Raw genomic sequence first — 112,855 nt, 5'->3', positions numbered from 1 at the left:
TGACCAGCTTCGAGCAGAAGGCGCACGACGCGGGACGGATGATCTTCGACCTGGCCTACCGCAGGAACTGAGTCCGTTCCGGCAAAGAACGGACTCAGTTGGTGGTCACTGCCGCCAGCGTGGCATCCGCGTCGTTGCGCAGTTCCACCATGGCGATCTCTTCGGTGTCCATGGCGCAGGATGCGGTGAGGGTGGCCCGGCCGGCCGGTGTGGCCTGCCAGGAAGCCACTTGGTAGGTGTACCCGGATTTGCCGGTTACCCACAGGGTCAGGATGCCGTCCTGGGGCAGCTTCTCCCCGGCCACGTCCATCTCCGTTCCCCAGGTCTTGGGCACCAGGGCCAGCTCAACCTGCAGGCCGCCGTCGGCAGTCATGGTGTAAGTATCCGACGGCGCCTGCTGCTGCTGGGCCAGCAGCGGCCCGACCGATGCCCCGGCCACCAGGCACACCCCCGCCACTGCAGCCACCAGCCCGGTCCACCGGCGTCGTTCCTTCCGGCGCCGCAGGGCCAGTTCATCGACGAGTTCGCGGGTGCGTTCCTCGAGTTCGTGCGGCGGCGGGGACTCCAGTTCCAGCGCCGCGTCGCGCGGCAGCGCATCCAGCAGATCCGGCAGCGAGTCCAGTTCGGCGGCGTCACGCCGGCACTCCAGGCAGTCCGCCAGATGCTCTTCGAACGCCGCCCGCTCATGACGGTCCAGCCCGCCCAGGATATAGAGACCGAGCAGTTGGTGCTGTTCCTCGCTGGTGTTCACGGCTGACCCACCCCCATCTCATCCAGTACCGACCGCAGGGCCTTCGCCGCGTAAAACGCCCGCGACTTCACGGTGCCCAGCGGAATGCCCAGCGACTGAGCGGCCTCGGCAGCGGTGAGCCGCTGGTAGTGCAGGGCCAAAATGATGTTGCGGTGGTCCGTACTTATTCGTGCCAGGGCTTCCTCCATGACTACGCGCAGCAAGAGCCGATCAAACTGGTCTTCTTCAACGGCGGGCTCGTCCTCGCCCCAACCGGTCTCCTCCGGCCGCCGGCTGCGGCGCCGGTATCCGTCGATGATGACGCGCCGGGCAGTCTGGTAGAGGTAGCCGCGCATGTTCTCCGTTTCCGGGCCGCGCTTCCACACCCGCAGGATCGTTTCCTGGACAACGTCCTCCACTTGGTCCGCGTTGGAGGTGGCGGCGCGCACGAACCGCCGCAGTGCCGGAGCATGCTCGCGGTAGAGGCGGGCCACAGCCTCGTCATCGAGTGACACGGCCGCCTCCTCCCCTGCCGGGAACCCGCCCTGTCGGTCACCGGCGTCGCCGGTGCCGTCCGGGCCCTTCTACCCAGTACGACGACGGCGGCGGCCTTCCGGTTCAGCCGCGCCCACAATCTCCCGCGCCAAAAATCTCATTTGCGCGGCGTTGAACCATTGTGGGCGCCTGCGCCGTCTTTTCCAATAGCGGGTCGCGCCCCGCGGCACCGCACCCCGGGCAGCACCCGGGAGACGGCAAAGGAACCCACATGAAAATCACACAGACAGCCCGGGCCGCCCTGCTGGTCGCTGGCATGCTGGTCCTGGCCGGTTGCGGCGGCGGCTCCGGCACGCAGGCGCCCGCCACGACACAAGCGCCGCCGGCGAGCGAATCCGGAATGGCCACAGAATCGTCGGCACCCCAGATGTCGGAGGGCGGGCAGTCCGGCGGCGAAATGGCCGGCACTACCGACACGCTGGCCACCTCGGACACCAACCTCGGCAAAATCGTCGTGGACGGGGCCGGCATGACCGTCTACTACTTCACCAAAGACGTTCCCGACTCGGGCAAGAGCGCTTGCACTGGCGATTGCTTGGCAGCGTGGCCGCCGGTGCTGGCCGAGACAGCGCCGAAACTCGACGGGGTTACCGCCAAAGTGGGGCTTATCGACACTCCCGACGGGAAGCACCAAGTCACCCTCAACGGCATGCCCATCTACTACTGGGCCCAGGACAACGCCCCCGGCGACACCACCGGACAGGACGTCAACGAGGTCTGGTACGTGGTTGCCCCCAACGGAGACATGATCAAGTAATCCGCGCCACCATCCGCCCGCAGCTGCCCGGTTTGGGGCAGGGTAGCTGTGGGTTCCCTTCCCTCGGCCCGTCCGCCTGCGCTCCCCGCTCCGTGCCGGGGCAGGCCCAGCCGGGGCAGTCTGCCTCCACAGGCGCGGATCGGGAAACGGATGTGCACATTCACCAGGCGCGGGCCGGTTGGCAGGGCGGCCGCGGTCTTACCGTGAAGCCATGAACAGCCATACCAGCATTGCCGAGATGCCCGAAGAAGACCGGCCGCGCGAGCGCCTTGCCCGATTCGGAATGCGCCGACTGCGCGACGCCGAAGTCATGGCGCTGGTGGTCGGCTCCGGATCGCGGACGGCCAGCAGCATCGAACTGGCGCACGTGGTCCTGAAGAAACTGGGAGGTCCAGCCGGGCTGCGGCAGGCCTCGGTCGAGGATCTGCTGGCCGTCCCGGGGGTGGGCGGGGCGCTGGCCGCCCGGATTGCCGGAGCCATGGAACTGGCGCGACGGGCGGCCGCCCGCGAGCGGATCAGCGCTGCGGGCGCCAAACCACCATCGCCTGGCTGCGCGGACGAGGCCGCTGGCCGCGGACCAGACTGACCACGTCGCCGGCCAGCCCCGCGGCGAACACGCGGCTGGAGTCGGTGCGGCGCTGCCTGGCCATCAGCTCCTCGGACAGGTCCTGGACCTGGGCCCGCAGGGCTGCGACCTCGTTCTGAAGCTGGAGGATCCGCTTGATCCCTTCCAGCGAGACGCCTTCCTGGGACAGCCGCTGAACTTCGCGCAGCGTGTTCACATCCTGCTGTGAGTAGCGGCGCTGCCTGCCCCGCTGGCGCGATGGGGAGACAAGGCCGAGGCGGTCGTACTGGCGCAGGGTCTGCGGGTGCATGTCGGCCAGTTCGGCGGCCACCGAAATCACGAAAATCGGCGCATTCATATCTATACCCACGGTGCTCTCCCTCCTGCGCTCTGCGCGTTAGCCGCCCGGCCCTTCCGGTCTGCTAGAACTCCGACCCGCTACAACCGTGCCTTCGCGGCAAGGTTGCCGCGCGGATCGGAACCGGCGGTCGCCGCCGCGAAGGCGTTGACCGCGTCTTCGGCCTCCTTGCCAAGATTCTGCGGAACCACCACGTCGATGGTGACCAGCAAGTCGCCGGTGTTCTTTGCGGTCTTCACTCCGCGCCCCTTCACGCGCAGCGTCCGACCGGACGGCGTTCCGGCCGGGACCTTGACCTTGACGAATTCACCGGCCAGCGTGGGCACTTCGATCTGAGCCCCCAGCGCGGCCTCCGGGAAGGTCACCGGGACGTGGATCCGGATGTTGTCGCCGTCGCGCTGGAAAAAGGCGTGTGGCTTGACGTTGACGGTCACCATCAGGTCGCCTGCACCGGCCGGACCCGGCTGGCCCTTGCCGCGGACGCGGACCTTCTGCCCATCCTTAATGCCGGCGGGGATCCGCACGTCGATGGCTTCGCCGCTGGGCTCGCGCAATCCGATGGTGGTGCCGTTGATGGAACCGGCAAAGGAAATGCTGGTGCTCGCGGTGCGGTCCGCACCCTTGCGCGGCGCCTGCTGCTGGTAGCCGCCGAAACCGCCGAACAGGTCTGCGAACTCCGGCGGAACGTTGCCCGGGGAGCTGGTGCGGGTGCGGGCGCCTTGGCCGAACAGGTTGCCGAAAATGTCCTCGAAGCCGCCGGCGCCCGGCCCGCCGGCTCCGCCCGGGCCTCCGGCGCTGAAGCGGGCGCCGCTGCCCATCGCCCGGATCGCGTCGTATTGTTCGCGTTCCTCCGGGTCGGACAGCACGGAGTATGCCTCGGAGACGTCCTTGAACTTCTTCTCCGACGCGGCGTCGCCCGAGTTGGTGTCCGGATGGTGCGTCCGGGCGAGTTTGCGGTACGCCTTCTTGATGTCGGCGTCGGACGCATCTTTGGAGACACCGAGGATCTTGTAGAAGTCTTTCTCGACCCAGTCCTGGCTAGCCATGCAGGCGCCTCCTTTCAGTTTCACAAAAGTCTATGGGCCTTCCGGCCCGGACGATGACGGGTTGGCCTCCGGCGGACCGGAAACCAACCCGTCATCTGTTCTGTAGCGTCATGGCACCCTGGCGGGCGTCATTCAGCCGGTACAGCCACTACTACCTGGGCGGCGCGCAGCACGCGGTCGCCCGACTTGTAGCCCAGGCGCAGGATCTGGCTGACCGAGTCCACTTCCACCTCTGCGTCGGGCTGCTGCATCAAGGCCTCGTGGATGTTCGGGTCGAACTCCACACCGGTCTCCTCGATACGGGTCAGGCCGTAGGTCTTGAGCACGCCGTCCAGCTTGGTGGCAATGGCCGCGAACGGGCCGTCGGCGAGGTCGCCGTGCTGGCGTGCCGCATCGATGTCATCCAGGACCGGAAGCAGCGAGTTCAGCACCCCGATGACAGCCATTTCGCCGGCCACCGCACGGTCGCGTTCCACCCGCTTGCGGTAGTTCACGTACTCGGCTTGCAGCCGGAGCAGGTCGTTCTTGAGCTCCTCGGCTTCCTGCGACGTGGTGCCCTGGGCGACGGATTCCCCCGCCGGGACCTCGGCCCCGTTGAGGATCTCCTCCGCCTGGGCCAGCGCATCCGCGTCCGCACCCTGACCGGCTGCGGGAGTCTCTCCGGCAGCCGGGTCCGGATTGCCGTTGCCGGCATCGGCAGCCGGTCCGCGGACCTTTCCGGTCTCCGGATCGACCTTGCGGTTGTCCCGGAAGTTCACCGGCTCAGACTGGCGTTCTTCTTCGTTACCGTTTTCCGCCATGGTTACTTCTTCTCGTCTTCTTCGTCGACCACTTCGGCGTCCACGATGTCCTCGTCGGCGCCGGCCTCGGAGGCACCCTCACCGGCGGGAGCCCCGTCGGCACCGGCTGCGCCCGACTGGGCCTGCGAGTAGATGGCCTCGCCCAGCTTGGTCTGGGATGTCTGCAGCTTCTCGAACGCGGCCTTGACCTCGTCGTCGTTGTCCTGCTTTTCCAGGGCGGACTTCAGGGCGTCGACGTCGGCCTTGACCTCGGTCTTGACCTCTTCCGGCAGCTTGTCGTCGTTGTCGGCGAGCAGCTTGTCAACGGAGTAGGCCAACTGCTCGGCCGAGTTGCGGACGTCGGCGGCCTCGCGGCGCTTCTTGTCTTCGGCGGCGTGCTCTTCAGCTTCGCGGACCATGCGGTCGATGTCGTCCTTGGACAGCGCGGTGCCGCCGGTGATGGTCATCGACTGCTCGGCCCCGGTGCCCTTGTCCTTGGCGGAGACGTGCACAATGCCGTTGGCGTCGATGTCGAAGGTGACCTCGACCTGAGGCACTCCGCGCGGAGCCGGGGCGATGCCGGTCAGCTCGAAGGTGCCCAGCGGCTTGTTGTCGCGGGTGAACTCGCGCTCGCCCTGGAAGACCTGGATGGCCACGGACGGCTGGTTGTCGTCCGCCGTCGTGAAGGTCTCGGACCGCTTGGTCGGGATCGCCGTGTTGCGCTCGATCAGGTGCGTCATGATGCCGCCCTTGGTCTCGATGCCCAGCGACAGCGGGGTGACGTCGATCAGCAGCACGTCCTTGCGCTCGCCCTTCAGGACGCCGGCCTGGAGGGCTGCACCCACGGCCACGACCTCGTCCGGGTTCACGCCCTTGTTCGGCTCCTTGCCGCCGGCCATTTCCTTGACCAGGTCAACCACGGCCGGCATGCGGGTGGAGCCGCCCACCAGGACGATGTGGTCGATGTCGGAAACCTTGATGCCGGCTTCCTTGATCACGTCGTGGAAAGGCTTCTTGGTCCGGTCCAGCAGGTCCTTGGTCAGGTCCTGGAACTTCGCACGGCTGAGGTGCTCGTCCAGGTGCACCGGGCCCTCCGGGGTGACCGAGAGGTACTGCAGCGAGATGTTGGTGGAGGAGGCCGAGGAGAGTTCCTTCTTGGCCTGCTCGGCTGCCTCCTTCAGGCGCTGCAAGGCGATCTTGTCCTTGGACAGGTCTGCACCCTTGGCCTTGGCCTGCTGCAGCAGGAAGTCCACTACGCGCTGGTCCCAGTCGTCGCCGCCGAGGCGGTTGTCGCCCGAGGTGGCGCGGACCTGGATGGTGGAGAAGTCGTCCTCGTCCTTGCCGACTTCCAGCAGGGACACATCGAAGGTGCCGCCGCCGAGGTCGAAGACCAGGATGAGTTCGTCTTCCTTGCCCTTGTCCAGACCGTAGGCCAGCGCGGCGGCGGTCGGCTCGTTGACAATGCGCAGGACGTTCAGGCCGGCAATTTCGCCGGCTTCCTTGGTGGACTGGCGCTCGGCGTCGTTGAAGTACGCCGGCACGGTGATCACCGCGTCGGTGACCTTCTCACCCAGGTAGGACTCGGCGTCGTGCTTGAGCTTCTGCAGCACACGGGCGGAGATTTCCTGAGCGGTGTAGTTCTTGCCGTCGATCTCCACCTTCCAGTCGGTGCCCATGTGGCGCTTGACCGAGGAGATGGTGCGCTCAATGTTGTTCACGGCCTGGCGCTTGGCGATCTCGCCAACCAGCACCTCGCCGGACTTGGAAAAAGCGACAACGGACGGAGTGGTGCGGCCACCCTCGGCGTTGGCAATGACGGTGGGTTCGCCACCTTCCAGAACAGAAACAACGGAGTTGGTGGTTCCGAGGTCGATACCTACTGCACGAGACATACGCGTGTCCTTCCTTTGCGGCCGCTGCGGCGGCCTTGTTCACTGTGGCGGCCCGGCCGTCGGGGCTGAACCGACGGCTGCCGCCGGGGAACGGCGGCTGTTGAGCCTTCTGCACTCAAGTTTACTCGCACCCATGGCTTTGTCAACCAAGTTGAGCGCATCTCGCTCAACTTTGCGGATTCGACGTGGGACGACGACGGCGGGGGCGCTGGTGGTTCCCCTCGCCCCCGCCGTGGATCAGCGGCCCGCCGCCGCGCCGGTCTCAGTCCGCGGTGTGTCCGCTGCCCGCTCCCACCAGTTCGCGCTCCCGCGACTCTTTCCGGGCGAGCTTGGACGGCCACCAAATGTTCGGCCCAATGTCGTACGACAGCGCCGGGATCAGCAGCGAGCGAACCAGCACCGTGTCCAGCAGGACGCCGAAGGCCACGATGAACGCGAGCTGGCCCAGGAACAGAATCGGGATGACGCCGAGGGCGGCAAAGGTAGCAGCCAGCACCACGCCGGCCGAGGTAATCACGCCACCCGTGGAGCCGAGGCCGCGCAGGATGCCTGGCCGGGTGCCCAGCCGGAGCGATTCTTCCCGCACGCGGGTCATCAGGAAGATGTTGTAGTCGATCCCCAGCGCCACCAGGAAGACGAAGCCGTACAGCGGCACCGTGGCATCCGCGCCTGGGAACCCGAAGACATGGTTGAAGACCAGCGCGGAGACGCCCAGCGCAGTCAGGTAGGACAGCGCCACGGACAGGATCAGCAGCACCGGCGCCAAGATGGAGCGCAGCAGCAAGATCAGGATGAGCAGGATGACGCCGAGCACCATCGGGGTGATCTTCAGCAGGTCGGCCTGAGCCGTGACGTTCGTGTCCAGCGCGACCGCCGTGACGCCGCCGACCAAGGCCTGCGGATCGGCCACGTCCAGCGCGGTGCGCAGGTCGGCAACAGTGGCCTCGGCCGCGTCGGAGTCCGGCACATCCTCCAGCGTCGCATTGATCATCACCCGGCCGTCAAGCTCCACCACCTGGTCGTCACGGGTGAAGAACTCGGCGGAGGCGACCCCGTCCTCGCCGCGGACCACCTCCAGCACCTGGTCCCGCTTGCCGCTGTCGGCGACGACGACTGCCGGGCTGCCGGCGCCGGCGTCGAAATGCCGGACCAGGGCGTCCTGCCCGTCCGCTGAATCCGTCTTCACCAGGACCAGCTCCGACTGCGGGACACCGTGGGCCTGCAGTTGCAGCACACCCATCGCCCCGGCGACCAACAGCAGCACCGAAACCATCCAGGTGGCCCGGGGCCTGCGGGCCACCAGGTTGGCCACCCGGAGCCACAACCCGCGCATGCCCTCGGTGCCGGCCACCACGTTTTCGGACCGGGCCACGTGGGCGTGGTGCCCCGGGCGGGGCACGATGGGCCAAAAGGCGCTGCGGCCGGTCAACAGCAGGACCGCAGGGAGGAACGTCAGCGCCGCCAGCACCGCGAACACAATGCCGATGGCGGCGATCGGCCCCAGGCTTCGGTTGGAGTTCAGGTCGGAGAACAGCAGGCACAGCAGCGCCAGGATCACGGTGGCTCCGGAAGCGGCAATCGGTTCGACCGCGCCCCGGTAGGCGGTCTTCATCGCTGCCCACTTCGACTCCTGTTCCCCCAGCGCTTCGCGGTATCGGGCCGTCAGCAGCAACGCGTAGTCGGTGGCGGCGCCGATCACCAGGATGGACAGGATGCCTTGGCTCTGGCCGCTGAGCTGGATCCAACCCTGCAGGGCAAACCAGTACACCACCAGGATGGCCGCACAGAGCGCGAACACGGAGGTCAGCAGCACCAGGAACGGCAGCAGGAGGGCACGGTAGACCAGCAACAGGATCACGAACACGGCACCCAGCGCCACGCCCAGCAGCAATCCGTCGATGCCGCCGAAGGCCTCCACCAGATCGGCGATAAATCCGGCCGGGCCGGTCACATAGCCGGTGGCGGATTCCGGAAGCTCGGCCGCCAGCACCGCGCGCAGGTCGGTGACCACTTCGCCGGCATCCAGGTCCTCCTGCACCGGGACAATGAACTGCACCGCCTGGAAGTCCTCGGACGGGATCGGCCCCACCACCTGATTCGCACCGCCGCGCTCCAGCCCGGCCGCCTCCGCCAACTGCCCGGCCAGCGGGGCATAGTCCGCCAGCTGCTGCGGCTGGATCGGCTCGTCGAATTCGACGACGGCGATGGCCGGCACCGCATCAGAGTCGCGGAAGCGCTCCTGCCATTCGCCTGCGCTGGTGGACTCGGCGCTGGCCGGCAGGAACCCGGCCTGGTCGTTGGTGGAGACGTCGGAGAGCTTGCCGAAGGTCGGCCCACCGAGGCCGGCGGCAGCCAACCAGGCGACCACCACCAAGGCGGGGAGGAGCATTCTGAGCCAGCGGGCCATGGCGATCGATCCTTCGGAATCTAGGCGGCGGAAAACAAACTCCACTATAGAGTAGTTCCACCTTAGAGATAAACCCTGAGTGAACTATCCTGTTGATGGAATTGATCGAAGGGAGGGTGCCCGTGGAACAACGCGCGGACCGGCTGATGCTGCTGTTGCAGCAGTTCGTCGTTGAAAGCGAGCGCTACGTTGAGGCGGTCAGCGAACGGGATGCCCTGCACCGCACCGACCTCAACGCCCTCGCGGCCATGGTCCGGGCCGCCGCGGCCGGCCGGACCGTTACTCCCGGCCTGCTGCGGACCGAACTCCACCTCAGTTCTCCCGCTACCACCGCCTTGGTCGACCGGCTGGACCGCTCCGGGCACGTCAATCGGACGCGCAGCGATACTGACCGCCGCAAGGTGCATCTGGAGCTGACGGACAAGGCCCGCGCCACCGGCGGCGCGATGTTTGCCCCGCTGGCCCGAAACATCGGCCAGGTGCTGGAAGGCTACCCGGCGGAGGACCGCCAGCGGCTTGCGGGCTTCCTGGCCGACATCATCACTGCAACATCGGCCGCCTGCGTGGAGGTCGCCGGCCGCGACGGGACCGCGGACGGCGACGGTCCCCCAGCCGCCGACAACACGGGCCCAGCCGGCGGCCGGGAGCCGACCGGGCCCCCCGGCGTCGACCAATAGCGCAACATTCCGGCACGGCGGCTACGTGCCCGCAGGGGCGCAGAGTAGTCTCCCACTATGAAGGACGAGGTCTACTCCCACGGCCACCACAAGAGCGTGGTCAACGCCCATGCGATCCGCACCGCAGAGGACTGCGCAGCCTATCTTCTGCCCGAACTCAAGCCCGGCATGATGTTGCTGGACGTGGGCTGCGGCCCCGGCAGCATTACCGTTGATTTGGCAGAACGGGTGGCGCCCGGGCAGGTTATCGGCCTGGACCGGTCCGACGATGTACTGACCCAGGCGGCCGAACTCGCGGCGCTGCGCGGCATCGAGAACGCCACGTTCGTCAGCGGCAACATCTACGACCTTGAGTTCGACGACGACACGTTCGACGTAGTGCACGCCCACCAGGTCCTGCAGCACCTGACGGATCCCGTGGCCGCACTGTATGAGATGCGGCGGGTGGTCAAGCCCGGCGGCATCGTGGCGGTTCGGGACGCCGATTTCCACGGCATGAGCTGGTACCCCGAACTGCCGGAGCTCACCGACTGGATGGACACCTACCAGCAGATTGCCCGGGGCAACCGCGCAGAGCCGGACGCCGGCCGGCACCTGATTTCCTGGGCGCAGGCCGCGGGCTTCCGCGAGATCACGCCGTCGTCGTCCAATTGGCTGTACGCCACCGAAGAGCAGCGCCGCTGGCAGGGCGATGTATGGTCCGAGCGCGTCCTGCACTCGGCCTACGCGGAACAGTCCCTGGCACGCGGGCTGCTGGACCAGGCCGGGCTGGAGCGGATCGCGCAGGGCTGGCGGGCCTGGGCGGACGCCCCGGACGCCTGGTTCCTGATTCCCAACGGCGAGATCCTGGCCCGCAAGCCCTGACCCGGAAGAGGGAACCGGCAGACATGCGCGGACAGTATGACGTAGTGGTCATCGGCGGCGGCCACAACGGCTTGGTCGCCGCCGCCTATCTGGCCCGCGCCGGGCAGAGCGTGCTGGTGCTTGAGCGTGAAGACCGGCTCGGCGGGGCCGCCGTCTCGGCGGAAGTCTTTCCCGGCACCGGGGCCCGCATCTCGCGCTACTCCTATCTCGTCAGCCTGCTGCCGCGGCGCATCATCGAGGACCTGGAACTGGACCTGCGGCTGCTGCGCCGCCGCTACTCGTCCTACACCCCGCTGCCGGGCACGTCCACCGGGCTGCTGGTGGACAACCACGACCCGGAGGCGACCCGCTCGTCCTTCGGCGCCGTGGGCGCCGCGGCAGACTTCGGCCCGTTCACCGAGTTCTACCGGCGCACCGGCAGGCTGGCCCAGGCAGTGTGGCCAACGGTCACCGACCCGCTGCCCCGCCGCTCCGACCTGCGCCGCCGGCTGGGCGATGACGAGTCCTGGAACGACTTCATCGAAACGCCGATCGGCGACGTCCTGGAACGCAGTTTTTCCTCGGACCTGGTCCGCGGCGTGGTCCTCACCGACGCGCTGATCAGCACGTTTGCCAGCGCCAACGACAGCGACCTGCAGCAGAACAAATGCTTCCTCTACCACGTGATCGGCGGCGGCACCGGCGACTGGGACGTACCCGAAGGCGGCATGGGCGCCGTCACCGACGCACTGGAAACGGCCGCCCGCAGGGCCGGTGCCGAACTGCGCACCTCGGCGGAGGCCAGCTCCGTAACGCCGGGAGGAGAGGTGCGGTACGACGCCGGCGGGACCGACGTCGTCGTCTCCGCGAAGCGGGTCCTCGCCAATGTCTCGCCCGCGGTCCTCAACGGACTGCTGGCCGCCGCCGGCGCGGAACCGGCCACGCGGCCCGGTCCCCCGCCGGAGGGAGCGCAGGCCAAAGTGAACCTGTTGTTGTCCCGGTTGCCGAAGCTGCGGGAGGGCGCAGTGGCGCCGAACGCGGCCTTCGGCGGAACCTTCCATATCAACGAGTTGTACTCACAGCTGGAGCGGGCCTTTGCGGAAGGCGCCGCCGGACGGATCCCGGATCCGCTGCCCGCCGAAATCTACTGCCATTCCCTCACCGACCCGTCCATCCTGTCGCCTGGGCTGCAGGCGTCCGGCGCCCAGACTCTCACCGTGTTCACGCTGCAGACCCCGCACCGGCTGCTCACCGAGGAGAACAACGACGCGACCCGTGCCCGGCTGCAGCAGGCCGTGTTGGACTCGCTCAACTCGGTGCTCGCCGAGCCGATCGAAGACTGCATCCTGCGCGATGGCCGCGGAGAGCCGTGCATCGAAACCAAGACCACGCTCGATCTTGAGCATGCGCTGAACCTGACCGGCGGGAGCATTTTCCACGGCCCGCTCGACTGGCCGTTCGCCGAAGACGACGAGCCGCTGGACACCCCGGCGCGGCGCTGGGGCGTGGCCACGGCCCATGAACGGATCCTGCTATGTGGAGCCGGCGCCCGCCGCGGCGGCGGCGTCAGCGGCCTCGGCGGCCACAACGCGGCGATGGCCGTGCTGGAGACGGGCAGGCCGGAAACGGGTGGGCCGGAAGCTGGCGCGTAACCTCGTCGAGCCCCTGAGCGGGTTGTGCCGGCCTGCCCCGTAGGATCATCTGGTGCAATTCTCGTTATGGCTGGCGCTGCTCGGCGCCACGGTAGTGATTAGTTTCACCCCTGGCGCCGGTGCCATCAACACCATGAGCAACTCGCTCAATGCCGGCTTCCGCCGGTCCATCTGGGGCATCCTGGGCCAGCAGGCCGCCCTAGTGATCCACGTGGCGATTGTGGCGCTGGGCCTGGGCCTGCTGGTCTCCAACTCCCCCGTCCTGTTCGCCGCGATTAAATACGCCGGCGCCGCCTACTTGATCTATCTGGGTCTGCGCCAGTTCCTTGCCAAGCCGACGGGCGACGCGGAGATCGAAGCCGCGCGACGCGACGAGCCGGCCTTCTCCATGTTCCGGCGCGGCATGTGGGTCAACCTGCTCAACCCGAAGGCCATCGTCTTCTTCCTGGCCTTCATGCCGGGCTTCATCCGGCTGGACCAGCCACAGCTGACGCAGTATCTGGTCCTGATCGCCACGGTACTGGCCGTGGACATCCTGGTCATGTGGTTTTTCTTCGCCGCGGCGGCCAGGTCCTTCCAGCGGTTCACCCGGACGGTGCGCGGGCTGACCATGATGAACCGGTCCTTCGGTGTACTTTTCATTGCGGTCGGCCTGATGCTGGCTTTCCTCTAGCCGCCGTCTCATAGACTCGAGTCATGTACCGCATCATCGCTGTCTGCACCGGAAACATCTGCCGCTCGCCCATGGCCGAGCGGATGCTGGCCCGCGCGCTCCAGGAAGCAGGACTGGGCGGCCAGGCCAGCGTGGACTCCGCCGGCACCACCGGCTGGGAGCTGGGACGGCCGATCGACCAGCGGGCCGGCCAGCGCCTGCAGCAGTCCGGCCTCAGCGCGCTGGACCACCGGGCCCGCAAGTTCGAGGCAGCCTGGTACGACGAGCGGGACCTGATCTTGGCCCTGGACGTGGACCACTACGACCAGCTGCGCAACGGTGCGCCGAACGAGGCCGCCCGCGGCAAGGTCCGGCTGTGGCGCTCTTTCGACCCTGCCGTCAACCATCTGGCTCCGGCGGATCAGGGGATCTACGATCCGTGGTTCGGCGAGGCCTCCGATTTCGACGCCAGCTGGCAGATGATCGACGCCGCACTGAAGGGGATCATCGAGTTCGTGCGCCAGGAACTCGATGCCCGCTAAGCCCGTCCTGATCGCCGTCGACGGTCGCTCCGGCTCCGGCAAGACCACCTTGGCGGTGGAGCTGGCAGCGCTGCTGCGGGTCCACCGCACGGTCGTGCTGTTCCATCTGGAGGACATTTATCCGGGCTGGCACGGCCTGGCCGGCGGACAGCGGCGCTACTTGGAGACCGTGCTGCGTCCCTTGGCGGCCGGCCAGGCCGCGCGTTGGACCGCCTGGGATTGGACCAAGGACGACGACGGCGCCGCCCGCACCACGGAATCCGCGGACGTGGTCATCCTCGAGGGCGTCGGGGCGGCGCACGCCGCCGCCCGCGGCCTGCTCAATGCCGTGGTGTGGCTGCAGGCACCGTCCGCTGACCGGCGGAGCCGGGCACTGTCCCGGGACGGTTCCACGTATGAGCCGTTCTGGGACATGTGGGCGGCGCAGGAGGAGGCCTGGCTGGCTGAGGACGACGTGGCTGCCGCCGCGGACATCGTTGTCGAATCCGGCCCCGCCGGATCCGCCGCCCCCGAACAGGTCCTGCTGGCACTGGCGTCGCTGCCGGCGCTCGAACATGCGCTGGCCCCGGAGCGTGCGGCCCGCGAGGGCATCCGGCTGGTGGCCGAACGCGTGGACGCCTACCCGGATGCCGAGGCGGCCTACCGCCGCCTGTACGCCGGCGCGGTCCGCAGCGTCTGGCTGGACAGTTCCAATGTCCACGAAGCCGCCGACCGGAACCGGATCAGCATCATGGCCGACGACGGCGGCAGTTTCGGCCAGTGGGCCGAGCACCACAACGGCATCACGCTGGTGAACCGGCACAACACCACCGCACGGATCGGCGGCGGGTTCTTCCGCTGGCTGGACAGCGCCTGGGCACACCGCCCGATCACCGCCGCCGGGGACGTGCCCGGCGGCTTCGCCTTGGGTTGGCTGGGTTATCTGGGCTACGAGCTCAAGCGTGAGACCGGCGGCAAGGGCACCGGGGCCCTGGTGCCGGACAGCCTGCCGCGCGGCGCCCACGGAAACGCACCGGATGCAGCGCTGCTGTTCGCCGGCCGCGCCGTCCTGCTGGATCATGTCCGGCGGTGCACGTGGCTGCTGGCCCTGGCCGGACCGTCCCACCCGGAGGAGGCCGCCGAGTGGATCGCCAGCACCGCAGCAGCCCTCAGCACCCTGCCGTCTGTCTCCGGCCCGCCGCCGGAACCGGCACGGCGGCCCGCCGCCCTGGTCTTCCAGTCGCGTGACTCGCGCGAGGCCTATCTGGCCAAGATCCGCGAAGCGCAGGCGGAAATCAGCGAGGGCAACACCTACGAGGCCTGCCTGACCACCCAGCTACACGCCACCGCGGCGGAGCCGCTGGATCCGCTCGAGACCTACTTGGCCCTCCGCCGCCGCAATCCCGCACCGTTTGCCAGCCTCTTGCGGTTCGGCACGCTCACCGTGGCGAGCACGTCGCCCGAGCGGTTCCTCAGCATGGCGGCCGACGGCGCCCTGCGGGCCGAACCGATCAAGGGCACCCGGCGGCGCCTGGCGGATCCGGACGCCGATGCGGCAGTCGTCCGGGAACTGGCCGGCAGCGCCAAAGACCGGGCCGAGAACATCATGATCGTGGATCTGCTGCGCAACGACCTGAGCCACTTCGCCGTGCCGGGTTCGCTGCAGGTCAGCCGGCTGTGTGCCATCGAGTCCTACGCCACCGTGCACCAGATGGTTTCCACCATCGACGCCCAGCTGCTGCCCGGGGCGGTCCGGGCCGAAGCCGTGGCGGCGGCTTTTCCCGCCGGCTCGATGACCGGGGCACCGAAGATCAGCACCATGGACATCCTGGACCGGCTGGAGACCGGACCGCGCGGCGTCTACTCCGGCGCAGTGGGTTACTTTTCGCTGGACGGGGCCGCGGACCTGTCCGTGGTGATTCGGACGCTGGTGATGGACGGCAACCGGCTCAGCCTGGGCGTCGGCGGGGCGATCACAGCTGACTCCGTGCCGGACGACGAGTGGGACGAAGTGCGGGCCAAAGCCTACGGAGTGCTCTCGGCACTGGGAGCTGTGTTCCCGGACTAATACTCCCGGCTACTGCAAGGTGGCGGTCAGCCGGGCCACGTTATCCACGTAGCGCTGCCAGCGCGGCCGCTGCCGCCATTCCTCAAGGGTGAGCTCCTTGGAGATCGCCCGATAGCTGTCCTGGATGTCGGACAGCTCCTCCACGATGTTGTCGCCGAGCATCATCACGGAGACCTCCAGGTTCAGCGAGAAGGACCGCATGTCCATGTTGCTGGAGCCGATGACGGCAACTTCGTTGTCCACCGTGAAGTGCTTGGCATGCAGCACCAGCGGCCTCGGGTAGCGGTAGATCCGCACGCCGGCCTCCAGCAGCGCCTGGTAGTAGGACTGTTGGGCGTGGTGGACCAGCGCCTGGTCGCCGACCTCGGACACGAAGAGCTCCACCTTCACCCCGCGCTGCGCCGCCGTCGTAATGGCATAGAGCAGCGAGTCATCGGGCACGAAGTACGGGCTGCAGATGGACAGCCGCTCGACCGCCGCATAGATCAGCGTGTTGAACAGGCGCAGGTTGTTTTCGGTGACGAAGCCGGGGCCGCTCGGCAAGGCCTGGCAGGTCATTGGCCCGGGCTCACGGAACGGCACCGGAGTGAACAGCTGGGTTTCGAGGATGTCGTCGGTTTCACTCAACCAGTCGGTGGCGAAGACAACGTTCAGCGCGGTGACGATGGGGCCTTCATAGCGGGCCATCAGTTCCACCCACTTGCGGCCGATCTTTTCGCTGGAGGTGCGCCGGTAGCCGGGTTCGATCAGGTTCTGCGATCCGGTGAAGGCCACGCGCCCGTCCACCACCAGGATCTTGCGGTGGTTGCGCAGATCGATCCTGCGCCATTGGCCGCGGACCGGCAGCACCGGCAGCGAACGGCGCCAGTCGATCTGGGTGGTGTCCAGCCAGCGGCGGAACTTGCGGTAGCCGGTCACGCGGAGGGCTCCGATGTGATCGAACAACAAGCGCACGCGGACGCCCCGCGCGGCGGCTTCTTCCAGCGCGGCGAAGAGTTCGCCCGTGGTGTCGTCCCTGCTCATGATGTAGAACTCGATGTTCACGTACTCGCGGGCCTCGCGCACGGCCTCGGTCATGGCGGCAATCGAGGCGTCGTAGTCCGGGTACAGCTCCACGTGGTTGCTGTCCACCATGGGGAAGGCTCCGAGCCGGCGGTTCAGTTCTGCCGCCGAATGCACCCAAGCCGGTGCCTCCCGTTCGCTGCGGGGCTCCTCCAGATCATGGGTGGCGGCCCAGACACGGCGGTTGATCTCCGCCTGCTTGGCGATCCGCCGCTCCGAGAGCCGGAAGCTGCCGAACATGAAGAACAGCGCCAGGCCGATCAGCGGGATAAAGAAGATGGCGAGCAGCCAGGCCATGGCGGTGTTGGGCCGGCGGTTGCCGGGAATCACGCCCAAGGCGATGATGCGGATCGCCATGTCTATCACGCCGAGAATGGCGACGACCCAGTCGGGGAATGTGCCCAGCCCCGCAAACGACCACAGCACGCGGCTGCTCCTCCCCTCCCGCCGTGTGCCGGCGCAATCCTCCCCAGCCTACCCGGCGGCCAGCGACAAACTAAGCTAGGCGTATGACAGTTCTGGTGTTCCTCGACCCTGCCTACGAGGCGGGGCGCATCGCCGATGCATCACAGCCTCAGCTCATGGCCACCGATCAAGGGGCCACCCGCGGGGACGGCATTTTCGAGTCCCTGCTGGCCGTGAACGGAATACCGCGCAAGGTGCAGGCGCATCTGGACCGGCTGGCGACGTCCGCCCAAACCATGGATTTGCAGCTGCCACCGGCCGACGCGTGGGAGCGTGCGATCAAGACGGCGATCGCGGAGCACCCGCCCGTCGAGGAGCTGGTGATCAAGCTGTTGGTGACCCGTGGCGTGGAAGGCGCCACCGCTCCCACCGCCTGGGTCCAGGCCTCGCTGCCGCCGTCGGCCGGACAGCGCCAGCGCACCGACGGAATCTCGGTGCTGCTGCTGGACCGCGGCTATGACAGCTCGCTGGCCGAACGCGCCCCATGGTTGCTGATGGGCGCCAAAACGCTCTCCTACGCGGTGAACATGGCGGCCCTGCGCTACGCCCGCAAGAACGACGCCGACGACGTCATCTTCACGTCCAGCGACGGCCGCGTCCTCGAAGGACCGACCTCCACCGTGCTGATGGCCCGGGTGCGCGATGGCGTGCGCACTCTGGTCACGCCGCTGCTGGAGAGCGGCATCCTGCCGGGCACGTCCCAGGCAGTGCTGTTCAAGGCGGCCGCCGCGGCCGGATGGCAGCTGGGCTACGGTCCGCTGGAACCGGACGACCTCTATGAGGCCGATGCCGTCTGGCTGGTTTCCAGTATCCGGCTGCTGGCGCCGGTGAAGAGCATCGACGGCAAGGAAATCCCGGTGTCGTCTGAGCTCACCGAGGAACTGACCGCGCTGCTGGCCGAAGGCAGCCGGGAGTAGCTTTCCTGCAGCCGCCTACTGTTGCGGCTCTGCCTGTTCCTGCTCTGCGCGATAGACGTGGACAAGCGCGTTGGCGTGGCCGTGGCCGAAACCGTGCTCGGTCTTCAGCCAGTTGACCTGCTCGGAATGCTTCCGGCCCCGGACTGCCTGCAAGGCGGTCATCCAGTGCTCAATCGGGTGCCCGTACTTTTCCTCGATGGAGGGAAAGTACGACTTGGGTCCCTTGACTGATTCGCTCATGGAGTCATTCCAACAGCGCCCGGCCCCCCGCCGCAAGAGCCAGGGCGGCACTCTTCAAGGACCGCCGGCAGGTCACACGAAGATGAAGTTCCAGGTTTCGGCGGCTACGGCGGCCGCGGCCGCCGCAGCGGCGATCAGCACGCCCCCCAGCAGCACCCAGACATCCACCGTGCTGTAGGTGGACTCACGCGCCCAAGTCCGCCGGCCCGCTCCAAAACCGCGCGCCTCCATGGCAACCGCCAGACGGGTGGCCCGCCGGATGGCCTGCACGATCAGCCCGAACGCCTGGCCCACGAACGCGCCGGCCTTGGCGATGGGCCGGTTCTCGGCACCGACGCCGCGGGCGCGGCGGGCCAGGCCCAGCGTGCGCCACTCCTCCACCAGCAGCCCGACCAACCGCATGGCGGCCAGCGCCCCCAGGACAAAGCGGTGCGGAAGCTTCAGTTTCTGCGCCAGCGCGTCGGCCAGGTCGGTGGGGTCGGTGGTCAGCAGCAGGAAAATGCCCGGCAGCGCGACGGCGAGCGACCGCAGGCCGATGGCGATGCCGCCGGCCACCGAATCCTCGGTAAACGCCACCGGACCGAGCTGGAACAGCACGGCCCCGGTCTTCTCCGCCAACAGCGCCGTGGCCCAGGCGCCGGTGGCCGCCGCCGCCAGCAACGGCCAGCCGCGCTTGAAGAGCAGCCACGGGTTCACCCCCAGCACGGGCATCAGCAGCAGCTCGGCCGCGAGCACCACCGAGGCGCTGACCCAGTCCACGCTGAGCATGACCACCACGGTGATCACGGCGGCGGCCACCAGCTTGGACACCGGGTTGGCGCGGCTGAATGGCGAAGCGGCCAGCCGCGGAGTCATCAGATCCACGCTCATGCTGCCCTCCTCAGCGTCCGCACCGGCTGGACTCCGCCGCCGGCCACGCGCACGGCACCACCGCCGAGCGCTGCGGTGAAATCGGCATCGTGCGTGACCGACACCACGCTCTTGCCGTCGGCCACCAGCTCGGCCAGCAGGGTGACCAGTTCCGCCCAGGTGTTGGCGTCCTGCCCGAAAGTCGGCTCGTCCAGCATCAGGATGTCCGGGCCGGTGGCCAGCATGGTGGCCACCGAGAGCCGGCGCTTCTCGCCGCCGGACAGGGTAAAGGGGTTGGCCTGCAGCAACCGGGTCAGCCGGAGCCGTTCGGCGATGGTGTCCACCCGCTGCCGGACCTGCGCCTCGGGCAGCTTCGCCACCCGCCGCGGACCGAACTCCAGCTCATCGAGCACCGTGCTGGTCAGGAACTGATGTTCCGGTTCCTGGAACACGCTGCCGATCCGGGCCACCAGTTGGGCGGACTTCCATTTCACCGGGGACTGCGCCGCGCCACGCTGCAGCGCCGGGGTGGCGGTCAGCTCCCCCCGGGCAGGTGCCAGCAGGCCGCCCAGCGTGAGTGCCAGCGTGGACTTGCCGGCGCCGTTCGGGCCGGTGATGCTCAGGGCCTGCCCGCTGAGCAGGTCCAAATCCACGCTGCGCAGCACCGGTCCGGCCTTCCGGCTCCGGGCCACGTCCAACCCCACCGCCTGCAGCAACGGTCCGCCGGGGGCCGGAGCGGCGGGCAGCTTGAGCCCAGGAGTGTGTCCGGGGACCCAGACGCCGGCCTCCACCAGCCGGGCACGGGTGGCGCGTTCGGCCAGCACCTTGTCCGGCGGTCCGTCTGCCAGCACGCCGCCGCCGGCCGCCAGCACGATCACCCGGTCCACCACGTCCGCCCAGACGGCCACCCGGTGCTCGACCACCACCAACGTGGCTCCGGTGCGGTCCAGCACCCGGGCCACGGCGTCGCGCACTTCCTGCACGCCCTCCGGGTCCAGGTTCGCGGTCGGCTCGTCCAGCAGCAGCAGTCCCGGCCGCATGGCCAGCACCGATGCCAGCGCCAGCCGCTGTTTCTGGCCACCTGACAAGGCCGCGGTGGGATGGTCCAGCGGCACGTCCAGGCCAACATCGGCCAGGGATTCGCGGACCCGGTCCCAGATCTCTGTGCGCGGCACGGACAGGTTCTCCGCCCCGAAGGCCACCTCGTCGCCCACGCGGGCCAGCACCAGCTGGCTTTCCGGATCCTGCAGCACCAGCCCGGCCCGGCCGCGGGCATCCGAGGGACGCTGCCCGGCCACGGTAAGCAGCCCGGCTTCCTCGCCTTCCCCGTCGTCGCCCAGCACGCCGGCCATGGCATGCAGCAGCGTGGACTTCCCGGCGCCGGAAGCCCCCAGCAACAAGACCCGTTCGCCGGGTGCGATGCTGAAGCTGGCCCCGCTCACCGCCGGATCCTTACGGCCGGCATGGCGCCAGCCCCAGTCCTCGGCGAGGACCGGCACCGGGCCGGCCACCGGCGTCGTACTCTGCAGTCCCATGGAACGGCTCAGACGTCTGCCGTGCGGCCCGCCGCGAAGGAGGACAAGACGCCCGTCCTCGCCAGGCCCTTGACCGCCAGCCAAGGCAGCAGCCCGGCAATCACCACGCCGGAGACGGAGGCGAAGACCACGTAGGCCAGCTGCCATTCGGGGGCCCAGAGCATGTTGTACAGGATGTTCTCGCTGATCGAGAGCGCCAGGCCGGCGCCGAGCCCGGCCAGCATCGCCACGACCACGTTGAACTTCCGGTACAGGAAGAGCAGGAAGATGACTTCGGCGCCCAGGCCCTGGATCAGGCCGGACACCAGCACGCTCATGCCGAAGCTGGTGCCCAGCAGGCCGGAGACAATCGCCGCCAGCATCTCGCAGTAGATCGCGGCGCCGGGCTTGCGGATGATCAGCCCGCCCAGCACACCGGCCATCAGCCAGCCGCCGGTGTAAAGGCCGGCCGAGGGCGGGAAGGCAACGGTGAGGCCCTCGACCAGCGGCCAAGCCGCCGACCAGGCCCAAAAGATGACACCGACGGCCACTGCCACCACCGAGGCGACGACGATGTCCACCACCCGCCAGCCGTAGCGCTGCTTGCGTGCGGGCGTGGGGGTGGTCGGTGCATTCGAAACGGTACTCACGAGAATCCTCCTGGATGCAGGAGGGGAGGGCGGCCGTGTGGCACGCCCCGAGAACTCGACTCCCTTCGCCGGTACTAACCGGAGCAGGTTCGAGGGTCTGCGGTCTTTCCGCACTCTCAGCGTCCCTCCCGGTGCCCGGCGTGTGCCGGTCGGTCGGACGCTCCCCTGTCGTTATTGGTGCTGTCTAGCAGCACGCACCAGTCTACACTCGCCCGGCTTGGCGGCCCATTCGGCCGGCATCCGTTGGAAAATGCACGACGGCGGCGGGACGGACGGGTGCCGGGCAGTAGGCTGGGAGCGGAAAGAGCTGATGGCACGGGGACGCGGCGCCCCGGGAAGGAGCAGACATGACGGTTGTATTGAGGCTCTTGGGCACCTTGGTGAGTATTGGCGCGGGCCTGGCAGCCACCCGTGTGCTGGGCTTCGTGTGGAAGAAGGTCACCGGCCGCGACGCACCGCAGTCCGACGATGACCTGGAGAACAGCCTGCAGGCTGCCGTGGTTTTCGCGGTGGTCTCCGGCACGGTGGGCCGGGTGATCCAGGTACTGCTCAAGCGGGCCACCGCCAAAGCGGTCCTGCACTACGAAAAGACCCCGGAAATCGTCTAAGCCGGCACGGGTGGCGGGCACGCCGGCGGGGGCGGGGCTGCGGCCCCGCCCCCGCTGTCGCGTCTAGTCCTTGCGCGTCCCGGTAGCGTCCTGGTCGTTCCGGGCCGGACCGGCCGCGGTTGCAGCGGCGTCGGCCGCGGTGGGGCCGGCCGTTATGGGGTCTATCTCCGGGTCGTCGCTCTCTGCGGCGCTGGCGTCACCGGCGAGGACGTCACCGGCGTCGATCTCCGCTTCGGGCTCTTCTTCCGCTGCCGCTTCCACCACCGCGTCGAGGTCGTCCACGCTGAGGATTTCCCGGCGCAGGTGCTTGGTGCGGTATCCGGCACGGCCCACCATGTGCGCCGAGACCGGAACGGTGAGCAGTTGGAACAGCCATGCGATGAGCAGCAACGGCACCGCCGCCCAGCTGCCCAACTGCAGCCCCAGCCCGGTCAACAGCAGCAGCAGGCCGAACACCTGCGGCTTCGTGGCGGCGTGCATGCGGGAGAGCAGGTCCGGGAACCGCAGCAGGCCGATGCCCGCCGCCAGGGACATCAGCGCGCCGGTGATCAGGCAAACGGCGGTGACGACGTCGAGGATCAGGTCAGTGTTCACGTGCCCGCCCGTCTGTGACGAACCGGGCCACCGCAACCGAGCCGATGAACCCGACCAGGCAGATCACCACCACCAGCGTCAGATTGTTCATGTGGCCGCTGGCGGCCATGTCCACGATCAGGCCGGCACAGACAACCGCCAGCAGCACGTCGATGGCCAGCAACCGGTCCAACAAGGACGGCCCGCGGGCCAGGCGGACCAGCGCCAACACCGCGGCCAGAGCCAGTATTGCGCTGACGATGATTTGGGCAACAGACATGACTTCCACGTTTACGCTGCTCCTCCTCTGCCGGCACCTTCAGCTTTGACCAGTTCGAGTTCTTCCTTGGTCCCCATCATCCTGATCAAGCCCGCCTCGATATTCCGCACCTCGGCCTGGAAATCCTCGGCGGCTTCCTTGGTGGCGACGTTGATTACGTGCAGGTAGAGCGTGGACGTGGACCGGTCCACGTCCACCACGAAGCTGCCCGGGATCAGCGAGATGGCATGCCCGGTGGCCGTTACCAGCAGATCCGAGTGGCTTCGCAGGTGCACCGCCACCACCGCGTTGCGCAGCTTCGGGCCGGCGGTCAGGGCCAGCCAGAGTACCTGGAAGCTCGCTACCGCCACTTTCCAGACGAAGGTCGCGGCGAAGACCACCGCCGCCATCGGGTTGAAGCGCCCGCTGAGTTCGACCGGGGGCAGATAGAACAGGTTCACGATGGCCAGCGCGATCAGCAAACCGAAGATCAGGTTGCCGGGGCTGAAATCCTGCCACAGGGCTCCCCAGAGGAAGACCAGCCACGCCAGCAGGGGCAGCTCGACCCAGATGGAGATGCGCGGTTTCCTCACGGGGCGACCCCCTGCATCGCGCCTTCGCCCAGGACCGCCTCGATGTACGGTGTGCGCTGCAGCATCTCCCGCGCCGCCTGGTCGCTCAGTTCGAAGAGCGGCCCGGCGAAGACCGTGAGGGCAACGCCCATCACCACCAGCCCGATCGTCGGCCAAACCATTGGCATGGGCAGCAGTTGAACGATGCCCCGCCCGGTGAACCGCCCGTGCGGACGCTCCTCCACGTGGCGTGTGGTCCGCACCGCCGACCCGTCGGGCTTGGTCGCCACCAGCACCGGATCCGGGTGCTCGGCGTCTTCCGGGCGCCGCCAGAACACGCGGTTCCAGACCCGGGCCAGGGCAAGCAGCGTCAGCAGCGACGTGATCATGCTGCCCGCCACCAGCACCCAGGCCACCGGGGTGCCCAGGTCCACGCCTCCCTGCACCAGGCCGATCTTGCCCAGGAAGCCGGAGAACGGCGGGATGCCGGCCAGGTTCATGGCCGGTACAAAGAACAGGATGGCCAGCATCGGCGACAGCTTGGCCAGGCCGCCCAACCGGTCCATGTTGGTAGTGCCGCCGCGGCGCTCAATCAGGCCCGCCACCAGGAACAGGCTGGTCTGCACCGTGATGTGGTGCGCCACGTAGTAGACCGCTGCGCCCAGCCCCACCACCGAGGACATCGCCAGGCCGAACACCATGTAGCCGATGTGGCTGACCAGCGTAAACGAGAGCATACGCTTGATGTCGATCTGGGCCACCGCGCCCAGGATGCCCACCAGCATGGTCAGCACGGCCACCACCATCAGGAACGTGTTCAGGCGGTCGCCCGGGAACAGCAGCGTCTCGGTGCGGATCAGGGCGTAGACTCCGACCTTGGTCAGCAGGCCGGCGAACACCGCGGTGACCGGCGCCGGCGCCGTCGGGTAGGAGTCGGGCAGCCAGAAGGACAGCGGGAAGACCGCCGCCTTGATGCCGAAGGCCACCAGCAGCATCAGGTGCAGCGTCATCTGCGTTGACGGTTCCAACTCGCCGAGCTTGATCGCCAGGTCGGCCATGTTGATGGTTCCGGTCGCCGCGTAGATCATCGCGATGGAGACAAGGAACAGCATCGAGGAGATGACGCTGACGACGACGTAGGTCACCCCCGCGCGGATGCGCGGGCTGGTGCCACCCAGCGTCATCAGCACGTAGCTGGCAGTGAGCAGCATTTCGAAGCCCACATAGAGGTTGAACAGATCACCGGTCAGAAAGGCATTGGAAACGCCGGCCACCAGGATCAGGTAGGTCGGGTGGAAGATCGAAACCGGGCCCTCTTCGTCGCTGTCCGCCATGCCCTGGCCGGAGGCATAGAGCAGCACCGCCAGGCTGACGGCCGAGGAGACCACCAGCATCAGCGCGGACAGCTCGTCGACCACCATGGTGATTCCAAAGGGCGGAATCCAGCCGCCGATATTCACCGCCTGGGCACCGTTCGCCCAGGCCGAGGCCAGCATGACAACCTCCAGCGCCAGCGTCACGGTCAGCGTGATGGCACCGGTCCGGCGTTGGGCATTTGGATGGCGGATCAACACGAACGCCAAGGCAGCGCCCAGCAGCGGCAGGACTACTGCCAGCGGGGCTATCTGTGCGGCGTTCACTTCTCCCCCTCCGTCCGGGCCCTGTTGGTTGCGGGTGTTTCCTCCGCCTCGTCCGGCGGAACGAACTCGGTGGTTTCCGCAGGGATCTCGGCGTCGTCTTCCGCATCGAAGGTTGGCTGATTGGCCACGCGGCGGTCTTCGATATCGTCCTGGACCTCGTCCTGCCGTCCCAGCACCCAGGAACGGTAAATGATGGCCAGCATGAACGCCGTGACCGCAAAGGAAATCACGATGGACGTGAGGATCAGGGCCTGCGGCAGCGGATCGTTGTAGGTCTCGGCGGGGACGTCAACGCCGAAGATCGGCGCCAGGCCAGCGGGTCCGCCGGTGCTCAGCAGCAGCAGGTTGGCGCCGTTGGTGATCAGCATCAGGCCGAGCATCACGCGGGTCAGGCTGCGTTCCAGGATCAGGTAGACGCCCACGGCGAACAGCACCCCCATCACCAGCAGCAATGTCAGGTTGACCGTCATTTGGACACCTCCTCCTCGATCGTTGCCGGCGCATGGAGCTCCGGGCCTTTTCGGCCGCGGGAGGTACGTTCTTCGGTTCGTTCGTCGATTTCCGAGCCGAAGCTGCGCAGCACGTCCAGCACCAGGCCGACCACGACCAGGTAGACGCCGATGTCGAAGATGGTCGAGGTGACGAACTTGTGGTCGCCGAAGACCGGCAGGCTGAACTCGATGATCGCGCTTTGGAAGACCTGGCCGCCCAGGAAGAGCGGGACGACGGCCGTCAGGGCCGCGGCAGCAAGCCCCACGCCCAGCAGCAGACCGGCGCTGACGGGAGTGGCTTCAGCCAGCTCGACCCGCCCGCCGGCCAGATAGCGGATGGTCAGCGCGATGCCGGCCAGCAGCCCGCCGGCGAACCCGCCGCCGGGCAGGTTATGGCCCGCCAGCAGCAGGTAGACGGAGAAGATCATCACGGAGTGGAAGAGCAGCCGGGTGATCACCTCGAAGATAATGGACCGGCGTTCCGGCGCCAACGTCCGGCCGGCCACGAGCCAGGCGTCACGCGGCACAACGGCGAACTTGCGGGCGGTGGCCAGGGCCGCTGCCTCGCGGTCCGAGTGCGCCACCATTTCGTAGCCCCGGCCCACCGAACCGCTGGCGACGGCGTCGACGGACGGCGGGCGCTGGTCTCCGCGGCCGCGGATGAAGATCAGGCTGGCCACACCGGTAGCCGCCAGCGCCAGCACGGAGATTTCCCCGAAGGTGTCCCACGCACGGATGTCCACCAGGACAACGTTGACGATGTTCCGGCCGCCGCCGCCCTCGTAGGCCAGCTTCGGCAGGGCCAGTGATACCGGATCTGCCGTGCGGGCCGCCATCGCCGTCATCGCGATCACGATCATGGTCAGGCCAAAGGCGGCCCCAATGACGGCGCGCAGCAGTTTGAACCGGCCGGGGGTGCGCAGCCACAGCCGCGCCGGCAGCGAACGCAGCGCCAGCACGATCGCCACCAGCGAGATCGTTTCCACCAGCATCTGGGTCAGGGCCAGATCCGGGGCGCCCTGGATGGCGAAGATAAAAGCCAGCCCATAGCCGGTGACCGAGACCATCAGCACCGCCATGAATCGCTTGTTGGCGCGGATGGCGCCGAGCGCTCCCGCCGCCACGATCAGCCCCGCGATGGCCTGCGCCGGGGTATCGAACCAGACCAGGCTGTCCGGCAGCGGGGCATCCATCAGCACGACGGCGGTCAGCGGCGTCACGATGGCCACGATCAGGATCACGCACAGGTAGAAGACCAACGAACCGCGCTGGGTGCGCCCGGTGACCCAGATGGCCACCTCGTCCAGCACGCCGATGATGCCGCGGTAGATCCGGTCGGCCTCCGGAATGAAGTGGATCTTCGCTTGGAAGGCCGCAACCGGGGTGCGCAGCAGGAACAAGGCGACGCCGGCGGCCAGCGTGATCGCCGTGAGGCCGAGAGCCGGTGTCAGACCGTGCCAGAGCGCCAGATGCGTGGCGACCGTATCCAGCGGGAAAAGCCCGGCATACGGCTCCACGGCGTTTTCCACCGGCACCGGCCACAGCCCGAACAAGAGGGTGGCCACGGCCAGGATGGCCGGCGCCGCCAGGAAGGTCCACGGAACCGGCTTGAACTCGATGGCCGCCAGGCCCGGTTTGGCGGCGAACCCGCCCCAGATAAAGCGGGCGCTGTAGGCGAACGTCAGGATGGATCCCACCACAATGCCGGCCAGCAGCAGGCCGCCCACCCAGCCGGAGGCCTCCTCGCGGTGGATGAAGGCTTCGTAGACCGATTCCTTGGCGACAAAGCCCAGCAACGGGGGAAGGCCGGCCATGGAGGCGGCACCGATGAGGGCCACCACAAAGAGCTTCGGGGCCTTGCGGTACAAGTGGGACAGCTCGCGGATGTCACGCGTTCCGGACTGGTGGTCAATGATGCCCACCACCAGGAACAACGTGGCCTTGAAGAAGCCGTGGGCCAACAGCAAGCCCAAGCCGGCCAGTGCGGCCTCCTGGGACCCCAGTCCGACCACGAGGGTCAGGAAACCCAGCTGGCTGACCGTGCCGTAGGCCAGGATCAGCTTCAGGTCGTGCTGTCGAAGGGCCTGCCAGCCGCCCACCAGCATGGTCAGCAGTCCCAGTCCCAGCACCACGGCGTGCCAGTACTCGGTGCTGGAGAATCCGGGAGACAGCCTGGCCACCAGGTAGATGCCGGCCTTCACCATGGCCGCTGCGTGCAGGTAGGCGCTGACCGGTGTGGGCGCGGCCATGGCGGCCGGGAGCCAGAAGTGGAACGGCACCAACGCCGACTTGCTGATCGCCCCAACCAGCATCAGCAGGATGGCTATATCGATGATCTGTCCGTAGGCCATGAGCGAGCTGGCCTCTGCGAGGATCTCCGAGATCCGGTAGGTGCCGGCGGTCTGGCCGATCATCAGGATGCCGACCAACATCGCCAGGCCACCCAGCGTGGTGACCATCAGGGCCTGCAGCGCCGACCTACGCGCCGACAACCGGTGCCTGGCATACCCGATCAGCAGGTAGGAGAGAACACTGGTCAGTTCCCAGAAGATGTACATCAGGATCAGGTCATCGGCGGTGACCAAACCGAACATCGCGCCGCTGAAGGCCAGCAACTGTGCGCCGAACGGACCGATGTCGGGATCGTCGGCCTTGAAATAGCGGGCGCAATAGAACAGCACAAGGGCGCCGACGCCGAGGATGAGGATGCAGAGCACCGCGGCCAGCGTGTCCATCCGGAAGGCCAGTTCCAGCCGCAGGCCCGGCACCCAGGCGTAGACTTCCGACGGCGGCGCGTTGGGGGCGCCGTCCAGGGCTTTCTGGTTTGCGCCGGTGTAGTTGCCGAACGTGGCGATCAGCCAGATGAATCCGGCGGCGGGTACCGCAGCCAGGATGTAGAAGGTTGACCGACCGAGCTTCCGGAAAATCAAAGGCGCTACAAAGGCCACCGCAAAAAGCATGGTGAGCACAATCAGCACGTGGATACTCCGGAACTTCCTTCAGAATTGCCAAGGATTAGGCGGACAAGGGCATGCTTCATTCTACCCATGGCATAAATGCTCCTGCGCCCGCGGGGCACTGCATCCGGGCGCCGGACTTGCCCGGCCGGGCCTTCGGATCCACGTTTTGGCAAAGATTCACGGGGCATGCGGCGCTGCTCAAAGTTCGCACCGGGCGAAACGGATAGCATCGCGGTATGACTGACTCGGCCGGCATGCCGGTAACCCAAGACGCGGGCGGTGCGGCAGCGGAACGGCTGAACAAGAAGCATGTCCTGGCCTGGGCGTCCTGGGACTGGGGGTCGGCGGCCTTCAATGCCGTGATGACAACGTTTGTCTTCACTGTCTACCTGACCAGTGACGCCTTCGGCGGCGAGGCGTTCGCTTCGGAAATCCTCGGCTACGGATTGGCCATCGCCGGCCTGGCCATCGCGCTGCTGGCACCGGTGACCGGCCAGCGTTCGGATACCGGCGGCCGCCGCAGACTCTGGCTTGGCGTCAACAGTGTGGCGGTGGCTGTACTCACCGGCCTCTGCTTCTTCGTCTTTCCGTCGCCGGGGTTCCTCTTCCTGGGCGTGGCGCTGATCGCGCTGGCGAACATCTTTTTCGAGTTCGCGAATGTGAACTACTACGCCATGCTGACGCAAATTTCCACCCCGTCGACCATCGGCAAAGTGAGCGGATTCGGCTGGGCCATGGGTTATGTTGGCGGCGTCGTGGCGCTGGCCCTGGTGCTCGTCGGGTTTGTCCTGCCGGAAACCGGATGGTTCGGAGCCACGGCGGACAACGGGCTGAACATTCGGCTGGTGGCGGTGTTCTGCGCCGTCTGGTTCATGGCCTTCGCGCTGCCGGTGCTGTTTGCCGTTCCGGAGATCCCCCGGCAGCCGGCGGCCGCGTCGCTGGGTTTTTTCGCTTCCTACGGGCTGCTCTTCCGCCGCATCAAGGCGATCTCCCGCTCCAGCCCGCACACGATTTTCTTCCTGATCGCCAGCGCCATTTTCCGTGATGGGCTCGCCGCGGTGTTCACCTTCGGCGGGGTGATTGCCGCCGGAACCTTCGGCTTCTCGCTCAGCCAGGTGATCGTCTTCGCCATCGCCGGCAACGTGGTCGCTGCGCTGGGTGCGGTGTTCGGCGGGGTGCTGGACGACCGGGTGGGCCCGAAGAATGTCATCGTCTGGGCCCTGTCCGGACTGATCGTCGCCGCTGCCGCCATCTTCATCCTGGGCGCCGGCGACCATGTCTTCTTCGGCAACGTCTGGACCGGCGATACCACCTTCTGGGTGTTCGGCCTGCTGCTGTGCCTGTTCGTCGGACCGGCCCAGTCGTCCTCCCGCGCCTATCTGGCCCGGCTCGCGCCGCGCGGCGAGGAAGGCGAATTTTTCGGCCTCTACGCCACCACCGGCCGGGCCGTCAGCTTCCTGGCACCATCGCTGTTCGCACTGTTTATCACCGTGTTCGGCGAACAGCGCTACGGCATCCTGGGCATCTTGGTGGTACTGCTGGCCGGCCTGTTGCTGCTGCTTCCGGTCAAACCACCGGCGAAAATCCAGCGGGCCACCACTCCCGCGGCCTGAGTCCGGGCAGCGGACGGATCAGCGTTCGATGACCGTGCGGTGGAAATTCTGGTAGCTGCGCGATGCTGTGGGGCCTCGCTGGCCCTGGTAGCGGTTGCCGTACTCGCCGGAGCCGTACGGGTGCTCGGCCGGCGAGGACAGCCGGAAGAAGCACAGCTGCCCGATTTTGGAGCCCGGCCAGAGTTTGATCGGCAGTGTTGCCATGTTGGAGAGCTCAAGCGTCACGTGTCCGGAGAAGCCGGGATCGATGAACCCTGCCGTGGAGTGGGTCAGCAGGCCCAGCCGGCCCAGCGAGGACTTGCCCTCCAGCCGGGCGGCGATGTCGTCGGGCAGCGTCACCGTCTCATAGGTGGAGCCGAGGACAAATTCGCCCGGATGCAGGATCAGCGGCTCCTCCGGGTCCACCTCCACCAGCCGGGTCAGCTCGGGCTGCTCCAATTGCGGGTCGATGTGTGCGTACTTGTGGTTGTCGAACAGCCGGAAGAACCGGTCAAGCCGCACGTCCACGCTCGAGGGTTGGATCATGTCCGGCTGGAACGGATCAAGAATGATGCGTTCGGAGTCCACTTCGGCACGAATATCACGGTCGGAGATCAGCACACTCTAAAAATACACGGGAACGGGCCCCTCCCCTGCCGCATGACGCCGCCCTCGGACGGGAGCATCGGGGCTCAGGCCCTGTCCCGATCCGCGAAGGGGTGCGACCATGGAATCAGTTGGGCCGCGCGGGATCCGAAGGCGGCCGCCCAAGCAATCAGGCCGCTGCCGGCGGGGGAACGAACGGCCTCCGCCGGCAGCCCTCGTCCACGCCCCTATTCGACCGGTCCGGCCTTGCCGATCTCCGTGCGCACCGCATACAGCTCGGGGAAGAACGTGAGTTCCAGCGCCCGGCGGAGGAAGCCGACGCCGGAGGATCCGCCGGTGCCGCGGTTCATGCCGATGGTCCGCTCCACCGTTTTCAGGTGCCGGAAGCGCCAGAGCTGGAAGTTGTCTTCCAGATCCACCAGTTCCTCGCAGGCCTCGTAGACGTCCCAATTCAGCCCGGCATTCTCATAGACCGAGGTGAAGGTCTCCACCAGTTCCGGGTTGAAAACGTGGGCCTCTGTCACGTCCCGGTCCAGCAATTCCGCCGGGATGGGATAGCCGTGCCGGTGCAGATAGGCCAGAAACTCGTCGTACACGCTGCTCTGCTCCAGCAGCTCGGCGAGCAAGGCCTGCGCGGCCGGATCATTCGCAAAGACGTCCAGCATGCCCTTGTTCTTGTTGCCCAGCAGGAACTCCACCGCGCGGTACTGATAGGACTGAAAGCCGGACGACGACCCCAGCGCACCGCGGAATTCGGCGTATTCGGACGGGGTGAGTGTTGCCAGCACCGACCATTGCTCGGTCAGCGAGCGCTGGATGTGTTTGATCCGGGCGATGCCCTTCATCGCAAAGCGCAGGTCGTCGTCGCGCAGTTTTTGCCGTACCGCGCGCAACTCGTGCAGCACCAGTTTCAGCCACAGCTCGGAGGTCTGGTGCTGGATGATGAACAGCAGTTCGTCGTGGTGTTCCGGACGGCTGACCGGGTGCTGAGCGGCGAGCAGCTGGTCCAAGGACAGGTAGGAGCCATAGCTCATCTTGTCCGAAAAGTCGGTCTCGATATTGTCTTCGAGCCGGCGGGTGTTCTTATCTACGGTCATAGCGGCTTCCGTCGGTACCCCTGCCTCTTTGCAGGACTGCTACCAGCCTACGGCCCGGGCCGTGCTCCCGCCCGGTGCACTCCCCCTCAGCCGCGTACCGACGAGTCCCAACGCCACTTCTGGCCGCGGGTTTCCGGGGTCCGGCCGCTGGCCCCCAACAGGTCCTGCCAGGGATCGCCGGTCCGCTCGGCAGCCGGGAAGATCCGGTCCAAGACCCGAGCGATCACCACTTCATCCGGACGGTAGCCGATCCCCTGTGCAGCGAGGATATCGAAGCCGTGCAGGACGGCCTCGGCCACCCCCATCGCGGCGAAACCGGACGCATCCGAGGTTCCTGCCGGATGGTAGCCCCGGTGGCCTGCCGGCGCGGTGGCCGTGACGGCATAGAGCAGCCCGGCCGCGGCGTCGAAGCAGCTGACGATTCCGGCGGTCCCCGTGGCGGGATCGGGCCAGAACAAGATCTCCGGCCCGCCCGCTTGCCACGCGGGCGGATCCACCAACGCCACGTAGTCATCCTGCGGCGGTCGACGGCCGGACAATTGCATCGCATAGAAGGCGAAGTCGTCCATCAGATGTGCGGCTGTCTCGCGGCAGTCCCAAGCCAGCTCAAGCGCAGGCTTGCCCCAGGCATCGTCCGGCAGTTCAGCGAAGCGGCCGGTCAGGTCGTCGGTAATGGTGCGGAAGTCGTCCGCCGTCGGTCCCATCCGACGATCCTCCCGCAGGTTGGCGTACGGCGCCACCATTCGGCCGTCGGCGGTAGAAAGTCAGCGATAGAAGTCAGCACTGGAAAGTCAGCGCGCCCGGCGTTCACCGGCTTCCACCGGGGCCGCGATGACGTTGCCGTCAACCGGCATCGGGCAGGTACCGAAGTCGGTGAAAGCGCTGGGAAAATTCGTGGCGCGATTGAAATCGATCAGCACGGTTCCGTCGGGGCCGGGCCGGCGGGTGGCGACGGAACGCCAGCCCGCGGTGGTTGCCCCGTTGGTGGCGTCATGGAAGTTCAGCGACAACGCACCCAGTCTCTCCGGCTCGGCCACCAGCGTGTGCCGGGTGCCCTCCAGTTCGAAGCTGACCGTGCCCACCGCGGTGATGGCACCGGGAACGTCTGGATTGGACGTGGCGATCGGCAGGGTCCGCGGTTGGTCGTATTCATCGAATCTGCCGGCCACCACCAGATCCGGGTTGTAGTCGAAGACCGGCACGGCCTCGAAGTCAGCATGCACCGGCGAGGCATTGTCCCGCGTCCGGATGGCATAGCGGTCGCCACGGGCGGCGAGTTCGACGGCGATGCTGCCGCGGCGTACCCAGAGCAGCGATTCCTCGTTGCCCAGCGTGGCCGTATACGTTCCGACCGCCGGCTCGCCGGATTCCATGAAGTACAAGCCGTCGTCGGCGCTTGCCGTCAGGGTGGCGTGTCCGCCCGCGGATGCCGGACCGTTGGCGCTCCACAGGCCAGTGATCTGGTCCAGCGGGGCCGGCTCGGCGGGCAGCCACTGCAGCGAGGTCAGCGTGAGCCAGCCATGTTCGACGGCCAACGCCTGGTTCCGGTGGTCCCGGAAGCGCAGCCAGCTTTCCCGCCGCCGGGCGTCGTCAGTTGAATTCGCCATGCTCGCCTTCCCTCACGCTACGCCCGCAGTTGCCGGACGGTATGCGGCACAACGTTCCATCTGGCCCACGGTATTCCTTCGGCCAGCCGGTTCCTCGGCCGCGCGGGCCATGGCGCATTTGCCTGCGGGAGAATACGCTCTATTTCTACGAGGCTGCGTGGCACATATGAGCGACAGAAGCCGGGCAGCCGGAGCGTCTACCAGAACGTGGAGGCCAGTGCCGATGCCCAGAGACGGATACCGGCCGCGCTACCGGCGCGGTACAACTCGAACCGGAGCGGCAGTGGTGCTCGCGCTGGGAGCCACGCTGCTGGCCGGTTGCAGCGCCGAGGAGGGACCGCCCACCCTGACCTGGTACATCAACCCCGACGCGGGCGGCCAGGCGGCGATCGCCGAAAAATGCACCGAAGCTGCCGGCGGCGAGTACCGGATCGAGACCTCGCTGCTGCCCAACGACGCCGCATCGCAGCGGGAGCAGCTGGCCAGGCGGCTGGCAGCAAGCGACTCGTCGCTGGACATTATGAGCCTGGACCCACCCTTCATCCCCGAACTGGCGGAGCCGGGCTTCCTCGCTCCGGTCCCGGACACCGTGGCGCAGCGGACCACGCAGAACGTCGTGGAGGGCGCCCTCACCGGGGCCACGTGGAAAGACAAACTCGTGGCCGTTCCGTTCTGGGCCAACACTCAATTGCTCTGGTACCGGAAGTCGGTGGCCGAGGCAGCCGGCCTGGACATGACGAAGCCGATCACCTGGCAACAACTGATCGACGCTGCCGCCAAGGAAGACAAGTTCCTGGGCGTACAGGGCCAGCGCGGCGAGTCCATGACCGTCTGGCTGAACGCCCTGGTTGAGTCCGCAGGCGGCCACATCCTGGAGAACCCCGAGGCCACGGCCGACCAAATCGAGCTGGGCCTGTCCAGCAAGGCCGGCACGGAAGCCGCCCAAGTCATCTCCACCATCGGCAAGGACGGACTGGGCGGACCGGGGCTGCCCACCCAGGACGAGAACAATTCGATGATCCTGTTCCAGGGCGACAAGGGCTCGTTCATGGTGAATTGGCCGTTCGTCTGGCCGGCCACCAACGCCTCGGTGGAGGACGGCACCCTGGATGCGTCCCTGATCGATGACATCGGCTGGACCCTGTACCCGCGGATGAACGAAGGCGAGCAATCTGCGCCGCCGCTCGGCGGCATCAACCTGGGCGTGGGGGCGGCCAGCAAGCACCCAGATCTGGCCTATGCCGCCATAGAGTGCATCGTCAGCCCGGAGAACCAGGCCGAGTACTTCATCTCCAACGGCAACCCGCCCTCGAACACCGAGGCTTACAACGATCCGCGGATCAAGGATGCCTTCCCGATGGCGGACACCATCCGCGAATCCTTGGAACTGTCGGCGCCGCGTCCGCAGACGGTGTTCTACAACGAAGTTTCCACCAGCCTGCAGCAGAATTTCGCCCCGCCGGATCAGGTTGATCCCGCGATCACGCCGCAGGAGACGTCGGACTTCATCGTTTCCGTCCTACGGGGGGAGAACCTGCTGTGAGCACCACGACCGAAACGCCCACGCTCCCGAGCGGCCAAGCCGGGGGCACCGGCCGGCGCCGAGCCGTCCAACAGTTCAGCGAGCGCGCCAAGGCCGAGCGTCGGCTGGGCTGGTGGCTGGCGGGCCCGGCCTTCGTCGTCATGCTGGCCGTCACGGCCTACCCGATCCTGCAGGCGTTGTATGACTCGCTGTTCAGTTACCGGCTCACCGCCCCCGATGAACGCGCGTTCATCGGGCTGGCCAACTACGGCGTGATCCTCACGGACGTGGTCTGGTGGCGGGACCTCGGGGTGACGCTGCTGATCACGGTGGTGACCGTCGTCGTGGAACTCATCCTGGGCTTCGCTTTGGCGCTGGTGATGCACAAGGCGCTCAAATCGGTCCGCGGCTGGCTGCGCACCGCCATTCTGGTCCCCTACGGCATCATCACCGTGGTCTCCGCGTTTGCCTGGTTCTATATGTTCGATATCAACTCCGGCTTCGTGAACACCTGGTTCAACTGGGTGCCCGGCATCGATCCGGACCTGAACTGGTTCGCCGGAACGTGGACTTCGCTGTTCGTGATCATGGCCAGCGAAATCTGGAAGACCACGCCGTTCATTTCGTTGCTGCTGCTGGCCGGGCTGGCGCAGGTGCCGGACGAGCTGACCGAAGCCGCGGAAGTGGACGGCGCCACATGGTGGCAGCGGATGCGCCGGGTGATCCTGCCGAACATGAAGGCCGCGATCATGGTGGCCGTGCTGTTCCGGGCGCTCGACGCATTCCGAATATTCGACAACGTCTTCATCATGACCAACGGCGCGTTTAACACCGAAGTGCTCTCGCTGCTGGCCTACCGGACATCCATCGGGCGGTTGGAAATCGGCCTCGGATCCGCGGTGTCGGTGCTGCTGTTCGTGTGCGTGCTGCTGATCTGTTTTATCGCCATCAAGCTGTTCAAAGTGGATCTGGCCAGCCAGAGAGGAGGCAAGTGATGAAAGCATCACGAACCAAGGAGCGGGTGACGTGGATCGTCATCTCCGTCCTGGTGCTCATCTACGCACTGTTTCCGGTGGCGTCCATCCTGGCCACCTCGTTCAAGCTGCCCAGCGAGCTGACCTCGGGCAAGTTCCTGCCCGACTCGTGGACGGGGTCCAACTATGAACAGATTCTGGTCGGCTCGGCGCAGGACCTGTTCCTCAGCTCGCTGCGAAACTCCATCGGCATCGCGCTGATCGCCACGTTCATCGCCGTTGTCCTGGCCACGCTCTGCGCCTACGCCATTGCCCGGCTGGATTTCCCGGGCAAGAAGGTCATTCTCACCACCGCCCTGGCGGTATCCATCTTCCCGGTGATCTCGATCGTCACCCCGTTGTTCAACCTGTGGCGGAACATCGGGCTGTACGACACGTGGCCGGGCCTGATCATCCCTTATCTCTCACTGACCCTGCCCATCTCCATCTGGACCCTGGCGGCGTTCTTCCGCCAGATCCCGTGGGAACTGGAGCAGGCAGCGCAGGTGGACGGGGCCACCACCTGGCAAGCGTTCCGCAAGGCGATCGTGCCGCTGGCCGCACCCGGCGTCTTCACCACTGCGATCATCGCCTTCTTCATCGCCTGGAACGACTTCGTCTACGGCATCTCGCTGACCTCGACCGAGGCCGCACGCCCGGTCCCCGCGGCGCTGGCCTTTTTCACCGGCGCTTCCCAGTTCGAGTCCCCGGTCGGCGCGATCTCCGCGGCGGCCATCATCGTCACCATTCCCATTGTGTTGCTGGTCCTGTTGTTCCAGCGCCAAATCGTCTCCGGCCTGACCCAAGGCGCCGTCAAGGGCTAGGCCCGCGGCAGGAAAGGACATCCCATGGCATCGATCACGTTGCAGAACCTCGTCAAGCAGTATGGCGACGGCTTCCCCGCAGTCAACGACGTCAGCATCGACATCGAGGACGGCGAATTCATCATCCTGGTGGGTCCCTCCGGCTGCGGAAAGTCGACGCTGCTGCGCATGATCGTGGGGCTCGAGGACATCACCTCCGGCGACCTGCTGATCGACGGCAAGCGAGTCAATGAGAAGGCGCCCCGGGACCGGAACCTGGCCATGGTGTTCCAGAACTATGCCCTCTACCCGCACCTGACCGTATTCGAGAACATCGCGTTCCCGCTGAGGCTGGCCAAGGGCAAGCACACCGAGGACGACATCCGGAAGCTGGTCACAGACGCCGCCAAGACCCTGGAGCTGACCGATCATCTGGAGCGCAAACCGGGCAACCTCTCCGGCGGCCAGCGGCAGCGCGTGGCTATGGGACGCGCGATCGTCCGGCAGGCCGATGCGTTCTTGTTCGACGAGCCGCTGTCCAACCTGGACGCCAAGCTGCGCGGCCAGATGCGTTCGGAAATCTCGCAGATGCAGCGCCGGCTCGGCGTCACCAGCGTCTACGTCACGCACGACCAGACCGAGGCGATGACGCTGGGCGATCGGGTGGCGGTGCTGAAGAAGGGTGTGCTGCAGCAGATCGCTTCCCCGCGCGAACTCTACGAACAGCCGGTCAACCTGTTCGTGGCGGGCTTCATCGGATCCCCCTCGATGAACTTCCTGCCAGCCACCTTGGAGGGCGACGTCCTGAAGACGCCGATTGGCGACATCCCGGTCACCGAGGACAAGGCACGCGCCGCCGCGGGCAAAAAGGTAGTGCTGGTGGGCCTGCGGCCGGAGTTCTTCGAGGATGCTTCGCTGGTGGAGGAGCATAAAAAGGACCTGGGGTCCTCGTTTATGGCCGAGCTGACCCACACCGAGTGGCTCGGCAACGAACAGTACGGCTACATCAACTTTGACCCGGATCCGGAGGTCCGCGAGCTGCTCAATTCGCTGGCTGCGGAGATGGACGCCGACGAGTTGCGGCCGCAGATCGTGGTCACCCTGGACGCGGCCAGCCGGATCCGTGGCGGGCGCTCGGCTGAATTGTGGCTGGACACCCGCAAGATGCACCTGTTCGACCCCGAGACCGGCGACAACCTGACGCGTGACGCCGAAGCCGGGGCCGCGCTGACCCAAGAGGCCAACACCGCCCGGGCCGAAGAAATCAGCGAAGCCCGCGAGCGTGAGGCCTCCACGGCCGGGCAGCCGGTCTGAATTCCGGCTGGCCGCTGACCTGGGGTAAACTCGGTTTCGTTGTTTGACCGGGTCCGGCTTCATCGCCGGATCCTGTGCGGGCGTAGCTCAATGGTAGAGCGCTAGCTTCCCAAGCTCGATACGCGGGTTCGATTCCCGTCGCCCGCTCCACTCGCACCGCGCACCCCGGCCCATCGGCCGGGGTGCATTTCTTTTCCTCTGCCGGGGCCGCTGGGTGGTGCTACTCGATGTCCTCGTCGGGTACGAAGCCGGATCGGTCCACGGCGCGGTGGTAGCGCATGCCGGTGGCGCCACCCAGCAGTGCCCCGGCCAGGCTGGCCAGCAGCACTATTGCCAGCGCGATCAGGCCCGGGAAAGTTAGCTCTTGGACGGGGCGCTCAACGACCGGCACGGGCGCCGGCCCGGTCAGCACGCCCAAACCGCCGGCGGCCAGACCGATCAGTCCCGCAAGAACAGACATCACGATGCCCCACAGCCATACCGCCAGGCCCTGCCTGACGCCGTCGAACCGTGCCATCCGTCCTGCCACGTAGCCGCCGCCGAAATACGCCAGCAAGACGATGACCGCCAGGGTTATCCCTGCGGTGATGGCTGCCGCACCGCTGCTTTGGGTGATGTTGTCCATCCAGCCGCGCACTTCGGCCGCAGTGGCCATCCCGAAGGCCGCGGCAACGCCCACCACCACCGAGGTGATCAGCACAACCAGTCCCGCTGCCGTCAACCAGCCAAAAAACGCCGACCCCAGTCTCACCCCGCCGTAGGCATTGTGTTCCCGCAGGTACAGCGACTCCGCGTCGAGGGCGGCCTCGGGTCGGTACGCGCTGGTGTCGCTATAGTTCCGTTCGGCTGCTATTGCCCCGTTCGGGCTGCCGGCATCCGGGTCCATGCTGTCTGCGGTGAACCGGCGGTCGAAGACTGCGGTCTGTTGCTGGTCCGGGCTCGCAACAGACGTCGCCTGCGTGGGCGCAGGTGCCGGTGGTGTCGCTGCGGGCATGGCCTGGGTGGGCGGTGCCGACGCCTCCATCGGCGCTGGTCCGGGTTCTTGAGGTTCCCCCGAACCTGCCGGAGCGTCGGCTCCCGGCCGGGGACCACCGTCGTCGTACCGATCTCTGCCGATCTCCGAACTCATGATGCCTCCTGCTTCGACGGATCACATCGCTGCTTTCTGGTGGCTTTACCCTAGTCTCGGGGCCACCGGCAAACCAGAACCAGATGCGTTTCATCGGCGGCCGGAGGGAGACTAAACTTGAACCCGATGATGCGCAAAATGTTCAAGTCCAAGATCCACCGTGCGACGGTGACGCACGCCGATCTGCATTACGTCGGGTCCGTGACCGTGGACCTCGACCTGCTGGACGCCGCCGACATCCTGCCCGGCGAACTGGTGTCCATTGTGGATGTCACCAACGGGTCCCGGCTGGAGACCTACACCATCGCAGGTGAACGCGGTTCGGGCGTCGTCGGCATCAACGGCGCCGCCGCGCACCTGATGCATCAAGGCGATCTGGTCATCCTGATCACCTATGCCGACATGACCGACGAAGAGGCGCGGTCCTTCGTTCCTTCCGTGGTGCATGTGGACGCGGACAACAAGATCGTTGAGCTGGGCTCCGACCCCGCCGAGTCCGTGAACGAAGGGCTGATGCGGCCGCCCTACGCGGTTAAGTAGCTTCCCCGGTCCCAGCCGGCAGGGACCCCAGCCGGCAGTCCGTTCAGCACCGGTGGAACCGCTGGTGCAACCCGCGGACTTCGTCCGCCAACTCGGCGGACGGCCCGCCCACCTCGATCCCCGGCGCCACTGTCTGGATCGGCAACGCGGCCACCGGCGCCGGGCCTATGCCCCATTCCGCCAGCCACCGGCCCAGCTGTTCCGACGACGCAGCGTAGACGATCCGCCCCAGCCCCACCCAAGCATGCGCGGCCGAACACATCGGGCAGTGCTCCCCCGAGGTGTAAACGGTCGCCCTCCGCCGTTCCTCGGGTGGAATGTTGCCCGCCGCCCAGCGGGCGATCTCGAACTCCGGGTGCCGGGTCTGGTCCCCGTCCTTGACCCGGTTGCGGTCCTCGAACACCACGCCGCCGTGCGCATCTACCAGTACCGAGCCGAACGGTTCGTCGCCGTCATCCAGGGCTTCACGAGCCAGTTCCACGCAGCGGCGCAGATGCCTGAGGTCCTCCGGTGCCAGTTCCATGCGCTGATTATGGCAGAGACCGGCGCGGCCGGGTCTATGGCTAACAACCCGCGTGGTCTACGCTGCTGCCATGGTGCGGACTCCGGCAGAACATGTGGAAGCTATCCGGCAGGGTTACAGCTTTGACGGGGCAGCCATCCATCTGGGCGCGGCGCTGGTGGACGGCCAGGTGCATCCGGAGGCGGCCGTACGGCTGCCGCTGTCCATGATGAACCGGCACGGCTTGATCTCCGGTGCCACCGGCACCGGCAAGACGATCACGCTCCAGGTCATTGCCGAGCAGCTCTCCGCGCACGGCGTCCCGGTGTTTCTGGCGGACATCAAGGGCGACCTGACCGGACTCTCCACCCCGTCGGCCGGCAGCACCAAACTCGCCGAGCGGACGGCAAGCGTCGGGCAGGACTGGAAGTCGTCCGCCTACCCGGTGGAGTACTTTTCGCTGGGCGGTGACGGCACCGGTGTCCCGGTCCGCGCGCGGATTTCCGACTTCGGCCCGCTGCTGCTGTCCCGGGTGATGGAACTGAACGAGACGCAGGAATCGAGCCTGCAGCTGGTCTTCTACTACGCGGACAAGAACGACCTGGAGCTTTACAACCTGGCCGACCTGCGTGCCGTGATCCAGTTCCTGGTCTCCGACGACGGCAAAGAGGCCCTGGAGAACCTGGGCGGACTGTCCAAAGCCACCGCCGGAGTCATCCTGCGTGAGCTGGTGTCCCTGGAGGCCCAGGGCATGGACACGTTCTTCGGTGAGACGGAGTTCGACACCGCCGAGCTGCTGCGTACCGCCGGTGACGGCCGCGGCATCATCTCCTGCCTGGAGCTGTCCTCGCTGCAACAGCGCCCGCTGCTGTTCTCCACCTTCATGATGTGGCTGATCGCCGACCTCTTTGCTGAATTGCCGGAGGTCGGGGACGCGGAACAACCCAAGCTGGTGTTCTTCCTGGACGAGGCGCATCTGCTGTTCCGCGACGCCTCCAAAGCGTTCCTGCAGTCGATCGCCACCACGGTGCGGCTCATCCGCTCCAAGGGCGTCGGCATCTTCTTTGTCACCCAAACACCACGCGATGTTCCGGCGGACGTGCTGGGCCAGCTGGCCAACCGCGTGCAGCACGCGCTCCGCGCCTTCACTCCCGAGGACGCCAAGGCGCTTAAGTCCACCGTCTCCACCTTCCCGGTCAGCGACTACGACCTGGAGGAAGTGCTGACCGGCGCGGGGATCGGCGAAGCGGTAGTGACCGTGATGAATGAGAAGGGCGCCCCGACGCCGGTGGCCTGGACCCGGCTCTGCTCCCCCGGCTCCACCATGGGCCCCTCCCCGGCTGCCACCGTGCAAGCCATCGTGGACGGGTCGTCGCTGCTGCCGGTCTACGGGCCGGTGGTGGACAGCCGCTCGGCGTTCGAGAAACTCAGCGGCGCCCCGGTGCCGGCCGGCACGATGGCGGACGGACCGCCGCCGCAGCCAACCACCCCCCAGACCCCGGCAGACATCGACGCCGAGGCCCGCCGGATTGAGGAAACCATCCTCGGCCGGCCGTCTACGCGTCCGGCCGGACCCACCTCGACGTCACCGGACAGCCGGGAACCCACGCCTGCCCCGGTGCCGGACAGCGCACCACCGAGGCAGTCCGGCCCGGCCAGCGTGCCTTCGTCCCGGACTAAATCTTCGCCGCAGGGCAGCGCCAACAACGACGACCTGAAGGATTTCGCGCTGCAAACCGCCTCGGTGCTGGGGCGCGAACTGATGCGCGGCCTGTTCGGGACCAGGCGGCGCCGCCGACGTTGATAGGGGGCGCGCCGCCGTCTTCGGCGCTGAAGGGGGCCAACAGCCGCCGCCGGCGCAGTAACCTGAATCATGCCGATCCCGGCAACCGTCCCGCCAGCGGGTAACGTAGGGTTGGTGGGAAATTCAAAAGTACTGAGGACCGTAGCCACGTGGCTGCTGTGCTTGATGCTTGCCGTGGCCGCTGCCGCGCTGACTATTGTGCTGGTCAATGCGTTCGTGTTCAGTCCGCAGCACCAGGTGAAGGCCTACTTCAACGCTCTGGAAGACGGCAACGGCGGGACCGCGCTTGGTCTGCTCCACGCCACCGTGCCCGACGCCAATGCCGCCATGCTCGACGGCGCCGCGCTCAAGGCCTCGGTGGACACGCTCGAAAACCTGGAAATCCAGGATCCGGTTCCGGCGGGCGACAACAGAGTGGACCAGCCGGTCAGCTACACGGTCGACGGCGTTGCCCACACCACCACCTTCACCCTGGAAAAGACGGGCACCACGTGGCTCTTCTTCAACCAGTGGTCCTTCGTGCCCAGCACACTGCCCACCATCAGCGTGGACGTGGTCAACGGCAACGAGGCCTCGCTGAACGGCACCAGGGTGGCCCTGCCGGAAGGCAAGAGTTCGTTCGCCGTGTTCTACCCCGGCAGCTTCGAAGCCCACTACGCCAGCGACTACTTCGCCGCACCGGTGGTCGAATCCGTGCTGACCGGCCCGCAGAACGCCCAGGATGCCCGGCTCTCGCTGGCAACGGAGGCCACGCCCAAGCTGGTCGACGACCTGAGCGGCCAGGTCAACGCCTTCCTGGACTCCTGTGCGGAGCAGCGCGTGCTGCAGCCCTCCGGTTGCCCGTTCAGCGCATCGATGGACCGGGTCCAGGACGACACCATCGACTGGTCGATCGAGGAGTATCCCGAGGTCAAGGTGGAGCCGTTCAAGGGCAGCTGGGTACTCAGTCCGCTGCGCGGGGTGGCGAAGCTGAACGTGGTGGAAATTGACCTGTTCACCGGCGCCTCCGTGGAACGCGAGCTGAAGCAGGATTTCGACTTCACCGGCCGGTTGTCCGTCAACGACGGACACGTCACCCTGACCCCCGTGGTGGAGTACTAAAACAACCCGCCCCATAAATGCCCACATGCCGGAGGCGGACAGGACTCCCTGTCCGCCTTCGGCATCTTTGTGCTGCGTGCCCGTTTAGTCCAGCCCGCGCAGGTCCAGCGTCAGGTCACCGGTTCCCGAGCCGATGACTACCGGGATGCCCCAGTCCTGCTGGTACAGGTGGCAGGCGGCGTGGTCCGGAATCTCGCCGCCGGGTTCGCCGTCGCACGCCGCCGCGCGGGCGGTGATGTGCAGGACGCCCTCGGTGACCTCGTCGGACAGCACCAGCTCCCGAAGCAGGCCCACCGAAGTACCGCCGCCGGAGACCAGCAAGTTCTCCGGCGAGGAGGAGATCTTCAACTGGGTGGGATCGCCCCAGCGGTCGTCCAGCTTCTGGCCCTTGGGTGCGGCGAAGCGGACGGTCAGCGCCAGCGGGCCGGCCGACACTTCGGTCTTGGGCCGCTGCGTCTGCGAGGCGCCCTCGTCCACGGTCAGCGCTTCCTTGGGGATGGGCAGCCGGATGAGCTGGTGCTTGTTCGCTTCGACCACCAGCAGCAGCGGCTCGCCGCCGTCCGCCACGGCCGTGGTGTCCAGCAGCACGTCGGACGGCTCGGCCAGGCCCCGCGCCAGCGTGGAGACGGTCTCCGTGGCCGGATCGTAGCGGCGCACGGCGCCGTTGTAGGTGTCCGCCACCGCCACCGAACCGTCGGGCAGGACCGCCACGCCCAGAGGATGCTGCAGCCGCGCCTCGGCGGCCGCGCCGTCGCGGAAGCCGAAGTCGAAGAGACCGGCGCCGATGGCGGTGGACACCTGTACCCGGTTTTCGCCGTTGACGTCCACGAAGGAGATCTTGCGCAGCGCCGACGTTTCCGAATCCGCAACCCAGATGTTGCCGGCCGCGTCACCGGCGAGCCCGGAGGACTGGGCGAACCAGGCCACGGTGGCGTCGCCGTCCTGCAGGCCCTCCAGCCCGGTTCCGGCCAGGATGGCCACCTTGCCGGAGACCGGGTCCAGGGTGAAGATCTGGTGCACGCCGGCCATGGCGATCACCACGGCGTCCAGCTGTGTGGACCAGTAGACATCCCACGGCGAGCTGAGCGAGACAGCCAGCGGATCGGCGGCGAACTGTGCCCAGTTGGACGCGATCGCTTCGGCAAGCTCCTCTTCCAGCGCCGCGCCGGAGGGGGCTTCGTCCGCGACAGATCCGGGACCCGCTTGCTCCATTCCCGGAGCAGTGCGCTGGGTGTTGGCATCGAGCAGGCGCTGCACGCCGTTGCCTGCCACGGTGGTGACCTCTCCGGTGGCCAGCGACAGCCCGCGCAGCCGGTGGTTCACCGAGTCTGCAATCACCACGTCGTAGCCGGCCTGGCTGCGGACCTCTTCGGGCAGCAGGGCCAGACCCTGGGGTTCATTGAACTTGGCCTCGCCGGCGGCTCTGTCCTGCCAGCCCTTCTCGCCCGAGCCGTAGGTGGCGAGCACCGTGGACAGGTCGGCAGCCAGCTCCACCAGCCGGTGGTGTCCGGTGTCGGTGACCAGGAAGGAGCCGCCCTCGGACCCGACGCCGTCCGGCAGCGGGATGACCTTGCCCGGGAAGCGCAGGTCCCCGGCGGTGGACTCCGCGGGAACGTAGGGGCCGTCGCCGCGGTGCAGCGTGCCCTTGGCTTCATGCTCGGCTACCAGTTCCTTCACCAATGACTCCAGGCCGCCGGCGTGCCCCTCACCGGAGAGGTGCGCCACAATGTAGCCCTCGGGGTCGACGACCACCAGCGTCGGCCACGCCCGGGCGGCGTAGGCCTGCCACGTATCCAGCTCCGGGTCGTCCAGCACCGGATGCTGGATCTCGTAGCGCTCAACGGCCGCGGCCAACGCCACCGGGTCCGCTTCGTGCTCAAACTTGGGCGAATGCACGCCGACCGTGACGAGCACGTCCTTGTACTTCGCTTCCAGCGGCCGCAGTTCGTCCAGCACGTGCAGGCAGTTGATGCAGCAGAACGTCCAGAAATCGAGCAACACTATCTTGCCGCGCAGGTCTTCCAATCCCAGCTGCTTGCCGCCGGTGTTGAGCCAGTTGCGGCCCACGAGGTCGGAACCACGGACCCGGTAGTTAGTGCGGATGGTCTCGGCTGCCTCAGTCATCTGGATTCTCCTTGGCTCCGGCCGGCGTTATCCGGGTCCGGAGCGGGCTCCTGCCCGTTGGTGGTTTTCGGTGCGTCTTGGTGGTCCCCGGACGCGCGGTGGCCTGCGGCCGGCCTGACGGCCCCGGGCGGGACCATGCGTTCGTCCTGCCGGGCCATCTTGGCAAACATATCGTTATAAGCCGCCAGTTCGGCGTCGTTATTCCTTTCGGCTGAACGATCTTTACGCTTTGTTTCCCGGGCGTCTGAGCGCGACCACATGATCGCCACCCCGACGGCGACGCAGAGTGTGGGTATTTCGCCGACACCCCACATGATGGCTCCGCCGACTTGCTGATCGTCCATGGCCGAGAGCCCCCACTCGCGGCCCATGCTGCCGAACCAGGAGGCCTGGATCAGGGCCGTCGAGCTGGTCAGGGCCACGCCGAAGAAGGCGTGGAACGCCATGGTGGCGAAGAGGATCAACAACCGCATGGGATACGGGGCCCGCCGCGGCAGCGGGTCCTGGCCGATCATCGTCAGGATGAAGATATAGCCGGTCAAGAGGAAGTGCAGGTTCATCAGCTCGTGGCCGGTGTGTTCGTCCAAGGCAAACCGGAACAGCGGCGAGTAGTAGAAGATGATGATCGAGCCGGCAAAGTTCGCCGCGGCAAAGAGCGGGTGCGTGATGACCTGCGAGTATTTCGAATGCACCAGCCAGAGGATCCATTCGCGCAGGCCCTTGCTCCCGTCCCCGCGGGGCGGCAGCGCCTTCAGCGCCAGCGTGATCGGCGAGCCCAGGACCAGGAACAGCGGCACCACCATGGTCAGCGCCATGTGGTCGAGCATGTGCGCGCTGAAGAGCACCATCCCGTACACGGCCGGGGCGCCGGAGGTGACATAGGTGAGCGCCAGCAAGCCCACAATCCAGCTGACGGTCCTCGCCACCGGCCAGCGGTCGCCGCGGCGGTGCAGCCTGACGGCGGCCACCAGGTACGCAATGCCGGCCACCAGGGCGAAGGTGACCCACAACCAGTCCCAGCGCCAGACGGTCAACCAACTGCCGCTGACAAGTTCCGGCGGCAGGTCGTAACCGGTCAGGATGCGTGCCGGGGACGCGTCCACCGGCAACTCTTCCGGCGTGGGCGGCGCCGTGCGCGCCAGCGCCGTGGCGATCCCGAACACGGCCGCCATGACCAGCAGCTCCACCGTGATGAGCTGCCACAGGACCCGCTTGCCGGACTTGGTGCCCAGCTCCGGAATGATCCACTGCCGGTGCATGAAGCCGATCGCACCCAGCAGCAGCGTGGCCAGGGCCTTGATCACCACCAGCACGCCATAGGGGCTGGAGAGCTGGTCCAGCGAGGTGATCCGGATCGACGCGTTGATGATGCCGGAGAAGAAGACCAGGAAGAAGCTGATCAGCGCGAGCGAGGAATAGCGGCGCAGCACCTGGCCGGTGATGTCCTTGGTGCCCAGCGTCCCGGAGATGACCGCGAGCACAATGATGCCGCCCACCCAGAGGCAGGCGCCCAGCAGGTGCAGGCCGATGGAGTTGACGGCTCCGTAGTGGTCGTCGCCGCCGGCGGAGTGCCCGATCAGGGCCATCGGCAGCAGTCCGCCGACAGTGGCCAGCGCCAGCGTCATGCCCAGCCCCGGCAGCGAGCGGATGCCCAAGATGAGCGTGGCGACGATGGCGGCCACGATGGTGATGGTCAGCCACGCCTGGCCGGTGCCGATATCCGTCATAAATCCCACGAATCCGGCGGTGTAGCTGGCATCCCCGCTGACCGGCAGGCCGGCGATGTCGGAGAAGCTGAAGACCAGCACGGCCATCGCGGCCAGCGTCCAGACGACCGCCGCGATGGCGGCCAGCCTCAGCGCCGCCGTGAACGCCGGGTGCTCGGGTCCCTCCTCGCCTTTGCCCGGCCTGCGGTTGGGCCGCAGCTGCTTGGGCAGGATCCCGACGGCGAACAGCAGCGAAGCGATGACCACGGACAGTGCCGTGTTGTTGGCCGCCTTGGCCACTGGCAGTGCCCAGCGGGTCAGGGCGCCGGGATCGGACAGCTGCCGGGCGGCGGCAGCCCCGGAATAGAGCAGGGCGGCAACCAGCGCCAGGACCAGGACAACGGCTCCGGCCAGGACCCATCCCCTGCCGATCCCGTCGGCGGTAATCGCCGCGGGACGTTGCTTAACCGGTGGAGCCAATCGCTCAGCCACGAGCGTCCGTGCCTCCGCCACGCTTGCTGATCACAAACGCAGCCAGCCCCGCGGCGATGGCCAGCGCGCCGGCGCCCAGCGCGACGAAGAGTCCGAGGTTGCTGGGGCCCTCCTCTTGTCCGGCGGCCTCGGAGGTGCTGCCGGCGGCAGAGGACGCTGCGGGGCTCGCTGCCGCTACGGTGAACTTCAGCGTGCCCTCGATCGGGTGGCCGTCGCTGGAAACCACGCGCCAGCCCAGCTGGTAGTCGCCGTCCGGCATGCCGTCCCGCAGCGGAATACTGACCTGGCTGCCGCTCAGCACCGGCGCACCGGCAGCCCAATCGGTCCCCTCGCCGTCCAGCACCTGGGTAGTGGCGCCGATGTCCATCACGTTGGCGCTGAACTTGAGCGAGACCTCCGTCGGCGGGGTGTCCAGGACGGCACCGTTCTCAGGCGTCGAACTGATTAGTTCGTCGTGGGCGGCGGCGGGGCGTGCCAACGCCAGCGCCAGCGCCAACCAGAGCAGCATGGCCATCAGGGCAGCCGCGAGCAGCCGACGGGCCATCGCTTGCCGGGCGGCACGGAGGCCTTCCTCCTGGCGACGCCGGGAGACCGAAGACCCGTCTGTACTGATACGCACAGGGGCAGGAATGTTCAGAGGGTGGTTCATCACGTTCTTTCGTCAAGGGATGCGCAGTGCGCGGGTCAGAAAGCGTGACGCAACGGCGGGCCCCGGTGCCGCATGGACAGAAGCGGGATGCCGAGGGCTGCGAGTGGCTGGATCAGCAGTTCCACCGGGGCGGCCAGCCGTGCCCGAGGCATCGGGCGCCAGCTGCCCAGCCTGCGCGGCTCGGCCAGGGCCACCGTTCCGGCCAGCGCAGCCGCAGCATGCTCGCCTCGGCGCAACAGCAGCACGGTGGCGGCGGCCGCAGCCAGATGGGCCGCCACCATGGCAGGAGTTGCCGCGGTTGCCGCGTGAGGGGACACATCGGGGACCAGCGATCCGGCCGGCAGCAGCGCGAGGTGATGGCCCGCATGGCCGACCGTCCCCGGGGTATCCGCCGGTGCAGCGTGGCCCAACTGGAAGAGCAGGTGGTAGATCGCTTGGCTGATTCCCACCGCGGCCAGCAGGCGTGCCCAGGACAGCGACTTGCCGGCCAAACCGACGCAGACCAGCCCGGCAAGGGCATACGCCAGAAGCCACACGGTCGGCGCGGGGACGTGCCCGCCGCCAACCAAGTGCGAGAGCGAGGCGAGGGAAGTGGCAACGGCAGCGCCCAGCCAACCGCGCAGCAGCCGGCCTTTCCGCTGAACCATGCCCCTCAGTCCTCCGTCCTGATCAGTCATCGGATGCGGCGCAATGCGGCGCACACCCGGCCCCTATTTTACCGCCCGTAGAAGCCAACGGGTTAAACAGCAGGACCGCCACCGGTTGCCGGTGACGGTCCTGCGGAAGTAAGGGTGTGGACTACTTCTTGGAGACAGCAGCCTTCAGCTTGGAACCAGCGGTCAGCTTGACGCTGTGGCCTGCCGGGATCTGGATGGATTCGCCGGTCTGCGGGTTGCGGCCGGTGCGGGCAGCACGGTCGGTGCGCTCGACTGCGAGCCAGCCCGGGATGGTGATCTTCTCGCCCTTGGAGACGGAGGTTGCGAAGATGTCGAAGACAGCGTCCAGGACACCGTTCACTGCGGTCTGGCTGGTGCCAGCCTTCTCTGCAACAGCTGCAACAAGTTCACTGCGGTTGATAGCCAATTTTTGTCCTCCTGGACTGCTTTGGTTTGGTCAGAGCCTCCGCGGCTGCGGAAAGCTACTGTGCGAAAACTTACCAGCTTGGCCACCCAGATCCGGCAAAATCCGCGGATTCTGGCGGAATTTTTAGCGAAATACCCGGAATTTGAGCCGATTTTGCCTCCGGAGACCCGCTTTTTCCGCCCAGAGCATATGATGTGCGTGCTCGGCGCGCCGCTCGCATGGCGCCGTTCCCCCCGCAGCCGCGGGCGTCGCCGTCGTGATGTGAGCTCCTCTGAGGATGTTCCCGGGAGCCGCGAGGGTGCTCCGAAAACGGGCTCAGGGCATGAAAAAGGGCGGCGGCCCCGGACTGGGACCGCCGCCCTTCAAGCAGCTTCATGCTGAAGCCAACAGGTTTTTACCAGCTGGACTTCTTGATGCCCGGCAGTTCGCCGTTGTGCGCCATGGTACGGAAGCGCACGCGGGAGATGCCGAACTTCTGGAGCGTGCCGCGGGGGCGGCCGTCGATCTGGTCGCGGTTGCGGACGCGGACCGGAGAAGCGTTGCGGGGCAGCTTCTGCAGGCCCAGGCGGGCCTCTTCGCGGGCCTCGTCGGTCGCGTTGGCGTCGACCAGGGTCTTCTTCAGCTCGGCACGCTTCGCGGCGTAACGCTCGACAACGACCTTGCGCTGCTCATTGCGAGCAATCTTGGACTTCTTGGCCATGTTTAGCGCTCCTCTCGGAATTCGACGTGCTTGCGGATGACCGGGTCGTACTTCTTCAGGACAATGCGGTCCGGGTCGTTACGACGGTTCTTCCGGGTCACGTAGGTGAAGCCGGTGCCAGCGGTGGACTTCAGCTTGATGATGGGACGTACGTCCTTGTCCTTTGCCACTAGAGCTTCACACCCTTCGCGAGGAGCTCGGTGACGACTGCGTCAATGCCGCGGACGTCAATGGTCTTGATGCCGCGGGCCGAAACCTGCAGCGTGACATTGCGGCGCAGGGACGGAACCCAGTAGCGCTTCTTCTGAATATTCGGGTCGAACCGGCGCTTGTTGCGGCGGTGCGAGTGCGAAATGCTGTGGCCAAAGCCGGGCTCGGCTCCGGTCACCTGGCAGTGTGCTGCCATGATCTCTCCTCCAGTTGTAGTAAATATGACGGACCTGACGCAGAGACGAAGTAAAGCGGCCTGCGAATCTGCGTGTAAGAGCGCCCGCCACCAGTTGTGACACCGTTATTACTGCGACTTTCCGGAGGTGAACCTGGCGGGGTGAGATCCAGCCGAAGTGCCTCGCCGCGGGGAAGACGGTGAAGTCAGGTGCAAACAAACCACTTCTTCCCGGGGGAAGAACGGCCTATCCGCGATCCTTATTTCTAGGTAAACACGGACGCCACGCAATGCCCGCACCGCCCTACCTTGGCAAGGGGGTGCCGATACTGCGTGACTTAACGCCTTCCCATCTTAGGGGCAGCAGCCGTTTGGATCAAACCAACGACGGCGGCGGCCCCCTCGGCGGCGAATGCGCCCCTCAGGCGTTCAGTCGGGGCTCGCGCAGCACCCAACTGCCGGGCTCCAACTGCTGCACAATCTTCTTGCCGATCCGCTCCAGGTCCTGCACGTCCCTGCGGTCCAAGCCATCGAAAACCGCCTGGCGGACGGCTTCGACATGCCCCGGCGCCAGGGACTGGATCGCTTCCATCCCCGCCTCCGTGAGCAACGCCATGGTGACCCGGGCGTCATCCGCGCACTGGGCCCGCTCGACCCAGCCGCGGCCCTGGAGTTTCTTCACCACGTGCGACAGCCTGGAGAGCGAGGAATAGGTCCGAGAGGCCAACTCACTCATCGGCAGCGAGCGGTCCGGCGCCTCGGACAGCATGGCCAGGACATGGTAATCAAACAGCGTCAGCTTGCCTTCGCGGTACAGCGGGGCGTCGAGCGTGCCGGGCAGCAGGGTGGACACCGCCAGCAAAGCCAGCCAGGCCTGGCGTTCTTCGGGATCGAGCCAGCGTGCAGAAGTCATGCCTCCATTCTGCCACAAAACTTGATCCTTCAACTGTTAGGCAGAAGGAGAGCCGGCAGGATGCGCCTGCCGGCTCTCCTCATTACACGAGGGCGTCCGGGTTCCTGGGTCAGACCCGGGCGGGCTCCTTGGCCCCGCGTCCGTCCGGCCCCATGCCCGGTTCCGGAATCCGCTCCAGCGGCATGTGCTCCGGACCGAGCAGCGGGTTTCCGTCCTGCCCCGCGACCAGCTCGCGCGCCTCGGCCTGGCTATCCACCGACGGCATCGAGCCCGGCATCGGACGGCAGGAGCTTTCCGGCATCCGCCAGATGGCCACCAGGCCCAGCAAGGACATGGCCACCAGGTAGTACGCCGGCATCAGCGTGTTCCCGGTGGCGTCGATCAGCGCCTGGGTGATCAGCGGGGTGGTGCCACCGAAGATCGCCACCGCAAAGTTGTAGGCAATGCCCATCGAGCCATAGCGGCTGGCGGTGGGGAACATGGCCGGCAGCGCCGACGCGAGGATGGAAACGTAGAAGGCGGTGGCGCAGCCCAGGATCGCCAGGCCCAGCAGGGTGGCCCAGATTTCCCCAATGCCAATCAACATGAAAGCGGGAACGCCGAGCACCAAGGTAATGGCGGAACCGGTCATCAGCACCGGGCGGCGGCCGACCTTGTCCGAGAGCTTCCCGGCGAACGGAATGGCGGCCGAGAGCAGCACCAGGACAGGGATCGTGAGCAGCGTCCCCTGGAACGCGTCGTAGCCCATGGTGTCCTGCAGGTACGTGGGCATGTAGGAGGTCAAGGTGTAGCCCACCGTGTTGGCGGCGGCCACCACCAGCATGGCCAGCAGGATCGGGCGCCAGGATCCGGTGATGATCTGGCGGTAGCTCTTGGGCCCCTCCGCGACGGCTGCCTTGGTCTTGTCTTCCTGCGCATCCTGGGCAGCCTGGAATGCCGGCGACTCTTCGATCTTCAGCCGGAAGTACAGCCCCACCAGTCCCAGCGGCCCGGCCAGCAGGAACGGCAGCCGCCAACCCCACTCCAGCATGGCGTCGCTTCCCAGCAGGATCTGCAACCCGGACACCACTCCGGCACCGAGGGCGAAGCCCAGATAGCTGCCGGTGTCCAGCAGGCTGGCCAGGAAGCCGCGGCGCTTGTCCGGGGCGTATTCGCTCACGAACGTGGTGGCGCCGGCGTATTCGCCGCCGGTGGAGAAGCCCTGCACCAGGCGGCACAGCACGAGCAGCACGGTGGCCCATCCGCCCACGGCCAGGTACGTCGGCAGCAGGCCGATGGCGAAGGTGGAGGCAGCCATCGCGATCATGGTCAGCGCCAACGTCTTCTGCCGGCCGATGCGGTCGCCCAGGCGGCCGAAATACAACCCGCCGAGCGGCCGGACTACGAAACTGGCCGCAAAGACGGCCAGGCTGCCCAGCAGTCCGTCGCCCTCCTGGCCACCGGCGAAGAACAGCTGGCCCATGGTGACGGCCAAGTAGCCGTAGATGCCGAAGTCGAACCATTCCATGCCGTTGCCGACCACCGTGCCGCCGACGGCTCGGCGCAGCATCGGCCGCTGGACAACGGTGACATCGTCCACGCGCAGTCGCCGGCGGCGTAGTCGGGGCAGTCGTGCGGCGGATTTGGCCGGGTTTTTCCCGGCAGGGAAATCTGGCGCTTTTTCTCGCGCGGCGGGCGGATTGTCCTTCAGCATTTGGGCTTCTCTCATAGAGGTCATTTGCTTGTGACGCGTCTTACGCCCCGCGCATTCCGGCCCGGGGCAGGCCCAAGACGTTACCGGCTGCGACCTCCTAGGTCCCAGCCGGGACCTCGAAAAACGCGCCCCGAAGGCAGCGATTGAGCCCCCTTCGACTCCCATGGGCGGACCTCGAAAAGGTGATCCCGGCAATCGCCGTTTTCCCGCAAGATTCCGCGCGAATCTCGGCAGGCGCCCGGCTCCGTTTCACACTGGCTGCTGAAGACGGCAGCACACGAATTTTGTGAAATGCGCCACCGGGTGCCCGAATCGGGCCTTAAACCACCCCGGTGCCGCCCAGCCAGGTGCCGATCAGCAGCGTGGCCACGAGTGCAAGTGCGCCGCCGATCACCACTCGGCAAGCCGCCCGGAAGACCTTGGCGCCGCCCAGCCAGGCGCCGGTCGCCCCGGTGGCGGCCAAGGCCACCAGAACAGCGGCGAAGGTGATCGGGATCCGCAGCTCGGCCGGCGGCAGCAGCATGGCCAGCATGGGCAAGGCAGCACCGAGGAGGAAGGCTATTGCGGAGGCGAAGGCTGCATGCCACGGGCTGACCAGGTCGTCATCCTGCATGTTCAGCTCCGCGTGCAGATGGGCTGCCAGCGCATCGTGGGCGGTCAGCTCCTTGGCCACCTGCATTGCCGTCCCCGGCGTCAACCCGCGGTCTTGGTAGAGCGCGGCCAGTTCGGCAAGCTCTTCCTCCGGCTGTTCCTGCAGTTCCCGTTTTTCCTTGGCAATCAGCGCTTTCTGGCTGTCACTGGAACTGGAAACGGAGACATACTCGCCCAAGGCCATGGAGATGGCGCCGCCGATCACCGCGGCAAGGCCTGCCGTCAGCAGGGCCCCGAAGTCACTGGTGGCGCCCGCGACGCCCACCATGAGCGCGGCAACGGAAACAATTCCGTCGTTTGCGCCGAGAACACCGGCGCGCAGCCAATTCAGGCGGGCGGCGAGACCGACGACGTCGTGCGGTTCATCGTCGTGGAACTCGGGTTGGTCCGCTGGCTGGATCCGGGCATCTGCGTCCATGGTCCAAGCCAAGCACTCCTGGCGCCAAGCTTCCAGACAGGACAGCCAACCCTCAGCAGCGGGCCGCGCATTTTGCCCTGTCCGCCCTTTGTTCAGGCGGTGGCGTGCAGCCCGGTCAACTGGGCGTACTTTGGCGTGAGCGAATCGCCGGAGGAGGTGCCCCGCAGCCGCCGCCCGATCCACGGGCCCAGGTAATCGCGCGCCCAGCGGACGTTGGCCACCATGGCAGCGCGGCGGGAGAGCACCGCCAGGTCCGGCAGCATCGGCAGATCGATCACGTCCTCCGCCTGCAGCAGTTCCAGCACCTTCTTGGCCATCAAGGTGTGGCCCGCGGTGGACATGTGCAGCCGGTCGGCGTCCCAGTAGCGCCAGTCGCGGAATTCGCGCATCCGCCAGTAGTCAACGATTTTCGCTCCGTGCAGGTCGGCAATCTCCCGCACCCATTCGTTGTAGATCGCCGTGCGCCCCCTGGTCTTGCCGAAGACCGCCGAGGCGACGCTGTCAAAGCCGGTGAACAGCACGACGTCGGCGCCGGTGGCAGCCAACTTGGCCACGCCGGCCTCGTAGCCGGCCATCAGGGCGTCGATGTCCACCCGCGGCCGCAGGATGTCATTGCCTCCGGCGTAGAGGGTGACCATGGTCGGCTTGAGCGCGACGGCGGCGTCGACCTGTTCGTCCAGCACCTGGGCAATCTTCTTGCCCCGGATGGCAAGGTTGGCGTAGCCCCAGCCGGAGTCGGCCAGCATGAGCTGCTCGGCCACCCGGTCCGCCCAGCCGCGCACGCCGTTGGGCAAAGTGGGGTCGTAGTCCCCCACCCCTTCGGTGAACGAATCCCCCAGGGACACAAAACGCTTCGTGAATGTCACCGGAACAGATTAACAAAGAACTGCCCCGGCCGCGGCCCGTCAGCTGCCGCTGCGCGGGGCGTACATGATCACTGCGACGCCGGCGAGCGCGATTCCGGCGCCGATGTAATCCCAGCGGTCCGGCTGGAAGCCGTCCAGCAGCATGGCCCAGGCCAGCGATCCCGCGATGAACACGCCGCCGTACGCGGCCAGCACCCGGCCGAAGTTGGCATCCGGCTGCAGCGCGGCAATGAAACCGTACAGGCCCAGTGCCATCACGCCCAGGCCCGCAAACCACCAGGCACGGTCCTCGCGCACGGCCTGCCACACCAGCCACGCGCCGCCGATCTCGGCAACGGCGGCCAGGATAAACAGGATGGCGGATTTAGCGAACGTCATGCAGCCATTGTCCCAAGCCGCCGGCCGGCCCGGCGCGTCAGTTGCCGGTCAGCTCCCGGATGGCTTCTTCGAAGATCCCGTGGTGCCGTTCAACGTCGGCGCTGGTGGTCTGCGGGCACATCAGGGCCATGTTGTGGAACGGGGTGAGCAGGATGCCGCGGTTGGCCAGATACAGGTGCAGGAAGTCTTCCAGCGCAGCGTCGTGGCTGGCCGCCGAATCGGTGCCGTTCCGCGGTGCCGGGCTGGCAAACCGGTACTCTGCACGCGCGCCCAGTTGAGACACCGACCAGGGCAGCGAATAGGCGTCGATTACTCGCTGCACGCCGGCGGCGAACTCCGTGGCCCGGCCGATCATCGATTCAAAGGCCTGGTCCGTCAAGACGTGTTCCAGCGTGGCCCGCATGGCCGCCACGGACAGCGGGTTTCCGGCCAGCGTGCCGCCGACGCCGCCCATGTCCACCAGGTCCAAGTCGGTCCGGCCCAGGGCCCGCTCGGCCAGTTCGGCACTGAGCCCGTAAGCGCCGCACGGAATGCCGCCGCCAATCGATTTCCCGATCACCACGATGTCCGGTTCAAGTTCCCACGCCGCCGTTGCCCCGCCGGGACCGGCGGAGAAGGTGTGCGTCTCGTCGATGATCAGCAGCGTCCCGTGCCGGCGGGTCAGCTCCCGCACACCCTGCAGGTAGCCCGGTTCGGGCAGCACGATGCCGATGTTGGTCAGTGCCGGCTCCATCAGCACCGCCGCCACGTCGCCGCAGGCCAGCTGCCGTTCCAGCGCGGCGAGATCGTTGAACTCCGCCACCCTGCTGGTCTCCGTGACATCCACGGGCGCCCCGACATTGCCCGGCCGGCTCATCCCCTCGCCGTCGGAACCGGCCACGATCAGCGACTCGTCCACCGACCCGTGGTAGCAGTACGGATTGAACAGGATCTTGTCCCGGCCGGTCAGCGCGCGGACGAGCCGGATGGCCCAGCGGTTGGCATCCGTGGCTGTGAGCGAGAAGCTCCAACGTTCCACGCCGAACCGCCGCGCCAGCTCGGCCCCCACCCATTCTGCATCGGCCGTGGGCAGCATGGTGGCCAGTCCGCCGTCGTCGGCAACTCGCCGGATGATGGCGTCGACGGTGGGCTGCGGGGAATGGCCGGCCATCGCGCCGGTGTCCCCCAGCGCGAAATCGACGTACTCCAGCCCATCCACGTCCCACACCCGGCAGCCGCGGGCGCGCTCCAGGTAGATGGGGAAGCCGCCCGCCTTCTTGTTCATCCACGTCATCGGGACCTTGCCGAAGAGGTGGGCGGCGCCGTCGTACAGCGCCTTGGACTGCGGGTGCTTGGCTTCGAAGTCCTGCAGCTCGCGGTCGAACAGCTCGTCCAGCCGGTTCCGGTCGATCATGAAGTACTCCTAGCTACGGGGCGGCGGGGCGTCAGCGGGCGGCCAGCATCTTGCGGCGGCGGTGTGCCAGGATCTGACCGCCGATGACGATCAGCAGCGCGACGATGAACATCGCCGAGCCGATCACATTGGCTTGAGCCGGAATGCCGCGGGTGGCGGCCACGTAGATGAACTTCGGGAAGGTGTCCACGTTGCCGGAGTTGAAGTTGGTGACGATGAAATCGTCGAAACTGATCGCGAAGCTCAGCAGGCCGGCCGCCACGATTCCTGGCAGCAGCAGCGGGAAGGTCACCCGCCAGAACGCCTGCATCGGCGAGGCGTACAGGTCCGCCGCTGCCTCCTCCAGCTTCGGGTCAAGGCTGGCCACCCGGGCCTTGACCGTGACCACCACAAAGGAGATGCAGAAAACGGTGTGCGCAATGATGATGGTTCCCTTGCCCAGCTCCGCGCCCACATTCAGGAACTGCGCCAGCAGCGAAGCGCCGAGGACAACCTCCGGGGTTGCCAGCGGCAGGAAGATCAGCATGTTGGCGGTGGCATTGAACTTGAACCGGTAGCGGACCAGCCCAACGGCGATGGCCGTTCCAAGGACGACGGCGATCAGCGTCGCGGTGGCGCCGATCTGCAGGCTGTTGGCCAGCGCCGAGCAGACTTCCGGGGCGCCGCACGGGTTGCGCCAGTTGTCCCAGGTAAAGCCGCGCCACGTGAGGTTGGTGCGTCCGGCGTCGTTGAAGGAAAACACGAAGACATAGGCGATCGGGACCAGCAGGAAGACGAACGCGAGTCCGCCGATCACCGGGACCACCCAGCGGCCGAGAGAGTTTTTCACCGTGTCTTCCCCCTACAGCAGTTCTTTGGTGCCGAAGCGGCGGACGTAGATGAAGACCAGGGCGAGGATCGCCAGCATCAGCACGAAGGACAGCGCCGAGGCGCCGGGATAGTCGACCACCCGGAAGAACCTGGAGTCCACGACCTGGCCGATCATGGTGGTGTCCCGGTTGTTGCCCAACAGCGCGGCGTTGATGTAGTCGCCGGTAGCGGGAATGAACGTCAACAGCGTTCCGGCGATCACGCCGGGCATCGACAGCGGCAGCGTCACCGTCCGGAAAGTGGTGAAGCCGCTGGCATACAGATCATTGCCGGCCTCGATCAGGCGGATGTCCAGCCGTTCCAGGTTCGCGTAGATGGGCAGGGCCATGAACGGCAGGAAGTTGTAGGTCAGGCCGCAGACCACGGCAAAGGCGGTGGCGGTGAGCCGTCCGTCGTCGGGCAGCAAGGCGAACGTGCGGAGCACGGAAACCACCGGCCCCTCGTCGGCAAGGATCTGCTTCCAGGCCTGCGTGCGCAAGATGAAGCTGGTGAAGAACGGGGCGATGATCAGCACCAGCAGGATGCCGCGCAGCAACGCATGATTGCGCAGCCTGACAGCAATCAGGTAGGCCATCGGATAACCAATCGCCAGCGCCGCAGCCGTCGCGATCAGGGCGAAGCCGAAGGAACGCAGCAGCTCCGGCCAGTAGCTGCCCAGCATCCGCACGTAGTTGTTGAATTCCAGCGCCGGCACAAACTGGCCGATGTCCGCTCCCGGCGGCTTCGCATAGAGCGACGTGGCGAGCAGCGAAAACACGGGCAGCACAAAGAACAGCAGCAGGAACAAGAACCCCGGCAGGATCAGCCAGTACCCCATCCGCCCCCGGCGGCGCTCCGCCTTGAGCTCACCGCTGCCGCGCTCGCCGCCGCGCCGTTTGTCAGGCGCCGGTGCCGCCTCCTCCGTGGCCTGGACGCTCATCAGTCGTCAACCTCGGGCGCCCCGTACTGCGCGTCATCGGCGCCGTCCAGGCCGAAGGCATGCTCGGTGTCCCAACTGAGCACCACGCCGTCGCCCGGCTGGGCCAACTGCTGGCCGTGGTTCTGGCTGAAGACGCCCACGGTGCCGATTCCCGGCACCTCCACCAGGTAATCGGTACTGACCCCCGTGAACGAGGTGTCCAGCACCGTGCCGTGCAGGACGTTGGCCGCATCGGCAGGTGCGTCCTGCGGCCACATCATCCTCAGCTTTTCCGGCCGGATGCCGATCAGGGCCTTTCCCTGGTGTACGGTGGAGCGCTCCTTGAGCACGGCCAGTTTGTTCCCGTTGGCATTGACGACGACGGCGTCGCCGCGGTCCTCCACAATCTCGCCGGCGACCAGATTGGACTTGCCTAGGAAGTTCGCCACGAAGACGGTGCGCGGCAGTTCGTACAGTTCGCGCGGGGCACCCATCTGCTCCACCTTGCCGGCATTCATGACGGCCACGGTGTCCGCCATGGTCATGGCTTCCTCTTGGTCGTGGGTGACGTGCACAAAGGTCAGGCCGACCTCGGTTTGGATCTTCTTCAGTTCCACCTGCATCTGCCGGCGCAGCTTCATGTCCAGGGCACCCAGCGGCTCATCCAGCAACAGCACAGCGGGGTGGTTGACGATCGCGCGCGCCAAGGCCACCCGCTGCTGCTGTCCGCCGGAGAGCTGGGCCGGCCGGCGTGCGGCCAGGTGCGACAGCTCGACCAACTCCAGCGCCGCCTCCGCTTGTGCCCGGGCATCGCGGACCTTGCGCCGCCGGAGCCCGAAGGACACGTTGTCCAGCACGCTCATGTGCGGGAACAGTGCATAGTTCTGGAAAACCGTGTTGACCGGCCGCTGATGGGCGCCGGACCTGCTGATGTCCTTGCCGCCAATGCTGATGGTCCCGGAGGTGGGCTGTTCCAGACCCGCCACCATCCGAAGCGTGGTGGTCTTCCCGCAACCGGAGGGCCCCAGCAAGGCAAAGAACTTCCCTGCCGGGATGGTCAGGTCAAGATCCTCCACCGCCACGAAATCGCCGAACCGCTTGGTGATGGCTCCCAGTACCAGGTCCGCTCCGCTCTCCTCGCCGACGGCGTTGGCGTTCTCAGTCTGCAGGGGTGCTTGAGTCATCAGTTGCCAATCGTCTGCTGGAACCGGTCGCTGAAGTCGGTTTCCTCATCGGCTTCCAGGCTGCGGAACACGCTGACCCGGGCCAGGTCCTCCTCGGACGGGAAGATCAGCGGATTGTCCACGAGTTCCGGATCGATCTTCTCCATGGCCTCCTTGGCACCCTCCACCGGGCAGATGAAGTTGACATAGGCGGCGACGGTCGCTGCGTTCACCGGATCGTAGTAGTAGTCCATCAAGGCTTCGGCATTCTTCTTATGCGGCGATCCGATTGGCACCATCAGATTGTCCGACCACAGGGTGCCGCCGCCTTCCGGAATGGCGAACTCCCACTTGTCGCCTTCCTCGAAGTTCAACTGGGTGATGTCGCCGGACCAGCAGATCACTGCGAGGGCGTCGCCGGAAATCAGGTCTTCCTTGTAGGAGTTGCCCTTGACCTGCCGGATCTGGCCGCTGGAAATCTGCTTCTGCAGCACCTCCAGCGCGGCGTCGTACTCGTTCGCGCCCCAGGAGCCGGAGATGTCCACGCCGTTCTCCATCATCAGCAGGCCCATCGTGTCCCGCATTTCGTCCAGCACCTCCACGCGGCCCTTGAGCTCCGGTTTCCACAAGTCGGCAACGGTCTTCAGCCCGCCCGGAACGGCTTCCTTGTTCCAGGCGATGCCTGCGTAGCCGGACTGCCAGGTCAGCGAATTTTTCCGGCCTGGATCGAAGTCCACATCCTGGAGGGGCTTCAGCAGATTGGCCATGTTGGGGATGTTTGCGTGGTCCAGTTCCTGCGTATAACCCAGCCGGATCAGGCGCGCGGCCATCCAGTCGGTCAGCGTGACGATGTCCTGTCCGATGTCCTGTCCGGCAGCCAGCTGGCCCTGGACCTTGCCGAAGTAGGTGTCATTGCCGTCGATGTCCTCGGAGTACGAGGCCTTGATGCCGCTCTTCTGACTGAAGGCCTCGAGGGACGGGTACGTCTGGTTGGAATCGTCGTAGTCCAGGTACAGGGTCCAGTTGGCCCAGTTGACTGTCTTTTCCTGGTCCGAGAGGTCTTCCGCCGGCGTCAGTCCACCCGCAGCGCTGGTATTCGACGAGCTGCCGGTGCCGCCGGTGCCGCACGCGGCCAGCAGCCCGGCCAAGGTGAGTCCTCCGGCGCCCATGAGTACGTTGCGGCGGGACATCTGCGCGGCAATGAGGCTGCGCAGGCGTGGGTCTTCAGGTAGTCGTCTCGGCATCTGATGCTCCCCAGTCGTCGGAGTGGACCTCGGTGCGTTGATACTCCCAGACACCGGAGGGCCCGACAATAGTTTCAGTTGTAAATTTTTGGTTACACGACGGAATCCGAAGCGGATCACGCGCCTTGGTTTGCGATTGCTCCGACCCTGCCCGATGCACCCGCGAAGTATGCACCGCTGGACCGGACTGCCTGCAGCAGAAAAGGCCTGTGATCCGCTTCACATCAGATAGTAGCCGCAAGAAGTTCGTATTTCGATAGCTGCAGCTGCATATTTTTTCGAATCCACTACTTGCGCAAGCCGCAGACAACGGATTCAATAGCAAGCAATCCCGCCGATGGCGGAGATCCGTTTCACAGGAGGTGGATACGCTTGACCTTGCTCCCCGGTGCCGGGCACGGCCACAACGGCAACTCCCACAGCGCTGCGGTTGACGAGGTCTCCAAGGCTATCATCGAGCAATTGCAGGAGGACGGCCGCCGCTCTTACGCTGCCATCGGAAAGGCCATTGGCCTCTCCGAAGCGGCGGTGCGGCAGCGCGTGCAGAAGCTGACCGATGCCGGCATCGTGCAGATCGTTGCGGTGACCAACCCGCTGCAGTTGGGCTTCGCCCGGCAGGCCATGCTGGGCATCAAGACCGCCGCCGACCTGCTGGAGGTGTCGGACAAGATCGCCGCACTGGACCAGGTGGACTACTGCCTGGTCACCGCCGGGTCCTTCGACATTCTGGCCGAAGTCATTTGCGAAAACGACCAGGATTTGCTGCGGCTGGTCAACCAGATCCGCGGCATTCCCGGCGTCCTGAGCACTGAAACATTCATGTACCTCTCGCTGCGCAAGCAGGAATACAACTGGGGAACCCGATGACACAAACATCCGCATCGCCAAGCACCAGCATTCCGGGCCAAGGCACACCGGCCGGGACCACCACCGACGCCCCGATGCGCCGGACGTACACCACACCGATGGGAACGGACCGCCAGCAGGCTGCCCGGGACCATTTGTGGATGCACATGGCCCGGCATTCGCCGCTGGCCGCCGGCGGCAACGTCCCGGTGATCACCCGCGGCGAAGGCCACCTCATCTACGATGACCAGGGCCGCGAGTACATTGACGGCCTCGCCGGGCTCTTCGTGGTGCAGGTGGGCCACGGCCGCGAAGAACTGGCCCAGGCCGCCGCCCGCCAGGCCAAGGAACTGGCCTTCATGCCGCTATGGTCCTACGCCCACCCGGCCGCCATCGAACTGGCGGAGCGCCTTGCCCACCATGCCCCGGGCGACCTGAACCGTGTCTTCTTCACCACCGGCGGCGGCGAAGCGGTGGAATCGGCGTGGAAGCTGGCCAAGCAGTACTTCAAGCTGCAGGGCAAACCCAACAAGACCAAGGTGATCTCCCGTGCCGTCGCCTACCACGGCACTCCGCAGGGCGCGCTCTCCATCACCGGTATCCCGGATATGAAGGCGCCGTTCGAACCGCTGGTCCCCGGCGCCTTCCGCGTTCCCAACACCAATCAGTACCGCGCACCGGCCGGATTGGAAGACCCGAAGGCGTTCGGCCGCTGGGCTGCCGACCGGATCGGCGAAGCCATTGAGTTCGAGGGTCCGGACACCGTGGCCGCAGTGTTCCTGGAACCCGTGCAGAACTCGGGCGGCTGCTTCCCGCCGCCGCCCGGCTACTTCGAGCGGGTGCGCGAAATCTGCGATGAGTACGACGTCCTGCTGGTGTCCGACGAGGTCATCTGCGCGTTCGGCCGGATCGGTTCCATGTTCGCCTCCACCGATTTCGACTACGTGCCGGACATGATCACCTGCGCCAAGGGGATGACCAGCGGTTACTCCCCGATCGGCGCGATGATCGCTTCCGATCGGCTGTTCGAACCGTTCAAGCACGGCGACACCACGTTCTACCACGGCTACACTTTCGGCGGGCACCCGGTTTCCGCCGCCGTCGCGATGGCCAACCTGGACATCTTCGAGCGCGAGGGCCTCAACAACCACGTCAAGGAGAACGCCCCGGCCTTCCGCAAGACCTTGGAGAAGCTGCTGGACCTGCCGATCGTCGGCGATGTCCGGGGCGAGGGCTACTTCTACGGCATCGAACTGGTCAAGGACAAGGCCACCAAGGAAACGTTCAACGACGAAGAATCTGAGCACCTGCTGCGCGGCTACCTGTCCAACGCGCTGTTCGACGCCGGCCTGTACTGCCGCGCCGACGACCGCGGCGACCCCGTGGTCCAGCTGGCACCGCCGCTGACCGTGGGCCAGCGCGAGTTCGACCAGATTGAACAGATCCTGCGCTCCGTGCTGGTGGAGGGGATGAACCACCTCTGACCAGCGCCCCTTGGCCCCCAAGGGGCGGGATCTCCAGCGGCCGGATCTCCACGCGGCCGGTTCTCCACGCGGCCGCGAACGGCCTTGGTCGATCACCGGGCCTTGGCCGATCACCGGGACCTTGGAATGAGAAGGCGGCGGGCGGCCGGCTCACAGCCGGCCACCCGCCGTCGTTGTTAAACTTCGCCGCGGACCTGGCGCAGCCATACGCGCCGCGCGTCCAAATACGGTTCGATGTTGTCCACTCTCTGCAGCGCCACCTGGTCCGGGTCGAGCCCGGCCGCCTCGATCATGATGCCGTAGCCGTCACGCTCGGCGCCGGCCCACCATTTGCCGCCTTCCTGCCAGAGCGCAAACTCCACCTCGTCGCCGTCGACGGCGATGCCCACCATCCTCGGTTCCTGGAGCTCCAGCTCGTTGAGTTTCTGCCGGAACGAGTCCTTGTCCGGCACCATCGGTCCCGCCCCCAGCCGCATCGTTCGGATGCTCTGGTTCACGCCGTGCACGGTGGTCAGGACCTGGGCATGGGGCAGGCCCAGTCCCGGATCGCCGTGCAGCAGCCCGTGCGGGCCGTTATCTTCAATCCATTCCCCCACCATGACGGGGCCGTTCCACTGGGCGAGGGCGAAACAGGGCAGCTCGGGGAAGGTCTCCCGGATGCGCTGTTCACCTTCGGCCACCATGGCCCAGAACCCGTCCGGTTCCACCTGTCCGTCAACGTCCATAAACTCAGTATGGCAGCGGCGGGGTCAGCCGCGCCCGGAAACTTTATCCGCCACCCGGGCAATCAGCGAGGTGGATTCCAGCCGGCCGTCCTCGGCGCGGTCGGCCGCGTGGTAGGCGGCATACATGGCCTGGACGGCGATCCAGCGCAGCGGTTCCACCTCCCAGCGGCGCACCTTCCGGTTGACCCACGGCATCCGCGTCAGTTCGCTGTCCGGATCGACGATGAGGTCGCGCAGGGTGCGGGCGGCCAGGTTGGTGGCGGCGACGCCGGTGCCCACGTAGCCGCCGGCCCAGCCCAGCCCGGTCTGCGGGTCCAGGCCGACCGTGGCCTTCCAATCACGCGGGACGCCCAGCACGCCGGACCAGGCATGCTCAAGGCGGGCGGAACGGGTGGCCGGGAACATCGAATGCAGGATAGCGGCCAGCTGCGCGACGGTTTTCGGCTGCGTGGCGCCGTCCGTGTCCAGGGCGGAGCCGTACCGATAGGGCACGCCCCGGCCGCCGAGCGCAATCCGTCCGCCCGCGGTGCGCTGGGCGTACATGTAGGCGTGGGCCATATCGCCCAGGGCTTCTGCCTGGTCCCAGCCGATCTCCGCCCAGACGTCCTCCGGCAGCGGTTCGGTGACAATCAGCGACGAGTTCATCGGCAGCCAGTCCCGGTGCGCCGATTTCAGCCCCGCGGTGAACCCTTCGGTGGCGCGCAGGATGTACCGCGCGTGGACGGTCCCGCGGGCTGTGCGGGCTTGGCCGGGCAGGATCTCGGTGACGGTGGTTCCTTCGTACAGCCGCACCCCCCTCCGCCGGACGGCGTCGGCCAGCCCGCGGACCAGCTTGGCCGGCTGGATCCGCGCGCAGTGCGGCTGGAACAGCGAACCGACTGCCCGCTCGACCCGGATCCGCCGGTTGGTCTCCGTCCCGTCCAGCAGCCGGGCGCCGGCCTCCGGCCAGACCGACTCGGCCGCCGCCCACTCCTGCAGCCGCTGAAGCTGCGCCGCATTCCGGGCCACGATCAGTTCGCCGCCCTTGTAGATGTCCGCGTCGATGCCTTCGGCGGCGGCCACCCGGATGACCTCGTCCACGGTCTGGTTCAGCAGTGTCTGGAACCGGCCGGTCAGCTCGCGGCCATGGCTGGCGGCGTAGCCGTCGCGCCCTCCGGTCATGCTGTTTGTCAGCCAGCCGCCGTTGCGACCCGACGCCCCGAAGCCCGCGAAGCGGCTCTCCAACACCACCACGTCAAGATCCGGCCGCGCCTGCTTCAGGTAGTAGGCCGTCCACAGCCCGGTGTAACCCGCGCCGACCACGGCGACGTCCGCCGTCGTGCTCTCCGTCAGTGCCGGGCCGGGCTCGGGCAGCCCGCCGTTGGCATACCAAAAAGACACTTCGCCGTTGACAATCGCCACACCAACTCCTTGTCCCGGCCGCCGGAGCAGCGGCCCGCTAGGGACAGGCTAATGGCAACCGCTACAGTTCGGCTTTACCGGCCCGCCAGTACCCCATGAAGGCCACCTGCTTGCGGTCCACGCCCACGTCCCGGACCAGGTAGCGCCGGAGCTCACGGATCACCGCCGCCTCACCGGCTATCCAGGCGTAGAACGGCCGGGTGGAACCGGTGGTGGTCTCCCACAGGATCGACTGGTCCACATCCACCTCCTCGGGGTCCTCCCCCGCCACCGGGGCCAGCCCTGCCCCGGGAACAACGACGGCGGTGCGTACCGCCTCGTCCAGCAGCTCGCCGTGCGGGCGGTCGCCTCGCGCCAGCCAGGCAATCTGCACGTCTGCGGCCGAACGGATGTCCTGGAAGTCTGCAGGGTCGGGCACCTCGAGCACGGCGTTGCCGGTCATGTCTTCCGGGAGGCTCTCCAGGATGGCCGCGATGGCCGGCAACGCGGTTTCGTCGCCGGCCAGCAGCACGTGGGAGGCCAGTCCGGGACGCCACTCGATGCCGCCGTAGGCTTTCGCCGTCGCGCACTTGGCGGCCTCGACGTTCGGGCCAATGATGGTGACTTCGTCGCCCGGGACGGCGGCCGCCGCCCAGCACGATGCCGGCCCGCCGTTGCCCTCGGCGTCGAAATGCAGCACAAAGTCAACGTCCAGTTCGGCACCGAGGTTGCCGGCCGCCGGACGGAACTCCCGGACCGTGTAGGTGCGCATTGAACCGCGTTCGGCCGGGTCCATTGCCAGCCATTGCTGGTACCAGCCGCCGCCCAGTTCCACCGCCGTGTCCGTGTTGGTCCCACCGCCCGGCACGCCGTTGGTCGAGCCCACCCCGTTGATCGAGCCCACCCCGTTGATCGAGCCCACCCCGTTGATCGAGCTTGTCGAGACCCCAAACGGAGGCAACGGGAGCCGTCGGCCATCCGCGCCGAGCGACGGGATCATCACCTTGATGCGCAGGTCCAGCGTCGGCCCGTCCACGCCGAAGCGCCGCAGCGATTCGCCGGAGAACGTGATCCGCCGATAGCTCGGCGAGAGCTCCTCCACCCGGCTGACGGCAACGCCGAAGGCCAGCACCGGCACCACCGCGGACGTTTCAGTTGCTACAGCAGTCATCGTGCTCCGTTCTCCGTTTCTATTTCATCGACTATTCAGCAGTCGCCCGTTTCAGCTCTGGGAAGGGCGGCTGCTGAATAGTCATTTGTCCGTGCGGGTGCGGGCGGTTGCGCCCAGGCGTGTCCGTGCGCTCATGCCGCGGACTCCTTGACAGCGGGGGCGGCCGGGACCTCGCAGTGGTGCCGTCCCACTGGGACCACCATCGGCGTGCCGGAGACCGGATCCGGGATCACCCGTGACTCCAGCCCGAACACCGCGTGCACCAACTCCGCGGTGACCACCTGGGCAGGCGCGCCCTCGGCCACCACCTGGCCGGACTTCATCGCCACCAGGTGGTCGGCGTAGCGGGCGGCCAGGTTCAGGTCGTGCAGCACAATGGCCACCGAGGTGCCGCGGCGCCGGTTCAGGTCGGTGATCAGGTCCAGCACTTCCACCTGGTGCGACACGTCCAGGAAGGTGGTCGGCTCGTCCAGCAGCAGCACGTCGGTCTGCTGCGCCAGCGCCATCGCAATCCAGACCCGCTGCCGCTGCCCGCCGGAGAGTTCGTCCACGTTCCGCTCACCCAGTTCCAAGGTGTCGGTCGCCGCCAAAGCCGCGTTCACGGCGTCGTCGTCCTCCCGTGTCCACTGCCGGAACCAGCCCTGGTGCGGATACCGGCCCCGGCCCACCAGTTCCGCCACCGTGATTCCCTCCGGCGCGGCCGGGCTCTGCGGCAGTAGGCCCAGCACCTTGGCCACCTCGCGGGTGGACTGCCGGTGGATGTCCTTGCCGTCCAGCAGCACCGATCCGCCGGCCGGCTTCAGCAGCCGAGCCAGCCCGCGCAGTAGCGTGGACTTGCCGCAGGCGTTGGCCCCGACAATGATCGTCACCTTGCCCTCGGGCAGCCGGATGGTCAGGTCCTGCACCACCGTGCGCTGGTCGTACGCCAGCGTGAGATTCCGGGATTCGAGCGTACGCACTTAGCCTCCTTGGCCTCGGCGGTTGGTGCTGACCAGCAGCCAGAGCAGGAACGGCGCGCCGAGCGCACCGGTCACCACTCCCACCGGCAGCGTCGTGCCGCTGGTCAGATACATCGGAATGAGGTTGGCCGCGGCAAAATCGGCGGCCAGCACGATCACGGCGCCCACCAGCGCCGCCGCCGGCAGCGATGCCGCACCGCCCAGCAACCGGCGGGCGATCGGACCGGACAGGAACGCGATAAATGCCACCGGCCCCGCCGCGGCGGTGGCGACGGCGGCCAGCAGCACCGCCACCACCAGCAGGCCCAGCCGGGCCGGGACCACGCGGACGCCCAGCGCCGCCGCGGTGTCGTCGCCCATTTCCAGGCCGCGCAGGCTGCGCGCCAGCAGCACCACCGCTACCACCAACACAGCCAGTCCGGCCACCAGCACCACGGCGCGGTCCCAGTTGCTGGAGTTCAGCGAGCCGTTCAACCAGACCAGTGCGCCCTGCGCGGTGCGGATATCCGTGCGGGTTAACAGGTAGCTGACCACGGCCTGCAGCACCGCCGCGAAGCCAATGCCCACCAGGATCAGCCGCGAACCGGCAGCGCCGGAGACGGTGGCGGACCGGTAGGAAATCGCGTAGATCCCGACCGCCACCACCAGCGCACCGGCCATCGCGGCGGCCGAGACGGCAAGGCCGGCCGCGCCGAAGACCACAATCGCGGTCACCGCGGAGGCGCTGGCACCGTAGCTGATGCCGATGATGTCCGGGCTGGCCAGCGGATTGCGCAGCATGGTCTGGAAAATGCTGCCGGACAAACCGAACGCCAGCCCCACCAGCAGCCCGATCACGGCCCGCGGCAGCTTGTGCTCCATCACAATGAAGCTGGCGCCGGGAATCTGCTCGCCGGCCAGCAGCCGGAAGAAGTCCGGAACGGTCACGGTGTAGCTGCCCAGCAGCACGTTGACAAAGAACAGTACGACGACGGCGCCCGCCAGGGTGCCGAGGACCGCCCGGCGCCGGCGGGAGCGGCCCGCCCTGTTTGGCACCGTCCGCCGACCGCCGTCCTCGCGAGGGCGGGGTATTTCGTCGAGGGCACCGTCCATGGATGGTGCCCTCGACGATAAACCCTGCCCGGGGTGATCTACGCGCGAAAGCTCCAGTTTGCTCACAGGCCGGCCGCCTTCCGCCGCCGCACCAGCCAGATGAACACGGGTGCGCCGATGACCGCGGTGGTGATGCCGGCCTCGATCTCGCCCGGCGGCGCCACGAACCGGCCCACCACGTCGGCCGCCACCAGCAGCACGGGGGCCAGCAGCATGGAGTAGGGCAGAATCCATCGGTAGTCGGGGCCGGTCAGTGCGCGCACCATGTGCGGGATGACCAGGCCGACAAAGGCGATTGGGCCGGCAATGGCGGTGGCCGCGCCGCAGAGGATCACCACGCCGAGCGCAGTGACTGCGCGTGACAGTGCCACCTTTTGGCCGAGGCCGCGGGCCACGTCGTCGCCCAGCGAGAGATTGTTCAGGATCCGCCCGGTGAACAGCGTCAGCACCAAGCCCAAAGCAATGAACGGGGCAACCTGGCCGATCAGGTCCCAGCCGCGGCCGGAGACGGATCCCACCTGCCAGTACCGAAAACCTTCAAGGGTGTCCTGGTTGGTGACCAGCACGGAAAACATCAGCGAGCTCAGCCCGGCCGACAGCGCCGCACCGGCCAGCGCCAGCTTGACCGGCGTGGCCCCTTCCCTGCCCATGCTGGCGACGCCGTAGACCAGCACGGCGGCGAGCGCGGCGCCGGCGAAGGCGAACCAGATGTAGCCGGACAGTTGGGTGACGCCGAACAGGAAGATGCCGGCGACCACCGCGAGCGCGGCACCGGCATTCACGCCCAGGATGCCCGGATCCGCCAGCGGGTTGCGCGCCACGCCCTGCATGGCGGCACCGGCCACACCCAGGGCAGCGCCCACCAGCAGGCCCGTGACGGTGCGCGGGATGCGTGAATGCACCACGGCGTGGTCGCCATTGGAGGGGTCGAAGCCGGTGAAGGCCTGGACGAAGGTCTCCAGGCTAATCGGACGGGCGCCCAGGGCCAGCGAGGCAAAGCAGACCACGGCCAGCACCACCAAAGCGGCCGGAATGCCGACCAGCATCCTGCGGGTATTCCGCCGTCCGGCACCGGGAGACGAAGCCTGCCGCCCGCTTCCGATCCTGCTGGCGGGGGTGCGGGTGCTGGGTGCACGGGCGCCTGGCGCGAGGCCGGTGGAGCCACCGGGTCGCTGCTGCTGGGAAGCCGCTGCTGCCGCCAGATCAGCTGGCACGCGCACCCCCCTTTGAGCCGAAACAAAGCAACTCAGGTAAGGCTAGCCTATGCTTCCGCAGATTAAGAAACGCTTTGGTGCCCTATTTGCCGGCCCGTAAGCCGTCTCGGCGGCGCCTGCCTGTTCCACCTCGGCCGCGGCTCCGGCCCGTGCATAATCAAGTCATGCCACACCCCATCGTCCTGCTCCACGGCTGGGCCTGCTCCGCCGCGTACTGGAAACCGCTGGCGGACCGGCTCTCCGCCGGCGGCCGCACGGTGGTGGCCGCTGACCTGCCCGGCTACGGCAGCGACCCTCGCGCGGACTTCGACTGGACGGTGGAGAACGCCGCCACCGCCCTGGCCGAACAAATGGCCAGTCAATTCGGCGGTGGGCCCGCACACTGGGTGGGGCATTCGCTGGGCGGCAGCATTGCTGCCACTATCGCGGCACGCTTCCCGCGCACGACGGCGTCGCTCACCTTGGTGGGGATGGTTCCGGTGGCACCGTCGGCAGCAACCGTCGACAAGCTGACCCGGCTGTTCGGCGGATTGTCCGATCCGGCAGCCGGCCTGGCAGCCGGCGAGGAACTGCTGGGCGCGTGGTTTCGGGGCGGCACCGAGCCGCAAGGCGACGACCGCGTAACGTTCCTGGCCGCCTTGAGGCGGGACCCCGCCGTCGTCCGCCGCAGCCTGCAGGCCGGAGTGACCGGCGCGGCACCAGAGGTGGCGCAGCTGGTCTCGGCCCCCACTCTGGTGGTAACCGGCACGCGGGATCCCACCCGGCCGGCCGCCGCCGTCGCGGATTTCCTGGCCATGCACCCGACTTGGCGGCACACCTCAGTGCCGGATGCCGGGCACATGGTGCATTGGGAGCGGCCGGGCACCTGCGCCGAGGCGATCCTGCGGCATGTTGAGGCCGCAGAGAACGGCTAGGGGCGTTTGGCCGGATGGGTTTCGCGCTGGACCACCGGCATGACTTCGGTGGCGAGCAGTTCGATGGAACGGGCGGTGTCCGCGAACGGGAGTCCGCCCAGGCCCACCTGCGCCATGTAGCGGTCGTGGCCGAACAACTGGTACTGCTCCATGATCTTGTCGATCACTTCCTGCGGGCTGCCGGCCAAGAGTCCGCCGCCCGGGCCGGCCCACGCCTCGAAGGTCTCGCGCGGGAAATGCCCGGCGGGCCGCGGCATGTTCTGCTCGAAGTAGGAGCGGTAGTACGGGTAGAACGTGTCGCGCGCCTGTTGGGAGGTGGGTGCCACGAAGAAGTGGCCGCCCGTGCCCACCGGCAGCGTGGCCGGGTCGTGCCCGTGCGCGGCGGCGGATTCGCGGTAGTACTCAATGTGCCGGGTGAAGTGCTGGGGCCCGGAGAGCAGCGCCAAGTACAGCGGCAGGCCCAGCCGGCCGGCGCGTTCGAAGGAGGAGGGCGTGCCGCCCACGCCGACCCAGACCGGCAGTTTCTCCTGCAGCGGCCGCGGCACCACGTCCATGCCGCGGATGCTGTGGTGGTGCGTTCCGTTCCAGCTCAGGTTCTCCTGCTCGCGGGCGGCCAGCAGCAGCTGCAGCTTCTCTTCAAACAGGCCGTCGTAATCGGCAGTGTCGTAGCCGAACAGCGGATACGACTCGGTGAAGGCCCCGCGGCCGGCGATGATTTCCGCCCGGCCACCGGAGAGCAGGTCCAGCGTGGCGAACTGTTCGAACAGCCGCACCGGGTCCTGGGTGGACAGCACCGTGACGGCGGTGGCCAGGCGCAGCGAGGTGGTCTCGCGGGCGATGGCGGCCAGCACCACTTCGGGGGCCGAGATGGCGAAATCCTTGCGGTGGTGCTCACCGAGACCGAGGAAGGAGATGCCCGCCTGATCGGCGATCTTCGCCAGCTGGACCAGCTCCTCCAGCCGCTGCCGGGGCGACAACGCCTCACTGTCCGGGCCGTGTGTCAGTTCGCCGAAGGTGAAGATGCCGAAGTCCATGAGTGCTCCCGGGGTCGCGTGCAGTGTTCCATTAGTTGAAGCTTCAGGTAATCCGGGATATTCCCGCAGGCCGAAAAAGACCCTCGGCAAAAGAGCTACCGGGAAGTAACATGAGGGGACAGCACAGGGCCTGAAGCCCGGCAGGCCCGCGTCGAAGGGGACTGCCATGAGCGCCGAGACCGATCAGAAAAAAGCCAGCGCCGCCCAGGACGCCGCCGCCGGACCGTTGCCGGCAGAGGCAGGCACGGCCGGCCCGGCGGAGACCAGCGAACGGGACGCCCGCGAACTCGCCGAAGCGTCGCGCGAAACGGAATGGACCCGGCCGAGCTTCGCCAAGGGCCTCTACATGGGCCGGTTCGATCTCGACCTGATCCACCCGTATCCGCTGCCGACCCCGTCCGAGCGTGAGGCCGGCGAGTCGTTCCTGGCGACGCTGGAGGAGTACGCCCGCAGCATGGACGGCGGCCGGATAGAACGCGACGCGAAAATCCCGGACGAATACATCGCCGGCTTGGCCAAACTGGGGACCTTCGGCATGAAGATCCCGGTCGAATATGGCGGCCTGGGGCTGTCACTGCTCTATTACGGCCGCGCCCTGATGCTGCTCGGATCCGTCCATCCTTCGCTCGGGGCGCTGCTCTCGGCCCACCAGTCCATCGGCGTTCCCGAGCCGGTCAAGGTGTTCGGCAACGAGGAGCAAAAGCGCGAGTACCTGCCCCGCTGCGCGGCCGGCGCCGTGACCGCCTTCCTGCTGACCGAACCCGACGTCGGCTCCGACCCGGCGCGGCTCGGAACCACCGCCACTCCCACCGAGGACGGCGAGGCTTACCTGCTCAACGGCAGCAAACTCTGGACCACCAACGGCGTGATTGCGGAACTGGTGGTGGTGATGGCCAAGGTCCCGGAGCATGACGGCCAGCACGGCGGCATCTCGGCGTTCGTGGTGGAAGCCGACTCCCCCGGCATCACGGTGGAAAACCGCAACGCTTTCATGGGCCTCAAGGGCATCGAAAACGGCGTGACCCGGTTCGACAACGTCCGTGTCCCCGCGGCCAACCGGCTGGGCCGCGAAGGCCAGGGCCTGAAAATCGCTTTGACCACGCTGAATACCGGCCGCCTCTCCATCCCCGCACTGTGCGCGGCCGGCGGCAAATGGTCGCTGAAGATCGCCCGGGAATGGTCCAACGCCCGCGTGCAATGGGGCAAGCCCGTCGGCAAGCATGAGGCAGTCAGCAAGAAGATCGCCTTCATCGCAGCCGGCTCTTTCGCTCTCAACGCCGTCTTCGAACTGTCTGCCGGACTTGCCGACGCCGGCATGAAGGACGTCCGGATTGAGGCAGCGCTGGCCAAGCTCTGGTCCAGCGAATTCGCTTACAAAATTGCCGACGAATTGGTCCAGATCCGCGGCGGCCGCGGTTTTGAGACCGCCGATTCGCTGGCTGCCCGCGGTGAACGCGCCGTGCCGGCCGAGCAACTGCTGCGCGACCTGCGGATCAACCGGATTTTCGAAGGCTCCACCGAAATCATGCATCTGCTGATTGCCCGCGAGGCAGTGGATGCGCACTTGTCCGCCGCCGGAGACTTGGCCTCGGCCGACGCCGATCTCCAGGCCAAGGCAAAAGCGGCCATGGGCGCCAGCGGTTTCTACGCCAAATGGCTGCCTCAACTGCTCGCCGGCCAAGGCATGAACCCCACGGCTTATAAAGACTTCGGCCTGCTGGCAAAGCACCTGCGCTACATCGAGCGCTCTTCCCGCCGGCTGGCCCGGCAGACCTTCCTCGGCATGGGCCGATGGCAGGCGGGGCTGGAGAAGCGGCAGGCGTTCCTGGGCCGGATCGTGGATATCGGCGCCGAGCTCTTCGCCATGGCCGCCAGCTGCAGCCATGCCGAGATGCTGCGCGGCCAGGACCAGGCACAAGGCAAGGCAGCGTACCAGCTGGCTGATGCCTTTTGCCTCCAGTCCAGGGAGCGGATCCACCAGCTCTTCGGCGAACTGTGGCGCAATTCGGACGCCAGCGACGGCAAACTTGCCTCTCGCGTGCTGGCCGGCGACTACATCTGGTTCGAAGCCGGCGTCCTGGATCCTTCCGAGGGCACCGGACCGTGGATCTCGGAGCGCCCAACCGGGGTCTCCAGCAAGGAGAACCTGCACCGCGCCTACCGCTGATTCGCACCTGCCCTACAGCACCGGCCAGACGCGGCGCTGGGTGTCGAAGACATCCCAGGCCCGCGGCACCAGGCCCAGCGACACGTCGCACATCTGCCGCAGTTGCTCCATGCTCCCCGCGCGGAATGGCGAGGTGCCGGATTCGCTGAACGGATCCGGATAGCGGGCTCCCCCGACCGCCGCCCATTCCAGTCCGTGCGAGTGACCGCTGCAGAACTGCCAGACATACATTAACGACGGGGGCAGGTCCTCGGTCCGCAGGTCCTTCAGGATGGAGGTTTGGGTACGGTTTTTGGTGGCATAGCCCCAGGAATTGTCGGCCTTCCTGGCAAAAATCGGCGGCAACTCCAGCGACTCCGCCACCTCGTTGACCGTGCGGCGCAGCCCGCTGAAGTATTCCATCGCCCGGGCATGCCGTTCCGGCCGGAAGTCCGCCAGATAGGCATCCCAGAACGACGCCGCGTTGAACACATCCCGGGCAATGAGCACCAGACTGCCCCGGGCCCGCTCGGGGCCCTCGGACGGCAGCAGCGCCCACAACACGGTGGAAGTGCATTCGATGACCGTCCGCACCAACGAGTACGGCGCGTGCGTCTGCAACCGGTATTCCGCCGGCCCGTGCCCGCCATGTTCCTCGAACAACAGCCGGCGAAGGGCCAGCACATTGTCGGTGGCGGCTGCCAAGGACTGGCGGAGCAGGCTGCTCACGCTCTGGGCCGCGGTGAATTGTTCGTCCAGCTGTGCCAGCGGGGACCCCGGCTCCACGGCGGCTTCGCCCCGCCCCAGCCACGGTTCCACGTCCTGCAGCATCTGCAGGATGGCCAGCGCCGCCCGGCCTTCCGGATCCGTTCCGTCAACCGGGCGCATCTGGCCGAAGGAGGCACCGCCGTCGTCCATTGGCCCATGGTAGCGCCGCAACCGCGCCGGGTTCCTGCCAGAGGTTATCGTGGGAGCAACCGGCTGCCATCGAGCCGGAAACCTTGTTCCGAGCGAAGGGGCTCTACTTGTCCGCCGAAGCCGATCTGATCAATCTAGACTCGCTGCTGAGTGATGCCGAGCTCACACTGCGCAACGACGTGCGTTCCTTTGTGGACAGCGCGATCAGGCCGAACATCGCCGACTGGTACGAGAACGCCGTATTCCCGCTGGAGATCGTGCCCGAGATGGCCAAACTCGGCCTGCTCGGCATGCACCTGGACGGCTACGGCTGCGCCGGCCGCTCCGCCGTCGACTACGGCCTCGCCGCCGCCGAACTCGAAGCCGGCGACTCCGGCCTGCGGACCTTCGTCTCCGTGCAGGGCTCATTGGCCATGAGTGCCATCCACAAACACGGCTCCGAAACACAAAAACAAGAGTGGTTGCCGCAGATGGCCGCCGGCGAAGCGATCGGCTGCTTCGGCCTGACCGAACCCACCGCCGGTTCCGACCCCGCCACCATGAAAACCTACGCCCGCCGCGACGGCTCCGGACCCGACGCCGACTGGATCCTCAACGGCTCCAAACGCTGGATCGGCCTCGCCTCCATCGCCCAACTCGCGATTATCTGGGCCCAGACCGAAGAGGGTGTGCGCGGCTTCATCGTCCCCACCAACACGCCCGGCTTCACCGCCACCCCGATCGAACCCAAGCTCTCCATGCGCGCCTCCATCCAGTGCGACATCGAACTGACCGACGTCCGACTGCCCGCCGACGCGCTCCTGCCGGAGGCGAAGGGGCTGCGCGGGCCGTTCGAGTGCCTGAACGAAGCCCGCTACGGCATCATCTGGGGCGCGATGGGAGCCGCCCGCGACGCCTGGCAAACCGCCGTCGACTACTCCAAGGAACGCCTGCAGTTCGACAAACCGCTGGCCGGCTACCAGCTCACCCAGGAAAAGCTGGTCAACATGGCACTGGAAATCAACAAGGGCTTCCTGCTGGCCCTGCACCTGGGCCGGCTCAAAGACGCCGGCCAGCTCCAGCCGCACCAGATCTCGGTGGGCAAGCTCAACAACTGCCGCGAAGCCATCGAGATCGCCCGCGAATGCCGCACCATCCTCGGCGGCAACGGCATCACCCTGGACTACTCACCGCTGCGCCACGCCAACAACCTCGAATCCGTCCGCACCTACGAAGGCACCGACGAAGTCCACACCCTCATCCTCGGCCAGAAAATCACCGGCCTCCCCGCCTTCCGCTGAGGAGACGGCGAGGAGGTTCCCCGCTCAGCCGGCCCGGCGCGGCCGGCCGACCCGCCGCGGTTGGCCCGCTCGCGCAGCAATCAGCAGTCCGGCGCCGGTCAGCCCGATGCCCAGCAGTGTTTCCGGGCCAACCTCGCTGCCCGCCGACGGCCAGAAAATATCCACGGCCAGCGCTCCCACCAGCTGTCCGCCAATCACGGTCAGCGTCATCAGCAGCACGCCGGTGCTCGCCACGCAGATGGTGGCCGCTGCCAGGATCATGGTGCCGAGCGGACCGCCCAGATACAGCCACCACTGCCCGGTGAGCAGATCGGCCTGCCCGATGATCGCCGCCTGCACTACCCAGACTGCCAGCAGGGCCACCGTGCCCACTCCGAAGTTCAGCAGCGTGGAGATCACCGGGCTGCCATGCGCCGTACCGATCTGGCCCAGGACGCCCTGCTGCACGCTCTGCAACAGCCCTGACAGCAGCGGGATCAGCATGAACAACACCAGCGGGCCTACCGCCTTCGAGGACCCGAAATGGGCGCTGGCGGCAAGGATCGCTGCCAGGAAGGCAAGCACCGCACCAATGATCCTGGCCCCGCTGACCGCAATCTTTCGACCTGCTCCGATGCCCAGCCGGTCCATCAGCAGGCCGGACGCCATCTGCCCGGTCACGATCGCTATGGTGAACAGGGACAAGCCGATCGGCCCGACCGTTGCCGCCTGTGCGAACACATAGAGGGCTCCGACGACGCCGGCCAGCAGGTACCAGCGCGGGTATACGCGCCGTCGCAGCAGTCCGGGGACGGCACGCAATTTTGCCCGCAGCTTCGGCCGCACGAGCGCAAAAAGAACCACCGCCGCGAGACCCGTGCCGAAGCTGACCAAGGCTGCTCCCACACTGTCCCGCAGCTCGATTCCCAACTGGCTGTTCAGCCGGCTTTGAACGGCCAGCCCCACGCCCGCGACCAGCGCCAACAGCAGTGCCAGCGGAACCGGCAATTGGATGCCCTCGGGTTGGCTGGATTTCCTTCCGCCCGGCACATGTGCTCTCCCGCGGCTGCCGCGGGGAGAATCAGCGGGCCGGTCTGCGTGCACGTGCCGATGCTATCCCGCCCGGCTGATCCTGTCTGCGCCTGCTTCTGCTCACCGCATGGTGTGCCCTTGAATCCTCCACCACGTGCCTTGACCTTGACGTAGCGTCAAGCTGCATAGTGGTTGCCATGGGCATGGAACCGGAGGTCACAACGTACTCGATTCACGAAGTTGCCAAGGCCGCCGGGACTACCAGCAGGACCTTGCGGCACTACCAGGACATCGGACTGCTCGAGCCGAGCCACACCGGTCACAATGGCTACCGCTATTACGACGGCGCGGCCTTGGTTCGGCTACAGCGGATCCTGCTGCTGCGCCAGCTTGGACTGGGGCTGCCTGAGATTAACAAGGTGCTGGAAGGCACACGGGACACCACGGCCGCCCTGCGTGGGCATTTGGAACTTCTCCTGCAGGAGCGCGACCGGCTTGAAAAGCAGATCGCCTCCGTCAAGACCACTATCGACAAGACGGAAAGGGGCGAACGGCTCATGGCCAATGAAATGTTCGACGGATTCGACCACACCCAATTCAAGGAGGAAGTCGAAGAGCGCTGGGGAAAGGACGCTTACGCCAAAGGCGACCAGTGGTGGCGCGGCATGTCCGACGCCGAGCGGACGCCCTGGAAGGAACGTTCAAAGGAGTTGATGGCAGATTGGATCGCCGCCGGCCAGGCCGGATTGGCTGCCGATAGCGATGAAGCTCAGGTCTTGGCACAGCGTCAGTTCGACTGGCTCGCCGGCGCCAACGGCGGCCAGGAAGTGTCCTTCGGCTATTTCACCGGCTTGGGCGAAATGTACGTGGCAGACCAGCGGTTCGGCGCCAACTACGGTGGCGAGCAAGGTGCCGGCTTCGTACGGGACGCCATGAAGGTTTATGCCGACAGACACCTCGCATAGCCCCGCAAGCGATGTGGGAACGGCTCCGCGGAGGCGTGGGAACCATCCGTTCTGGTTCCCACGCCGCGCCTTCCCGTCAGGCTGCAGGCCGAATCAGCTTTTCCCGCGGGATGCGGACAACCGCCCAGCCACTCTCCGTACCGCTGCCAGGACGGCCGCTGTCGGCAGCGCCTGGTTGCCGAAGGGCAGCCTCCACCAAGAACCGCGGCCCTGCAGCAGTTCGCTTTCCACTCGGCACATCCACCGCCGCTGCCGTCGCCCCGATGGCATGGGTTCCGGGCCGGGGTGCAGCCGCCGCCGCTGCAGTGGGCCTGCTTACTGTGGTGCCGGGTAGTGGTGGTGCGGTGGAAGCGTAGGTGTGGCCGGTCGAGGTGGTGGTCTCCACGGCGTGGCGGGGTTCGCCGATGGGTTTGGCTGACCAGCCGTCGGCTTCTTTCGACTGGTTGCAGCGTTCGCACAGGCCCTGGCCGTTGGCCAGGGTTGTGGGACCGCCCTCGGACCAGGCGACGATGTGGTCGATGTGCCGGATCGGCGCGTCGCACCAGGGACCGGCGCAGGACGCGTCCCTGGCCATGACCATCCGCCGGATGCCGTCCGGGAATTTCCGGGCCTTCGAGTCCATGCCCAGCAGCTGCCCGTCTCCCGGCGCGGTGTACAGCCGCCTAATCCAGACGTCCTCCACGCCGCCGACTTTCAGGTTCCGCAGCCGTACCTGCCGGCCCTGTTCGCGGGCGGTCTTCCAGCCCGGCTCGGTCCCGGCCGGCGGAGCCTTCCGCCGGAAACCGCTGCCGGGCGGGCTGTCTCCGGTCCCCGGTTGGGATCCGGGTGGCGGGTCTTGGGGCAGGCGGATCAGGTCGCGGGCGTACTGGGCCGGGACGATGCCGTACCCGGTCAGCCGGGCCGGTTCGTTCTCGCCCTGCAGCATTGCCCGGTCGGTCATCACTAGCTGGACTTCGAGGGTGGCCGGGTCGGCGGTTGTGCGGCCGGTGACGCGTTCAAACACGGTATCGGCCATCACCTGCCCCCGGGTCCGGGGGTCCCCGGCGTTGGCCTGCCGGTCCGCTTCCTGCTTGAGTGCGGCCATCACCGCGACCCCCTGCACCACCGGCAGCAGGGTTCGGACGGAGACCATCACATCGGGTTCGGGCCGAGAGGAGACATACCGGTCCGCTTCGGCCTTCGCGGCCCGCTTCACCACCGCGTGCGGGTCCAGCCGGTAGGCGGCGCGTTTGGCTTCGGCCTCCAGCCGCCGGTTCCCGAGCCCGTGCAGCCGGTCCGGGTTGCCGGCCAGCTCCTTATCCACGGCCGCCCGGTGCTCCGGGCTCACGCAGTCGGTTTCGCTGATCAGGATCGCCGCCCGCCGCTCGTTCAGTTTCCCCGTTTCGAGGGCTTGGAGCGTGTGTGGCATCTGATGGACCAGGACTTTGGCCCGGCCCAGCAGCAACGCGCCCTGGTTCGGGGACTCCCGGCGCGCCAACCCGACCTGCTTGGCAATCCCTTCACCCTGCCGGGCGGCGGGCACGCCTTTGGCGGCCCGCTCGGCCCGGATCCGCTGATCCAGCGCGACCATGAGTCTGGCCTGCTCCGCGGCGATCGCGTCCTTGGCGTTCTCCCTCGCGCTGAGCTGGTCCACCAACTCCGCCGCCGGCGCCTCCAGATCAACCGTAGGCAACGACACCGCGAACCCGGTGACCGACGGCAGCCCGTGCGCGGCAAGACCTGTAGCGGATGCTCCGCCGTCTGCGGCTGTGGCGCCGTCGTACTGCGCGCCGGCAGAGGGCACTCCACCGCCAACAGGCGGGACCGCCGCCGATGGTTCAGGTACTGCCGGATCAACCAAGGTGCGTCTCAATCTTCAGCGCGCCCCAGGAGGCGCGACATCGACTACGAACGGTCGCGGACCAAAGCCCGCAGACGCCACCGGGAAAACCCAACCCGGTGGCCAGCGATTGGTGCTGAACTGCAACTGAAATCAGCCTATTAGCCCGGTCGGACATTTTCGGCTGCCAGGGAAATTGGGCCGCCATGGGGAGGCCACGCACCCGCCAAACGGCTGGTCCTGATCTGGCCTGACTGGCCAAACGTGTGCTGATGCACCAGCAGGTGACAGACCTGCTCGCAAACGGTCAGCAACATGGCACTGATGGGGAACGTGGCACTCGTGAGGAACGGCGGCTGACGGCTACGACTCAAGACCAAACCGCCTGATGTCAGACGCTAAGCGAGGCCCGATTCGCTTGTTTGGATCAGATTCGGTTGCCTGGACTTGATTCGCTGCCCGGACGGATTGCCCCTACCCAGCCCAGCCCACGGGAGTCTGTCTGCAGGCTTCGACGAAGGGTTTGAGCAACGACTGGAGTTGGCCGTCGGGCGAGCCGGGCTCTTCGGGGTGCCATTGCACGGCGAGCAGCCAGCCTTCATCGGGGCGGGCTAGTTCCACAGCCTCGACCACGCCGTCGGCGGCGGTAGCCACCACCCGCAGCCGGTCGCCGAGCCGGCGGACCGCTTGATGGTGTCCGGACCGGACTGTAATGGAGTCGGCGCCGAGTGCTGTGCCCAGCAGGCTATCGGGTGCGATCTGGATCGGGTGGCTGGCCATGGGCGGCTGCGGCTGGTGGATCTTGTGGAGGGAATCCGGGCCTAGGTCTTCGATCAGCGAGCCGGCGAAGGCGACGTTGATGAGCTGGAGCCCGCGGCAAATGCCGAGCACGGGCCGACCGTTCTCGATGGCGCCGTTGACCAGGTCAATTTCGGTCTCATCAACTCCGGTATCCACGCAGTGGACGGTCGGTTCGTCAGTGTCGCCCCCGTAGCGGGCCGGGTCCACGTCGCCGCCCCCGAGGATGACCACGCCGTCGTAATCCAGGGCACTGAAGACGTGGCCGGAGGCCGAATTCAGGACGATGGGTTCCGCTCCGGCGGCGCTCAGGCCGGCGGCGGCCCGTTGGGCCAAATCCGCCAGATCCTTGGAGAACCACGCCGGATGGGTCGGCGCGTCCCGCGCGAAGCTGACGGCAATCCGCGGGCTGGCACCGCCGTCGTCACTCACCGGGCTGGCACCGCCGTCGCCATTCACCGGGCCGGACATGGCGCTCAGGCGGGGTAGAGCGGATTGTGGCCGGGGATGACACGTTCGGACTCCCGCACAGGGCCCGGCGCGGTCCCGTTTCCGAACGGGCTGCCGCCGAGGGCTTCGCGGCCGTGCTCGGTCAGCCAGCCGGAAAGATCCGGGCCTTGCGGGACGATCCGGGTGGGGTTGATGTCCTCGTGCACGATGTAATAGTGCTGCTTAATCTGCACGAAGTCGGTGGTGTCGCCGAAGCCCGGAGTCTGGAACAAGTCGCGCGCGTAGCCCCACAGCGCGGGCATCTCGCTCAGCTTGTTCCGGTTGCACTTGAAGTGGCCGTGGTAAACAGCGTCGAAACGGGCCAGCGTGGTGAAGAGGCGGACGTCGGCTTCGGTGATGGTGTCGCCCATCAGGTAGCGCTGGTTGGCCAGGCGCTCCTCGAGCCAATCCATGGCGGCCCAGAGCCGGTCGTAGGCGGCGTTGTAGGCTTCCTGAGAGCCGGCGAAACCGCAGCGGTAGACGCCGTTGTTGACCTCGGTGTAGATCCGCTTGATCACCGGCTGCATCTCGTCGAGCTTGTCGGCCGGGAGCAGGTCCGGGGCGCCGTCGCGGTGGAAATCCTTCCACTCAGTGGAGAAGTCCAGTGTCATCTGCGGGTAGTCATTGGTGACGACGGCGCCGCTCGCCTCCTCGACCATGGCCGGCACGGTGATGCCGCGGGGGTAGTCCGGGAAGCGTTTGAAGTAGTTCTCCTGCAGGCGCTCGGTGCCCAGCACCGGGTCGCGGCCGTCGGCGTCCAGGTCGAAGGTCCAGGAGCGGGCGTCGTGGGTGGGGCCGGGCAGGCCCAGCGAGATGGCGTCTTCGAGCCCGAGCAGCCGGCGCACGATGATGGCGCGGTTGGCCCAGGGGCAGGCGCGGGCGGCAACCAGACGGTAGCGGCCAGCCTCCACCGGCCAGGCCTTGGCGCCGTCGCCGAGCCCGCCGTGCGGGTTGCCGATGGTGCCGCCGGTCGGTCCGTCCGAGGCACGGACGGCGTCGGGGTCGGCCACAATCCGGTCCTCGATGTAGCTGGTGTCCCGGGCGAAATCCTCGCCGCTGTGGACGTAGGCGCCTTTGGTGCTGAATTGTGCCGTATCGCTGGTGTGGCTCATGCTTCCACCATATCCGCGGGTGGGCTTCGGTGGGATGGGCCGGCGTTCGCTAGCTGCGCAGCTTGTGCAGCAGCAGCGCAACGTGGAGCGAGGTCCGCGACTCGGCGTCGTCGAGCGGGACGCCCAGCTTCTCCTGCAGCCGCGCCAGCTTGGCGTACAGCGTGGGGCGGCTGAGGTAGCCGTTGCGGGCCAGCTGAGCCTTGTTGCCTCCGGATTCCAGGTAGTGCAGGAGCAGGTCGAGGGCTTCGGTGTCCCGGGCAATGGGGGCGAGTTCGGCGTCCGCGAAGGCGGCCGCGCGCGGATCGTCGCGCAGCATGGAGAGCAGTCCGCGCAGCCGGACATCGGCCGATCGGTAGAACCGCCGGCCGCCGCCGAGCCCTGCGCCGGAGCCAAGCCCCGCCGCGGATTCGGCCACGTGCGCGGCTTCGTCGAGCCCTGCTGCGGCAGCCAGCAGGTCCGGCCGGCCGCGGCCAACGCCAACCGTCCAGTCGATCACAGCATGCTCGGCCAGTTGCCCGCACAGCCGCTCCAGCACCGGGTCCTCAAGCTGCCGGGCGGGCAGGCCGACCAGCAATCCGATGGTTCCGGACTGCAGGCTGGCAGGCAGCCCGGAGACCCGCGCGCCCGCCAGTACCCGCTGCAGCAGTTCCAGCAGCGCCCGCTCACGCCGCTGCAGCTCTATCGGTTCCTCGCCTGGCTGCTTAACGAGCCGGAAAACCACTGGCAGGTAGTCGGGAGCGGGTAGCAGCCCCAGTGCCGCCGCCCGAGTCACGGCGTCGCTCTCTTCAAGGGCTCCGGGCCGGCGGAGTTCATGCAGCAATCCGGCGCGCGCTTGATGGCCGAGTTCGCGCTGGTCCCGTTCGGCCATCCGGTTGATGGTCAGCGCCTGGCCGGCCCGTTCCAGCACCATGGCAGCTCCGGCATCGGTGTGGAGATCCGGTCCCGAGTGGCCGACGGCGGGGACCCGAGCGTCCGCGGGCACCACCAGACGGCCCCAGCGTTGACCACGCAGGCCCACCGGAGTCTGCAGCCAGCCTTCCGTACCGGCATGCGTCGTTTCCTCGCGGTAGTGCACCAGCCGAGAGCGATCCGTCCAATCTGCCAGCAGTTCCGGTGCGGGCACACCGGACGTCGCGAACGCCAGCACCATGTGCGCCACGTCTTCCAGCACCACCGGTGCACCGAGCAGCTCAGCAGCGCGGTGCACAATCTGCTCCGGTGGCGCATTCTCCAGGCTGAGGTTGGTGAAGACCTCGTGCACCTGCCGCGACCGTTCCAGCTGCGCCAGCTGGCTGGTCACCAGCAGGCGGTGCACCACTTCGGTAACCTCAACAAATCGGATTCGCTGGGCCAGCAGGATCACCGGCAGCAGGGCATTGCGGGCGGCTTGGCGCAATGCGGCAGCAGTTTGGGGCCGATCGGAGGTAATTTCGACGATGACGCCGGCCGCCCCCGCCGCTGCCAGCTCGGCGAGGTAGCGCCCGGCTTCAGCAGCGGAGTCCTCGAATGCCATTCCGGTGGTAAGGACCAGCTCACCGCCTTCCAGCAGGCCTGACAGGCTTTTCAGCTCGGCCACATGCACCCAGCGAACCGGGGCGGCGAGCCCATCCGCTCCGGCTAGCACTTCCGGTCCGCCTGCGCGCACCACCTCCAGCTCAAGGACGTCCCCGACGGTCAATTGCATTGACACAGTGTAAGTCGTATTCGGTTTTTCGGAGCAGGATGTCAGCCACATCGCCGGAAATGCGGGAGTTGCCAAGCTTCTGTCAGAACGCTTCTGCTGAGCGGAAGGCAAGTCTTTCCCGGCTGGCCGAGTCCTGTCTCACTGAGTACCACCCTGCATCCTGGCCGTCGGGGCAACTCCCCCGACACTGTCCCACCGTTCCCGGGCAGCGCCGCTCGAAGCTGGAAGGACCAACGATGTCTCCGTCTTCCACCCCCCGCTCGCTCCAGTTCTCGACCAAGGGGATCCCACAGCCCAGCCGGATGGAGCTCTGGTCGATCCACAATTCCAAGGCGCTCATTGACCTCGACATCCGGACCATGGACGAGTCCCCGCTCGCGGCTGCAGAGATAAACCTGCATTTCCCATCGCTTCGGCTCGCCCAAGTCCGCGGGAGTGCCCAGGTCATTGAGCGCAACCAGAGGTATATCCGGAAGCACCCCATGGATGTGGTCGGCGTTTTCTTTGCGCTCAAGGGCGAGGCGTTCTTCTACTACCCCGGAGGCTTCGAGACTCTGCGCCCGGGCCAGGCAGTCATCTACGACGCCGACCAGCCTTTCAAGCGCGGATTCCACGGCGGGGTCGAGGAAATGGTCCTGACCATACCGCGTGACGAATACCTTGCCCTCTCGGGCGGCAAACCTCCTACCAAGCCAGTCGTCTTCGACTTCCGGGAAACAGGTCCCGCGAACCGGCACATGCTCGCGCTCGCGAGGCTTGTCCGGAACACCCTCGCGGCGGCAATGGGCAACGATGCTGGCCCGGCGCCATCGACCGCCCTGGATCCGGTGACGGTCGAGGGCTCGGCCATCGAACTGCTGCGCCTTCTAGCTGCCGGGTCGGGAGCAGGCATGCCCGAGGGCTACTTCGCCGCAGCCAGATGCTTTATCCAAGACCACCTTGGCGATCCGAATCTGTGCCCCGCCCAGATCGCCCAGGCGGTGGGTATCAGCGAGCGGCACCTCACGCGCGTTTTCGTGGAGGCCGGGAAGCCTCCCGGCGCCTACGTTCTGGCTCGGCGGCTTGAGCACGCCGCAGCGCTCCTCGCCCACCCCGTGGAGGCGAAGACGCCGATCGCGGCCATCGCGGCCCGCTGCGGATTCACCTCGCAGGCCTACTTCACGCGCGTCTTCAAAGGTCATTTCGGCATGACGCCGCTCAACGCCCGTCGTGACGCACGCGCCGACGGACTGGCCCTGCCGCATTGACCTCTCCGTTTATGGTGCCAAGTATTTGCGGCAGTTGCGGTGACGGCTTTCGGTCGGTTTTTGTACTCCCCGGACACCTTTTTGCAGCCCGCGGACAGATGCCGCAGGATTGCCCCCTGCAGCAAATGTGACGTGGAACACTCGTGTGACGTTGGCAGAGAGACTGGACCACACGAGGAGAACCCGACATGATCACCTCCCCCATCGACCCAAAGGAGCTGCGGCACGCCTTCGGGCGCTTCGGCACCGGGGTCACGGTTGTCACCACCCAGAATGACGACGGCGAGACCCATGGCGCCACCGTCAGCGCGTTCACTTCGGTCTCCTTGGACCCGCCGCTCGCGCAAGTCACCCTCATGCGCGAATCAAAGCTCGCCGACTGCGTGGTGGGGCAACCGTTCGCGATCAATGTCCTGAGCCTCGCGCAACAGGACACCTGTCTCCATTTCGCCGGTCGCCCCATGAAGGGTGGGCCTGCCTGGGGCAAGAGCGTCACCGGCGTCCCGGTACTTGCGGGCAACACGGCGACCCTCGAATGCCGGCCGTGGAACGTCTACGACGGCGGCGATCATCTCATCGTCATCGGCGAGGTCGCGGCACTTGACGTTACGCCGGTACCACCGCTGCTCTTCTTCGGCGGAAAGTTCCACCACCTGGGCGGCCTCGTCGGAGGCGCGCCGTGGGACTACTGCGGCGACGGCCACGGGGCCCACTTCACATCCTTTCCCTCACTCGCATCAACCTGAGCAAGCCGCAATCGACCCATCCACGCCACGGCCCCGCGGCCGAGGCCGCCGAAAGGAAATACACCATGACTGACATCCTCGACCAGCCCACCGCCACAGAATCCGACATGAGTGCCCGCACCACGCCGGCGAACCCGCTCAAGCCGCAAACCGGCGACGAATACATCGAGTCGCTCCGCGATGGCCGCGAAGTGTGGATATACGGCGAGCGCGTCAAGGACGTCACAACCCACCCGGCCTTCCGCAACTCGGTGCGCATGGTCGCCCGCCTCTACGACGCCTTCCACCGCGAGGAGACGGCGGACAAACTGCTGGTGCCGACCGACACAGGTTCGGGCGGTCAGACCCACCCCTTCTTTAAGGCCGCCCGCGGCGTCGAGGATCTCAAGGCCTCGCGCACCGCGATCGAGACTTGGGCGCGGATGTCCTACGGGTGGCTCGGCCGCTCGCCGGACTACAAGGGTTCATTCCTCGGCACGCTCGGCGGCAACCCCGAGTACTACGAGCCGTACCAAGCGAATGCCAGCCGGTGGTACAAGGAGTCCCAGGAGAAGGTTCTCTACTGGAACCACGCGATCGTGAACCCGCCGGTGGATCGCCACCTTCCCCCGGAGCAGGCCGGCGACGTGTTCATGAAGGTGCAGAAGGAGACGGACGCCGGACTCATCGTCTCCGGCGCAAAGGTGGTTGCCACCGGCTCAGCCATCACGCAGTACAACTTCATCGCCCACTACGGCCTGCCGATCAAACGCAAGGAGTTCGCACTCATCTGCACGGTCCCGATGGACGCGCCGGGCGTCAAGCTCATCTCCCGCGCCTCTTACTCGCATCAGGCCGCTGTTATGGGCACTCCGTTCGATTATCCGCTCTCCTCGCGACTCGACGAGAATGACGCCGTATTCGTCTTCGACAACGTGCTCGTTCCGTGGGAAAATGTCTTCTCCTACGGCGACGTCGAGAAGATGAACAATTTCACCCCGGCGACCGGCTTCCTCAACCGCTTCTCGTTCCAGGGTGTCATCCGCCTAGCCGTTAAGCTCGACTTCATCGCAGGCCTGCTCCTCAAGGCGCTCGAGATTACGGGCACCAAAGACTTTCGGGGCGTGCAGACGCGGGCCGGCGAGGTGATCGGCTGGCGCAACATGTTCTACGCTCTCGCCGACGGGATGGCGCTCAACCCGGACGCGGGACCCAACGGCACGGTCCTGCCCAAGGTCGACTACGCCATGGCCTACCGCATGTTCATGTCGGTGGGCTACCCGAGGATCAAAGAAATCATTGAGCAGGATGTCGCCTCCGGTCTCATCTACCTTAATTCCAGCGCACTCGACTTCAAGACCCCCGAGATCCGCCCGTACCTTGACAAGTACATCCGCGGCTCCGAAGGCGTCCAGGCCGTTGACCGCGTCAAGCTCATGAAACTCTTGTGGGACGCGATCGGCACCGAGTTCGGCGGCCGGCACGAACTCTACGAGCGCAACTATGCGGGCAATCACGAAGCAGTCAAGCTGGAGACGCTCATGCTCGCCGAGGCCAACGGCACCACCGCGTCGATGAAGGGCATGGCGGAGACCTGCATGGCCGAATACGACCTCGATGGTTGGACCGTCCCCGACCTCATCGGAAACGAGGACGTGAGCATCTTCCTCAAGCGCTGACTCTGCCATGGGCGCCCTGGATCGGTTATTCCCAGCCGATCCAGGGCGCCTCGGCGTTACTAATCGGTGGGGCTACACAATGTAAACCGCACCGGCTTACTTCCGACAGGGTGTCAGTGGTGCGGTCCGGGCGTGGTGCTGGACGATGAATAAAATCCCGCTACCCGAGGAGCACCATGCAGACCATCCAGCACTGGATCGACGGCAGCTACGTTACCCCTGACCCGGACAGCCGGCTGGGCGAGGTGACCAACCCGGCCACCGGCAAAGTCTCCTCCCGCGTGGCCCTGGCGGGCACCGCCGTCGTCAATCAAGCGGTGCAGGCAGCGGCGGCAGCGTTTCCGGCGTGGCGGGACACGTCGCTGGCGCGCCGGGTGCAGATCCTCTTCACCTTCCGCGAACTGCTGAACGCCCGCAAGGGCGAACTCGCCGCGATCATCACGGCCGAGCACGGCAAGGTGCTGGACGACGCGCTGGGCGAGGTGTCCCGCGGGCTGGAGGTGGTGGAGTTCGCCTGCGGCATCCCGCACATGCTCAAGGGCGGCTACACGGAGAATGCTTCCACCAAGGTGGATGTCCATTCGCTGCGGCAGCCGGTGGGGCCGGCTGCGATCATCTCCCCGTTCAACTTCCCGGCGATGGTGCCCATGTGGTTCTTCCCGGTGGCCATCGCTGCCGGCAACACGGTGGTGCTCAAGCCCAGCGAGAAGGATCCGACGGCGGCCAACTGGCTGGCCGAGCTGTGGAAGGAGGCGGGGCTGCCGGACGGCGTGTTCAATGTGGTGCACGGCGACAAGGAGTCCGTGGACGCGCTGCTGGAGCATCCGGAAATCAAGTCCGTTTCCTTCGTTGGTTCGACGCCGATCGCCCGCTACGTCTACGAGCGCGGTACCGCCTCCGGCAAGCGGGTGCAGGCGCTGGGCGGGGCGAAGAACCACATGCTCGTGCTGCCGGATGCGGATCTGGACCTGGCCGCTGACGCCGCGGTCAACGCCGGCTACGGCTCCGCGGGCGAGCGCTGCATGGCGATTTCCGCGGTGGTAGCGGTGGAATCGGTCGCCGACGAACTGGTGGCCAAGATCGCCGAACGCACGGCGAAGCTGCGCGTGGGCGACGGCATGCGCGGCACGGACATGGGGCCGCTGGTCACGGCAGCGCACCGGGACCAGGTGGCCGGCTATATCTCGGCGGGCGAGGACGCGGGCGCCGAACTGGTGCTGGACGGTCGCACCGTGGAACCGGATGCCGAGGGCGATGGCTTCTTCCTGGCCCCGACGCTGTTCGACCGGGTGACGCCGGAGATGTCCATCTACAGCGACGAGATCTTCGGGCCGGTCCTGTCCGTGGTGCGGGTGCCTGGCTACGACGAGGGGCTGGCGCTGATCAACAACAACCCGTACGGCAACGGCACGGCGATTTTCACCAACGACGGCGGGGCCGCCCGCCGCTTCGAGAACGAGGTGCAGGTGGGTATGGTGGGCATCAACGTGCCGATCCCGGTGCCGATGGCGTACTACTCGTTCGGCGGCTGGAAGAACTCGCTGTTCGGCGACAGCCACGCACACGGTTCCGAGGGCGTGCACTTCTTCACCCGCGGCAAGGTGGTGACCACCCGCTGGCTGGACCCGAGCCACGGCGGCATCAACTTGGGTTTCCCGCAGAATGCCTGATTCGGCGGGGCCGGCACGCGCCGGCCGCAGCTGCCGCCGAGCCAACCGTCCGCCGTCGTAGTTTAAGGAGAGTCAGATGACCACCACCACCGGCACCGCGTTGAGCGCCGAGGAACTGGAAGCCGGCCGCCGCGCGTACCAGTTGGACCGCCAGCACGTGTTCCATTCCTGGTCCGCGCAGGAACTGATCACGCCCATGGTTATTTCCCGGGCGGAGGGCTCCTGGGTCTGGGACGGCGAGGGCAACAAGCTGCTGGACTTCTCTTCCCAGCTGGTCAACACGAACATCGGCCACCAACATCCCAAGGTGGTGGCAGCGATCCAGGAACAGGCCGGGCTGCTGTGCACCGTGGCGCCGCAGCACGTGAACGCCGCCCGCTCGGAGGCCGCCCGGCTGATCGCCGAGCTGACCCCCGGCGACCTGAACCGGATCTTCTTCACCAATGGCGGCGCGGAGGCCGTGGAGCATGCGGTGCGGATGGCCCGGCTGCATACCGGCCGCTACAAGGTGCTCTCCGCCTACCGCTCCTACCACGGCGGCACCGCGCTGGCCGTGAACATTACCGGCGACCCGCGGCGGGTGGCCAACGACTACGGGAATGCCGGCACGGTCCACTTCCATGCCCCGTTCCTGTACCGCAGCCAGTTCCATGCCGAGGACGAAGCACAGGAATGCCAGCGAGCGCTGGAGCATCTGGAAACCACCATCCAGCTGGAGGGAGCCGACCGCTTCGCTGCGATCGTGCTGGAGTCCATCCCGGGCACCGCGGGCATCATGGTGCCGCCGGCCGGCTACCTGCAGGGTGTCCGCGAACTGGCGACCAAGTACGGGATCGTGTTCATCGCCGACGAGGTGATGGCCGGCTTCGGCCGCTCCGGCAAGTGGTTCGCGATTGACCATGCGGACGTGGTGCCGGACCTGCTGACCTTCGCCAAGGGCGTGAACTCCGGCTACGTGCCGCTGGGCGGCGTGGCGATCTCCGAGGCGATTTACTCGACCTTCGCCGAGCGGGTCTATCCGGGCGGCCTGACCTACTCCGGACATCCGCTGGCCTGCGCCGCGGCGGTGGCTACGATCAACGCGATGCGCGAGGAGCAGATGGTGGAGCATGCCGCTTCGCTGGGTACCGAGGTGTTCGGCCCCGGGCTCGCGGAGCTGGCGGCGAAACATCACTCGGTCGGCGAAGTGCGCGGCGTCGGCGCCTTCTGGGCGGTGGAGCTGGTGCGGAACCGTGCCACCCGCGAGCCGCTGGCACCGTATGGCGCCTCCAGCCCGGAGATGAACGAGCTGATCGCGGCGTGCAAGTCCCGTGGGCTGCTGCCGTTCGCCAACTTCAACCGGATCCACGTGGTGCCGCCGCTGAACATCAGCGTCCAGGACGCCCGGACCGGCCTGGCCATCCTGGACGAGGCGCTGACGCTGGCGGACGCGCACGCCGCGGGCTGAGGCTCGGCGGGCCGGACCGGGGAACTGCCCGGTACCGGCCCTCGGGGGCGGGCCTTGGTAGGTTGTTCTTCAGCCACACACACCTACCGCAGGAGAACCACGCGCGCATGGGCATTCATTGGGACCGGTTGGACGAGCGGCTGCGGGCGCAGGTGGAGGCCAACACCGCGCAGTACGAGCGGGTCCGCCCGGCGCTGGCGACCGTCACGTCCCAGTTGCAGTCGGGCATCCGGGACATCTTCCGCTCCGCCGAGCTGACGCCGCTGTTCGTCACCGCGCGGACCAAAAGCGTCGACTCGTTCCGTGACAAGGCGTCGCGGATGCTGCAGCCGGCCGAACCGGGTGATGCCCCGGCACTGGAGTTCCCCGATCCGCTGCGGGAGATCCACGATCTGGTCGGCGTCCGGGTGATCGTGAGCCTGCCGCACGAAATCCGGGAGGCCGCGGCGCTGATCAAACGGCAGCGCAGCGACTTCGACTGCCGTGCCGACCGCGAGAAAGACATCGGCTCGATCGAGTCCGGCACCTATGGCTACGCCAGCCGCCACCTGATCCTGCGCACGCTGCAGAACAACACGGTCAAGGCCTACCAGCAAGCCTTGGGCGAACCGGCCCGCGCCACCGGCAGCTACCTCTTCGAGGTCCAGATCCGCACGATCCTGTCGCACGCGTGGTCCGAACTCGAGCACGATATCCGCTTCAAGTCCTCGGATCCGCGCGCCTGGAGCCCCTACTTCGACCGTCAGTTCACCGCGACGGCAGCCATGTTGGAGGCGGTCGAGTCGGCCTTTGCCGAACTGCACGAGCGGTATGAGACGGTCACCGGCTACTGGGACGAAGAGGGCGAAGGTGCGGCGCCGCTGACGCCCCGCCGGGTCCGCGAGGTGTGGCAGACCCTGCTGCCGCATGTGGACCGCAAGTCCGACGACGACTGGGGCTGGGCGGCGGAACTGCTGGCCGCGCACGGTCTGAAGACCACCACCGAACTGGCCGCGTTGTTGAATCCGGAAACCATCACCGATGTCCGCGCCGCACTGGAGCACCGCTACTCCCCGGGCCCGGACCGGCTGTTGGACGACCTGCTGCTCTGGCGCTTCGGCCGGAGCCACATCGAACTCACCGCCGGCGAGGACGTCCACCGGCGCGAGTCGCTGCAGCGCCGGTTCCGGCAGCTGGAGACGTACCGCTTGGGCATGTAAGGTCTCCTCCGGCACCTGGCACCTAGGTTTCGTGGCGGCGGTTACCTACGCTGTGGTGAAACGTTGATGATCCGCGGCGAGGTGGCTGCGGATCCGAGCAGGAGGTGGAATGTCCCCCACCAGCCAGAAGACGCGATCCAATCCGGTCTCCGCCGCCATGCGGCCGGTCAACTCCCTCGTTGAACGGTTCATCCCCAGTGCGATGGTCTTCGCGATAGTCCTGACGGTCGTCGTGGCGATCATGGCTCTGGTCCTGACCGGCTCCAGCCCGGTGGAGGTAGTGCAGGGTTGGGGCGACGGGCTGTCCGGCCTGCTGTCCTTCATGACGCAAATGGCGCTGATCCTGCTGCTGGGCCACACGCTGGCGAACACCCGGCCGGTCCGCCGCTTGCTTTCCTTCCTCGGCGGTGTGCCGCGCGGCCCGGTCCAGGCCTACGTCTTCGTCTTCGTGGTGGCGGCCGCGGCGTCGCTGCTCACGTGGGGCCTGGGCCTGGTGGTCGGCGCCCTGCTGGCCAAGGAAGTCGCCGCACAGTTGAGGGCCAAGGGCATCCGGCTGCATTTCCCCATGTTGGTGGCCGCCGCCTTCTCCGGCTTCGTGGTCTGGCACATGGGCTACTCGGGTTCCGGCCCGCTGACCGCCGCGACGGAAGGTTCCTTCCTGGCCGAGCAGATCGGCCGCACCATTCCGGTCAGCGAAACCACCTTCTCGCTCTGGAACATCCTGGCCGCCATCGCCACCGTGATTGTGGTGGGTGCGGCGCTGTCCCTGGTGGCTCCGCGCGGCGATGACAAAATCGTGGAACTGGAAATCGATGCCCGCGACGGTGAGGCGGACTACGACGACGAGGTGGTCACCCCGGCGGACCGGCTCGATGCCAGCCGCATCCTGACGCTGCTCGTCGGGCTGGCACTGGTGTCCTATCTGGCCATCCACTTCGGCACCGGCGGCACGCTGACGCTGGACATCGTCAACTGGTCCTTCCTGGCACTGATTTTCCTGCTGGTACGCAACCCGTTCGAGCTGATCGCCCTGATCAAGAATGCGGCATCCAACGTGGGCGACATCCTGCTGCAGTTCCCGCTCTACGCCGGGATCATGGGGATCATGACCGCCACCGGGCTGATCACGGTGCTCTCCGACCTTTTCGTGGACATCAGCACGCCGCAGACCTTCGGGGTGTTGGCGCTGCTCTCCGCCGGGCTGGTGAACTTCTTCGTCCCGTCCGGCGGCGGCCAGTTCGCCGTCCAGGGCCCCATCATGCTCGACGCCGCGGCCCGGCTGGACGTGGACCCCGCCGTCGCCATCATGGCCGTATCCTACGGCGATCAGTGGACCAACATGATCCAGCCGTTCTGGGCCCTGCCGCTGCTGGCCATCGCCGGACTGAAGATGCGGGACATCCTCGGCTACACCATGGTCACACTAATCGCCTCCGGCCTGGTGTTCGCGGCCACCATGCTGATTGTCGGCGCGGGCTAGCCGGCGAAGGCGAAGCGGTCCCGCCCCACCAGCAAGCCGGTCGCCGCCTGCAGGACCGCGATGACGCAGAGCAAGGTCAGGGAAGCCGCCCAGGCTCCGGACGCGGCGAAGAGTCCGCCGAAGATCGGCGGACCCGCCGCGGCCAGCAGATAACCGATCGACTGGGCCATCCCGGAGAGGGCGCTCGCTTCGCGGTGCGTGCGGGTGCGCAGGCCGAAGAGCGAGAGCGCGGTAACCAGGGAGCTGCCGCAGCCGAAACCGGCCACCAGCACCCAGAACAGCATGATCTGGGGCATCAGCAGGATGCCCAGCACCCCGGCCAGCACCAGCAGCGGCGGGCCCGAGGCGGCCAGGCGCTGCGTCGGCCCGCGGAGCGCCACGGGCGTCATCAGGCTGGACACCACGCCGATCAACTGGAACATCATCAGGTCCCAGCCGGACGCCAGCCCGCTGCGGCCGTGGAAGCGTTCCAGCGTGGGCAGCCAGGTGATGAGAATGTAGAAAATCATTGACTGCAAGCCCATGTACAGCGTCACCTGCCAGGCGATCCCGGACTTCCAGACCGAGCCCCTGACCAGGGCCGGCGCGGCGGCCGCTTCACGGGCCTGGCCGGCAAGCCGGCTGCCCCGGCGTAGGCGGGGCAGCCAGAGCAGCACGGCAGGCACCGCCAGCACCACGAAGGCCGTCAGCGCGAAGCGCCAGCCGGCCGGTTCGCCGCCGACCGGAACCAGCGAGAGCGGCACGGCAAGTCCGGCGCCCAGCGAGGCACAGCCGCCGAGCACGGCGGAATAACCTCCGGTGAGCGAGGCCATCCGCTCCGGAAAGTCGCGTTTGAGCAGTGCCGGGAGCATCACGTTGCAGACAGCGATGGCGGCACCGATCAGCATGGTGCCGATCCATAGATTCGCGAGCGAGCCCGGGATGGGACGCAGCAACGTGCCCGCCACCAGCAGCAGCAGGGCACCGAAGACCGTGCGTTCGACGCCGAACTTCTCGCTCAGGCCGTGGGCCAGCGGGGACACCGCGCCGAAGGCCAGCAGCGGCACCGCGGCCAGCACGCCCAGGGCGGCAACGCCCAGTCCCGTCTCCGCGCCGATCTGGTCCAGCAGCGGGCCCACGCTGGTCAGCACCGGGCGCAGGTTGGCGGCCACCACCAGAATGCCGGCAATCAGCACCCCGGCCGACAGCGCCCGGCTGGTCCCGCGGGTTTCCCGCACCGCCACTCCCTTCCACGGTAGGTAGTCTCAGGCAACTGTATGCGACGGGACACAGAAAGGGGCACCCTGTCCGCGCAGGAACCGGAGTTCCGCACGGCGGGTGCCCCTCCGCCGTCGTACTGGAAGGGAAAGCGGGGCTGTTACTTGGCTGCGTCCGCCGCGTCAGCCGCCTTGCCGAGCATCGGCAGGAAGGTGTCCAGCGCCCACGGCAGGCTCAGCGGCGAGGCCGCGGAGATGGACAGCGTCAGGGTGTTGTCCGAGTCCGCCACCAGCGCATCGTTCTTGATGGCGGGGATCTGGCCCAGCAGCGGGTCGGTGGTGATCTGTTGCGCGGTCTTATCATCCGGGACCCAGGTCACGAACACGTCGGAAGCCAGCTCGTTGGCCTTCTCTGCGGACCACGGGATGAAGAATTCGCCGGAGTCCTTGGTGGCGTCGGTGACCACGTCCGCCTGCACCATGCCGATGCTGGTCAGGAACTTCGGCCGGTTGTCGTTGGCGGTGTAGACATTGACGCCGTCGCCCTTGGCCGGCTCAAGGTTGCCGTAGATGAAGCTCTTGCCCGCCAGCTGCGGGTACTCGGACGCCTTGGCCACAATGGTCTGCTCGGTCTCCGCGACCAGGTCCTCGGCCTGCTGGCTCAGGCCCAGCGCCTGGCCGATCATCCGGGTGGAGTCCTGCCAGTCGGTGCCGTATGGGGTCTCCGGGTAGGCGATGACCGGGGCGATCTTGCTCAGCGTGTCATAGTCCTCCTGGGTCAGGCCGGAGTACGCCGCCAGGATGACGTCAGGAGCCAGTTCGGCCACCTCGTCGAAGGCGATTCCGTCCACCTCGGAGTACTGCGTGGGCGCGTTCTCGGTGCCGATCGCCGCGCCGAGCTCCTCCAGCTTGGCGTCCCGCCAGGGAGTGGAGCCGTTCTCATTGCCGCCCCAGTCTTCCTTCGGCATGCCGACCGGAACCACGCCCAAGGCCAGGGCCACATCGGAATTCACCCAGGACACGGTGGCCACGCGCTCGGGCTGCTCTTCGATCACCGTCTCGCCGAACGCATGTTCAACGGTGACCGGGAACTGGTCCGTCGCTGCGGCTGACTGGCCGCCTTCGGAATCTCCGCCGGCGGGGCCGGTGGAGCAGGCGGTCAGGGACAACAGGACGACGGCGGCGGCAGCTACCAGACCGCGCATGCGTGAAACGCCCACGTGGGGCCTCCTCGAATCAAAGGAACAAACAAAAGTAAGGGTAGCCTATGCTCAGTTGGAATAAGCAACTACTTTGTTGCGTATTTCGACGGCGGCGCGCCGCCGCCTTGCCGGGTCGGGATTTCCGCCACCGGCAGCAGGACCCGGAAGCGGGAGCCGGACCGGGAACCGTTGACAAAGCTCCCCGCCCCCTGTGTCATAAGTGAAACTCGTTCATTTCCGGCACAGGCCGGTGACCCAGGAGCGGCCATGGCGGCAGGTTGGATTTTCCACTCCGGCAGGATCTTCGATGGCCTGCGCCTGCATCCGGCGGCCACCGCGGTTGCCGTCTCGGACGGTGTGGTCACCGCCGTCGGATCCGATGCAGACGTCCGGGCTGCCGCGGGGCCGGATGCCACGCCCGTTGACCTGCGGGGCCGGTTGCTGGCACCGGGCTTCACCGACGCGCACGTGCACGCGGTCATGGCGGGGCTGGAACGGCTGGGCTGCGACCTCTCACACTGTGCCGGAGCCGAGGCCGTGCTGGCGCAGGTCGCATCCGCCGCAGCCGGATCCGCGGGGCCCGACTCTTCGACGCCCGGCAACGCTTGGATCACCGGCGGAGGCTGGCACAAGGCCGATTTTCCGGGCGGCTATCCCACCCGCGAGGTGCTGGACGCGGTGGTTCCGGACCGGCCCGTCTATCTGGTCAACGCCGACCACCACAGCGCCTGGGTCAACACCAGGGCACTGGAACTGGCCGGACTCGACGCCGCGACCCCCGATCCCGAGGACGGAGTGCTGGAGCGCGACGCCGCAGGCTTCCCGAGCGGGACGCTGCATGAGGGCGCCATGGACCTGGTGAACCGGGCCATTCCGCGCGCCACCGTCGAGGAGATGCAGGCCGGGCTGTTGGAAGCCCAGCGCTACCTCCACTCGGTGGGCGTCACCGGCTGGCAGGAGGCGATCCTGGGCGACTATGCCGGCTATCCGGAGGCCAGCGCCGCCTACCGGACGCTGCTGGAACAGGACCGGCTGACCGGCCGTGCCGCGGGAGCTCTCTGGGTGCCGCGGTCCACCACGGTGGAGTCGGTTCCGGATCTGGTGGCCGAGTTCGTCGCGCGGCGGGAGCAGAATGCGGCTGCCGATTTCCGCACCACCAGCGCCAAAATCATGGTGGACGGAGTGCCGGAGAACCGGACGGCGGCCATGCTGGAGCCGTACCTTCAGCCGTGCGCCTGTGAAGGTCTGGCAGCGAACGACGGCGGTGCGCCCGACGACCGCGGGCTGAGCTACCTGCCCAAGGACGTGTTGGTGGCGGTGGTGGCGGCACTGGACGCGGCCGGGTTCGACCTGCATCTCCACGTGATCGGCGACCGTGCCGTGCGCGACGGGCTGGACGCCGTCGAACATGCCCGCCGGGTCAACGGCCGCGGCACCGGGCGGCACCACATGGCCCATCTGCAGATCATCCACCCCGCCGACGTGCCCCGTTTCGCCGAACTGGACGTCACCGCCAACCTGCAGGCGCTCTGGGCCTGCAACGACGCCCAAATGCGCGAGCTGACCGTGCCGTTGATCGGCGAGGAGCGCGCCGGCTGGCAGTACCCGTTCCAGTCCCTCGCGGAGTCCGGCGCCCGGCTGGCGATGGGTTCGGACTGGCCCGTTTCCTCTCCGGATCCGTGGCAGGCCATCCACGTGGCGGTCAACCGCAGCCACCCCGACGACGGCTCGGACGGGCCGCTGCTGCCGGGCGAGGCGCTTTCCCTGGCGGCGGCGCTGGCGGCCTACACCTCCGGCTCGGCCTGGCTGAACCGCCATGACGACGGCGGCCGGATCGTTCCCGGTGCGCCGGCCGATCTGGTGGTGCTGAGCGCCGATCCGTTCAGCTTGCCGGCGGCGGAACTGCATAGCGTCGGCACGGACATGACGTTCGTGGCCGGCGAACCGGTGTTCGAGCGACAGGCGGTACGGGCATGAAAACGTTCTACGACCGGGCAGAAGAAGAGATCCCCGCCGCCCGGATCGACGCGGCGCTGGCCGGGGCATCCGCCACGCCTTACTGGTTGGACGATCCGTCCCGCCCGGAGTCGCTGCCGCCGCTGCGTGGCCCGGTGACGGCGGACCTGGCGGTGGTCGGCGGCGGTTACACCGGCCTGTGGACCGCACTGCTGGCCAAGGAACGCGACCCGGACCGCTCGGTGGTGCTGCTGGAGGGCAACCGGATCGGCTGGGCCGCCTCCGGCCGCAACGGCGGATTCTGCGAGGCCAGCCTGACGCATGGCAGCGCTAACGGTCAGAGACATCTGCCGGAGGAGACCGAACTGCTGGGCAAGCTGGGCCTGCAGAACCTGGACGAGATCGAACAAACCCTGGTCCGGTACGGAATCGATGCCGGTTTCGAGCGGACCGGAACACTCTCGGTGGCCACCGAAGAGCACCACGTGGCATGGCTCCGGGAGGAAGCCGCCGAAGACCCGGCGCTGGAGTTCCTGGACCGGTCCGCCGTGCAGCGGGAGGTCGCCTCGCCGGCCTACCGCGCGGGATTACGGGACCGGCAGGGGACGGCGCTGGTGCACCCGGCCAGGCTGGCGTGGGGACTGCGCGACGCGTGCCTGAGCGCCGGCGTCGAAATCTATGAACACACCCCGGTACGTTCCGTGGCAGGGCGGGCGGGGTTAATGGCGCTGCGCACTGACTTCGGCTCGGTGGCAGCCGGGCGGGTGGCGCTGGCAACCAATGCCTTCCCGTCGCTGCTGGCGCGCACCCGGCTGCACACCGTCCCGGTGTACGACTACGCCCTGATGACCGAGCCGCTCACCGGCGTGCAGCGCGAAGCCCTCGGCTGGGCCGAACGGTTCGGCCTCTCGGACAATGACAACCGGTTCCACTACTACCGGCTGACCACCGACGCCGACGGGCGGGACCGGATGCTGTTCGGCGGGTACGACGCCGTCTACCATTACGGCCGGTCGCTGCGGCACAGCCACGAGCAGCGCCCGGAAACGTTCCGTCGCCTGGCCGCCCATTTCTACGCAACCTTCCCGCAGCTGGCCGACGTCCGCTTCAGCCACGCGTGGGGCGGCGCCATTGACACCTGCAGCCGCTTTTTCTCCTTCTTCGAGACCGCGTACGGCGGCCGGGTGGCCTACTGCGCCGGCTTCACCGGGCTGGGGGTGGGCGCCTCGCGCTTCGGCGCCAACGTGATGCTGGACCTGCTCTCCGGCCAACCGACCGAGCGCACCCGGCTGCAGCTGGTGCGGAAGAAGCCGCTGCCGTTCCCGCCCGAGCCGCTCGCCTGGCTGGGGGTCAAGCTCACCACCGCGGCCATGGTCCGCGCCGACCGCAACCAAGGACGCCGCGGCCCCTGGCTGAAAGCCATGGATGCGGTGGGGATGGGCTTCGACTCGTAATCCCTAGTCCGCCCCGATTGCCGCGGCATCGGCGGGCACTGTGTGCGGGTCGGCCGGCGCCTCACGCTTGCGCAGCAGCAGCATGCCGGCGGCCATCAGGCTGCAGGCGGCCGCCGCCCAGAACGGGGCGGAAACGTTACCGAACCATACGGCCACGTGCCCCACCAGGATGGCCGACGCGGCGCCGCCGAGCCAGCGCATGAAGTTGTAGCCGGCGCTGTTCACCGCCCGCGGTCCGGAACCGGCGCTCATCGCGCTGCCCGTGAACAGCGTATTCAGCACCCCGGAAACAATGCCGGAGACCACCACCCCGGTCACCACCACCGACTTGATGCCGGTGGACATGGCCAGCAGGATCACCGCGTAGAGCACGACGGCGGCGATCGCACCACCGCGCTCCCCCAGCCAGCCGGCGACCTTCGGCGCCAGGACAACGCCGGACACGGCCACGCACAGACCCCAGCCGAAGAACACGAAGCCGATGAACAGCGCGCCCTCGTCCAGCACGAAGGGAGCCCAGGCGATGATCGCGAAGAAGGCCGCAGTGTAGAACGCCGACCCGATCGAGGTCAGCAGCAGACTGCGGTTGCGCAGCGCCAGCAGCGGGTCCACCAGCCGCACCGGCTGCCGGTGGGACTTGTCCTTGTCCTTCTCCAGCATGCTCACGCAGAGGATGGCGCCGACGGCCATCAGGATGGCAGTTCCCGCGAACGGTCCGCGCCAGCTGATGTTGCCCAGCACGGCCCCGAGCAACGGGCCGATCGCCAGCCCCACCCCCAGAGCGGCCTCGTAGAGCAGGATGGCACCCTGCTGCCCGCCCGCGGCCGCTCCGACAATCACGGAGAGCGCGGTGGCGATGAAGAAGGCGTTGCCCAGGCCCCAGAGCGCGCGGAGCCAGACCAGCGTCTCGATGTCACCGGCCGCCGCGCACAACCCGGCCGCGATGACGATCAGCACCAGCCCGGCCACCAGCGTCCGCTTGGCCCCGAACCGGTAGGACATCATGCCGGTCAGCAGCATGGCCACCACCTGCACGCCCAGATAGGACCCGAAGAGCAGGGTGGTTTGTGACGGCTCGGCACCCAGCGACTCAGTGATCACATTGAGGATCGGGTCCACCAGGCCGATGCCCATGAAGGCGATGACCGCGGCGAAGGCTGTCACCCAGACGGATTTTGGCTGGCCCCTCAGCGCATCGGTGAGTTTGGCGTGTTGTTGCGGTGCCGCAACGTTGGTCATGGTTGTTCTCCTCAGTGTTCGGCCGGTGATTGTTCGGCCGGCAGCCCGTTTGCCGCTTCCACAGCCAGCAGTCGGGACATGGCCGGCGCGGCGGCGGCCAGCAGGTTCCGGTCTTCGGGCTGCAGGTCTGCCAGCAGGCGGGCAAATTCCAGGTCCCGCTCGGCGGCGAGCGCGGCGATCTGCGAGCGCCCGTCGGAGGTCAGGTCCACCAGGACGCGGCGCCGGTCATTCGGGTCGGCCAGCCGCTCCACCAAACCGATCCGGACCAGTCCGGCAACCACGCTCGTGGCCGTCGGCATTTTTACTCCTTCAAGCGCGGCCAGTTCACCCATCCGCAGTTTTCCTTTGTCCATCAGCGTGGTCAGCACCGAGGACTGCGCGGCGGTCACGTCCCAGCCCGGGCTGCGCCGGCGGACCATCTGGTAGATCCGGGTCAGCAGCGGCCTCAGTTGGCGGGACAGCTCGAGTTGTTCATCCTGCATAGTTAGATGGTCTAACTATTAGCTCTCTGAAGCAAGTCGAGGCCTAAGCCGGACGGCGGTAGGCTGGCCCGGATTGCCCCGCACTGGTCGGGGCCGGAGCAAGAGGGACGTGGCATGGCATTGTTTTCGACACTCGGGGTGTTGTACGTCGTCTTCCTGATCGGGATGGCCGTGCTGGTGGTGTGGCTTTCTGGTCCTGCTGATCAGTTTCCTGCGCCTGAAAAACTCCGAACTTCGCGACGCCGCCGCACGGCGGCAGGCCGAGAGCCAGCCGTAGTTTGCCAGCACGCAATAAAAGCCAACCGAAGCCTCACGTTTCGAGGCGCGGGAACGTCTGCACAGGAGAGAATGGAAGCGGACGAAGGAGCGCCATGACCCGCGTGCACACCCTCATCGATACCCCGCTCGGGGAGCTGACGGCCGTCGCCGAGGACGGTTCGCTGACCGCGCTCTACTTCCCCAGCCACAAACGGATGCCGGACGCCGCGACGTTCGGCGAGCGGACCGCCGTCGGCTTCGAAGCAGTCACGGAACAGCTGGCGGAGTATTTCGCCGGCCAGCGCCGGGAATTCGACCTCCCGCTGGCGCCGAAGGGCGACCCCTTCAAGCTAAAGGTGTGGGCCTTGCTGCGGGAGATCCCGTACGGCCAGACCCGCTCCTATGGGCAGCTGGCGGCCGCGCTGGGCGATGTGCATCTGGCGCAGGCAGTGGGCCACGCCAACGGCCAGAACCCGATCTCCATTGTGGTGCCGTGCCACCGGGTGGTCGGCGCGGACGGCTCCTTGGTGGGCTACGCCGGCGGGCTGGAACGCAAACGGTTCCTGCTGGAACTGGAAGAGCCGGCCGAGGTGAAAGCCGGCAAGCTCTTCTGATGCCCACCTCACGAAGCCGGGCCGGCAGCCGTCTACCGGGTGTGCAGATGAAACCCTTCGAGCAGCTGGTCACCGACCATGGCCCTACCGTGCTGCGCGTCTGCCGGGCGGTGCTGGGCCCCGGCCCGGATGCCGAAGACGCGTGGTCGGAAGCCTTTCTGTCCGCGCTCAAGGCCTACCCTGAGTTGCCTCAGGATGCGAACCACGAGGCGTGGCTGGTGACCATCGCCCACCGCAAGGCCATCGACGTTGTCCGGCGGCGGGCCCGAATCCCGACGCCCACCGAGCGCCTGCCCGAATCGCCGTCCTCGCTGGGCCTGCCCGGGAATGACGACGACGAACTGCGCCAGGCCGTCGCCGCCCTGCCCCTCCGGCAGCGCGAAGCCGTGGCGCTGCACTACCTGGCCGGGCTGCCGTACGCCGAGGCCGCCGAACTCACCGGTTCCAGCACGGACGCGGTCCGACGCGCGGCTGCCGACGGCATGGCCAAACTGCGGGCGTTCTACCGGCGCGGCCACCAGCGCGCCGCGGACGTGGCCGCATCCGATGCAAGCGAAGGAGCATTCCGATGACTGCCGAAGGATCCGCGGTCCAGGACACTGTGGCCGGCGAAGAACTGGACGTGCTGACCCGCCTCGACCCGGCACAACTGGAGCGACTGCATAGCCGGCTGGAACACGAGGCGGCGGCCGCCGGCGTCGTCCACCTTGCCTACACCACCACCGACACTCCGGTCGGAGAGCTGCTGCTGGTCACCACGGAAGAGGGCCTGGTCCGTGTGGCCTTCGCCAGCGAGCACCACGACGACGTGCTCGCCGGCCTGGCGGGCACGATCAGCCCGCGCATCCTGCGCTCCCCGGTCCGTCTGGCAGCGGCCGTCCGGCAGTTGGACGAATACTTCGCGGGCCGGCGGCGCTTCTTCGACCTGCCGCTGGACCGGCGGTTGTCCAAAGGATTCCGCGCGGAGGTGCTCAACCACCTGCCGGAAATCCCGTATGGCCGGACCGAGAGCTACGCGCAGGTGGCCGCCGCCGTCGGGAATCCCAAGGCAGTCCGCGCCGTGGGCAGCGCCTGTGCCACCAACCCGCTGCCCGTCGTCGTGCCCTGCCACCGCGTGCTCCGCTCGGACGGCGCGTTCGGCGGTTACCTGGGCGGGCCGGAGGCCAAGGCCTACTTGCTGGGGCTGGAGTCCGCGGCATGAGCACCCTGTTCGCCGACGCTCCGGCCGGTCCCCGCGAGATCGCGCCGGGGGCGGTGCATGTGCCGGGCTGGCTGAGGGTGGAGCAGCAGCGGGAACTGGTCGAAGCCTGCCGTGAATTCGGCCGCGGGCCGGTCCCCTACCGGGCGGCCAAGCTGCCGGGCGGACACGAGATGAGCGTGCGGACGCTGTGCCTGGGCTGGCACTGGGCGCCATACAAGTACACCCGGACGGCCGACGACGTGAACGGCGAGCGCGTACTGGACTTCCCCGGCTGGCTGGCGGAGTGGGGCCGGCGGGCTCTTGTGGACGCCTACCAGGACCCGGCCGCGGACCGGGATTACGCGCCGGATACTGCGCTGATCAATTTCTACGACGACACCGCCAAGATGGGCATGCACCAGGACAAGGACGAGCGGGCGGACTTCCCCGTGGTGTCGCTCAGCATCGGCGACGACTGCCTGTTCCGCTTCGGCAACACCGAAACCCGCACCAAGCCCTACACGGACCTCCGGCTGCGTTCCGGGGACCTGTTCGTCTTCGGCGGACCATCCCGGTTCGCCTACCACGGCGTCCCCAAGATCTACCCGGCCACCGCCGACCCCGGCTGCGGGCTGACCGGAGGTCGGCTCAACGTGACCATGCGGGTGACCGGTCTCGGCTGAACTACCACCACCCGGCGCACTAGGAGAGAATCGGCCCATGGAGAAAACCGCTACCGGCGTCGTGCTCTGCGAGGACGGACTGGCCCGGCCGGCCTGGGCCGCCACGAATCCGCTGCTGCGCCAGTACTACGACACCGAATGGGGCATGCCGGTCCGCGGCGAGCAGGGCGTCTATGAGCGCATCACGCTGGAGGGATTCCAGGCCGGACTGTCCTGGGCCACCATCCTGCGCAAGCGGCCGGCCTTCCGGAGCGCCTTCCACGACTTCCAGGTGGACACCGTCGCCGCGTTCACCGAGGAGGACGTCGAACGGTTGATGCAGGACGCCGGCATTGTGCGCAACCGCGCCAAGATCCGTGCCGCCATCACCAACGCCAACGCCACCATCGAGTTGCGGGCGGAAGGCGGTTTGAGCGACTTCGTCTGGTCCTTCCAGCCGGAGAGCACACCGTCGCCGAACCACATCGGGGACGTGCCGACCACGTCATCGGAATCCGTCGCGCTGTCCAAGGCGCTGCGCAAACGCGGCTTCGCGTTCGTCGGGCCCACCACCATGTTTGCCCTAATGGAGGCCATCGGCATGATCGACACCCATCTGGTGGACAGCCACCGCCGCGGCACCTCCGGCGTCTGGGCCTGAGGCTTGCGCTTTCACAATCACTTCATGCATCCGCCCGCACGCTGAGATGCGTGCCACAATAAGTTCCACCCGCTGGCTTCGCGGGACCCGGACGTGTCCGCCCGGCCGCAAGCCAGACACTGCAGGAGTTATCCGGTAAGGAGACCACGTTGACGATTCTTGTTGCCTACGCACCGCGTCCCGAGGGCCGAGCGGCCCTGAGCAAGGGCATCCAGATGGCCACCCAGAACAACGAGAAGCTGGTGGTCGTCAACGCCAGCCCCGGCGGCACGCACAAGGACGAGTCGTTCTCGGACGCCCACGACGCGTCATGGGTCCAGAAGGAACTGCACAACTCCGGTCTGGACAGCGAATTCAAGCAGTTCGTCCGCGGCAAGGACGCTGTGGAGGAGATTGTGGACCTGGTCGACGAACTCTCGGTCTCGCTGCTGGTCATCGGCCTGCGCAGGCGCTCACCGGTGGGCAAACTCATCTTAGGCAGCACCGCCCAGGAAATCCTGCTGACCGTCGATTGCCCGGTCCTGGCGGTCAAGGCCCGCTGATCCATGCAGGTCAACCTGCCGCTGGCTCCCCCGTTCGACGTTTCTGCCGCGCTGGCCGCCCTGGCCGCCCATGCGGTACCCGGCCTCGAGCGGGTCGATCCAGCGGCCGGCACCTGCAGCCGCCTCTTCAACACCGGCGCCGGCCCGGTGCCGGTCACCGCCACCCTGTCGCCTGACTCCGTCAGCCTCAAGGTCGGCAGCAACTCTCCCGCTATCTTGGCGGAGATAACGACGGCGGTGCGCGGCTGGCTCGATCTGGAGCTGGAACCGGAGCGTGTGGCGGCGATGTTGGGCGCCGACGCCGTGGTCGGCCCGCTGGTTGCCGCCCGCCCCGGGCTCCGCATCCTCGGCTATCCGGACGGTTTTGAGGGTGCCGTCTCCGCCGTGGTGGGCCAGCAGGTGTCGCTGGCGGCGGCCCGCACCTTCACCGGCCGGCTGGTGTCCGCCTTCGGCTCCCCGCTTGGGGACCTGGCCTTCTTCCCCACCGCGGAGACGCTGGCGGCAGCCGGACCAGACGCCATCCGCGAGGCCGTCGGCCTGACCAACGCCCGCGCGCGCACCGTTCTGGCCCTGGCCGAAGCCTGTGCCGACGGGTTGCGCATCACCCCTGACGCCGACCACGCCGATACCCGCCGCCGCTTGTTGGCGTTGCCCGGCATCGGCCCGTGGACGGTCGAGTATCTGGCCATTCGCGCGCTGCACGACCGCGACGCGTATCCGGAGGGCGACCTGGTGCTGCAACGGGCACTTGGGGTGAAGACCGCCAAACAAGCCCGCGAGATCGGGCAAGCGTGGGCCCCGGTCCGCGCCTATGCGGTCTTCCATCTCTGGACGGCCTCCGCCTACCTGCCGTAAACAGCCCGACGCGGCCGCGCGTGGTCAGTCCCCGTGCGGCGTCATCCGCGGGCGCCTACCCGTTCAATGCGTTCCAGCAATTCCGCCGGCAGCTGGAGATCGGGAACCCGCAGGTTGGAGCGCAGATGGCCCGGCTTCACCGTGCCGATCACGGCGCTGGAGACTCCCGGATGGTTCAGCGCGAAGGCCAGCGCAATCTCGCTGGCGGCGAGGCCGTCGACGTCGTTGATGAACCGGTATTTGCGTCCCTGGACAAACTTGTGCCGGTGGTTCTTGAGCGCCCGGAGCAGGTACCAGACGTCACTGGGCCCGCCGATCTTGAAGATGTCCCGCGAGTACAGGGTCTGTGCCAGCGGAGACTTGAGCTTGACGCCCACCCCGGCTTCCTGCGCCTCGGAAATCAGACCCTCCAGCGAACGGTCCACGATGTTGTACTCCACCATCAGCGCGTCGAAGATGCCCAGCTTCAGCGCTTTCTTGGCTCCGCCCCGGCCGGTGGAGACACCGAGCGCGCCGACCGTCCCCCGCTCCTTGAGCTTCAGCACCGTTTCGATGGCGGGGTCGGCCGGGTGCGGGAATCCGTGGAAATGCAGCAGCGGCAGGTGGTCGATCTGCAGCCGCCGCAGGCTGGCGTGCACGCTGTTTTCAATCGCCTGGGGCGAGTAGTCCTTCACATTGCGGTTGTTGATCCAGTGGGATCCCGCTTTCGTGGAGATGACCAGGTTCTCCGTCCGGCCCTTGAGGATGCGGCCCAGCCGCTCTTCGGCGTTGCCGCGGCTGTAGTTCGGGCCGGTGTCGAAGACGGTGATGCCGCCTTCGAGGGCCTGATCGACCAGCTGCGCCGCCTGCCGTTCGGGGAAGGCCTTCATTCCCCAGTAGCCGCCGGCCCCGAAGCTGAGTTCGGAGACCTGCAAGCCGGACCGTCCTAGCGCGCGTCGTTTCACCATGCCCCTTTCCGCGGTCAGCGGACCGCCACAAACCATCCAGCCTAGGCTATCGAGGACCCAGGCATTGTTCAGCGAACGACGCCGGTGCGGTTGCCGTAGGCGCGCAGGGCGAACCCCAGCACCGAGCACAGCAGGTAGCCGGCGCCCACCACCAGCCAGCCGATGTGGAAGTTGCCGGTGGCCTCCAGCAGCAGTCCCATCAGCAGCGGCCCGGCCGCAAAACCGGCATACATTCCCATCGACACGATGCCGGAAGCCGCCCCGACCCGTTGGGCCGGAACCACGCGCATCACGCCGGCCATCACCACCACGTTGGCACCCAGCACGGTGGCGCCGTGCAGGATCACACCCAGCCAGAGCAGTGCCGGTACGTCCAGCGTGCCCGCCGCGAGGAAGGCAGCCGCCCCGGCGAGCGCGCCGATCCCCAGCAGGATGAGCAGGGTGGAGGCCCGCACGCCCTTGGCCATCCGCCGCCCCCACAGCACGCGGGAGGTCACACCGACGACGCCCGACACACCCGCTGCCACGCCGCCCATGACCAGGCTGAAGCCCAGTTCCCGGACGGTGAACAGCGGCAGGTAGACGTTGGTGGCCTGCATGCCCAGGCCGGCGAGCAGGGAGTAGCCGGCGAACAGCCAGACCGAGAGCGGGAACCGGCCCTGTGCACCGGAACCCTCCGGCGTTGCCGCGGACCGGGCCGAGGCGGAGCCGGCACCAGGCGGCGTGACTCGCGGCGGCCCAGTGGCTGCGGACGGGGCGTGCGCCGCCGTCGTCAGGGGGTTTTCCGGGAGTTTGCGCAGGCCGTAGAGCAGCAGCCCGACGGCGACCACGGCGGCCAGCGCGGTGGCGCCCTGCCAGCCGGCCCACAGGGCGACGATGGGGAAGAACAGGCCGGCGAACAGCTGGCTGCCTTGGACGCCGGACTGCTTCACGCCGATCCAGCCGGGCCGCTTGTGCGCAGGAACCTGCGCGATGATGATGCGGTTGGTGGTCGGGTTGGAGATGGCCTGGGCGGGACCGGCCAGCAGCGCTGCGATCACCAAAACCAGGTAACTGTGGGCCAACGATGCGAGCACCAGGGCCATGGCCGTGCCGGCAAAGATCAGCACCAGCTGGGCACGGTTGGAGATCCGGTCGCTGAGTTTCCCCAGCCACATGCTGCATACCGCGGCGCTGGCGAAGATGGCGGTGGCCAGCAGGCCGAACTGGCCCTCGCTGATGTCCAGGTCCTCGATGACCAGCGGGCTGACGGTGCTTAGGCCGTAGTTGAGCAGCGGGCCCACGCCCATGGCGCACGTGAGGACAAAAAGCAGCGCGCCGCTGGGCTGTTTGGACATGCTGCACTCCTTGCTGGCGGATCGGGCTCCGTCCAGCAGGGTACTCCCAGTGCCGGCTCTTCCCCGCGGCAGGTGTCGCGGCAGTCCGGGCCTGCACCGTAACAATGGAGAGTTAGCTCACCTTTTCCCGCGCCGGTGCGCCGGACTCAGGTGGCTAGCAGCGGTCCTATTTCTTGCCCTTCTGCGTATCCGCATGCGCATCCACGAAGGCCCGCCGCGGATGCCGGGTGGCGCCCATCGAGGTGATGTCACGGTCGCCCAGGATCAGCGAACTCCAGCCGGCCAGCAGGCGCCACTTGTGGATCCAGGTGGGCAGCGCCAAGCCGTGGTAGCCCATCGCCGCGTACCAGGCCGGCTTGCCCTTGATATCGCGGCCCAGGATCTTGGCCGCGCCCCGGCCCACGCCGTAGGTCGCAACCGTTCCCAAGGTCTTGTGCCGGTACTCCGCCGGCCCTTGGCCCTGCACCGCGTTGACCACGTTCTGGGCCAGCACCTTTGCTTGGCGCACGGCGTGCTGGGCGTTCGGCGGGCAGTAGGCGGGTTGCTGTTCGGCGGCCAGATCGGGCACCTGGGCGCAGTCGCCGGCGGCCCATGCCCCGTGGACCACCTGGCCGGCGTCATCGATGACCTGCAACCGGGCGTTCGCGTTCACGTGCCCCTTCGGCCCGCGCGGGACATTGGTGTCGTCCAGCACCGGGTTGGGCTTCATGCCGGCCGTCCAGATGATCAGCCCGGCCGGAATGCGTTCTCCGGTGCTGAGTTCGGCGACCGAGTCTTCGCAGGACGGCATGGTGGTCTTCAGCCGCACGTCCACGCCGCGCTCGCGCAAGTGGCCCAGCGTCCACTTGGACAGATCCGGCCCCACTTCGGGAGCCACCCGGTCCAGCGCTTCGATCAGCACCCAGCGCAACTGGGAGCGGTCCAACTCCGGATGTGCGTCCACGGCGAGCTTGGACAGATCGCTCAGTTCCGTCAGCGCTTCGACACCGGTATAGCCGCCGCCGACCACCACGAAGGTGAGTGCCTTGGCCCGCTCTTCCGGGTCGCTGGTGCCGGCCGCCAGGGCCACGTTGTCCAGCACCTTGTCCCGGCAGTAAATGGCCTCTTCCACGGTCTTGAAGCCGACGCCGTGTTCGTCCAGCCCCGGAGTGGGGAACGTCCTGGTCACCGCGCCGACGGCGAACACCACTTGGTCGTAGTCCAGCGAGCGTTCACCGCCGCCGATTTCACTCAGCTCGGCCGTTTTGGCCTGGACGTCCAGCGAGACGAGCTTGCCGCGGACAATGTCCACGTTCTTGAGCGCACTGCGCAGGTTGACGGTGACGATCCGCGGTTCGATTTCGCCGCCGCCGACTTCGGGCAGCAGCGGCTGGTACGTCATGTACGAGTTCGGCTCAACTACGGTAATCCGGGCCGCCTCCGGCCCCAACCGCTTGCGGATCCCCCACGCCGTGTACAGGCCGACGTAACCGCCGCCCAAGATGAGAATGTGAGGCGTCGCTGAAGTGGACATAGTCCAGGCTCCCTCCCTGTTGTGGACAGTGATTCAGTGGTCCTGGTGCATCCTTCGCCGGAAGCCTTCCGGCCCGGCCTGCGGCCACACTAACACCGGACCGGGCGCAGCTAAACCCTCGGTCCGGGCGCAGCCGCCGGCAAGGCGGCATTCCCGCGGGCCAACCCACCGGCGTGCCCTGCCGGTTCCGGCGCCGGCAGCGACCTACAATGTGCTCAAGTGCCTCCGTCAGTGGGGCTGTTTCGGGGGAGCAGGAAGCGGTGGAGGCGGCAAAGCACACGGTGCGCGGGCGGTCGCTCCGTACCTACCGCCGGGCACGCACCACGCTGATCTGCGTAGCCATTTTCTGGCTTTGGCTGCTGCTGGGCGCCGCCGCGTTCGTCGCGGGCATGTTCGACTCCCCCACCAAACTTTTCCTGGCAATGTACGCAGGCGCCGTGGCCGTGTTGGTCTCCATCCCGATTGGCCTGCTCGCGGCCATCTTCATGCTGCTCCATCGGCCTGCCGCGGAAGATCGCCGGGCCACCGGGGAACGGCTGTCCATGGCGGCCCGCTCCGCCGGCTCGGCCGTCGCCGCACTTCCGTGGGCGGCCGCGGCCGGCCGGGCCAAAGAGCTGGGCAGCAGGCTGGGTCCGGCGGCCAGCGGGCTCGGCACCGCCACCAAGGCCGGCGTAAGTCAGCTCCGTTCGGGTGCGCGGCAATGGCGCGGAGCCGGGGAACAACTGCGTCCACACACCGCGCGGCAGGCTGACGCCGGGGAGCAGCAGCCGGTCAAACGTTTGCCCAGCAGGGTTCCCGGTGCCGCGCAGAAGCCACAGGTTCCCCGCCGGCCGCCGATGCCGCCGCGGCGTCCGTCCGGCCCGCCAAGTGGGGGCCGGTCAGGCCGGGACAGCCCGAACGGACATCTGGATGATTTGGCGTCCTAGCACTCCACCACGTTGACGGCGAGGCCACCGGTGGCGGTCTCCTTGTACTTGTCGCTCATGTCCCGTCCGGTCTCGCGCATGGTCACGATCACCTGGTCCAATGACACCCGGTGCGTGCCGTCGCCCATCAGCGCCATTTTGGCCGCGTTCACGGCTTTGGCCGCCCCGATCGCATTCCGCTCGATGCACGGGATCTGCACCAGCCCGCCGATCGGATCGCAGGTCAGGCCCAGGTTGTGCTCCATGGCGATCTCGGCCGCGTTCTCCACTTGCATGGGGGTTCCGCCGAGCACCTCGGCCAGGCCCGCCGCCGCCATCGACGACGCCGACCCGACCTCGCCCTGGCAGCCGACTTCGGCGCCGGAGATGGAGGCTTGTTCCTTGTAGAGGACGCCGACGGCGCCCGCGGTGAGCAGGAACTTCACCACCACCTGTTCCTTGTCCTCGCGGGTGGCGTGCTCCATCCCCGGGGCGTAGTGGGTGGCGTAGAACAGCACGGCCGGGATGATCCCGGCGGCGCCGTTGGTGGGTGCGGTAACCACCCGGCCGCCGGAGGCGTTTTCCTCGTTCACGGCCAGCGCCACGAGGTTGACCCATTCCTGCCAGTACTTGTGGTCCCGGTGGGGGTCTTCCTTGCGCAGCCGCTCATGCCATCCGGGGGCACGACGGCGCACGTTCAGCCCGCCGGGCAGGTCCCCTTCGCGGCGGATCGCCGAATCCTTGCATTCCTCCATCACATCGAAGATATGCACCAGCCCGGCCTCGATCTCCTCGCGCGGGCGGGCATCCTGCTCGTTGAGCATCATGATGTCGCTGATGTTCAGGCCGGTGCTGCGGCAATGTTCCAGCAGTTCGGCCGCGGTGCGGAACGGATAGGGCAGCTGCTTTTTGGAGGACTCCAGTTCTTCCTGGGCCGCTTCCTCCTCGCCGTCGCGGACAATAAACCCTCCTCCCACGGAGAAAAAGGTGGCTTCGTGCAGAACCTGGGCATCGCCGTCGTCCGCTGCTGCCAGCATCTGGAAGCGCATGCCGTTGGTGTGCCGGGGCAGCACCGTCAGCGGGTGCAGCACCATGTCCTGCACGCCGTACTCGAGTGGCCGCGCGGTGGCGCCGGGCACTTCCCCGCCCAACTGCAGCCGGCCGGTCGCGGCGATGTCCGCCAGCCGCTCCTCCACTTGCTGCGGCAGGATGGCCTCCGGTTCGAAGCCCTCCAGTCCCAGCAGCACGGCGGTGAAGGTGCCGTGGCCGCGGCCGGTGGCGGCCAGCGAACCGTACAGGTCCACGCGGAGCCCGCCCGCCTTCTCCAGCAGGCCGGCGTCGACCACCTCGCGCACGAACACGGCCGCGGCCCGCATGGGGCCCACCGTGTGCGAACTGGAGGGGCCGATGCCCACGGAGAAAAGGTCAAAAACGCCTACAGCCATGTCTTCCCTGTCCTAACGCGAGTGGGAGGTACGGCGGTGCCGTCCCCGCGGAGGCGGGGACGGCAGGTGCCTTGGTGGCGGGAGCGGCTACTGTTCCCGCCGGTAGAAGGGCAGTTCGACGACGTCGAACGGCTCCGGCTTGCCGCGCAGGTCCACGTCCACCCGGGTTCCGGGCTCGGCGAACTCGGCGTCCACGTAGGCCAGCGCGATCGGGTAGCCGAGCGTGGGGCTGGGCTGGCCGGAGGTGACTTCGCCGATGGTCCGGCCGTCCTTCAGCACCGGGTAATGGGAGCGGCCGGCGCGCCGGCCGGCGCCCTTGAGGCCCACCAGTTTGCGGGCCGAGCCCTTTTCCTTCTGCGCCTCAAGCGCCGCGCGGCCTACGAAGTCGCTGTCCTTCTTGAGCGAGACCACACCGCCCAGCCCGGCGTCGAAGGGGCTGGCCTGCAGGCTGAGTTCGTTGCCGTACAGCGGCATGCCGGCTTCCAGCCGGAGCGAATCGCGGCAGGCCAGTCCGGCCGGCAGCAGGTCCGCGCTCTGCCCGGCTTCCAGCAGGGCGTTCCAGAGCGAGCCGGCGTTGGCGTTCGGGACGTAGATCTCGAAGCCGTCCTCACCGGTGTAGCCGGTGCGGGCCAGCAGCAGCTTCAGCGGCGCTCCGGCCACGGTGAAGTCCACCTCGTCAGCAGAGTAGTACTTCATCTCCCGCACGGTGGCGTGCTGAGCCGCCGACACGAGCTGGAGCAGGATCTCCACCGACTTGGGGCCTTGGACGGCCACCAGCGAGGTGTTGGCGGTGGCGTCTTCCACGGTGACGTCGAAGCCCTTCGCCCGCGCCGCCAGCTCCGCGGCGACCGTCGGGGCGTTGCCGGCGTTGGGCACCACCAGGTAGCGGTCCCCATCCTGGTTCGCGGGACGCCGGTAGATGATCAGGTCGTCGATGATCCCGCCGTCGGCGTTGCAGATCAGCGAATACTTGGCCCGGCCCTCGGCGACGGCGGAGAGCTTGCCGACCAGGGCGTAGTCCAGGAATTTTCCGGCTTCCGGGCCGGTAATCCAGACTTCGCCCATGTGCGAGAGGTCGAACAGCCCGGCGCTGTTGCGCACGGCATGGTGCTCGGCCAGTTCGCTGCTGTACTTCAGCGGCATCATCCAGCCGCCGAAGTCGGTGAAGGAAGCACCCAGCCGCTCGTGTTCCTCGTAGAGCGCGGTGTGTCGGGGCGTGGTGGTCTCGGTAGTCAAGGGGTGCAGACCTTTCCTAGTTCTCGAAAGCTTCGGGCGGCGGGCAGGAGCAGATCAGGTGGCGGTCGCCGGCGGCGCCGTCGATCCGTCCCACCGGAGCGAAGTACTTGTCCACTTGCAGGCCG

Annotated in this window: 106 protein-coding genes, 1 tRNA gene, 1 pseudogene and 1 riboswitch (2 of these 109 running past the window's edge); of the genes and pseudogenes, 43 read left to right on the top strand and 65 right to left on the bottom strand. The window is 67.3% G+C overall.

Annotated elements, in window-relative coordinates:
* Positions 1–71, top strand: partial view of a tRNA (guanosine(46)-N7)-methyltransferase TrmB gene (gene trmB, locus ACWF5H_RS04235; RefSeq protein ID WP_452035048.1) — the 3' end only. Its footprint begins 841 nt before the window's first position; 71 of the gene's 912 nt are visible here — the last part of the coding sequence; the start codon falls outside the window, past its left edge; the stop codon is at positions 69–71.
* A 23-nt stretch (positions 72–94) separates the two neighbouring features.
* On the opposite strand, the gene ACWF5H_RS04230 is transcribed toward trmB, so the two are convergent.
* Positions 95–751, bottom strand: a complete 657-nt coding sequence (locus tag ACWF5H_RS04230; RefSeq protein ID WP_364643635.1) for an anti-sigma factor family protein — start codon at positions 749–751, stop codon at positions 95–97.
* A complete protein-coding gene (locus ACWF5H_RS04225; RefSeq protein ID WP_364643632.1) occupies positions 748–1,245 on the bottom strand; it encodes a sigma-70 family RNA polymerase sigma factor in 498 nt (165 codons plus the stop codon). Before ACWF5H_RS04225 ends, ACWF5H_RS04230 begins: the two co-directional genes overlap by 4 nt.
* Before the next feature lie 251 nt (positions 1,246–1,496).
* Here ACWF5H_RS04225 and ACWF5H_RS04220 point away from each other — a divergent pair, with 251 nt between their 5' ends.
* Positions 1,497–2,042, top strand: coding sequence for a hypothetical protein (locus tag ACWF5H_RS04220; protein WP_452035046.1), 546 nt, complete (start codon positions 1,497–1,499; stop codon positions 2,040–2,042).
* A 211-nt stretch (positions 2,043–2,253) separates the two neighbouring features.
* Positions 2,254–2,628: a UPF0758 domain-containing protein gene (locus ACWF5H_RS04215; protein ID WP_452035044.1), complete on the top strand. Its 375-nt coding sequence runs from the start codon at positions 2,254–2,256 to the stop codon at positions 2,626–2,628.
* Here ACWF5H_RS04215 and ACWF5H_RS04210 read toward each other — a convergent pair.
* The 5 genes from ACWF5H_RS04210 to ACWF5H_RS04190 form a co-directional block, all read right to left on the bottom strand.
* Complete coding sequence (locus ACWF5H_RS04210) at positions 2,558–2,965, bottom strand: heat shock protein transcriptional repressor HspR (RefSeq protein ID WP_452035352.1); 408 nt, start codon at positions 2,963–2,965, stop codon at positions 2,558–2,560. The two genes, ACWF5H_RS04215 and ACWF5H_RS04210, sit on opposite strands and share 71 nt — an antisense overlap.
* 80 nt (positions 2,966–3,045) lie before the next feature.
* Positions 3,046–4,011: a DnaJ C-terminal domain-containing protein gene (locus ACWF5H_RS04205; RefSeq protein ID WP_452035042.1), complete on the bottom strand. Its 966-nt coding sequence runs from the start codon at positions 4,009–4,011 to the stop codon at positions 3,046–3,048.
* A gap of 128 nt (positions 4,012–4,139) precedes the next feature.
* Positions 4,140–4,811 (bottom strand): nucleotide exchange factor GrpE, encoded by a 672-nt coding sequence (locus ACWF5H_RS04200; RefSeq protein ID WP_452035041.1) that lies wholly within the window; start codon positions 4,809–4,811, stop codon positions 4,140–4,142.
* Between the two features lie 2 nt (positions 4,812–4,813).
* Positions 4,814–6,682, bottom strand: a complete 1,869-nt coding sequence (dnaK, locus tag ACWF5H_RS04195) for a molecular chaperone DnaK (protein WP_364643614.1) — start codon at positions 6,680–6,682, stop codon at positions 4,814–4,816.
* A 262-nt stretch (positions 6,683–6,944) separates the two neighbouring features.
* Complete coding sequence (locus ACWF5H_RS04190) at positions 6,945–9,089, bottom strand: MMPL family transporter (RefSeq protein ID WP_452035040.1); 2,145 nt, start codon at positions 9,087–9,089, stop codon at positions 6,945–6,947.
* Positions 9,090–9,184: 95 nt separating this feature from the next.
* On the opposite strand from ACWF5H_RS04190, the gene ACWF5H_RS04185 reads away from it, so the two are divergent.
* From ACWF5H_RS04185 to pabB, 6 genes are read left to right on the top strand one after another with little or no spacing between them, the layout of a single operon-like run.
* Positions 9,185–9,766, top strand: coding sequence for a MarR family winged helix-turn-helix transcriptional regulator (locus tag ACWF5H_RS04185; RefSeq protein ID WP_452035039.1), 582 nt, complete (start codon positions 9,185–9,187; stop codon positions 9,764–9,766).
* A 57-nt stretch (positions 9,767–9,823) separates the two neighbouring features.
* Entirely contained in the window at positions 9,824–10,630 is an 807-nt protein-coding gene (locus ACWF5H_RS04180; protein WP_452035038.1) for a class I SAM-dependent methyltransferase, read from the top strand.
* Between the two features lie 23 nt (positions 10,631–10,653).
* On the top strand, positions 10,654–12,261 hold the full coding sequence (locus ACWF5H_RS04175) for a phytoene desaturase family protein (RefSeq protein WP_452035037.1): 1,608 nt from the start codon (positions 10,654–10,656) through the stop codon (positions 12,259–12,261).
* Positions 12,262–12,313: 52 nt separating this feature from the next.
* Positions 12,314–12,934, top strand: coding sequence for a LysE family transporter (locus ACWF5H_RS04170; RefSeq protein WP_452035035.1), 621 nt, complete (start codon positions 12,314–12,316; stop codon positions 12,932–12,934).
* A gap of 23 nt (positions 12,935–12,957) precedes the next feature.
* Positions 12,958–13,455 (top strand): low molecular weight protein-tyrosine-phosphatase, encoded by a 498-nt coding sequence (locus tag ACWF5H_RS04165; RefSeq protein ID WP_452035033.1) that lies wholly within the window; start codon positions 12,958–12,960, stop codon positions 13,453–13,455.
* Positions 13,445–15,502 (top strand): aminodeoxychorismate synthase component I, encoded by a 2,058-nt coding sequence (pabB, locus tag ACWF5H_RS04160; protein WP_452035031.1) that lies wholly within the window; start codon positions 13,445–13,447, stop codon positions 15,500–15,502. The genes ACWF5H_RS04165 and pabB overlap by 11 nt, the downstream gene beginning before the upstream one ends.
* A gap of 9 nt (positions 15,503–15,511) precedes the next feature.
* Here pabB and cls read toward each other — a convergent pair whose 3' ends face one another.
* Entirely contained in the window at positions 15,512–16,990 is a 1,479-nt protein-coding gene (gene cls / locus ACWF5H_RS04155) for a cardiolipin synthase (protein ID WP_452035029.1), read from the bottom strand.
* A gap of 83 nt (positions 16,991–17,073) precedes the next feature.
* Here cls and ACWF5H_RS04150 point away from each other — a divergent pair, with 83 nt between their 5' ends.
* Positions 17,074–17,946: an aminodeoxychorismate lyase gene (locus tag ACWF5H_RS04150; RefSeq protein WP_452035027.1), complete on the top strand. Its 873-nt coding sequence runs from the start codon at positions 17,074–17,076 to the stop codon at positions 17,944–17,946.
* 15 nt (positions 17,947–17,961) lie between these two features.
* On the opposite strand, the gene ACWF5H_RS04145 is transcribed toward ACWF5H_RS04150, so the two are convergent.
* The 4 genes from ACWF5H_RS04145 to ACWF5H_RS04130 form a co-directional block, all read right to left on the bottom strand.
* Positions 17,962–18,186: a DUF4287 domain-containing protein gene (locus ACWF5H_RS04145; protein ID WP_364643585.1), complete on the bottom strand. Its 225-nt coding sequence runs from the start codon at positions 18,184–18,186 to the stop codon at positions 17,962–17,964.
* Between the two features lie 72 nt (positions 18,187–18,258).
* Positions 18,259–19,056 (bottom strand): energy-coupling factor transporter transmembrane component T family protein, encoded by a 798-nt coding sequence (locus ACWF5H_RS04140; RefSeq protein WP_452035026.1) that lies wholly within the window; start codon positions 19,054–19,056, stop codon positions 18,259–18,261.
* Positions 19,053–20,570: an ABC transporter ATP-binding protein gene (locus tag ACWF5H_RS04135; protein ID WP_452035025.1), complete on the bottom strand. Its 1,518-nt coding sequence runs from the start codon at positions 20,568–20,570 to the stop codon at positions 19,053–19,055. Before ACWF5H_RS04135 ends, ACWF5H_RS04140 begins: the two co-directional genes overlap by 4 nt.
* Before the next feature lie 8 nt (positions 20,571–20,578).
* Positions 20,579–21,199 (bottom strand): ECF transporter S component, encoded by a 621-nt coding sequence (locus ACWF5H_RS04130; protein ID WP_452035024.1) that lies wholly within the window; start codon positions 21,197–21,199, stop codon positions 20,579–20,581.
* A gap of 43 nt (positions 21,200–21,242) precedes the next feature.
* Positions 21,243–21,376: riboswitch (TPP riboswitch) on the bottom strand.
* A 170-nt stretch (positions 21,377–21,546) separates the two neighbouring features.
* Here ACWF5H_RS04130 and ACWF5H_RS04125 point away from each other — a divergent pair.
* A complete protein-coding gene (locus ACWF5H_RS04125) occupies positions 21,547–21,807 on the top strand; it encodes a DUF4235 domain-containing protein (RefSeq protein ID WP_364643573.1) in 261 nt (86 codons plus the stop codon).
* 231 nt (positions 21,808–22,038) lie between these two features.
* Here the strand turns inward: ACWF5H_RS04125 and mnhG are convergent.
* The 6 genes and pseudogenes from mnhG to ACWF5H_RS04095 all read right to left on the bottom strand — a co-directional run.
* A pseudogene (gene mnhG, locus ACWF5H_RS04120) lies at positions 22,039–22,401 on the bottom strand (monovalent cation/H(+) antiporter subunit G); the annotation flags it as partial.
* Positions 22,391–22,660, bottom strand: coding sequence for a monovalent cation/H+ antiporter complex subunit F (locus tag ACWF5H_RS04115; protein WP_452035023.1), 270 nt, complete (start codon positions 22,658–22,660; stop codon positions 22,391–22,393). The pseudogene mnhG and the gene ACWF5H_RS04115, both read right to left, overlap by 11 nt.
* 11 nt (positions 22,661–22,671) lie before the next feature.
* Positions 22,672–23,232 carry a Na+/H+ antiporter subunit E gene (locus ACWF5H_RS04110; RefSeq protein ID WP_452035022.1) on the bottom strand — a complete coding sequence of 187 codons (561 nt, stop codon included), beginning with the start codon at positions 23,230–23,232 and terminating at the stop codon, positions 22,672–22,674.
* Positions 23,229–24,851: a Na+/H+ antiporter subunit D gene (locus ACWF5H_RS04105; protein ID WP_364643568.1), complete on the bottom strand. Its 1,623-nt coding sequence runs from the start codon at positions 24,849–24,851 to the stop codon at positions 23,229–23,231. Before ACWF5H_RS04105 ends, ACWF5H_RS04110 begins: the two co-directional genes overlap by 4 nt.
* Positions 24,848–25,321 carry a Na(+)/H(+) antiporter subunit C gene (locus tag ACWF5H_RS04100; protein ID WP_452035020.1) on the bottom strand — a complete coding sequence of 158 codons (474 nt, stop codon included), beginning with the start codon at positions 25,319–25,321 and terminating at the stop codon, positions 24,848–24,850. The genes ACWF5H_RS04105 and ACWF5H_RS04100 overlap by 4 nt, the downstream gene beginning before the upstream one ends.
* Positions 25,318–28,320: a Na+/H+ antiporter subunit A gene (locus tag ACWF5H_RS04095; RefSeq protein WP_452035019.1), complete on the bottom strand. Its 3,003-nt coding sequence runs from the start codon at positions 28,318–28,320 to the stop codon at positions 25,318–25,320. The genes ACWF5H_RS04100 and ACWF5H_RS04095 overlap by 4 nt, the downstream gene beginning before the upstream one ends.
* Before the next feature lie 236 nt (positions 28,321–28,556).
* On the opposite strand from ACWF5H_RS04095, the gene ACWF5H_RS04090 reads away from it, so the two are divergent.
* The gene (locus tag ACWF5H_RS04090) at positions 28,557–29,915 is read left to right on the top strand and encodes an MFS transporter (protein WP_452035350.1); all 1,359 of its coding nucleotides are present in this window, start codon (positions 28,557–28,559) and stop codon (positions 29,913–29,915) included.
* A gap of 18 nt (positions 29,916–29,933) precedes the next feature.
* On the opposite strand, the gene dcd is transcribed toward ACWF5H_RS04090, so the two are convergent.
* From dcd to ACWF5H_RS04070, 4 genes are all read right to left on the bottom strand, one after another.
* The gene (dcd, locus tag ACWF5H_RS04085) at positions 29,934–30,515 is read right to left on the bottom strand and encodes a dCTP deaminase (RefSeq protein ID WP_127512972.1); all 582 of its coding nucleotides are present in this window, start codon (positions 30,513–30,515) and stop codon (positions 29,934–29,936) included.
* Positions 30,516–30,727: 212 nt separating this feature from the next.
* Positions 30,728–31,597, bottom strand: a complete 870-nt coding sequence (locus ACWF5H_RS04080) for a tryptophan 2,3-dioxygenase (RefSeq protein WP_452035018.1) — start codon at positions 31,595–31,597, stop codon at positions 30,728–30,730.
* An 86-nt stretch (positions 31,598–31,683) separates the two neighbouring features.
* Positions 31,684–32,301 (bottom strand): DinB family protein, encoded by a 618-nt coding sequence (locus ACWF5H_RS04075; protein WP_452035016.1) that lies wholly within the window; start codon positions 32,299–32,301, stop codon positions 31,684–31,686.
* A gap of 87 nt (positions 32,302–32,388) precedes the next feature.
* Positions 32,389–33,204 carry a DUF1684 domain-containing protein gene (locus ACWF5H_RS04070; protein WP_452035015.1) on the bottom strand — a complete coding sequence of 272 codons (816 nt, stop codon included), beginning with the start codon at positions 33,202–33,204 and terminating at the stop codon, positions 32,389–32,391.
* 223 nt (positions 33,205–33,427) lie between these two features.
* Between ACWF5H_RS04070 and ACWF5H_RS04065 the strand changes: the two genes are divergently transcribed.
* The 5 genes from ACWF5H_RS04065 (at position 33,428) to ACWF5H_RS04045 (ending at position 38,006) form a co-directional block, all read left to right on the top strand.
* Positions 33,428–34,747, top strand: coding sequence for an extracellular solute-binding protein (locus tag ACWF5H_RS04065; RefSeq protein ID WP_452035014.1), 1,320 nt, complete (start codon positions 33,428–33,430; stop codon positions 34,745–34,747).
* Complete coding sequence (locus ACWF5H_RS04060) at positions 34,744–35,721, top strand: carbohydrate ABC transporter permease (RefSeq protein ID WP_452035012.1); 978 nt, start codon at positions 34,744–34,746, stop codon at positions 35,719–35,721. The genes ACWF5H_RS04065 and ACWF5H_RS04060 overlap by 4 nt, the downstream gene beginning before the upstream one ends.
* Entirely contained in the window at positions 35,721–36,563 is an 843-nt protein-coding gene (locus tag ACWF5H_RS04055; protein WP_364643544.1) for a carbohydrate ABC transporter permease, read from the top strand. Before ACWF5H_RS04060 ends, ACWF5H_RS04055 begins: the two co-directional genes overlap by 1 nt.
* Positions 36,564–36,587: 24 nt before the next feature.
* Complete coding sequence (locus tag ACWF5H_RS04050) at positions 36,588–37,856, top strand: ABC transporter ATP-binding protein (RefSeq protein WP_364643541.1); 1,269 nt, start codon at positions 36,588–36,590, stop codon at positions 37,854–37,856.
* 76 nt (positions 37,857–37,932) lie between these two features.
* Positions 37,933–38,006 (top strand) — tRNA-Gly (locus tag ACWF5H_RS04045).
* A gap of 70 nt (positions 38,007–38,076) precedes the next feature.
* On the opposite strand, the gene ACWF5H_RS04040 is transcribed toward ACWF5H_RS04045, so the two are convergent.
* Positions 38,077–38,985 (bottom strand): hypothetical protein, encoded by a 909-nt coding sequence (locus ACWF5H_RS04040; protein ID WP_452035010.1) that lies wholly within the window; start codon positions 38,983–38,985, stop codon positions 38,077–38,079.
* A 126-nt stretch (positions 38,986–39,111) separates the two neighbouring features.
* Between ACWF5H_RS04040 and panD the strand changes: the two genes are divergently transcribed.
* Positions 39,112–39,525 carry an aspartate 1-decarboxylase gene (gene panD / locus ACWF5H_RS04035; RefSeq protein ID WP_452035348.1) on the top strand — a complete coding sequence of 138 codons (414 nt, stop codon included), beginning with the start codon at positions 39,112–39,114 and terminating at the stop codon, positions 39,523–39,525.
* 43 nt (positions 39,526–39,568) lie between these two features.
* Here the strand turns inward: panD and ACWF5H_RS04030 are convergent, their stop codons facing one another.
* The gene (locus ACWF5H_RS04030; protein ID WP_452035008.1) at positions 39,569–40,048 is read right to left on the bottom strand and encodes a nucleoside deaminase; all 480 of its coding nucleotides are present in this window, start codon (positions 40,046–40,048) and stop codon (positions 39,569–39,571) included.
* Between the two features lie 70 nt (positions 40,049–40,118).
* Between ACWF5H_RS04030 and ACWF5H_RS04025 the strand changes: the two genes are divergently transcribed.
* Positions 40,119–41,831 (top strand): helicase HerA-like domain-containing protein, encoded by a 1,713-nt coding sequence (locus tag ACWF5H_RS04025; protein WP_452035006.1) that lies wholly within the window; start codon positions 40,119–40,121, stop codon positions 41,829–41,831.
* 114 nt (positions 41,832–41,945) lie between these two features.
* Positions 41,946–42,932: a hypothetical protein gene (locus ACWF5H_RS04020; RefSeq protein WP_452035004.1), complete on the top strand. Its 987-nt coding sequence runs from the start codon at positions 41,946–41,948 to the stop codon at positions 42,930–42,932.
* Positions 42,933–43,016: 84 nt separating this feature from the next.
* Here the strand turns inward: ACWF5H_RS04020 and ACWF5H_RS04015 are convergent, their stop codons facing one another.
* From ACWF5H_RS04015 to ACWF5H_RS03930, 18 genes are all read right to left on the bottom strand, one after another.
* The gene (locus ACWF5H_RS04015; RefSeq protein WP_452035003.1) at positions 43,017–45,056 is read right to left on the bottom strand and encodes an NHL domain-containing thioredoxin family protein; all 2,040 of its coding nucleotides are present in this window, start codon (positions 45,054–45,056) and stop codon (positions 43,017–43,019) included.
* Positions 45,053–47,254, bottom strand: coding sequence for a cytochrome c oxidase assembly protein (locus tag ACWF5H_RS04010; RefSeq protein WP_452035001.1), 2,202 nt, complete (start codon positions 47,252–47,254; stop codon positions 45,053–45,055). The genes ACWF5H_RS04015 and ACWF5H_RS04010 overlap by 4 nt, the downstream gene beginning before the upstream one ends.
* Complete coding sequence (locus ACWF5H_RS04005; protein WP_452035000.1) at positions 47,247–47,903, bottom strand: copper resistance CopC family protein; 657 nt, start codon at positions 47,901–47,903, stop codon at positions 47,247–47,249. The genes ACWF5H_RS04010 and ACWF5H_RS04005 overlap by 8 nt, the downstream gene beginning before the upstream one ends.
* 35 nt (positions 47,904–47,938) lie before the next feature.
* Positions 47,939–48,550, bottom strand: coding sequence for a hypothetical protein (locus ACWF5H_RS04000; RefSeq protein ID WP_452034998.1), 612 nt, complete (start codon positions 48,548–48,550; stop codon positions 47,939–47,941).
* A 151-nt stretch (positions 48,551–48,701) separates the two neighbouring features.
* Complete coding sequence (locus ACWF5H_RS03995; RefSeq protein ID WP_127512987.1) at positions 48,702–48,986, bottom strand: HU family DNA-binding protein; 285 nt, start codon at positions 48,984–48,986, stop codon at positions 48,702–48,704.
* Positions 48,987–49,380: 394 nt separating this feature from the next.
* Positions 49,381–49,686 (bottom strand): 30S ribosomal protein S14, encoded by a 306-nt coding sequence (gene rpsN / locus ACWF5H_RS03990; RefSeq protein WP_127512988.1) that lies wholly within the window; start codon positions 49,684–49,686, stop codon positions 49,381–49,383.
* Positions 49,687–49,688: 2 nt separating this feature from the next.
* Positions 49,689–49,856 carry a 50S ribosomal protein L33 gene (rpmG, locus tag ACWF5H_RS03985; protein ID WP_127512989.1) on the bottom strand — a complete coding sequence of 56 codons (168 nt, stop codon included), beginning with the start codon at positions 49,854–49,856 and terminating at the stop codon, positions 49,689–49,691.
* The gene (gene rpmB, locus ACWF5H_RS03980) at positions 49,856–50,092 is read right to left on the bottom strand and encodes a 50S ribosomal protein L28 (RefSeq protein ID WP_127512990.1); all 237 of its coding nucleotides are present in this window, start codon (positions 50,090–50,092) and stop codon (positions 49,856–49,858) included. The genes rpmG and rpmB overlap by 1 nt, the downstream gene beginning before the upstream one ends.
* Positions 50,093–50,492: 400 nt before the next feature.
* Positions 50,493–50,984, bottom strand: coding sequence for a MarR family winged helix-turn-helix transcriptional regulator (locus ACWF5H_RS03975; protein ID WP_127512991.1), 492 nt, complete (start codon positions 50,982–50,984; stop codon positions 50,493–50,495).
* Positions 50,985–51,093: 109 nt separating this feature from the next.
* On the bottom strand, positions 51,094–52,677 hold the full coding sequence (locus ACWF5H_RS03970; RefSeq protein ID WP_452034995.1) for an MFS transporter: 1,584 nt from the start codon (positions 52,675–52,677) through the stop codon (positions 51,094–51,096).
* 319 nt (positions 52,678–52,996) lie between these two features.
* Complete coding sequence (locus ACWF5H_RS03965; RefSeq protein WP_452034994.1) at positions 52,997–53,746, bottom strand: VIT1/CCC1 transporter family protein; 750 nt, start codon at positions 53,744–53,746, stop codon at positions 52,997–52,999.
* Between the two features lie 92 nt (positions 53,747–53,838).
* Positions 53,839–54,612: an SGNH/GDSL hydrolase family protein gene (locus tag ACWF5H_RS03960; RefSeq protein ID WP_452034992.1), complete on the bottom strand. Its 774-nt coding sequence runs from the start codon at positions 54,610–54,612 to the stop codon at positions 53,839–53,841.
* Positions 54,613–54,651: 39 nt separating this feature from the next.
* Positions 54,652–54,990 (bottom strand): YnfA family protein, encoded by a 339-nt coding sequence (locus ACWF5H_RS03955; protein ID WP_452034990.1) that lies wholly within the window; start codon positions 54,988–54,990, stop codon positions 54,652–54,654.
* Positions 54,991–55,027: 37 nt separating this feature from the next.
* Positions 55,028–56,383 carry a transaminase gene (locus tag ACWF5H_RS03950; RefSeq protein WP_452034988.1) on the bottom strand — a complete coding sequence of 452 codons (1,356 nt, stop codon included), beginning with the start codon at positions 56,381–56,383 and terminating at the stop codon, positions 55,028–55,030.
* Between the two features lie 31 nt (positions 56,384–56,414).
* Positions 56,415–57,212: an ABC transporter permease gene (locus tag ACWF5H_RS03945; RefSeq protein ID WP_452034986.1), complete on the bottom strand. Its 798-nt coding sequence runs from the start codon at positions 57,210–57,212 to the stop codon at positions 56,415–56,417.
* A 12-nt stretch (positions 57,213–57,224) separates the two neighbouring features.
* Positions 57,225–58,172 carry an ABC transporter permease gene (locus ACWF5H_RS03940; protein ID WP_452034984.1) on the bottom strand — a complete coding sequence of 316 codons (948 nt, stop codon included), beginning with the start codon at positions 58,170–58,172 and terminating at the stop codon, positions 57,225–57,227.
* Entirely contained in the window at positions 58,172–59,335 is a 1,164-nt protein-coding gene (locus ACWF5H_RS03935) for an ABC transporter ATP-binding protein (RefSeq protein ID WP_452034982.1), read from the bottom strand. Before ACWF5H_RS03935 ends, ACWF5H_RS03940 begins: the two co-directional genes overlap by 1 nt.
* Positions 59,335–60,558 (bottom strand): ABC transporter substrate-binding protein, encoded by a 1,224-nt coding sequence (locus tag ACWF5H_RS03930; protein WP_452034980.1) that lies wholly within the window; start codon positions 60,556–60,558, stop codon positions 59,335–59,337. Before ACWF5H_RS03930 ends, ACWF5H_RS03935 begins: the two co-directional genes overlap by 1 nt.
* A 372-nt stretch (positions 60,559–60,930) precedes the next feature.
* On the opposite strand from ACWF5H_RS03930, the gene ACWF5H_RS03925 reads away from it, so the two are divergent.
* Positions 60,931–61,425: an Lrp/AsnC family transcriptional regulator gene (locus tag ACWF5H_RS03925; protein WP_364643487.1), complete on the top strand. Its 495-nt coding sequence runs from the start codon at positions 60,931–60,933 to the stop codon at positions 61,423–61,425.
* Positions 61,426–61,499: 74 nt separating this feature from the next.
* Complete coding sequence (locus ACWF5H_RS03920; protein WP_452035346.1) at positions 61,500–62,888, top strand: aspartate aminotransferase family protein; 1,389 nt, start codon at positions 61,500–61,502, stop codon at positions 62,886–62,888.
* Positions 62,889–63,064: 176 nt separating this feature from the next.
* Here ACWF5H_RS03920 and ACWF5H_RS03915 read toward each other — a convergent pair whose 3' ends face one another.
* From ACWF5H_RS03915 to ACWF5H_RS03890, 6 genes are all read right to left on the bottom strand, one after another.
* A complete protein-coding gene (locus tag ACWF5H_RS03915; RefSeq protein ID WP_364643484.1) occupies positions 63,065–63,613 on the bottom strand; it encodes a hypothetical protein in 549 nt (182 codons plus the stop codon).
* Positions 63,614–63,637: 24 nt separating this feature from the next.
* Entirely contained in the window at positions 63,638–65,008 is a 1,371-nt protein-coding gene (locus ACWF5H_RS03910; protein WP_452035344.1) for an NAD(P)/FAD-dependent oxidoreductase, read from the bottom strand.
* Positions 65,009–65,075: 67 nt separating this feature from the next.
* Positions 65,076–66,164, bottom strand: coding sequence for a siderophore-interacting protein (locus ACWF5H_RS03905; protein ID WP_452034978.1), 1,089 nt, complete (start codon positions 66,162–66,164; stop codon positions 65,076–65,078).
* A gap of 131 nt (positions 66,165–66,295) precedes the next feature.
* Positions 66,296–67,123 carry an ABC transporter ATP-binding protein gene (locus ACWF5H_RS03900; protein WP_452034976.1) on the bottom strand — a complete coding sequence of 276 codons (828 nt, stop codon included), beginning with the start codon at positions 67,121–67,123 and terminating at the stop codon, positions 66,296–66,298.
* Positions 67,124–68,215: a FecCD family ABC transporter permease gene (locus ACWF5H_RS03895; protein ID WP_452034974.1), complete on the bottom strand. Its 1,092-nt coding sequence runs from the start codon at positions 68,213–68,215 to the stop codon at positions 67,124–67,126. It abuts the gene before it with no gap.
* 62 nt (positions 68,216–68,277) lie between these two features.
* On the bottom strand, positions 68,278–69,261 hold the full coding sequence (locus ACWF5H_RS03890; RefSeq protein ID WP_452035342.1) for a FecCD family ABC transporter permease: 984 nt from the start codon (positions 69,259–69,261) through the stop codon (positions 68,278–68,280).
* 332 nt (positions 69,262–69,593) lie between these two features.
* Between ACWF5H_RS03890 and ACWF5H_RS03885 the strand changes: the two genes are divergently transcribed.
* Positions 69,594–70,343, top strand: coding sequence for an alpha/beta fold hydrolase (locus ACWF5H_RS03885; protein ID WP_452034972.1), 750 nt, complete (start codon positions 69,594–69,596; stop codon positions 70,341–70,343).
* Here the strand turns inward: ACWF5H_RS03885 and ACWF5H_RS03880 are convergent.
* The gene (locus ACWF5H_RS03880) at positions 70,340–71,377 is read right to left on the bottom strand and encodes an LLM class flavin-dependent oxidoreductase (RefSeq protein ID WP_452034971.1); all 1,038 of its coding nucleotides are present in this window, start codon (positions 71,375–71,377) and stop codon (positions 70,340–70,342) included. The two genes, ACWF5H_RS03885 and ACWF5H_RS03880, sit on opposite strands and share 4 nt — an antisense overlap.
* A gap of 166 nt (positions 71,378–71,543) precedes the next feature.
* Here ACWF5H_RS03880 and ACWF5H_RS03875 point away from each other — a divergent pair, with 166 nt between their 5' ends.
* Positions 71,544–73,544 carry an acyl-CoA dehydrogenase family protein gene (locus ACWF5H_RS03875; protein ID WP_452034969.1) on the top strand — a complete coding sequence of 667 codons (2,001 nt, stop codon included), beginning with the start codon at positions 71,544–71,546 and terminating at the stop codon, positions 73,542–73,544.
* Between the two features lie 12 nt (positions 73,545–73,556).
* Here ACWF5H_RS03875 and ACWF5H_RS03870 read toward each other — a convergent pair whose 3' ends face one another.
* Entirely contained in the window at positions 73,557–74,441 is an 885-nt protein-coding gene (locus ACWF5H_RS03870) for a hypothetical protein (protein ID WP_452034967.1), read from the bottom strand.
* 107 nt (positions 74,442–74,548) lie between these two features.
* Here ACWF5H_RS03870 and ACWF5H_RS03865 point away from each other — a divergent pair, with 107 nt between their 5' ends.
* A complete protein-coding gene (locus ACWF5H_RS03865; RefSeq protein ID WP_452034965.1) occupies positions 74,549–75,721 on the top strand; it encodes an acyl-CoA dehydrogenase family protein in 1,173 nt (390 codons plus the stop codon).
* A 24-nt stretch (positions 75,722–75,745) separates the two neighbouring features.
* Here ACWF5H_RS03865 and ACWF5H_RS03860 read toward each other — a convergent pair whose 3' ends face one another.
* Positions 75,746–76,804, bottom strand: coding sequence for a DMT family transporter (locus ACWF5H_RS03860; protein ID WP_452034963.1), 1,059 nt, complete (start codon positions 76,802–76,804; stop codon positions 75,746–75,748).
* Positions 76,805–76,929: 125 nt separating this feature from the next.
* Here ACWF5H_RS03860 and ACWF5H_RS03855 point away from each other — a divergent pair, with 125 nt between their 5' ends.
* Positions 76,930–77,697 carry a MerR family transcriptional regulator gene (locus tag ACWF5H_RS03855; RefSeq protein ID WP_452034961.1) on the top strand — a complete coding sequence of 256 codons (768 nt, stop codon included), beginning with the start codon at positions 76,930–76,932 and terminating at the stop codon, positions 77,695–77,697.
* Positions 77,698–77,773: 76 nt separating this feature from the next.
* On the opposite strand, the gene ACWF5H_RS03850 is transcribed toward ACWF5H_RS03855, so the two are convergent.
* The 4 genes from ACWF5H_RS03850 to ACWF5H_RS03835 all read right to left on the bottom strand — a co-directional run bounded on the left by ACWF5H_RS03850 (position 77,774) and on the right by ACWF5H_RS03835 (position 83,599).
* Positions 77,774–79,480 carry a DUF222 domain-containing protein gene (locus ACWF5H_RS03850; RefSeq protein WP_452034959.1) on the bottom strand — a complete coding sequence of 569 codons (1,707 nt, stop codon included), beginning with the start codon at positions 79,478–79,480 and terminating at the stop codon, positions 77,774–77,776.
* A gap of 510 nt (positions 79,481–79,990) precedes the next feature.
* The gene (locus ACWF5H_RS03845; protein WP_452034958.1) at positions 79,991–80,785 is read right to left on the bottom strand and encodes a gamma-glutamyl-gamma-aminobutyrate hydrolase family protein; all 795 of its coding nucleotides are present in this window, start codon (positions 80,783–80,785) and stop codon (positions 79,991–79,993) included.
* Positions 80,786–80,790: 5 nt separating this feature from the next.
* The gene (locus tag ACWF5H_RS03840; RefSeq protein ID WP_452034957.1) at positions 80,791–81,915 is read right to left on the bottom strand and encodes a glutathione S-transferase family protein; all 1,125 of its coding nucleotides are present in this window, start codon (positions 81,913–81,915) and stop codon (positions 80,791–80,793) included.
* Positions 81,916–81,964: 49 nt separating this feature from the next.
* Positions 81,965–83,599, bottom strand: a complete 1,635-nt coding sequence (locus ACWF5H_RS03835) for a PucR family transcriptional regulator (protein ID WP_452034956.1) — start codon at positions 83,597–83,599, stop codon at positions 81,965–81,967.
* Positions 83,600–83,835: 236 nt separating this feature from the next.
* Between ACWF5H_RS03835 and ACWF5H_RS03830 the strand changes: the two genes are divergently transcribed.
* From ACWF5H_RS03830 to ACWF5H_RS03800, 7 genes are all read left to right on the top strand, one after another.
* Complete coding sequence (locus ACWF5H_RS03830; RefSeq protein ID WP_452034955.1) at positions 83,836–84,846, top strand: helix-turn-helix domain-containing protein; 1,011 nt, start codon at positions 83,836–83,838, stop codon at positions 84,844–84,846.
* A 188-nt stretch (positions 84,847–85,034) separates the two neighbouring features.
* Entirely contained in the window at positions 85,035–85,592 is a 558-nt protein-coding gene (locus ACWF5H_RS03825; RefSeq protein ID WP_452034954.1) for a flavin reductase family protein, read from the top strand.
* 65 nt (positions 85,593–85,657) lie between these two features.
* Positions 85,658–87,250, top strand: coding sequence for a 4-hydroxyphenylacetate 3-hydroxylase family protein (locus tag ACWF5H_RS03820; protein ID WP_452034953.1), 1,593 nt, complete (start codon positions 85,658–85,660; stop codon positions 87,248–87,250).
* 176 nt (positions 87,251–87,426) lie between these two features.
* Complete coding sequence (locus ACWF5H_RS03815; protein ID WP_452034952.1) at positions 87,427–88,920, top strand: CoA-acylating methylmalonate-semialdehyde dehydrogenase; 1,494 nt, start codon at positions 87,427–87,429, stop codon at positions 88,918–88,920.
* A gap of 76 nt (positions 88,921–88,996) precedes the next feature.
* Positions 88,997–90,367: an aminotransferase class III-fold pyridoxal phosphate-dependent enzyme gene (locus ACWF5H_RS03810; RefSeq protein ID WP_452034951.1), complete on the top strand. Its 1,371-nt coding sequence runs from the start codon at positions 88,997–88,999 to the stop codon at positions 90,365–90,367.
* A gap of 107 nt (positions 90,368–90,474) precedes the next feature.
* A complete protein-coding gene (locus ACWF5H_RS03805; RefSeq protein ID WP_452034950.1) occupies positions 90,475–91,566 on the top strand; it encodes a GTP pyrophosphokinase in 1,092 nt (363 codons plus the stop codon).
* A gap of 109 nt (positions 91,567–91,675) precedes the next feature.
* A complete protein-coding gene (locus ACWF5H_RS03800; protein WP_452034949.1) occupies positions 91,676–93,046 on the top strand; it encodes a short-chain fatty acid transporter in 1,371 nt (456 codons plus the stop codon).
* On the opposite strand, the gene ACWF5H_RS03795 is transcribed toward ACWF5H_RS03800, so the two are convergent.
* Positions 93,043–94,263, bottom strand: a complete 1,221-nt coding sequence (locus ACWF5H_RS03795) for an MFS transporter (protein WP_452034948.1) — start codon at positions 94,261–94,263, stop codon at positions 93,043–93,045. The two genes, ACWF5H_RS03800 and ACWF5H_RS03795, sit on opposite strands and share 4 nt — an antisense overlap.
* A 140-nt stretch (positions 94,264–94,403) precedes the next feature.
* Positions 94,404–95,447, bottom strand: coding sequence for an iron-siderophore ABC transporter substrate-binding protein (locus ACWF5H_RS03790; protein ID WP_452035340.1), 1,044 nt, complete (start codon positions 95,445–95,447; stop codon positions 94,404–94,406).
* 264 nt (positions 95,448–95,711) lie between these two features.
* Here ACWF5H_RS03790 and ACWF5H_RS03785 point away from each other — a divergent pair, with 264 nt between their 5' ends.
* Entirely contained in the window at positions 95,712–97,421 is a 1,710-nt protein-coding gene (locus ACWF5H_RS03785) for an amidohydrolase (protein ID WP_452034947.1), read from the top strand.
* A complete protein-coding gene (locus ACWF5H_RS03780) occupies positions 97,418–98,854 on the top strand; it encodes an NAD(P)/FAD-dependent oxidoreductase (protein ID WP_452034946.1) in 1,437 nt (478 codons plus the stop codon). The genes ACWF5H_RS03785 and ACWF5H_RS03780 overlap by 4 nt, the downstream gene beginning before the upstream one ends.
* Before the next feature lie 3 nt (positions 98,855–98,857).
* Here ACWF5H_RS03780 and ACWF5H_RS03775 read toward each other — a convergent pair whose 3' ends face one another.
* Together ACWF5H_RS03775 and ACWF5H_RS03770 are read right to left on the bottom strand one after the other, a co-directional pair.
* Positions 98,858–100,093: an MFS transporter gene (locus ACWF5H_RS03775; RefSeq protein ID WP_452034945.1), complete on the bottom strand. Its 1,236-nt coding sequence runs from the start codon at positions 100,091–100,093 to the stop codon at positions 98,858–98,860.
* Between the two features lie 11 nt (positions 100,094–100,104).
* Positions 100,105–100,575, bottom strand: coding sequence for a MarR family winged helix-turn-helix transcriptional regulator (locus ACWF5H_RS03770; RefSeq protein WP_452034943.1), 471 nt, complete (start codon positions 100,573–100,575; stop codon positions 100,105–100,107).
* Positions 100,576–100,946: 371 nt separating this feature from the next.
* On the opposite strand from ACWF5H_RS03770, the gene ACWF5H_RS03765 reads away from it, so the two are divergent.
* The 7 genes from ACWF5H_RS03765 to ACWF5H_RS03735 all read left to right on the top strand — a co-directional run bounded on the left by ACWF5H_RS03765 (position 100,947) and on the right by ACWF5H_RS03735 (position 105,347).
* Complete coding sequence (locus ACWF5H_RS03765) at positions 100,947–101,447, top strand: methylated-DNA--[protein]-cysteine S-methyltransferase (protein WP_452034942.1); 501 nt, start codon at positions 100,947–100,949, stop codon at positions 101,445–101,447.
* 47 nt (positions 101,448–101,494) lie between these two features.
* A complete protein-coding gene (locus ACWF5H_RS03760) occupies positions 101,495–102,019 on the top strand; it encodes an RNA polymerase sigma factor (protein ID WP_452034941.1) in 525 nt (174 codons plus the stop codon).
* Positions 102,016–102,648 carry a methylated-DNA--[protein]-cysteine S-methyltransferase gene (locus ACWF5H_RS03755; RefSeq protein WP_452034940.1) on the top strand — a complete coding sequence of 211 codons (633 nt, stop codon included), beginning with the start codon at positions 102,016–102,018 and terminating at the stop codon, positions 102,646–102,648. The genes ACWF5H_RS03760 and ACWF5H_RS03755 overlap by 4 nt, the downstream gene beginning before the upstream one ends.
* Positions 102,645–103,310 (top strand): alpha-ketoglutarate-dependent dioxygenase AlkB family protein, encoded by a 666-nt coding sequence (locus ACWF5H_RS03750; RefSeq protein WP_452034939.1) that lies wholly within the window; start codon positions 102,645–102,647, stop codon positions 103,308–103,310. Before ACWF5H_RS03755 ends, ACWF5H_RS03750 begins: the two co-directional genes overlap by 4 nt.
* A 37-nt stretch (positions 103,311–103,347) precedes the next feature.
* The gene (locus ACWF5H_RS03745; RefSeq protein WP_452034938.1) at positions 103,348–103,950 is read left to right on the top strand and encodes a DNA-3-methyladenine glycosylase I; all 603 of its coding nucleotides are present in this window, start codon (positions 103,348–103,350) and stop codon (positions 103,948–103,950) included.
* 149 nt (positions 103,951–104,099) lie between these two features.
* Positions 104,100–104,492, top strand: coding sequence for a universal stress protein (locus tag ACWF5H_RS03740; protein ID WP_452034936.1), 393 nt, complete (start codon positions 104,100–104,102; stop codon positions 104,490–104,492).
* Between the two features lie 3 nt (positions 104,493–104,495).
* Positions 104,496–105,347 carry a DNA-3-methyladenine glycosylase family protein gene (locus tag ACWF5H_RS03735; protein WP_452034934.1) on the top strand — a complete coding sequence of 284 codons (852 nt, stop codon included), beginning with the start codon at positions 104,496–104,498 and terminating at the stop codon, positions 105,345–105,347.
* A 41-nt stretch (positions 105,348–105,388) separates the two neighbouring features.
* Here the strand turns inward: ACWF5H_RS03735 and ACWF5H_RS03730 are convergent, their stop codons facing one another.
* The 3 genes from ACWF5H_RS03730 to ACWF5H_RS03720 all read right to left on the bottom strand — a co-directional run bounded on the left by ACWF5H_RS03730 (position 105,389) and on the right by ACWF5H_RS03720 (position 109,144).
* On the bottom strand, positions 105,389–106,294 hold the full coding sequence (locus tag ACWF5H_RS03730) for an aldo/keto reductase (RefSeq protein ID WP_452034932.1): 906 nt from the start codon (positions 106,292–106,294) through the stop codon (positions 105,389–105,391).
* A 68-nt stretch (positions 106,295–106,362) separates the two neighbouring features.
* Positions 106,363–107,631, bottom strand: coding sequence for an MFS transporter (locus ACWF5H_RS03725; RefSeq protein ID WP_452034931.1), 1,269 nt, complete (start codon positions 107,629–107,631; stop codon positions 106,363–106,365).
* Positions 107,632–107,797: 166 nt separating this feature from the next.
* Positions 107,798–109,144 carry an NAD(P)/FAD-dependent oxidoreductase gene (locus ACWF5H_RS03720; RefSeq protein ID WP_452034929.1) on the bottom strand — a complete coding sequence of 449 codons (1,347 nt, stop codon included), beginning with the start codon at positions 109,142–109,144 and terminating at the stop codon, positions 107,798–107,800.
* Between the two features lie 260 nt (positions 109,145–109,404).
* Here ACWF5H_RS03720 and ACWF5H_RS03715 point away from each other — a divergent pair, with 260 nt between their 5' ends.
* A complete protein-coding gene (locus ACWF5H_RS03715; protein WP_452034927.1) occupies positions 109,405–110,070 on the top strand; it encodes a hypothetical protein in 666 nt (221 codons plus the stop codon).
* On the opposite strand, the gene ACWF5H_RS03710 is transcribed toward ACWF5H_RS03715, so the two are convergent.
* From ACWF5H_RS03710 to gcvP, 3 genes are all read right to left on the bottom strand, one after another.
* Positions 110,067–111,494 (bottom strand): L-serine ammonia-lyase, encoded by a 1,428-nt coding sequence (locus tag ACWF5H_RS03710; protein WP_452034926.1) that lies wholly within the window; start codon positions 111,492–111,494, stop codon positions 110,067–110,069. The two genes, ACWF5H_RS03715 and ACWF5H_RS03710, sit on opposite strands and share 4 nt — an antisense overlap.
* 87 nt (positions 111,495–111,581) lie before the next feature.
* Positions 111,582–112,730 carry a glycine cleavage system aminomethyltransferase GcvT gene (gene gcvT, locus ACWF5H_RS03705; RefSeq protein ID WP_452034924.1) on the bottom strand — a complete coding sequence of 383 codons (1,149 nt, stop codon included), beginning with the start codon at positions 112,728–112,730 and terminating at the stop codon, positions 111,582–111,584.
* Positions 112,731–112,746: 16 nt separating this feature from the next.
* Positions 112,747–112,855, bottom strand: partial view of an aminomethyl-transferring glycine dehydrogenase gene (gene gcvP / locus ACWF5H_RS03700; RefSeq protein WP_452034922.1) — the 3' end only. 2,765 nt of this gene lie beyond the right edge of the window; 109 of the gene's 2,874 nt are visible here — the last part of the coding sequence; its start codon lies off the right edge, out of view — the gene reads right to left on this strand; the stop codon is at positions 112,747–112,749.

The sequence above is a fragment of the Arthrobacter sp. NPDC055138 genome, assembly GCF_053607305.1.
The sequence above is the reverse complement of the archived record's forward strand: the minus strand, read 5'-3'. Positions and strand labels throughout refer to the sequence as shown.

Coding starts and splice junctions, on each gene's coding strand:
- ACWF5H_RS04115 (WP_452035023.1), bottom strand. CDS start 22,660: ATGTCTGTTGCCCAAATCATCGTCAGCGCAATACTGGCTCTGGCCGCG.
- ACWF5H_RS04215 (WP_452035044.1), top strand. CDS start 2,254: ATGAACAGCCATACCAGCATTGCCGAGATGCCCGAAGAAGACCGGCCG.
- ACWF5H_RS03780 (WP_452034946.1), top strand. CDS start 97,418: ATGAAAACGTTCTACGACCGGGCAGAAGAAGAGATCCCCGCCGCCCGG.
- ACWF5H_RS03915 (WP_364643484.1), bottom strand. CDS start 63,613: ATGGACGTTGACGGACAGGTGGAACCGGACGGGTTCTGGGCCATGGTG.
- ACWF5H_RS04220 (WP_452035046.1), top strand. CDS start 1,497: ATGAAAATCACACAGACAGCCCGGGCCGCCCTGCTGGTCGCTGGCATG.
- panD (WP_452035348.1), top strand. CDS start 39,112: ATGATGCGCAAAATGTTCAAGTCCAAGATCCACCGTGCGACGGTGACG.
- ACWF5H_RS03970 (WP_452034995.1), bottom strand. CDS start 52,677: ATGCTGAAGGACAATCCGCCCGCCGCGCGAGAAAAAGCGCCAGATTTC.
- ACWF5H_RS03810 (WP_452034951.1), top strand. CDS start 88,997: ATGACCACCACCACCGGCACCGCGTTGAGCGCCGAGGAACTGGAAGCC.
- ACWF5H_RS04190 (WP_452035040.1), bottom strand. CDS start 9,089: ATGGCCCGCTGGCTCAGAATGCTCCTCCCCGCCTTGGTGGTGGTCGCC.
- ACWF5H_RS04080 (WP_452035018.1), bottom strand. CDS start 31,597: ATGACCGTAGATAAGAACACCCGCCGGCTCGAAGACAATATCGAGACC.
- ACWF5H_RS04050 (WP_364643541.1), top strand. CDS start 36,588: ATGGCATCGATCACGTTGCAGAACCTCGTCAAGCAGTATGGCGACGGC.
- ACWF5H_RS04070 (WP_452035015.1), bottom strand. CDS start 33,204: ATGGCGAATTCAACTGACGACGCCCGGCGGCGGGAAAGCTGGCTGCGC.
- ACWF5H_RS04065 (WP_452035014.1), top strand. CDS start 33,428: ATGCCCAGAGACGGATACCGGCCGCGCTACCGGCGCGGTACAACTCGA.
- ACWF5H_RS03770 (WP_452034943.1), bottom strand. CDS start 100,575: ATGCAGGATGAACAACTCGAGCTGTCCCGCCAACTGAGGCCGCTGCTG.
- ACWF5H_RS04165 (WP_452035033.1), top strand. CDS start 12,958: ATGTACCGCATCATCGCTGTCTGCACCGGAAACATCTGCCGCTCGCCC.
- pabB (WP_452035031.1), top strand. CDS start 13,445: ATGCCCGCTAAGCCCGTCCTGATCGCCGTCGACGGTCGCTCCGGCTCC.
- ACWF5H_RS04200 (WP_452035041.1), bottom strand. CDS start 4,811: ATGGCGGAAAACGGTAACGAAGAAGAACGCCAGTCTGAGCCGGTGAAC.
- ACWF5H_RS03935 (WP_452034982.1), bottom strand. CDS start 59,335: ATGACTCAAGCACCCCTGCAGACTGAGAACGCCAACGCCGTCGGCGAG.
- ACWF5H_RS04100 (WP_452035020.1), bottom strand. CDS start 25,321: ATGACGGTCAACCTGACATTGCTGCTGGTGATGGGGGTGCTGTTCGCC.
- ACWF5H_RS04005 (WP_452035000.1), bottom strand. CDS start 47,903: ATGAACCACCCTCTGAACATTCCTGCCCCTGTGCGTATCAGTACAGAC.
- ACWF5H_RS04125 (WP_364643573.1), top strand. CDS start 21,547: ATGACGGTTGTATTGAGGCTCTTGGGCACCTTGGTGAGTATTGGCGCG.
- ACWF5H_RS03785 (WP_452034947.1), top strand. CDS start 95,712: ATGGCGGCAGGTTGGATTTTCCACTCCGGCAGGATCTTCGATGGCCTG.
- ACWF5H_RS03875 (WP_452034969.1), top strand. CDS start 71,544: ATGAGCGCCGAGACCGATCAGAAAAAAGCCAGCGCCGCCCAGGACGCC.
- ACWF5H_RS04000 (WP_452034998.1), bottom strand. CDS start 48,550: ATGGTTCAGCGGAAAGGCCGGCTGCTGCGCGGTTGGCTGGGCGCTGCC.
- ACWF5H_RS03815 (WP_452034952.1), top strand. CDS start 87,427: ATGCAGACCATCCAGCACTGGATCGACGGCAGCTACGTTACCCCTGAC.
- ACWF5H_RS03975 (WP_127512991.1), bottom strand. CDS start 50,984: ATGACTTCTGCACGCTGGCTCGATCCCGAAGAACGCCAGGCCTGGCTG.
- ACWF5H_RS03710 (WP_452034926.1), bottom strand. CDS start 111,494: ATGGCTGTAGGCGTTTTTGACCTTTTCTCCGTGGGCATCGGCCCCTCC.
- ACWF5H_RS03730 (WP_452034932.1), bottom strand. CDS start 106,294: ATGGTGAAACGACGCGCGCTAGGACGGTCCGGCTTGCAGGTCTCCGAA.
- ACWF5H_RS04075 (WP_452035016.1), bottom strand. CDS start 32,301: ATGGGACCGACGGCGGACGACTTCCGCACCATTACCGACGACCTGACC.
- ACWF5H_RS04180 (WP_452035038.1), top strand. CDS start 9,824: ATGAAGGACGAGGTCTACTCCCACGGCCACCACAAGAGCGTGGTCAAC.
- ACWF5H_RS03880 (WP_452034971.1), bottom strand. CDS start 71,377: ATGGACTTCGGCATCTTCACCTTCGGCGAACTGACACACGGCCCGGAC.
- ACWF5H_RS04135 (WP_452035025.1), bottom strand. CDS start 20,570: ATGGGACTGCAGAGTACGACGCCGGTGGCCGGCCCGGTGCCGGTCCTC.
- ACWF5H_RS04015 (WP_452035003.1), bottom strand. CDS start 45,056: ATGACTGAGGCAGCCGAGACCATCCGCACTAACTACCGGGTCCGTGGT.
- ACWF5H_RS03725 (WP_452034931.1), bottom strand. CDS start 107,631: ATGTCCAAACAGCCCAGCGGCGCGCTGCTTTTTGTCCTCACGTGCGCC.
- ACWF5H_RS03745 (WP_452034938.1), top strand. CDS start 103,348: ATGGAGAAAACCGCTACCGGCGTCGTGCTCTGCGAGGACGGACTGGCC.
- ACWF5H_RS04210 (WP_452035352.1), bottom strand. CDS start 2,965: ATGAATGCGCCGATTTTCGTGATTTCGGTGGCCGCCGAACTGGCCGAC.
- ACWF5H_RS04205 (WP_452035042.1), bottom strand. CDS start 4,011: ATGGCTAGCCAGGACTGGGTCGAGAAAGACTTCTACAAGATCCTCGGT.
- ACWF5H_RS03830 (WP_452034955.1), top strand. CDS start 83,836: ATGTCTCCGTCTTCCACCCCCCGCTCGCTCCAGTTCTCGACCAAGGGG.
- ACWF5H_RS04090 (WP_452035350.1), top strand. CDS start 28,557: ATGCCGGTAACCCAAGACGCGGGCGGTGCGGCAGCGGAACGGCTGAAC.
- ACWF5H_RS03835 (WP_452034956.1), bottom strand. CDS start 83,599: ATGCAATTGACCGTCGGGGACGTCCTTGAGCTGGAGGTGGTGCGCGCA.
- ACWF5H_RS03760 (WP_452034941.1), top strand. CDS start 101,495: ATGAAACCCTTCGAGCAGCTGGTCACCGACCATGGCCCTACCGTGCTG.
- ACWF5H_RS04145 (WP_364643585.1), bottom strand. CDS start 18,186: ATGAGCGAATCAGTCAAGGGACCCAAGTCGTACTTTCCCTCCATCGAG.
- ACWF5H_RS03755 (WP_452034940.1), top strand. CDS start 102,016: ATGACTGCCGAAGGATCCGCGGTCCAGGACACTGTGGCCGGCGAAGAA.
- ACWF5H_RS03845 (WP_452034958.1), bottom strand. CDS start 80,785: ATGTCCGGCCCGGTGAATGGCGACGGCGGTGCCAGCCCGGTGAGTGAC.
- ACWF5H_RS04040 (WP_452035010.1), bottom strand. CDS start 38,985: ATGAGTTCGGAGATCGGCAGAGATCGGTACGACGACGGTGGTCCCCGG.
- ACWF5H_RS04030 (WP_452035008.1), bottom strand. CDS start 40,048: ATGGAACTGGCACCGGAGGACCTCAGGCATCTGCGCCGCTGCGTGGAA.
- ACWF5H_RS03870 (WP_452034967.1), bottom strand. CDS start 74,441: ATGGACGACGGCGGTGCCTCCTTCGGCCAGATGCGCCCGGTTGACGGA.
- ACWF5H_RS03840 (WP_452034957.1), bottom strand. CDS start 81,915: ATGAGCCACACCAGCGATACGGCACAATTCAGCACCAAAGGCGCCTAC.
- ACWF5H_RS03800 (WP_452034949.1), top strand. CDS start 91,676: ATGTCCCCCACCAGCCAGAAGACGCGATCCAATCCGGTCTCCGCCGCC.
- ACWF5H_RS03895 (WP_452034974.1), bottom strand. CDS start 68,215: ATGGACGGTGCCCTCGACGAAATACCCCGCCCTCGCGAGGACGGCGGT.
- rpsN (WP_127512988.1), bottom strand. CDS start 49,686: ATGGCCAAGAAGTCCAAGATTGCTCGCAATGAGCAGCGCAAGGTCGTT.
- ACWF5H_RS03950 (WP_452034988.1), bottom strand. CDS start 56,383: ATGATCGACCGGAACCGGCTGGACGAGCTGTTCGACCGCGAGCTGCAG.
- ACWF5H_RS03965 (WP_452034994.1), bottom strand. CDS start 53,746: ATGGACGCAGATGCCCGGATCCAGCCAGCGGACCAACCCGAGTTCCAC.
- ACWF5H_RS03855 (WP_452034961.1), top strand. CDS start 76,930: ATGGGCATGGAACCGGAGGTCACAACGTACTCGATTCACGAAGTTGCC.
- ACWF5H_RS03820 (WP_452034953.1), top strand. CDS start 85,658: ATGACTGACATCCTCGACCAGCCCACCGCCACAGAATCCGACATGAGT.
- ACWF5H_RS03890 (WP_452035342.1), bottom strand. CDS start 69,261: ATGCTGGTCGGCATTCCGGCCGCTTTGGTGGTGCTGGCCGTGGTCTGC.
- dnaK (WP_364643614.1), bottom strand. CDS start 6,682: ATGTCTCGTGCAGTAGGTATCGACCTCGGAACCACCAACTCCGTTGTT.
- ACWF5H_RS03825 (WP_452034954.1), top strand. CDS start 85,035: ATGATCACCTCCCCCATCGACCCAAAGGAGCTGCGGCACGCCTTCGGG.
- ACWF5H_RS04025 (WP_452035006.1), top strand. CDS start 40,119: ATGGTGCGGACTCCGGCAGAACATGTGGAAGCTATCCGGCAGGGTTAC.
- rpmB (WP_127512990.1), bottom strand. CDS start 50,092: ATGGCAGCACACTGCCAGGTGACCGGAGCCGAGCCCGGCTTTGGCCAC.
- ACWF5H_RS04140 (WP_452035026.1), bottom strand. CDS start 19,056: ATGAGCGTGGATCTGATGACTCCGCGGCTGGCCGCTTCGCCATTCAGC.
- ACWF5H_RS03720 (WP_452034929.1), bottom strand. CDS start 109,144: ATGTCCACTTCAGCGACGCCTCACATTCTCATCTTGGGCGGCGGTTAC.
- ACWF5H_RS03930 (WP_452034980.1), bottom strand. CDS start 60,558: ATGCCGAGACGACTACCTGAAGACCCACGCCTGCGCAGCCTCATTGCC.
- ACWF5H_RS03750 (WP_452034939.1), top strand. CDS start 102,645: ATGAGCACCCTGTTCGCCGACGCTCCGGCCGGTCCCCGCGAGATCGCG.
- ACWF5H_RS04150 (WP_452035027.1), top strand. CDS start 17,074: ATGACAGTTCTGGTGTTCCTCGACCCTGCCTACGAGGCGGGGCGCATC.
- ACWF5H_RS03790 (WP_452035340.1), bottom strand. CDS start 95,447: ATGCGCGGTCTGGTAGCTGCCGCCGCCGTCGTCCTGTTGTCCCTGACC.
- ACWF5H_RS03905 (WP_452034978.1), bottom strand. CDS start 66,164: ATGACTGCTGTAGCAACTGAAACGTCCGCGGTGGTGCCGGTGCTGGCC.
- ACWF5H_RS04185 (WP_452035039.1), top strand. CDS start 9,185: ATGGAATTGATCGAAGGGAGGGTGCCCGTGGAACAACGCGCGGACCGG.
- ACWF5H_RS03805 (WP_452034950.1), top strand. CDS start 90,475: ATGGGCATTCATTGGGACCGGTTGGACGAGCGGCTGCGGGCGCAGGTG.
- ACWF5H_RS03920 (WP_452035346.1), top strand. CDS start 61,500: ATGCGCCGGACGTACACCACACCGATGGGAACGGACCGCCAGCAGGCT.
- ACWF5H_RS03940 (WP_452034984.1), bottom strand. CDS start 58,172: ATGAGCGTCCAGGCCACGGAGGAGGCGGCACCGGCGCCTGACAAACGG.
- ACWF5H_RS04175 (WP_452035037.1), top strand. CDS start 10,654: ATGCGCGGACAGTATGACGTAGTGGTCATCGGCGGCGGCCACAACGGC.
- ACWF5H_RS03775 (WP_452034945.1), bottom strand. CDS start 100,093: ATGACCAACGTTGCGGCACCGCAACAACACGCCAAACTCACCGATGCG.
- ACWF5H_RS03885 (WP_452034972.1), top strand. CDS start 69,594: ATGCCACACCCCATCGTCCTGCTCCACGGCTGGGCCTGCTCCGCCGCG.
- ACWF5H_RS03735 (WP_452034934.1), top strand. CDS start 104,496: ATGCAGGTCAACCTGCCGCTGGCTCCCCCGTTCGACGTTTCTGCCGCG.
- ACWF5H_RS03955 (WP_452034990.1), bottom strand. CDS start 54,990: ATGACGTTCGCTAAATCCGCCATCCTGTTTATCCTGGCCGCCGTTGCC.
- ACWF5H_RS03765 (WP_452034942.1), top strand. CDS start 100,947: ATGACCCGCGTGCACACCCTCATCGATACCCCGCTCGGGGAGCTGACG.
- ACWF5H_RS04055 (WP_364643544.1), top strand. CDS start 35,721: ATGAAAGCATCACGAACCAAGGAGCGGGTGACGTGGATCGTCATCTCC.